Annotated in this window: 91 protein-coding genes (2 of these 91 only partly in view); 32 read left to right on the forward strand and 59 right to left on the reverse strand. The window is 70.1% G+C overall.

What is annotated here, in order from left to right; translation table 11 throughout:
• The 8 genes from ACIRP2_RS15150 to ACIRP2_RS15185 form a co-directional block, all read right to left on the reverse strand.
• Positions 1–166, reverse strand: partial view of a hypothetical protein gene (locus tag ACIRP2_RS15150; protein WP_404250272.1) — the beginning only. 707 nt of this gene lie to the left of the window's left edge; the window shows 166 of its 873 coding nt (coding positions 1–166); the start codon lies at positions 164–166; the stop codon falls past the left edge of the window.
• Positions 99–1115 (reverse strand): NAD-dependent epimerase/dehydratase family protein, encoded by a 1017-nt coding sequence (locus tag ACIRP2_RS15155; RefSeq protein ID WP_404250274.1) that lies wholly within the window; start codon positions 1113–1115, stop codon positions 99–101. The genes ACIRP2_RS15150 and ACIRP2_RS15155 overlap by 68 nt, the downstream gene beginning before the upstream one ends.
• 10 nt (positions 1116–1125) lie before the next feature.
• Positions 1126–1842, reverse strand: a complete 717-nt coding sequence (locus ACIRP2_RS15160; RefSeq protein ID WP_404250276.1) for a sugar phosphate nucleotidyltransferase — start codon at positions 1840–1842, stop codon at positions 1126–1128.
• A gap of 9 nt (positions 1843–1851) precedes the next feature.
• The gene (locus ACIRP2_RS15165; RefSeq protein ID WP_404250278.1) at positions 1852–2847 is read right to left on the reverse strand and encodes an SDR family NAD(P)-dependent oxidoreductase; all 996 of its coding nucleotides are present in this window, start codon (positions 2845–2847) and stop codon (positions 1852–1854) included.
• Positions 2848–2925: 78 nt separating this feature from the next.
• Entirely contained in the window at positions 2926–4608 is a 1683-nt protein-coding gene (locus tag ACIRP2_RS15170; protein ID WP_404250280.1) for a pyridoxal phosphate-dependent decarboxylase family protein, read from the reverse strand.
• A 389-nt stretch (positions 4609–4997) separates the two neighbouring features.
• Complete coding sequence (locus ACIRP2_RS15175; RefSeq protein WP_404250282.1) at positions 4998–5225, reverse strand: hypothetical protein; 228 nt, start codon at positions 5223–5225, stop codon at positions 4998–5000.
• Positions 5226–5327: 102 nt separating this feature from the next.
• Positions 5328–6056 carry an HAD family hydrolase gene (locus ACIRP2_RS15180; RefSeq protein WP_392077573.1) on the reverse strand — a complete coding sequence of 243 codons (729 nt, stop codon included), beginning with the start codon at positions 6054–6056 and terminating at the stop codon, positions 5328–5330.
• 2 nt (positions 6057–6058) lie between these two features.
• Positions 6059–7447, reverse strand: coding sequence for a helix-turn-helix domain-containing protein (locus ACIRP2_RS15185; protein ID WP_404250284.1), 1389 nt, complete (start codon positions 7445–7447; stop codon positions 6059–6061).
• 484 nt (positions 7448–7931) lie between these two features.
• On the opposite strand from ACIRP2_RS15185, the gene ACIRP2_RS15190 reads away from it, so the two are divergent.
• The gene (locus ACIRP2_RS15190) at positions 7932–8126 is read left to right on the forward strand and encodes a hypothetical protein (protein ID WP_392077572.1); all 195 of its coding nucleotides are present in this window, start codon (positions 7932–7934) and stop codon (positions 8124–8126) included.
• A 244-nt stretch (positions 8127–8370) separates the two neighbouring features.
• On the forward strand, positions 8371–9318 hold the full coding sequence (locus ACIRP2_RS15195) for a hypothetical protein (RefSeq protein ID WP_404250286.1): 948 nt from the start codon (positions 8371–8373) through the stop codon (positions 9316–9318).
• Between the two features lie 217 nt (positions 9319–9535).
• Here the strand turns inward: ACIRP2_RS15195 and ACIRP2_RS15200 are convergent, their stop codons facing one another.
• From ACIRP2_RS15200 to ACIRP2_RS15215, 4 genes are all read right to left on the reverse strand, one after another.
• Complete coding sequence (locus ACIRP2_RS15200; RefSeq protein ID WP_350979991.1) at positions 9536–9721, reverse strand: hypothetical protein; 186 nt, start codon at positions 9719–9721, stop codon at positions 9536–9538.
• On the reverse strand, positions 9721–10092 hold the full coding sequence (locus ACIRP2_RS15205) for a hypothetical protein (protein WP_404250288.1): 372 nt from the start codon (positions 10090–10092) through the stop codon (positions 9721–9723). Before ACIRP2_RS15205 ends, ACIRP2_RS15200 begins: the two co-directional genes overlap by 1 nt.
• A complete protein-coding gene (locus ACIRP2_RS15210) occupies positions 10089–10412 on the reverse strand; it encodes a hypothetical protein (RefSeq protein WP_404250290.1) in 324 nt (107 codons plus the stop codon). The genes ACIRP2_RS15205 and ACIRP2_RS15210 overlap by 4 nt, the downstream gene beginning before the upstream one ends.
• A gap of 510 nt (positions 10413–10922) precedes the next feature.
• Entirely contained in the window at positions 10923–11156 is a 234-nt protein-coding gene (locus ACIRP2_RS15215) for a helix-turn-helix transcriptional regulator (RefSeq protein WP_404250292.1), read from the reverse strand.
• A gap of 418 nt (positions 11157–11574) precedes the next feature.
• Here ACIRP2_RS15215 and ACIRP2_RS15220 point away from each other — a divergent pair, with 418 nt between their 5' ends.
• Entirely contained in the window at positions 11575–12849 is a 1275-nt protein-coding gene (locus ACIRP2_RS15220; protein ID WP_404250294.1) for a tyrosine-type recombinase/integrase, read from the forward strand.
• Between the two features lie 1380 nt (positions 12850–14229).
• Positions 14230–14859 (forward strand): hypothetical protein, encoded by a 630-nt coding sequence (locus ACIRP2_RS15225; protein ID WP_404250296.1) that lies wholly within the window; start codon positions 14230–14232, stop codon positions 14857–14859.
• An 84-nt stretch (positions 14860–14943) separates the two neighbouring features.
• On the opposite strand, the gene ACIRP2_RS15230 is transcribed toward ACIRP2_RS15225, so the two are convergent.
• The 5 genes from ACIRP2_RS15230 to ddaH all read right to left on the reverse strand — a co-directional run bounded on the left by ACIRP2_RS15230 (position 14944) and on the right by ddaH (position 19274).
• Complete coding sequence (locus ACIRP2_RS15230) at positions 14944–15618, reverse strand: LmbU family transcriptional regulator (protein WP_404250298.1); 675 nt, start codon at positions 15616–15618, stop codon at positions 14944–14946.
• A gap of 568 nt (positions 15619–16186) precedes the next feature.
• The gene (locus ACIRP2_RS15235; protein ID WP_404250300.1) at positions 16187–17023 is read right to left on the reverse strand and encodes a DUF4097 family beta strand repeat-containing protein; all 837 of its coding nucleotides are present in this window, start codon (positions 17021–17023) and stop codon (positions 16187–16189) included.
• 106 nt (positions 17024–17129) lie between these two features.
• Complete coding sequence (locus tag ACIRP2_RS15240; protein WP_404250302.1) at positions 17130–17654, reverse strand: hypothetical protein; 525 nt, start codon at positions 17652–17654, stop codon at positions 17130–17132.
• Between the two features lie 114 nt (positions 17655–17768).
• Positions 17769–18410, reverse strand: coding sequence for an FMN-binding negative transcriptional regulator (locus ACIRP2_RS15245; protein ID WP_404250304.1), 642 nt, complete (start codon positions 18408–18410; stop codon positions 17769–17771).
• A 21-nt stretch (positions 18411–18431) separates the two neighbouring features.
• Positions 18432–19274 (reverse strand): dimethylargininase, encoded by an 843-nt coding sequence (gene ddaH, locus ACIRP2_RS15250; RefSeq protein ID WP_404250306.1) that lies wholly within the window; start codon positions 19272–19274, stop codon positions 18432–18434.
• 313 nt (positions 19275–19587) lie between these two features.
• Between ddaH and ACIRP2_RS15255 the strand changes: the two genes are divergently transcribed.
• The 13 genes from ACIRP2_RS15255 to ACIRP2_RS15315 all read left to right on the forward strand — a co-directional run bounded on the left by ACIRP2_RS15255 (position 19588) and on the right by ACIRP2_RS15315 (position 53313).
• A complete protein-coding gene (locus ACIRP2_RS15255) occupies positions 19588–20115 on the forward strand; it encodes a ribbon-helix-helix protein, CopG family (protein ID WP_404250308.1) in 528 nt (175 codons plus the stop codon).
• Between the two features lie 378 nt (positions 20116–20493).
• Positions 20494–22161, forward strand: coding sequence for an MFS transporter (locus ACIRP2_RS15260; RefSeq protein ID WP_404250310.1), 1668 nt, complete (start codon positions 20494–20496; stop codon positions 22159–22161).
• Positions 22162–22525: 364 nt separating this feature from the next.
• On the forward strand, positions 22526–23302 hold the full coding sequence (locus tag ACIRP2_RS15265) for a thioesterase II family protein (protein ID WP_404250312.1): 777 nt from the start codon (positions 22526–22528) through the stop codon (positions 23300–23302).
• Between the two features lie 16 nt (positions 23303–23318).
• Complete coding sequence (locus ACIRP2_RS15270; RefSeq protein ID WP_404250314.1) at positions 23319–28274, forward strand: amino acid adenylation domain-containing protein; 4956 nt, start codon at positions 23319–23321, stop codon at positions 28272–28274.
• Positions 28274–45553, forward strand: a complete 17280-nt coding sequence (locus ACIRP2_RS15275; RefSeq protein ID WP_404250316.1) for an amino acid adenylation domain-containing protein — start codon at positions 28274–28276, stop codon at positions 45551–45553. The genes ACIRP2_RS15270 and ACIRP2_RS15275 overlap by 1 nt, the downstream gene beginning before the upstream one ends.
• 64 nt (positions 45554–45617) lie before the next feature.
• On the forward strand, positions 45618–46928 hold the full coding sequence (locus tag ACIRP2_RS15280; RefSeq protein WP_404250318.1) for a lysine N(6)-hydroxylase/L-ornithine N(5)-oxygenase family protein: 1311 nt from the start codon (positions 45618–45620) through the stop codon (positions 46926–46928).
• A gap of 26 nt (positions 46929–46954) precedes the next feature.
• Entirely contained in the window at positions 46955–47176 is a 222-nt protein-coding gene (locus ACIRP2_RS15285) for an MbtH family protein (protein ID WP_404250320.1), read from the forward strand.
• A 52-nt stretch (positions 47177–47228) separates the two neighbouring features.
• Positions 47229–48428, forward strand: coding sequence for a cytochrome P450 (locus ACIRP2_RS15290; RefSeq protein ID WP_404250322.1), 1200 nt, complete (start codon positions 47229–47231; stop codon positions 48426–48428).
• An 11-nt stretch (positions 48429–48439) separates the two neighbouring features.
• On the forward strand, positions 48440–49642 hold the full coding sequence (locus ACIRP2_RS15295; RefSeq protein ID WP_404250324.1) for a cytochrome P450: 1203 nt from the start codon (positions 48440–48442) through the stop codon (positions 49640–49642).
• 12 nt (positions 49643–49654) lie between these two features.
• Complete coding sequence (locus ACIRP2_RS15300; protein ID WP_404250326.1) at positions 49655–51433, forward strand: amino acid adenylation domain-containing protein; 1779 nt, start codon at positions 49655–49657, stop codon at positions 51431–51433.
• 8 nt (positions 51434–51441) lie between these two features.
• Positions 51442–52665 (forward strand): NAD(P)/FAD-dependent oxidoreductase, encoded by a 1224-nt coding sequence (locus tag ACIRP2_RS15305; RefSeq protein ID WP_404250328.1) that lies wholly within the window; start codon positions 51442–51444, stop codon positions 52663–52665.
• A 7-nt stretch (positions 52666–52672) separates the two neighbouring features.
• Positions 52673–53029 carry a hypothetical protein gene (locus ACIRP2_RS15310; RefSeq protein WP_404250330.1) on the forward strand — a complete coding sequence of 119 codons (357 nt, stop codon included), beginning with the start codon at positions 52673–52675 and terminating at the stop codon, positions 53027–53029.
• A 140-nt stretch (positions 53030–53169) separates the two neighbouring features.
• Complete coding sequence (locus tag ACIRP2_RS15315) at positions 53170–53313, forward strand: hypothetical protein (RefSeq protein ID WP_404250332.1); 144 nt, start codon at positions 53170–53172, stop codon at positions 53311–53313.
• Between the two features lie 160 nt (positions 53314–53473).
• Here ACIRP2_RS15315 and ACIRP2_RS15320 read toward each other — a convergent pair whose 3' ends face one another.
• From ACIRP2_RS15320 to ACIRP2_RS15355, 8 genes are all read right to left on the reverse strand, one after another.
• Positions 53474–54295: a hypothetical protein gene (locus tag ACIRP2_RS15320; protein WP_404250334.1), complete on the reverse strand. Its 822-nt coding sequence runs from the start codon at positions 54293–54295 to the stop codon at positions 53474–53476.
• A 153-nt stretch (positions 54296–54448) separates the two neighbouring features.
• Positions 54449–55018 (reverse strand): TIGR03086 family metal-binding protein, encoded by a 570-nt coding sequence (locus tag ACIRP2_RS15325; RefSeq protein ID WP_404250336.1) that lies wholly within the window; start codon positions 55016–55018, stop codon positions 54449–54451.
• A 155-nt stretch (positions 55019–55173) separates the two neighbouring features.
• Positions 55174–55527: a monovalent cation/H(+) antiporter subunit G gene (mnhG, locus tag ACIRP2_RS15330; RefSeq protein WP_404250338.1), complete on the reverse strand. Its 354-nt coding sequence runs from the start codon at positions 55525–55527 to the stop codon at positions 55174–55176.
• Positions 55524–55877, reverse strand: a complete 354-nt coding sequence (locus ACIRP2_RS15335) for a monovalent cation/H+ antiporter complex subunit F (RefSeq protein ID WP_404250340.1) — start codon at positions 55875–55877, stop codon at positions 55524–55526. Before ACIRP2_RS15335 ends, mnhG begins: the two co-directional genes overlap by 4 nt.
• Positions 55874–56500: a Na+/H+ antiporter subunit E gene (locus tag ACIRP2_RS15340; RefSeq protein ID WP_404250342.1), complete on the reverse strand. Its 627-nt coding sequence runs from the start codon at positions 56498–56500 to the stop codon at positions 55874–55876. The genes ACIRP2_RS15335 and ACIRP2_RS15340 overlap by 4 nt, the downstream gene beginning before the upstream one ends.
• On the reverse strand, positions 56497–58152 hold the full coding sequence (locus ACIRP2_RS15345; protein ID WP_404250344.1) for a Na+/H+ antiporter subunit D: 1656 nt from the start codon (positions 58150–58152) through the stop codon (positions 56497–56499). The genes ACIRP2_RS15340 and ACIRP2_RS15345 overlap by 4 nt, the downstream gene beginning before the upstream one ends.
• Positions 58149–58751 carry a Na(+)/H(+) antiporter subunit C gene (locus ACIRP2_RS15350; protein ID WP_404250346.1) on the reverse strand — a complete coding sequence of 201 codons (603 nt, stop codon included), beginning with the start codon at positions 58749–58751 and terminating at the stop codon, positions 58149–58151. Before ACIRP2_RS15350 ends, ACIRP2_RS15345 begins: the two co-directional genes overlap by 4 nt.
• On the reverse strand, positions 58748–61675 hold the full coding sequence (locus ACIRP2_RS15355; protein WP_404250348.1) for a Na+/H+ antiporter subunit A: 2928 nt from the start codon (positions 61673–61675) through the stop codon (positions 58748–58750). Before ACIRP2_RS15355 ends, ACIRP2_RS15350 begins: the two co-directional genes overlap by 4 nt.
• A gap of 611 nt (positions 61676–62286) precedes the next feature.
• On the opposite strand from ACIRP2_RS15355, the gene ACIRP2_RS15360 reads away from it, so the two are divergent.
• The 5 genes from ACIRP2_RS15360 to ACIRP2_RS15380 are packed head-to-tail and all read left to right on the forward strand — an operon-like array spanning position 62287 to position 67761.
• Positions 62287–65172: a nitrate- and nitrite sensing domain-containing protein gene (locus ACIRP2_RS15360; protein ID WP_404250350.1), complete on the forward strand. Its 2886-nt coding sequence runs from the start codon at positions 62287–62289 to the stop codon at positions 65170–65172.
• On the forward strand, positions 65169–65606 hold the full coding sequence (locus ACIRP2_RS15365) for a roadblock/LC7 domain-containing protein (protein WP_404250352.1): 438 nt from the start codon (positions 65169–65171) through the stop codon (positions 65604–65606). Before ACIRP2_RS15360 ends, ACIRP2_RS15365 begins: the two co-directional genes overlap by 4 nt.
• Positions 65603–66007 carry a DUF742 domain-containing protein gene (locus ACIRP2_RS15370; protein WP_404250354.1) on the forward strand — a complete coding sequence of 135 codons (405 nt, stop codon included), beginning with the start codon at positions 65603–65605 and terminating at the stop codon, positions 66005–66007. Before ACIRP2_RS15365 ends, ACIRP2_RS15370 begins: the two co-directional genes overlap by 4 nt.
• 6 nt (positions 66008–66013) lie before the next feature.
• Positions 66014–66583 carry a GTP-binding protein gene (locus tag ACIRP2_RS15375; RefSeq protein ID WP_404250356.1) on the forward strand — a complete coding sequence of 190 codons (570 nt, stop codon included), beginning with the start codon at positions 66014–66016 and terminating at the stop codon, positions 66581–66583.
• A 44-nt stretch (positions 66584–66627) separates the two neighbouring features.
• A complete protein-coding gene (locus ACIRP2_RS15380; RefSeq protein WP_404250358.1) occupies positions 66628–67761 on the forward strand; it encodes an FAD-dependent monooxygenase in 1134 nt (377 codons plus the stop codon).
• Positions 67762–67813: 52 nt separating this feature from the next.
• Here ACIRP2_RS15380 and ACIRP2_RS15385 read toward each other — a convergent pair whose 3' ends face one another.
• Positions 67814–68215 (reverse strand): RidA family protein, encoded by a 402-nt coding sequence (locus tag ACIRP2_RS15385; protein ID WP_376209933.1) that lies wholly within the window; start codon positions 68213–68215, stop codon positions 67814–67816.
• A complete protein-coding gene (locus ACIRP2_RS15390; protein WP_404250360.1) occupies positions 68212–69339 on the reverse strand; it encodes an acyl-CoA dehydrogenase family protein in 1128 nt (375 codons plus the stop codon). Before ACIRP2_RS15390 ends, ACIRP2_RS15385 begins: the two co-directional genes overlap by 4 nt.
• A gap of 119 nt (positions 69340–69458) precedes the next feature.
• Here ACIRP2_RS15390 and ACIRP2_RS15395 point away from each other — a divergent pair, with 119 nt between their 5' ends.
• Both ACIRP2_RS15395 and ACIRP2_RS15400 read left to right on the forward strand, forming a co-directional pair.
• On the forward strand, positions 69459–71060 hold the full coding sequence (locus tag ACIRP2_RS15395) for an AMP-binding protein (protein WP_404250362.1): 1602 nt from the start codon (positions 69459–69461) through the stop codon (positions 71058–71060).
• A 48-nt stretch (positions 71061–71108) separates the two neighbouring features.
• Positions 71109–71945 (forward strand): GNAT family N-acetyltransferase, encoded by an 837-nt coding sequence (locus tag ACIRP2_RS15400; RefSeq protein ID WP_404250364.1) that lies wholly within the window; start codon positions 71109–71111, stop codon positions 71943–71945.
• Here the strand turns inward: ACIRP2_RS15400 and ACIRP2_RS15405 are convergent.
• Both ACIRP2_RS15405 and ACIRP2_RS15410 read right to left on the reverse strand, forming a co-directional pair.
• Complete coding sequence (locus ACIRP2_RS15405; protein ID WP_404250366.1) at positions 71932–74289, reverse strand: bifunctional salicylyl-CoA 5-hydroxylase/oxidoreductase; 2358 nt, start codon at positions 74287–74289, stop codon at positions 71932–71934. The genes ACIRP2_RS15400 and ACIRP2_RS15405 overlap by 14 nt on opposite strands.
• A gap of 4 nt (positions 74290–74293) precedes the next feature.
• Positions 74294–75121, reverse strand: a complete 828-nt coding sequence (locus tag ACIRP2_RS15410) for an enoyl-CoA hydratase family protein (RefSeq protein ID WP_404250368.1) — start codon at positions 75119–75121, stop codon at positions 74294–74296.
• Positions 75122–75347: 226 nt separating this feature from the next.
• Here ACIRP2_RS15410 and ACIRP2_RS15415 point away from each other — a divergent pair, with 226 nt between their 5' ends.
• Positions 75348–75779: an ATP-binding protein gene (locus ACIRP2_RS15415; RefSeq protein ID WP_404250370.1), complete on the forward strand. Its 432-nt coding sequence runs from the start codon at positions 75348–75350 to the stop codon at positions 75777–75779.
• Here ACIRP2_RS15415 and ACIRP2_RS15420 read toward each other — a convergent pair.
• From ACIRP2_RS15420 to ACIRP2_RS15525, 22 genes are all read right to left on the reverse strand, one after another.
• Positions 75770–77257 (reverse strand): amino acid permease, encoded by a 1488-nt coding sequence (locus tag ACIRP2_RS15420; RefSeq protein WP_404250372.1) that lies wholly within the window; start codon positions 77255–77257, stop codon positions 75770–75772. The two genes, ACIRP2_RS15415 and ACIRP2_RS15420, sit on opposite strands and share 10 nt — an antisense overlap.
• Positions 77258–77412: 155 nt before the next feature.
• Positions 77413–78429 (reverse strand): ornithine carbamoyltransferase, encoded by a 1017-nt coding sequence (gene argF, locus ACIRP2_RS15425; protein WP_404250374.1) that lies wholly within the window; start codon positions 78427–78429, stop codon positions 77413–77415.
• Between the two features lie 112 nt (positions 78430–78541).
• Positions 78542–79777: an arginine deiminase gene (locus ACIRP2_RS15430; RefSeq protein ID WP_404250376.1), complete on the reverse strand. Its 1236-nt coding sequence runs from the start codon at positions 79775–79777 to the stop codon at positions 78542–78544.
• A gap of 92 nt (positions 79778–79869) precedes the next feature.
• Positions 79870–82443 (reverse strand): polynucleotide kinase-phosphatase, encoded by a 2574-nt coding sequence (locus ACIRP2_RS15435; protein ID WP_404250378.1) that lies wholly within the window; start codon positions 82441–82443, stop codon positions 79870–79872.
• Positions 82440–83975, reverse strand: coding sequence for a 3' terminal RNA ribose 2'-O-methyltransferase Hen1 (locus tag ACIRP2_RS15440; RefSeq protein ID WP_404250380.1), 1536 nt, complete (start codon positions 83973–83975; stop codon positions 82440–82442). The genes ACIRP2_RS15435 and ACIRP2_RS15440 overlap by 4 nt, the downstream gene beginning before the upstream one ends.
• Positions 83976–84027: 52 nt before the next feature.
• The gene (mmuM, locus tag ACIRP2_RS15445; RefSeq protein WP_404250382.1) at positions 84028–84993 is read right to left on the reverse strand and encodes a homocysteine S-methyltransferase; all 966 of its coding nucleotides are present in this window, start codon (positions 84991–84993) and stop codon (positions 84028–84030) included.
• Between the two features lie 78 nt (positions 84994–85071).
• On the reverse strand, positions 85072–85995 hold the full coding sequence (locus tag ACIRP2_RS15450; RefSeq protein WP_404250385.1) for an LLM class F420-dependent oxidoreductase: 924 nt from the start codon (positions 85993–85995) through the stop codon (positions 85072–85074).
• A gap of 140 nt (positions 85996–86135) precedes the next feature.
• A complete protein-coding gene (locus ACIRP2_RS15455) occupies positions 86136–86681 on the reverse strand; it encodes a DUF6099 family protein (protein WP_404250387.1) in 546 nt (181 codons plus the stop codon).
• 124 nt (positions 86682–86805) lie between these two features.
• Positions 86806–87174: a nucleotide pyrophosphohydrolase gene (locus ACIRP2_RS15460; protein ID WP_404250389.1), complete on the reverse strand. Its 369-nt coding sequence runs from the start codon at positions 87172–87174 to the stop codon at positions 86806–86808.
• Complete coding sequence (locus ACIRP2_RS15465) at positions 87171–88541, reverse strand: ATP-binding protein (RefSeq protein ID WP_404250391.1); 1371 nt, start codon at positions 88539–88541, stop codon at positions 87171–87173. The genes ACIRP2_RS15460 and ACIRP2_RS15465 overlap by 4 nt, the downstream gene beginning before the upstream one ends.
• Before the next feature lie 188 nt (positions 88542–88729).
• The gene (locus ACIRP2_RS15470; protein WP_404250393.1) at positions 88730–89128 is read right to left on the reverse strand and encodes a cell division protein SepF; all 399 of its coding nucleotides are present in this window, start codon (positions 89126–89128) and stop codon (positions 88730–88732) included.
• A gap of 95 nt (positions 89129–89223) precedes the next feature.
• Positions 89224–90498 (reverse strand): cytochrome P450, encoded by a 1275-nt coding sequence (locus tag ACIRP2_RS15475; RefSeq protein ID WP_404250395.1) that lies wholly within the window; start codon positions 90496–90498, stop codon positions 89224–89226.
• Positions 90495–91109 (reverse strand): GTP-binding protein, encoded by a 615-nt coding sequence (locus ACIRP2_RS15480; RefSeq protein ID WP_404250397.1) that lies wholly within the window; start codon positions 91107–91109, stop codon positions 90495–90497. Before ACIRP2_RS15480 ends, ACIRP2_RS15475 begins: the two co-directional genes overlap by 4 nt.
• Positions 91087–91440, reverse strand: coding sequence for a DUF742 domain-containing protein (locus ACIRP2_RS15485; protein ID WP_404250399.1), 354 nt, complete (start codon positions 91438–91440; stop codon positions 91087–91089). Before ACIRP2_RS15485 ends, ACIRP2_RS15480 begins: the two co-directional genes overlap by 23 nt.
• A complete protein-coding gene (locus tag ACIRP2_RS15490; RefSeq protein WP_404250401.1) occupies positions 91437–91862 on the reverse strand; it encodes a roadblock/LC7 domain-containing protein in 426 nt (141 codons plus the stop codon). The genes ACIRP2_RS15485 and ACIRP2_RS15490 overlap by 4 nt, the downstream gene beginning before the upstream one ends.
• Positions 91859–93217, reverse strand: coding sequence for an ATP-binding protein (locus ACIRP2_RS15495; protein ID WP_404250403.1), 1359 nt, complete (start codon positions 93215–93217; stop codon positions 91859–91861). Before ACIRP2_RS15495 ends, ACIRP2_RS15490 begins: the two co-directional genes overlap by 4 nt.
• 63 nt (positions 93218–93280) lie before the next feature.
• Positions 93281–94282, reverse strand: a complete 1002-nt coding sequence (locus ACIRP2_RS15500; protein ID WP_404250405.1) for an MBL fold metallo-hydrolase — start codon at positions 94280–94282, stop codon at positions 93281–93283.
• Between the two features lie 336 nt (positions 94283–94618).
• Positions 94619–95791 (reverse strand): Gfo/Idh/MocA family protein, encoded by a 1173-nt coding sequence (locus ACIRP2_RS15505; protein ID WP_404250407.1) that lies wholly within the window; start codon positions 95789–95791, stop codon positions 94619–94621.
• Positions 95792–95898: 107 nt separating this feature from the next.
• A complete protein-coding gene (locus ACIRP2_RS15510; protein ID WP_404250409.1) occupies positions 95899–97539 on the reverse strand; it encodes a hypothetical protein in 1641 nt (546 codons plus the stop codon).
• 54 nt (positions 97540–97593) lie between these two features.
• Entirely contained in the window at positions 97594–98553 is a 960-nt protein-coding gene (locus ACIRP2_RS15515; RefSeq protein ID WP_404250411.1) for a carbohydrate ABC transporter permease, read from the reverse strand.
• A complete protein-coding gene (locus ACIRP2_RS15520; protein WP_404250413.1) occupies positions 98550–99560 on the reverse strand; it encodes an ABC transporter permease in 1011 nt (336 codons plus the stop codon). The genes ACIRP2_RS15515 and ACIRP2_RS15520 overlap by 4 nt, the downstream gene beginning before the upstream one ends.
• 498 nt (positions 99561–100058) lie before the next feature.
• Complete coding sequence (locus tag ACIRP2_RS15525) at positions 100059–100859, reverse strand: DeoR/GlpR family DNA-binding transcription regulator (RefSeq protein ID WP_093899008.1); 801 nt, start codon at positions 100857–100859, stop codon at positions 100059–100061.
• Between the two features lie 185 nt (positions 100860–101044).
• On the opposite strand from ACIRP2_RS15525, the gene ACIRP2_RS15530 reads away from it, so the two are divergent.
• Positions 101045–101929 (forward strand): SIS domain-containing protein, encoded by an 885-nt coding sequence (locus ACIRP2_RS15530; protein WP_404250415.1) that lies wholly within the window; start codon positions 101045–101047, stop codon positions 101927–101929.
• Positions 101930–102047: 118 nt separating this feature from the next.
• Entirely contained in the window at positions 102048–102881 is an 834-nt protein-coding gene (locus ACIRP2_RS15535; RefSeq protein ID WP_404250417.1) for an acyl-CoA thioester hydrolase/BAAT C-terminal domain-containing protein, read from the forward strand.
• A 115-nt stretch (positions 102882–102996) separates the two neighbouring features.
• On the opposite strand, the gene ACIRP2_RS15540 is transcribed toward ACIRP2_RS15535, so the two are convergent.
• The 3 genes from ACIRP2_RS15540 to ACIRP2_RS15550 all read right to left on the reverse strand — a co-directional run bounded on the left by ACIRP2_RS15540 (position 102997) and on the right by ACIRP2_RS15550 (position 105758).
• On the reverse strand, positions 102997–103566 hold the full coding sequence (locus ACIRP2_RS15540; RefSeq protein WP_404250419.1) for a hypothetical protein: 570 nt from the start codon (positions 103564–103566) through the stop codon (positions 102997–102999).
• A gap of 171 nt (positions 103567–103737) precedes the next feature.
• Complete coding sequence (locus tag ACIRP2_RS15545) at positions 103738–104859, reverse strand: P1 family peptidase (protein WP_404250845.1); 1122 nt, start codon at positions 104857–104859, stop codon at positions 103738–103740.
• A 209-nt stretch (positions 104860–105068) separates the two neighbouring features.
• Entirely contained in the window at positions 105069–105758 is a 690-nt protein-coding gene (locus tag ACIRP2_RS15550; protein ID WP_404250421.1) for a 4'-phosphopantetheinyl transferase, read from the reverse strand.
• Between the two features lie 839 nt (positions 105759–106597).
• Between ACIRP2_RS15550 and ACIRP2_RS15555 the strand changes: the two genes are divergently transcribed.
• Positions 106598–106819 (forward strand): hypothetical protein, encoded by a 222-nt coding sequence (locus ACIRP2_RS15555; RefSeq protein ID WP_404250423.1) that lies wholly within the window; start codon positions 106598–106600, stop codon positions 106817–106819.
• A gap of 100 nt (positions 106820–106919) precedes the next feature.
• The gene (locus ACIRP2_RS15560) at positions 106920–107957 is read left to right on the forward strand and encodes a sporulation protein (protein WP_404250425.1); all 1038 of its coding nucleotides are present in this window, start codon (positions 106920–106922) and stop codon (positions 107955–107957) included.
• A gap of 474 nt (positions 107958–108431) precedes the next feature.
• Here the strand turns inward: ACIRP2_RS15560 and ACIRP2_RS15565 are convergent, their stop codons facing one another.
• The 3 genes from ACIRP2_RS15565 to ACIRP2_RS15575 all read right to left on the reverse strand — a co-directional run bounded on the left by ACIRP2_RS15565 (position 108432) and on the right by ACIRP2_RS15575 (position 111360).
• On the reverse strand, positions 108432–109826 hold the full coding sequence (locus ACIRP2_RS15565; protein ID WP_404250427.1) for an LCP family protein: 1395 nt from the start codon (positions 109824–109826) through the stop codon (positions 108432–108434).
• 166 nt (positions 109827–109992) lie between these two features.
• On the reverse strand, positions 109993–110925 hold the full coding sequence (locus ACIRP2_RS15570; protein ID WP_404250429.1) for a M56 family metallopeptidase: 933 nt from the start codon (positions 110923–110925) through the stop codon (positions 109993–109995).
• Positions 110926–110928: 3 nt separating this feature from the next.
• Entirely contained in the window at positions 110929–111360 is a 432-nt protein-coding gene (locus tag ACIRP2_RS15575; RefSeq protein ID WP_404250431.1) for a BlaI/MecI/CopY family transcriptional regulator, read from the reverse strand.
• 197 nt (positions 111361–111557) lie between these two features.
• Here ACIRP2_RS15575 and ACIRP2_RS15580 point away from each other — a divergent pair, with 197 nt between their 5' ends.
• A complete protein-coding gene (locus ACIRP2_RS15580; RefSeq protein WP_404250433.1) occupies positions 111558–112133 on the forward strand; it encodes a TerD family protein in 576 nt (191 codons plus the stop codon).
• A 219-nt stretch (positions 112134–112352) separates the two neighbouring features.
• The gene (locus ACIRP2_RS15585) at positions 112353–113147 is read left to right on the forward strand and encodes a hypothetical protein (RefSeq protein WP_404250435.1); all 795 of its coding nucleotides are present in this window, start codon (positions 112353–112355) and stop codon (positions 113145–113147) included.
• A gap of 51 nt (positions 113148–113198) precedes the next feature.
• On the opposite strand, the gene ACIRP2_RS15590 is transcribed toward ACIRP2_RS15585, so the two are convergent.
• Positions 113199–113777 (reverse strand): TerD family protein, encoded by a 579-nt coding sequence (locus ACIRP2_RS15590; protein ID WP_404250847.1) that lies wholly within the window; start codon positions 113775–113777, stop codon positions 113199–113201.
• A gap of 378 nt (positions 113778–114155) precedes the next feature.
• Positions 114156–114437, reverse strand: coding sequence for a Sec-independent protein translocase subunit TatA (gene tatA / locus ACIRP2_RS15595; RefSeq protein WP_404250849.1), 282 nt, complete (start codon positions 114435–114437; stop codon positions 114156–114158).
• Positions 114438–114578: 141 nt separating this feature from the next.
• Here tatA and ACIRP2_RS15600 point away from each other — a divergent pair, with 141 nt between their 5' ends.
• Positions 114579–115343, forward strand: the 5' portion of a protein-coding gene (locus tag ACIRP2_RS15600; RefSeq protein WP_404250437.1) for an LCP family protein. It continues 753 nt past the right edge of the window; the window shows 765 of its 1518 coding nt (coding positions 1–765); the start codon lies at positions 114579–114581; the stop codon falls past the right edge of the window.

Genomic DNA, 115343 nt, shown 5'->3' on the forward strand with positions numbered 1-115343 from the left:
CTGCGGCGACATCGACATCCTTGGGAGATCCCGGGGACGCGCTGAGCAGGTCACGTGCCGCTCCCCCGTAGACGACGAGCTGAGGCAGGTCTAAGAGGTCAGCGAGGTCGCTGAGGAGACGACGATGGGCGGTAGGCAGTGGTTGCCCACTCGGCAGACTGATCAAGGGGACTCCGTTGATCGGGACCTTCGGCCCGCGCGGCCACCATGACGGTGGCAGCGTTCCAGAGGTCACGGAGGGACTCGGACAGTTCGTATCGCGGCACCCACCCGAGTTGTCCTTTCGCGACCTCCATGGCTGCCTCCTGCCGGGCGAGGCCCTGGGACCGCCGCGAAGCGAGAGCAGGGCGCTCCAGCAGTCGTGCCCGCACTCCGCTGACCTCTACGAGGCGTCGTACGAGATCACGGACGCTTACTGCCTCACCGCGGGCGATGTTGACGATCGGTGGGGGTGCCTCGTGTCTCACGGCGAGGAGGACGGCGGAGGCCACGTCGCGAACGTCCACGAAGTCGCGGCAGGCGTCCAGCGGGCCGGTCTCCACCTGTGGGTTCGGGAGGTTCCGCTGATGGGCTAACTGAGCACCGACCCGACCCAGAACACTGCTCGCGGGGCTCATGGGGCCGACGGGGTTGAAGACGCGGAGCACCGTTCCTCGGATCGCCCCTTCGCCGATGGCCTCCAGTACGGCACCAGTCGCAGCAAGCTTCGTCCGCCCGTACACACCACTGGGCGAGCAGGCCGCGCCTTCCGTGACTGCTGATCCCTCGGGCTGGAGCCCGTACTCCGCTGCTGATCCGATGTGGACGACGCGCGGCCTGCCGGGGACTGTCGCGGCGGCGCCGAGCACGTAGCGGGCCAGACGGACGTTGCTCTGGACCATCGCGCGGATGTTTCCCTGGGTCACGCCAGCGGCGTTGATCACGACCTGTGCCTCGCTGCCGGCCAGCGCGGCAGCGAGGGCTGCTGCACTGGGGCGTTGGGGCAGGAGCTGCACGGTGATCCCCTCCTGAAAGGGCGCGTTGGGCGGTCGGCGGCTGAGGATGGTGACCTGAGAGCCGTCCTCGGCGAGGGCCCGTGTGATGTGCGTGCCGAGGTAGCCGGTTGCTCCCAGCACGGCGATACGCTCAACCCGCATGCGGCAGCAGAAGTGAGCGCAACTGGGGGAACTCCTCGTTGGCCCGGGCGTAGTCGTCCGGGCGGCCGATGTCGAGCCAGTACCCGTCGAAGATGTGGGCGCGTGGCGGTGTCCCTCGCTGGACGAGGTCGTCAAGCAACCTGTCGAACCCGAGCGGCTCTCCCGGTGGGTAGGCCTTCAGCACATCGCGGCTGACAGCGTACACACCCATGCTGACCTGGTAGTCGAGGACGGGCTTCTCCCGGATCCCTGCGATCATCTCGCCTCGGACGTCGAGAACGCCGAACTCCGTCGCCAGGTGTCGGTTGGCGACAGCCACGGTGATCGGGGCCGACGAGCCGGTGTGGGAATCGAGGAGCTTCGCGAAGTCCAGGTTGGTGAGCACGTCCCCGTTCATCACCAGGAAGTGCTCGGGCAGCTCGTCGCGGAGGTCGGTGAGGCAGCCCGCCGTGCCCAGGGGCTCCTCCTCAGTGACGTACCTGACGTCGAGGTCCCACCGGGAGCCGTCGCCGATGCACGCCCGGATGAGATGACCCAGGTGGCCGATCGCCAGTGTCAGTCGGCTGAAGCCCTGCGTCTTGAGCTGTCGTATGACCACTTCCAGGATCGGGTACTCGTCGCCGATCGGCACGAGGGGCTTGGGCAGGTACGACGTGATCGGTCCGAGCCGAACACCGCGGCCGCCGGCCAGGATCACCGCGTGCATGGGGCCTCCTCAGATGGCGTAGGTGGTGCTCCGGAACTGGGCGCGATTGGAGGGCTCCAAGAACCACTTGACGGTGAGCTCAAGTCCTTCGCGGAGGGTGAACTGCGGGGACCAGGCCGCCGTGGCCCGGAACAGCCCGCTGTCGCAGACCAGGCGCGAGACCTCCGACGAGTCGGGGCGCACTCTCTGGTCGTCGGCCTCGACCCGCAGCGGGATCCCGACGATCTCGCTGATCAGGGCGACGAGATCGCCAATCCTGATCGCCTCGCCCGAGCCGACGTTGAAGGTCCTTCCGACCACGGCTTCGTGGGGGGCCGCGCCGGCGGCGAGGAAGGCCGCTGCCGTGTCTCCGCAGTAGGTGAAGTCACGGATGGGTGAGAGGGATCCGAGATGGATGAGCCGGCCGCCCTCCAGGGCCTGGCAAATCACCGTCGGGATCACGGCACGGAGGGATTGTCGAGGTCCGTAGGTGTTGAAGGGGCGCACGGTAACGACGGGGAGTCCGAAGGCATGGTGGTAGCTCTCGGCTACGCGGTCGGCACCGATCTTGCTCGCGGCGTACGGCGACTGGGCGGTCTGGGGGTGCTTCTCGTCCATGGGCACGTACTGAGCCGACCCGTAGGTCTCGCTGGTCGACGTGTGCACGAGCCGGGGAGTCCCCGCAGCCCGCACGGCGTCCAGCACGTTGAGCGTTCCGAGCACGTTGGTCTCGACGTGCATGCGGGGCGCTTCGTAGGAGTGCGGAACGGACACCAGGGCGGCGAGGTGGTACACGGTCTGGCATCCCGCCACGAGCTTGCTGACCGTGGCCGCGTCGCGGACGTCTCCTGGTATCACCGTGACGTTGTCCAGAACCTCCGTCGGGAGCGTGTCGAGCCACCCCCGCGTTCCGAAGGAGTTGTACTGGTTCATGGCCCGGACGTGGTGCCCCCTGGCGACCAACAGCTCCACCAGGTGGGATCCGATGAAGCCCTCCGCTCCCGTGACTGCCACGTGACTGTCCATCTCCGCTCCATTCTGTGAAGAGGTCGGAGGGCCTCGGTGCCCTCGGTGAGTACCGGTCGCCTGGCGTTGCGGCGTCGGTCACGCGGCTCCTACACGCCAGATCTCGTCGAAGACTGCCTTGCGCTCGGCAAGCAGATCGACGGATTCCTTCATGTGCTCCCGACCGATCAGTGGTGTGGTCGGGTAGAACTTCAGCCCCGAGATGGGCTCTCCGCTTGCGGTCGTGAGGTACTTGCTGCTGAAGGAATAGACGACGCCGCCGCCGTTGACGTCCATTCGGGTTTCGTTGTCCCAGGCGAAGAACGCCTTGAGGTACGCGTTCCCCTCCCGGACCATCTGGGCGGTGGAAGCAGCCGGGTCGTGAAGCTCTCTGCGTGCGTCAGGGGTTCGGTGTGGTGGGTAGAGGCGCACCATGGTCTGGTAGCCGAGCGCGTGGGTGTTCAGGACATCCATCCCGCTCCTCGCCCCCAGGCTCTCCCGGAAGTAGATCGCGGCATCGACGAGCCGGGTGAGGATCGCCGCGTACCCGTTGCGTCCCAGACTGTGCAGACTCGCGACTGCGGCCAGGGCCTTGCCTCCCGCGCGGGAGGTCTCCAGGGTGTAGTCAACTGGCGAGACCGCGCTGAAGTCCTGGGCCAGTTGGTGAAGTTCGGCCGGTGATCCGCCTCCCTTCCGCAGCCGGACGCAGTCGCTCTTGTCGTTGAACTGGATGAAGCTGCAGTCGATGGGGCAGACGCCGACGCCCTTGTGGAAGTCCACACCCCACGAGTCGGCCGACCTGAGCGCCTGCACGCGACGGTGCTGCTCGCGCAGCGCATCCGCGGCAGGGGACCCCGGCTCGAGGGCGCTGAGCGCGGAATCGCTGAGCATGAGCCACGCCCAGCCGACCACGGAGTCCACGTGAAGGTGCGGCCTGTAGGGAAGGTCGTAGTCGGCGGTCAGGCGATCCCGGAGTTCGGCGAAGGCCGCGATGTCGTCGACCGCGTGGTCGTAGGTGGTGCCTCCGTTGATGATGACCGTGGCGACGCGATGTCCGGCCTCTAGTTCGCTCCTGATGAGCTCCTCGGCTGCGGCGAGATCGCTGCGTCGCTGCCGGTCGGCGGGAATCACCACCAGCTGGTCGGTTCCGATGCCCAGCCAGTCCGCCGCTGCCGCGTGGGAGAAGTGCGCGTCCTCCGTGATGACGACCCGCACATCACTCGGCGTTCCGGCGCGTACGGACTCCGGCGCGCATTTGCGTATGCCGGCCTTGATTCCGTATGCCATGGTCCCGGTCCCGCCGAAGGTGAAGAGGCCGAAGGCCTGACCTGCCGGTACACCGGTGAGCTGGGCGAGTACGTGGCTGACTGCACCCTCTGCAGCTACGACGTTGCCGGCCAGCCCGTCGTTGATGAGATAGACGTTCGTGTCGAGCGCCACGGCGTACATCGCCGAAGCCGCCACGTTCACCGCGGCGCCGAGGTTGTACTGGAGCTCTGGCGACCTCCAGTTGACGGCACCCGCGAGGAAGTCCCGGGTCATGGCTCCGATCAGGTCGCCGGGCCTCGTTCCCGGGTCATCCGGCAGATCCCCGTAGAAGCTGACCAGTTCGTCGTACTTCCGGTATCGCGCACCCGTGGCCGGCACGCGGGGGAAGTCCCCCTCCGGCATGAGCTCCGCCAGGGAATCGAACGCCGTCTTGCACAGGTCGAGGAATGGGCTCTCTCGATGGGACAGCGGAAAGAGCGCCCGGGGGTCGGTCTGTCCGTTCTTTGCGTCCATAGCTCGCGCCTCCCAAAGGCTGCCGATGCGCCCCAGTTGCGTCGGAGAGCCACCAGGCCACCATCGACCTCCTTCCGCTACGCGATCGACAGCACGACCGCACGACCGCACGGATTGATTGCGACAGGTAGGACTGGTTCCACGGCGTACGCGCTCCGACTGAGCCGCAAGTCTCGCTGCGGGGATGCGCATGGGCATATCTCTGGAGTGATATCGCGAGGGTTATGGCGCCTCGCCGGCCGCCCTCCAGGGGCGTCCTGCTTCTCGGCCGAGTCCGCCTACCTCGTCGAAGACGTGCTCCCACGGCCGTGGCCGACGTCCCTGCGTGCAGTCGACTGGGCACTCCTACACGAGGGGGAGAGCGGACGGCTCGGAGATGACGCAGCCATTCACTCGCCGAAGTAGCCCCACTCATCCCTGAGGATGCGCCGCCACGCCTGTTCCTCACTCCGACGACGTGAGATGCGCCGCTGACGAGCCTCCACGGACATCGCGATGCCGAAGGCCACGAGGACCACGAGGGCGAAGGCTGTCCAGACGCCGAACAGGGACGCAAGAAGTAGCGTTCCGCCTCCGAAGAGAAGCAGGCCTATGCCAATCGCACCAGGCTCGTTCACACCTGGCGGCGTCATCCGTTCTGAGCGTGCCGACCAGGGCGAACCTTGGCTGGCGCATCGACGTCAGTGCGGCTTCGCATGGCCTCCCACCTCCGGTACGAGTCAGCTGTGCGGCGAGACGACGCTTGCGATGGCGTCATGAAGCACCTGCAGGTTCTCCAGGGTCTCGAGAACAACGTCGGCCCCGGCGTTCCTGAGAGTCGACGCCGAGGTCTTCCCTGACGCGACCGCGACGACCGCGGCGCCACCTTCGAGGCCCGTGCGGACGTCTTCAAGGGAGTCACCGATGATGACGCTGTTGGAGCGGGTGAAGATCATCCCGTGCTTGGTCTGTGCGCGCTTCTGAGCGATAGCGACGAGCGCCGGCCGGTGGGGATCGTCAGAGGCGAAGCCGCCGATCTCCGCGTCGACGTATTCTCCGAGTTCGAAGGCGTCGAGCTTCAGCAGGGCGTTCGGCTTGAGGTTGCCGGTGACGACGGTCGGCACGTAGCTGGGGTGGTCGTGGACCGACCTCAGCGCCGCCACAGCGCCGGGCAAGAGGACGCCTTGCTCGCGCAGGTCCTCCGTATGTGCAGCGAGCCGTTGTGGGACGAGGTCCACCATGCGCGGGAGCAGGTCGGGTACGTGGTCCTCCGAGACTCCGTTGTCCATGAGGAGTCCTCGGATCGCGAGGGGCATGGTGACGCCCGTACCCCGAGCCGGGAGGTGCTCGGCTGGGCGTCCTACAACTTCGGCGAAGGCCTCACGGTAGACCTGCCGGTCGATGTCGCCGACGTAGAGCAACGTACGGTCGATGTCCCACAGGACGAGGACCTGCTCGGCCTCGGTCACGTTCAGCTCCTCTTTCCCGTCACGACAGCGGCACGCTCCAGTAGATCCCGAGCGTAAGGGGTGTGGCTCACCGGCTGCAGATCAGCCAGCATGCTCTTGATGTGCTCGTTCAGCCGGGCCGACTGGAGCTGTTCGGCGAGATCCAATGCCTCGTGTGCGGTGGCGCATCCGGCGTCGACGTCACCTTCGCGGATGTGAGCGGAGGCGGCCCGGGAAAGGAACAGCCCTCTGGTGCGTTGCTCAGCCGGATTGAGCGCCTTCCGCGCCTGGGTGAAACTCGCGACGGCCTTGTCCGGCGCACCCAGGTCCAGATAGCAGCTGCCTGACTGCCCGTGGATCTCGCCGGCGTTGATCCAGTACAGCCAGCGCGGGTCCTGTTCGGACCGGCCTCGGGCACAGAGGTCCGCAGCCTGGCCAAGTGCGGCGACGGCCGCTTCCTGCTCGCCGAGCTTCGCGTGCCCTCGCGCCTGTCGGGTCAGCAGCATGGCTTCCAGTGCCGGCGCGTCAAGACTCTTGATCTTGTCTCGGGCAGCTGATGCCGCGATCACCGCATTACGCGGGGACCCGGTCGAATAGCCGTGAATGGCCATGTAGGAGAGGGCGCCGGCTCCCAGCCGGACGTCGCCTGAGGCCTTGGCGGCGCGGAGCGCAGCAAGCAGGTATCCCTGAGTGCCGTCGTGGTCGCCGGAGTCGAACGTGAACCAGCCCGTCTGGGTGGCGGTGTCCGCGATGATCGCGGCCAGCCGTCGGCCCGTTGCCTCGTCGTACGAAGCCTGCAGGACGAGGCGCTTGAGGAATGCGAGGTGTGCGTCGCCAAGTTCGGCGAGGGTGCCGCTCCCGGTACTCGCGTCCATGGCCCGCAAGCTGTCCGTGGTCTGTTGCAGACTGTCGAGCAACCCGTTGGTGAGCCGACTTCCCTCCGCTGCTCGTACGAGTGGCTCGGCTTCGGCGGAGCCCCATTGGTGAACGAAGGCGGTGAGCGCCATACCGCTCACCGCGAGGAACTGACGGCGGTCCATCGCGCTGCCTCCAACCACTGTGCCCAGTGCCGCCACCATACGGGCAGTGGTCCACGGCAGAAGAGGGTCCAGGTCGCCGGCAACCAGGTCGGACGGCTGCGACAGCCCGGACGCGTGGCGTGGAAGCGGGAGCGGTACGAGTTCGGCGGGCACACCGAGGCCGCCCAGGAATTCGACGATCTTGTCGACGTTGGTGAGGCGTCGCGCTCCCGACTCGAGCATGGATAAGAACGCCTGGCTAAGCCCTGTGAGTTGTGCGAGGTCCTCTTGCCGAAGGGATCCTCGCTGGCGGACCAGTCGACTGGCTCGGCCGAAGTCCCAGGCCGCGAGCGCTTGGCGGACATCAGGATCGTGCCATACGCGTTCTGGCACGGTCGGGGTGTGACGATCCAACGCGTGTACGCGGGTACACGCGGAACACAGCGCGTCGGAGTTGTACTGACTCAAACGACAACCGCACCGAGAACAGCGCCTCGGCGACTGCTGGAGCACCTCTTGCCTCCCCGTTGAGCGAGAGTGTGCGAATTCAACTACCCCTGGTGAACCCAGGATCACTCCAGTGATATCACCCGGGAAATGGGTGCGCCGGGGATTCGGCCATCAGTCTGGGAGCGCACAGCAGCCCACACCCCCAGGCGAACAGTCCGAGAACGTAATCATCTGGACGGGCCTGAATACGTGGAACTGCGGTGGTACATCCACTCATCGTCGCCTTCTCCAACGGAGTCCAAGGTGCCCTCGGCCTTACAGACAGAGTTGGCGGGAATCCCGCCTCCGACACGAGTCAGCCCACGCAAAGCGCTACCGGAGCAGCTGGCGGGAGCAGTGGGAGCGCACATCCACCGGAGGGCTAACGGTGACCGTTAGCATCTCGGCCGTCGTGCTCCTCTCGGTCCTCGCGTTCCTGCTCGTCCGAATGGCCGGACTCAAGGTCGGCCACGCCATCGTCTGTGTGCTTCTCGGCTTCTACCTCGCCAGTTCGTCGATCGCACCGACGATCAGCGAGGCCGCTACGAACGTGTCCCGAATGATCGGCGGGATCAGCTTCTGAAGGGCTCACCCCTGGCGGAGTCGAATCCGGCACATGCCGATCGCGTCGCGAGAAGACCGCCGCTCTGCTCCCCCCTTGTACGGGGTGGCCACCCGCACCGCTGCGAGTCATTCGACCCCCACCTCAGCTTCCGCCCTGGCCGGCGGACTCATTTTTCCTGAGGCACGAAGGTGACAGCCGACTTCACTGTCGAGCATGTGGGGGCTCTGCCGTGCTCGTACGAGACCGGCAGAGCGAGACAACCGTGAGCCAGCGGTCCGTCTTCGACCGGTATCCGGCCACCGACGACCGCCCACTACGGACGGCAGTTGAGGACGCGGCGATGGGGCGCTGGGAAGGTGCCCGGGAAGTCCTGGCCGCGACGGGGGCGGGCTGGGACCGGCGTGTCTTCCGGCTCCAGGTCCTCGCCCGCGCCGGAGCGCGCCTGACCTTCGCGGACACCTGGGCGCAGGCCGAACCCCGCTCGCCGAACGCCCTGGCCCTCCTCGCCCATGTGCAGGCCCTACGGTCGATGGCCGGCGGTCGAGGCCGTGGGCGCAGCGAGGCGATGGAACAAGCGTGGGAGCTGTGCGACGCCGCCGCCGACGCCCTACCGGCGGACCCGTCGCCGTACATCGTGGTGCTCGCTCTGCTCCGCTTCCATTCTCCCGACCGCGATCGGGCTGACCCGCGGCTGGAGCAGCTTCGCGCCGAGCTCGCGCGGCGTCGCGAAGACCTACACACTCACGCTGCTCGACTGCGTGCCGGACTCCCCGACCGCCTCGCAATCCAAGCCGGGCATGCGGACTTCACCCGCACCAACCTGCTGGTCCAAGAGGACGCGATCACCGCGATCCTGGATTTCCAGGGGGAGACTTGCCTGCCAGCCTGGGAGCTGGGGAGGGCAGCCTTCGACCCGCGCACGGTGGCGAACAACCCGTCCTGGATGCGGTGCGCCCTGCGCCTGATTGAGTCCTACCGTGCCGAGAACCCCGGCCTGCCGCTCACCGACGTGCGGGCCAGCGCTCGGATCGCACTCCTGTACATGCTGTTCAGCTTCTACGGCGCCACAACCTCCGAGTACGGACTTCCCACCGCAGCAGCCGTCGACCTGCAACAGCACTGGGCCGAGCGCCAGGTCACCATCCACCGGCTGCTCAGCGGCCTCGACGAAGTCGAATCGGCTCTCGACACGATCAGGCGGAGTCAGTGAGAGACCGGGCGTCGCCATCAGGCGCCCCCGTGATCGACATCAACGGCCATCACGTCTGCGTAGGGCCTGTGGTGACGTACGGGGACGACGCGTCCACAGACCGGGCAGTCGTTTTGCTCACGGCGTTATCCTTCAAGGTTCAGACCGCGAGCACGGGGGAGCGGCCGTTGGTGAGTATCCCGTTGATCACGTCCACTGCAAAGGCTGGCTGCGCTGCTCAGATTGGCCGAGCGGTGAACGGCACGAGCTCGCCCGAGCGCATGATGGGCGCGGTGATGTGCTGGCCGCAGGCAACGTAGGGCTCGACATCGCGCTCGGGGATGACCTCCCAGCGGAGGGTGGCGCCGCAGGTGCGGTTCGCATCCACGGGGATGGGGCAGGTGTCGGTGTTCGGGTTGGCCATTACGCCTCCTCAGCCGTCTGGCCGGGGCTGAACGCGGCCGCCATGAGTTCGAGCGTTACCAGCGCCTTCGTGATGTCTGCGTCCGTCGGTTCTTCGACGTCAGCAGCACGGAGGTTCTCGATCACCATCTTCACCATCGGGTTGGTGCACAGGACGACGCGCCGGTCCTGGCTGGTGGGGATGGTTGGCGGGAAGTGCAGGATGCCCGCGCGGGCGAGCTCGGTTTCGATAGTGCGGGCGACCGTGCTGCCGGTGCGGCCGGCTCCAAGGAGGTCCCGCAGGCGGCGGACGTCGACCTGGAGGACTCCGTTCTTCTCCTTGATCGTGGCGACCAGGGAGGCGTAGACGGACGTGGTGGTTAGGTTGGTCACGGTCGAGAGCCCTCCTGTGTGCGGAGCTGGTTTTCGGGGTGGACGAAGGGAAGGCCGTCCGCGGCGTAGACGGTCTCGGTGAAGGTCTGGAAGCCGAGGTTGTTGAACGCCTTCATAGCGCGCGGGGAATCGACGTTCCCGAGGTCGTCGTTTCCGATGACGGTCCGCAGCAGGTCCTTCGGTGCCCAGAGGACGGAGCCGATGAGGACGCCGTGGCGTTGGGGGCGAACGTTCGGGCGAGCGTCGGCGGCGGCCAGGAGGACGCCCCCCTGGGTAATGGTCACCTTCTCGCCTTTGATGGTGAGGGTGTGCGTGGTCAATGCGCGTTCCTTCCGAGATGACGAGGGCCCCGGCCACCAAAAGGCGACCGAGGCCGATCGTAGGACAACCTGCTGGAGTGTCAGGCCGCGAGCGCGGCGGGGCCGGCGGCGGTGAGGCTTCGTCCACCCAGTCGACGGGGACGGGCTCGGCCGGCACGGGGATTCCAGGGGGCTCGATGATCGCGACGACGAGCGTTGCGGCCCGCTGCATTATCGGTACCTTCCCGCCCAGCTCCCGCAGCCGCGCGGTGAGGCCAGAGGAAACATGGTCAACCCAGGTCGGAGGCCTCCTCTGCACCTCCGCGCCACGGACTTTTCAGGGACTTTCAGTGCTGTCCGAGGGGCTTTCCGCCGCCTAACGCGGCAAGCCACCGAAAGACCGGAAAGGGCCTCCGACGCAGGTCAGAGGCCCTTTCCGAGGCAAAGTCGCAGGTGGGGGCAGACGAGTCGGGCTGTACGCCGGGTTCTGTCGCCCGACCAAGGACAAGGGCACCAGCCACTCTTGGCCGATCAGGTCGCGCGATTCACCGCTTGAGCTTCCAGCCATGCCTCTACCTCCGGCCAGAGGTAGCGCAAATAGCGGCCGACCTTGTGGGCTCGCGGACCCTGGTGTCGGTGATTCCATATGTAGACCGTATTCAGAGGTACGCCCAGGAAGTCGGCCAGCTCCTCCGCGCTCATCAAGGGGCAACGGGCCCCCGCGCCACTGGCGGCTTCTTCCGCACGGGCAGTGGTTCGACTCATGGGCACTCCAGAACGGTTCGAAGCGGGCAGGAAAGAACCACGTGAGCGGTATTCCGCCGTGGTGGCGCACGGAACGTTTGCATTAAATTCCGGCCGGACCAAACAGAGGGCCTTTCGATGAAATTCCTACGACTCTTGCGAACTCTCAAAGGACACAGGCGAATCTTCACTGAGGGTTCGGCGAGCCCTCGTCGAACCCTCAGCGAGCATTCGTCTAGGTGAAATCTTCTCTACCACTCTGCACCCTTTGTCGCGAAGACCCCAAGAATGCATTTGACATCTTCAGCTCGCCTGGATCAACATCCAATTCACTCAGGGCGCGATGAACGGGCACACAATCTCGCCGTCGACGATGGCCCTGATTCAAGAGAGTCCACAAATAGACTCAAAGGCCCGTTGAAAACCAGGAGTTGAGTCGATGCCGTACGACCGCTGGCACAAGTCGCGCCCGAAAGACGGGGAGTCGACCTGCAAGGAACACGGCAAAGTTCCGACGCGGGATCACGGGACGGGGAAGCGGTGGCAGGCCCGATGGCGCAACCGGGAAGATGTCCAGCAGACGGAGCTGTTCCGCACCGAGGTCGAAGCCCGCAGGCACGAGACCAAGATGCGGTCCGGAGTGGACGACGGTTCATATATCAACCCTCGCGCCGGAGAGGTCAGGGTCGGTGAACTCGCCCTTACGTGGCTCAAGGGGCACGAACACAAGAATCCACGGACTTACCGACGCCACAAGGAGCGGATTCTCCTGCACGTCGTTCCTACCGCAGTTGGGAAGATGCGCGTAAAGGACGTGAACGCCTCGTCTTTGCTGGACTGGTTGCACGACCGTCGCAGGCTGCTCGAAAGTTCCACACTGCGCCTGGTCTTCGACAATCTTCGGGCTGTCTTTGACCTGGCCGTGGACGACAGCCTGATACACAAAAATCCGTGCCTCGCCAAATCGGTGCAGGACGCCAAGCCGAAGCGAGGAGGTGGCGGCCGGGCAGATCTGGCCCTCGCCTGGGAGGACACCGAGAAGATCCGTGCCGAATTGCCAGACCGTTACAAGGCACTCGTCGACTGCGGTCGCGGCCTGGGTCTTCGTCAAGGAGAGATATTCGGCCTGTCTCCAGATGACATCGACTGGGCGCACCCGGACGGCACGATGGTGCACGTGCAACGGCAAGTAGTCCACGACGGCTCGTTCCTGGCATACGCCCTCCCCAAGGGTGGAAGCGACGAGGACCCGAAGGACCGGTGGGTCGAGCTGACCGACGACGTGGCCATCCCCCTGCGCGAGCACATGGAGAAGTACCCGCCGGTCGAGGTGACCCGACCGTGGGGCAGCAAAGGCGGCGACCCGGTCACGGTGCGGCTGATCTTCTACACCCGGGAGAAGACCGCCATTCAGTCGAATTGGTTCAACTCCTACCGCTGGAAGCCCGCCCTGGCGTCGGCCGGCCTCATCAAGCCCCTTGAGCCCGACGCGAAGGGACGACGCTGGGAGAAGTCCCGCGACGTGATGATGCACGCGCTCCGACACCTGTACGCGTCGATGATGATCAACGGCGGGGTAGACGTGTACACGCTCGCGGACCGACTCGGACACGCCGATCCCGCGTTTACGCTGCGTAAATACGTGCACCGGGTCGTGGGAGCCGGTTCCAAGGTCCGCATCGCGGTCCGGAGCGCCTACACCAGGGCCGCGTGACTCCTGCTCCGTTCGGCTTGTGCAACAACCGTGCAAGATGATCTTCGAGAGGGGGCATTTGCACAGGTCAGAAGCTTTGTCTATGAGTTCCGGGACATTTGATATGACGATGCCGCCGCACCCTGTCCGACCTGCTACTTAGCGGGTCAGGGAGGGGTGCGGCGGCATCTCTGGGACTTCTCTGGGACTTTGGGCCGGCGGTGGGCTACGAGCCACGCTCAACAGGTCCTGCCGACCGGCTGCGGCTACGCGAAGATCGCGTCGATGGCGGCGCCGCCTCGTTCCGCACACGTAGATCACCGACACCGCTCAGCGTCACGAGCCCCTCGGGCCCAGCCATACTCACATGGTCAACAGCGCGCCTGGCCAGCACAACCGAGCATCTGACGCCTCATCAGAACGAGCGTCGAATGAGTGTCACGAGCGGCATTTCCGCGTCAAGATATCGCCCGTAACGCCCACACCACACATAAGGCGCACGGGCAAAACCGCAGGTCAGGCACCCTTTGCGATGGGTTCCAGGATCGCGACACTCTCCACATGGTGCATCATCGGCAGCAGGTCGGCGAACTGCTCATGCGCGCGTCACCGACCGCCCCGCCGTTCCGGCCTGTCAGGGCTCCATCCCCTGAGACATGGCTTGAGTTCCTCCGGCGTGGGTTCGCGTGCGTCCGGCATCTGCGGAAGCTCACTCAAAGGGCCGATCGACCTCACATACGCCCTTGCCCACTCCGACCAGCGCCGGGTCCGACTCGGAGTCGGCTCGTCCACAACGCCGTGAAGCTCACCGATACGACGTTCCACGGCCGTGCAGTACGCGCTGAGGGCTGCAGACTCCTGCCAGCGCCCGGCCTCTTGGCGTAGCGCCTGGGCAAGTTGTTCGCGAACAGCCTGTTCTTTCGCCACCTCCATGGCCGCTCGCCAGCGAACTTCGCGTTCCGCAATGGCCTGCTGCTCGTCCTGCCTGCGCCGAGCGTCTTGCGCCGCTCGTACCTCGCCCTCTCCAAGGACCGCGTCCAGGGCCTCTTCGAGCGCCCGGGTCTTCCGATCTCGCCAGCGCCCGGGCCGGCCGGTCAGGCCATGAGCGAGCTCCGCAACGAGGCGAGAGGAGCGGTCGGGAGCCGTGGACTGCGGGAACTCCTGCCTGACACTGACGGTGTATGCGAGACCGTCGACAGCAATGTCCACTCCGCCCTCGCGGCCGACCCTTCTTCAGGGGGCGCTGCCGCCCCTCCCTCCACGCGGCCTGCCGGGACCGCGTTGGGGAGGGGGCAGCGTCTCTTTCGGCGGTGGCGCCAGTGGCAGACGATTTCGGGCCAACTACCCTTGCTGTCCAACCCTCTCGCGCCAATGGCGCCATTTATATGCCATCATGGCGTCATGAACATCACACCATACGTCGACAGCCTCCGGCACGGGCTCGCGGTCGCCGCGGACGCGAGAGGGGATGAAGCCCGCGCACTGGTCGATCAGCTGTCCGCCCCCCTGGAGACAGCCGCCCGACTGGCCGTGCTCGGTGCGTTGTCGGCGGCCATGGACCAGGTCTCACGGGACCTGGCGCCGGGCTCGGTCGCCGTTCGCCTGCACGGGCTCGATGTGGAGTTCGCGGTCACGCTGCCGCACACGTGTGAGACATGCGGGGGCACCCCCGACCGACCGGACGTCGTGAATCAGGAGCGGCAAGCGGTTGCCGATGGCGCCAGAGCCGCCAAGCGACGACCGGCGCCCGCAGGGCACATCCGAATGCGGTTCTCCGACGCGGACGCGCTCGATGCGGCCGCCGGCCTCTTCCGGTCCGCCGTGCGCGACGACGAGGCACTGGCCCTGCACATCCCCAGCGACTGCAGCACGTCGGCCCTGAAATCCGTCCTGGCCGCCCTGGACAGCGCGTCCATCGAGGCCGAGGCGCTCACCATGCACACGCCCGACCTCCACGACGTGTTCAGCTCCGTCACGGGAATGCCCCATGCCGACGACACCGGTACCGGCCGAAGAGGGAACCCTCTCTGACCGGTAGGGTGCGTCGGTCCGACGGTGACACGCGGCAGGGACCTTCAGTGGCGCCGATGGCGCCATTCTCGTTGCCCCCGCTGATCAGGCACTGATGCCGATATGTTCCTCCACATCGACCAGGGTGCGTTCGGCCGCGCTGTCCAGGGTGGCAAGCACCCACTGCTCGAAGTCGATGCCCAACTGCGTCGCCGCCTTATGCCACCACTGAAGCCGGTTGCCCGGCACCGCGAGCCGCTGGGTCGCCTCAGGCTGCTTGCTGTCCGCCTCTCCGGGCGCGCGCGCGATGCGGATGGCGGTCCGAAGCTGCTTGGTGGTCCACTTCGCCTGCTCGGCGCGGTCCAGCCACAGGTCCTGATCCTCGACCGGCAGCGAAGCCAATTCGGCGTGGTGCTGAAAGCTCAGCGTCGCACGCCGCCGGTGTAATGGGAACCGCCGTGACACCCATGCGTAATTCCGCAGCGTCTGATACTGAAGCCCGGCCGCGCGGATTCCCCGCTGGTATCGGTCGCTGTAATGGTCCTTGCCATACACAAGCCAGTCACCGAGCCACCATGAAGAAGAATTCACGATTCCGGATATCTGACGCCCGGCCCGCTCCCATTCCTCGAAGGCCAACTCGGCCGGCATGTGCAGGCCCACCTTCGTCGTCAGCACCTGCCCGCCGCGCATTTCGCCGCCTTCACACTGCGCTCCCCCCACATCCCGTCTTCTGCTGAAAAGGACGGTCTGCGCGCCTTCTGTGACCTGATTTCTCATCCCGTCTCCTGTTTTATGCGTGCGGGGGCAACGGGCCACTGGAGCCCCTCCCGCAGGTGAGTAGAGTCACGCGATTCATGCCCGGCACCGGCACCATCCGCGTCATGAGCGCATCGCACTCGTCGGACCACCGGCCCCGTTCGCACCAGTCGACGACAGGGAGCGTCCGCTATCTGTCGGGTAAGGGCGGCCGGACACTTTCAAGCAAGCGACTCTGATCACCTCGAACACATGTCCCCCTTTAGTCGCGACCCGTCGCTGCGGCCTGCGTCGACGTCCGAAGAGTCAGTTCTGAAGCGGCTCTCCATTGAAACTCAACAGCTATTGGAGAGCCAAGAGTGAGACATCAATTGGCCTGATCCTTTCGAAGCTCGACCACTTAATGGGATGCAGCCAACAATTTCTCAACAAATGGAATTCACAGTTCCTTACGATTCCTTAACGCGCAGTGTGGTACCTTGCCGCCGATCTTCAACAGTTTGAGAATTGTTCCCGGACGATTCAGACAGCTGCACTCAATTTCGGTGAACGCGCGACGTCGCCGAAGGCTGTAAAAAGGAAACACCTGTCAGGCGCGGTGGATCACGATGTCGCCCACTGCGGTGCCTGCTTGGACCTCGACCGTCCGGTCGGATTTCTCGGGGCCATCGGTCGGCGTCAAGGAGTTCTGGACGCTTCCCGACTTGGTCCGTACGTCGAGAAGCGCGGCGGTGCCGGGGCTGATGCCGACTTCGATCCGGCCGGCCGTGGTGCCGAGCACGATCGAGCCACTCATGACCTCGCCGATCTCGATGTCGCCGTTGGCCGTCCTGGCCTCCACCGACCCGTGCGCCGTGCCGACGGAGATCGCTCCGTTCGCCGCCTGGACCCGAAGGCTGCCGGTCACCTCCCCGACCCAGCTGTTCCCGTTGGAGTTCTTGATCACCGCGGAACACTCCAGCTCGCGCATCCGCACCAGGCCGGATCCGGTCACGGCCTCGGCGGAACCCTGGGCCCGCGCCACCGTGATGTCTCCGAAGGAAGTGGAGGCGACCAGTGGGCCCGTCTCCTCCAGCTCGATGTCACCGGTGGAGGTCTTGAACCGGCACTGGCCCAGTCTGCCGCTGCTGCGGAAGGCTCCCCGGTGCACGACCGCCTTGACATGCGAGCCCGACGGCAGGTCGATCGCTACGTCGATGGCGCCCGTCCTGCCGAAGAGACCCCGCTGCGGAGCCTTCACCAGCAGTTCTCCCGCCGCGTATTCGACACGGGTGCCTTCTGCGGCCTTGATGTCCGCTTCGCTGGCCGGATCGCTCGGCCGCACCTCCACGACGACGTCGGTGCGGTGGTCCGCGTCGAGCCGCACATCTCCGACCGCGAGATCGAGGGTTGCCGAAATGGGCTTCGACGTTTCAAAGACTGGCATGTCTACCCTTCCTGATGGACCGGCTGAGCCGTCCCCGAGCTGGTGGATTCGGGCGCGGCATGGCACCCATCGGAGGGTATAGTCAGCCCGCCCAGCCGGTGTGACGTCAGCTACCGGCCGCAGCCGGAACGTGCTCGCGGTCATCGGAATCCACCATTCCGGATACTGCGCGCACCAGCCATGCGTTGACCGACAGCCGTTCCCGGCCGGCCGCCTCCTCGATCCGGGCTTTCAGATGCTCGGGAGGCCGGAAATTGATACGGGAGGTCGCCCCCTCCTCTCCACCCGCCTGTACCGCCGGAACCGCCGGCTCAGGCGCGAAAAGCGGGGCGGGAAGGGTGCGTGACCTGTCGAAGCCACGCTCGGCATCGTCGAGCGCGCCATCCGCGGGGGGTGCGCTCACCACGAAGGTGAGCTCCTGGCCGCGTAGCCTGATCTCGACCGAACCCGGCGCCAGATCGCGGGTGATCTCATCCGCGGCAGCCGACAGCACGTCCAGCAGAGCCAGCCGGACGGCCGACGAGAGCGGCGTGACGAGACGTTCGGTGAGGTCACGGGTTCGCCCGTCACCTGCCCCGGCTGCGACCAGGAGATCCTCTCGCAGGCTGTCGACATACTGCTTGAGTTCCATGGCGCCACCCTTGCATTACCATGGCGCCAGCACAAGGCATTCAAGTGTCCCGCCGACAGGACAGCACGAATGACCGGGGCCCGGAAGTTTCCGGGCCCCGGTCATTCGTGGTGTTCAGGAGGGGAGTCGCCTCATCAGCGTCGCCGTTTCGCGGTGGCGCGTGCAAGGGGTCTGCTCGAACGACGCCCGGACTCGCTCACGGACGTCCGGCTTCTGTTCCTGGCTCAGCTTGAACATGCCCTCCGCCTTCGTCACCGTGAAGCGGAACGCACCCACCGCCGGCAGCAGCTTGCGGAAGTATCCGATCGACTCCGACATGTCCCAGCCCGTTCCGTGATCCGCTTCGAATGCGCTCACCGTCGCGCGGACCACCTCCAGCGTCTCCTCTCCCGCTGCCAGCGTCCGGAGCCGGCCGCGCAGATGGACCGAGGTGAAGTTCCACGTCGGCGCCGCCGGGCTGTACTCGTAGACCGTGGGTGACACATACGCGTGCGGTCCGGTGAAGGTCAGTAGCGCCGGTGTCTCCGCGGTCAGGGCCTTCCAATGCGGGTTGGCCCTGTTCATGTGGCCCAGCAGGACCGTGCCGGTGAGATCCGTTGGCCACTCGGCCGCGTCCGTCGCCGGGATCACCGGCAGATGGGTCGCGAACGGACCGTCCGTGGCGCCGTTCGTCACCAGCATCGCCAGGGGGTTGGCGCGGATCAGGTCCGCCATCCATGTGCTGTCCGGGGGCCTGTACGGACTTGGAACGAACATTTCTCCACCTCCTTCCGAGGGTCAGGCGCGCAGTTCCAGCGTGCAGCACTTCACGCTGCCGCCCGCCTTCAGCAGTTCGGTCAGTTCCACACCGGTCGGCACGAAGCCACGTTCCCTCAGCTGCGCCGCCAATCCGGTCGCGGCACGGGGAAGAAACACGTTCCTGCCGTCGGAAAGGGCGTTGAGTCCGAACACGTCCGCGTCAGCCTCGGTCGCGAGAATCGCGTCCGGGAAGCGGTCCGCCAGCATTTCTCGGCTCTTCAGGGAAAAGGCCGCCGGGTTGTACATGATCTCGTCGTCGGCGAGCACGGAAAGCGCCGTGTCCAGGTGGTAGAAGCGAGGGTCCGCCAAGGTAAGACTCAGCACCGGAACGCCGAAGAATTCCTGTGCCTCGTCGTGCGACCTCCGGTCGCTGCGGAAGCCGCAGCCGGCCAGGATCTCCGTACCCGTGAAGAGGAAGTCGCCCTCGCCCTCATTGACGTACTCGGCCTGGTGGACCTCGGCCCAGCCTGCACGGCGGAACCACTCGAGGTACGCGGCGGCCTCGTCCTTGCGCTGACGGTGGCGGAACCTGGCCACGAGAACCTTGCCGTCGACCACCGTGGCGCCGTTCGCCGCGAACACCATGTCGGGCAGTCCGGGCACCGGTTCGACCAGGGCGACGTCGTGGCCCAGGCCGACGAACAGGTCGTGCAGCCCCTTCCACTGGGCCAGGCCGGCACCGGCGGAGGTCGGCGTCGCCGGGTCCATCCACGGGTTGATCGAGTACGTCACATCAAAGTGCGTGGGGCGGCACATCAGATAGCGTCGCGACCGTGCCTTTCTGGTCGCAGTCGCCATGTAGACATCGGTTTCCTGAGTCATTTCTGCTCCCTGAATTCGACTCGATCTCAGGCATGGGGAAATACACCGGGAATTCACGGTAAAAATGAGGAGGGAGTCTCGATTGCCGGAATCTCGGCGAATCGGTCGAGGCTCAAGCTAGCACGGGGTCACCCGTTCGCCGCCGGACCGGCGGGACGGAACCACTAAAGCCGCAATCTCCATGTCCCGATAACGGCCCACACGTTTACCCGCGCCGTTTCTCTCCCGCCTGTCGTCCGGTTGACAGGACACCGGTGGGTGCGATTCCGACGCCCGGCATGTTGAGCCCCGAACACGGCTGTACCATGGCGCGATGGACTTGACGCAGTACGTCGACAACCTTCGCCACGAGCTCCTGGCCGCGGCCGAGGTGGGCGATGAGCAGGCTCGCGAGCTTGCCGGGCGTCTGATCGTCCCGCTCGAGTCCACCGCCCGGCTCACTTTCCTCAACGTGCTTTCGGCCGCTGCGGAAGAGATCAGCCACGAGGCGGCGCCTGGCTCGGTCGATCTGCGTCTGCGTGGACTCGACCCCAGTTTCGTCGTCACGCTGCCGCAACTCCCCCCGTCCTCGCACGACGATGACGAAGACCGCTACGGCGAACCGGTGAGCGGCACCACCCTGCCCGTCCCGGCGAAGGCCGATGATGGCGCCACGGCACGGGTCAACTTCCGGCTACCGGAGCAGCTCAAGGCCCGGATCGAGGAGGCGGCCCGCAGAGAGGGCCTCTCGGTCAACGCCTGGCTGGTTCGGGCCGTCTCGGCCACCCTTGAGCAGGGCGCCCGCCCCGCCGGGCGGCGTACCCCGCAGGGCGGGCAGCGCTTCTCCGGCTGGGCCCGGTGACCCGCGCGGCCTCCAGCGCGTAACAAGTCATCAAGAAGCCGGCACATCCGACTGTCGGCACCTCTCCGGCGCCACCAGCTGCTGACCAGGCGTCCGCCGGTGCCCGGCACCTGCCTCGCGGTCCATGAGCCGCAGAACGGGTGCCGATGCGTCCGGCGCCATCTTTCTACTCCCGTGTCCATCCGTCTGGCATCACGTCCTGCCTGCGCAGATGTCGAACCGGAGCCACTAGGCGCCACCGTGGAGCTTGCCTTGGGGTCACATCGAAGCCATTATGGTGCCATGATGGCGCATGGATGGGCTGACCGTTCCCTCCGATGGCGGATCGTGCCGCGCCGGTCAGCCGGGTTTCCCCGAAGCGGGTAAGGAGTCGAGGAGATGAGTGAACGAGTGGTCGACAAAACGGGCAGTCAGGCGCCCGACGGCGGGAAAGGCGGCACAGTCCAGACGCCGGCGGCCGCCTGGCTGAGCCTCATCGCCGTGGCTCTCGGGATCATGGTGGTCCAGCTCGACGGCAGCGTGGTTTCGGTGGCGAACCCGACGATCGCCACGTCTCTGCACGCCGGTCTGGAGGAAATCCAGTGGGTCACCACCGGATACCTGCTCGTCCTGGCCGGCCTCCTCATCCCGGCCGGTCTGGTGGCGGACAAGATCGGCCGGAAATCTGCGTTCCTGATCGGCGTCGGCGGCTTCTCACTGGCATCACTGCTGTGCGGGCTGTCCGGCTCGATCGAGATGCTGATCGGTGCTCGTGTGCTGCAGGCGATTTTCGGCGCCATGCTCGGCCCGGCCGGTCTCGCGGTCCTGCGGGCGGCATTCCCGCCCGAGAAGCTCTCCGTGGCGTTCGGCTGGTTCGGCGCGGTCTCCGCGGTGGCGCTGGCCGGCGGTCCGATCCTCGGTGGTGTGCTCGTCGAGTACGCGAGCTGGCCGTGGGTGTTCTACATCAACCTGCCCTTCGGGGTCGTCGCCGTGCTGGTGGGCCGGTTCGTGATCAAGGAATCCACGGAACGTGTGCCGCAGCGGCTCGACCTGGCCGGCGCGATCACCCTCACCCTCGCGCTGGTCAGCGTCGTCTGGGGCATCACCCGAGCGCAGACCAACGGCTGGTCGTCGGCGCAGTCACTGGGCTTCATGGGCCTCGGCCTCGCACTCCTGGTCGTGTTCACCATCATTGAGGCCAAGGGCAGCAATCCGATGGTGCCGCTCGGCCTCTTCCGTATCCGTTCCTTCTCGGTCGGCTGCCTGGTGACCATGGTGACCATGTTCGCGTTCTTCGCGATCCTGTTCTACCTGACGTTCTATCTGCAGGGTGTTCAGGGCAAGAGCGCTTTGGAAGCGGCCGTCGCCCTGCTTCCGCTCACGCTGGTGTTCACGGTCGCGTCGCCGGTCGCCGGTGCGGTGACCGGGAAACTCGGCAACCGTGGAACCCTGTTGCTCGGCTCGGTCTTCACCACCATCTCGCTGGTGCTGCTGATGCGCCTGGAGGCCGATACCGGAATGATGACGCTCGCGGCGCCGCTGGTGTTCGCCGGCTTCGGCGCCGGGTTCATGATGATCCCCGCCATCGAGGCGATCGTGGGCAGCGCGCCGGTCGACAAGGCCGGTGTGGCCTCCGGGGTCCAGCAGTCGGCGCAGCAGCTCGGCGGTACGCTCGGCATCGCGGTCTTCGGCAGCCTGCTCGCCTCGGTCGTGTCCTCGAAGTTCGGTCCCGCGCTGACGACGGCGTTCGGGGGCGACAACGGTGCCGCGGCTCAGGTGGCCGACAACGAGGCACTCCGGAAGAGCGTGGAACTCGGGTTCCCCCCGGCCGTCCAGGATTCTCTGGGCAAGCAGATGGCCGGGAACGGAATGAGCTCGGGCAATGTCCGGGAGTTCGTCGACACAGTTACCCGTACGGCGCACGACACATTCATCGACGGAATGCACACGGTGTTTCTCGTGGCGGCATGCTGCGCGGCCGCGGCCGGCGTGCTGTCGCTGCTGATCCGCGCCAAGAAGTCGGAGGCTCCGGAACAGGAGGGCACGCCGGTGGTCGCCCACCCCTGACCCGGTCCGCACAGGAAGAGGGCTCCCCCGCAGTCGGCGGGGGAGCCCTCTTCCTGTGTGCTCGCGCGAACACGGTGGTGAGACGACTGCTTGAACTCGCCGGGAACGAAGGCGGCCTGGCAGGAGGACGGTACCGAGTGCCAGTCATGTCCCGTTGACCGGACGGGTGCTCTCCCGCCCGGCAGGGCTTGACCGGCGTCATATGCACGTGTGAGGTTGGGATCGGCCCTGGTGATCTCCCGGCCGGTCTGCGGTTTCATCCCAGCATTCATTTCATCCAGCATTCTTTTCTCCTCGCACTGTCTTGTGCGCACCGCTGCGATCATGACGCCTATTGCGTCGAGCTTTTTCTTCTGGAGGGTTCGTGCAATTGAAATCAACGGGTCTCAAAGCGAAACTGGTCGCCGAGACGCCGTACCTGTGGCGCGCACGGCGTCCCGATGCCCGTCACCGGCTGATCTGCTTCCCGCACGCGGGGGGCGGTGCCGGAGTGTTCGCCGAATGGGCCACCCTGCTGCCTGCGGAGATCGAGCTCGCCGCCGTGCAACTGCCGGGTCGTCAGAACCGGATCGCCGAGGAGGCTGCGACGGAGGCCGGCCCGCTGGTAGAGGCCGTCGCCGCGGAACTCCTGCCGGTCATGGACGGCCCGGTCGCCTTCTTCGGGCATTCGTGCGGCGCGATGCTGGCTTTTGAAGTCGCCCGTTTCCTCCATGCGGCGGGCGGCCCCGAGCCGGTCCACCTGTTCCTGTCCGCGCAGCCCTCTCCGGAGGCGTTCCGGGAGCGGCCGAAGCTGCACGAGCTCTCGCACGAGGACTTCCGCGCGGAGATGGTGAACCTCGGCGGCATCGACGAGGAGATCGTCGAGGACGTCGAGATCCTGGACGCGCTGCTGCCGGCCGTGCGGGCGGACTTCGCCGTCTGGGAACGCCACCGTGTGGCCCCCGTCCCCCGGCTCGACGTCCCGTTCAGCGTGCTGGCCGGCCGGACGGACGTCCGGACACCGCTGGACAGCCTTGACGGCTGGCGCGCGTACACGAGCGCGCGGTTCGACACCCGCCTCCATCCGGGCGGTCACTTCTACTTCCTGGACGCAAGCGCCGATGTCCTGGCGTCCATAGGCCGGACGCTCCTCGCGTCCTAGGCATCCGGAGGATCTGATGACAGCGTCCGAAGCGACCGAGTCGGTGCCCCATGACCGGCTGCCGCAAGCACTCGACGGGCCCCTCTTCCCGGCCGCGACGATCCCCGAGCTGTTCGACCGGCAGGTCAGGGCCACGCCGGATGCTGTGGCGCTGGCGGGAGACGGGGTATCGCTGAGCTACCGGGAGGTCGGTGAGCAGGCGGACCGGCTGGCGCGTCTGCTCGTCACGCGCGGGGTCGGGCCGGAGTCGGTGGTGGCCGTCGCGCTGCCCCGGTCGGCGCAGCTGTGGATCGCGATGCTGGCGGTGGTCAAGGCGGGCGGCGCGTATCTGCCGCTCGACTCCGCCTACCCGTCCGAACGGATCGCCTTCATGGCCGAGGACTCCCGCGCGTGCCTCGTCATCGCCGACGCGCGATCCGCAGCGCGGCTGCCCGAGCTGTCCGCTCCGGTCCTGGACCCGGACGACACCGTGGAGGAACCCGGCTCCGGCGGTGCCGTGCCGGGTCCGCTCTCGGTGACGAACACGGCGTACGTCATCTACACCTCCGGTTCCACGGGGCGACCGAAGGGGGTCGCGGTCACACACCGCGGCCTGTCGACGCTGCTCGCGTCGCAGACCGACCGGCTGCGGGTGACGCCGGAGAGCCGCGTGCTGCAGTTCGCGTCACCGAGTTTCGACGCCTCCGTCTGGGAGATGTGCATGGCGTTGCTGTCCGGCGCGACCCTCGTGGTCGCTCCGGCGGACCGGCTCGGTCCGGGGGCTCCGCTGGCCGAGACGCTCGACGACAACCGCGTCACCCATGTGACGCTTCCGCCACCGGTGCTCGCCGCGATGCCCGCCGGTGCGTTGTCCACCGTCGAAACGCTGGTCGTCGCCGGAGAGGCGGCGTCGCCGGAACTGGTCGACGCCTGGGCACCGGGCCGGCGGATGATCAACGCGTACGGGCCGACCGAGACCACGGTCTGCGCCACGATGAGCGCACCGCTGACCGCCGACGGCCGGGTGCCACCGATCGGCGGCGCGATCCAGGGGTTCCGGGTGTACGTGCTCGACGCCGGACTGCGACCCGTACCGCCGGGCGCCCTCGGTGAGCTGTACGTCTCCGGTGCCGGCCTGGCGCGCGAGTATCTGGGCCGTCCGGGGCTGACCGCCGAACGCTTTCTCGCCTGCCCGTCCGGCCGGCCCGGCGAGCGGATGTACCGCACCGGCGATCTCGTGTCCTGGACGGACGACGGCGATCTGGTGTTCCGGGGCCGGGCCGATGCCCAGGTCAAGATCCGCGGTCACCGCATCGAACCGCGCGAGATCGAGGCCGTGCTGTTGGCTCACCCCGGAGTCGCCCAGGCGGCGGTGCTCTCCCGCCCCGGCCGCGGGGCCGGCGGCAACCAGCGACTCGTCGCGTACGTGGTCCCGGCCGACGCGCCGGAGGCCGGGACCGGCGGCGCCGCGAAGAGCGAGATCGTGTTCGAGTCCGGGTTCGGTCCCGGTGAGTTGCGCGACTTCGCGGCCCGGCGGCTGCCCGGTCACATGGTCCCGGCCGCGGTAGTCGTGCTGGACCGCCTGCCGTTGACGCCCAACGGGAAGCTGGACGTGAAGGCTCTGCCCGAGCCGCGGTTCGCCGGCCGGGAGTACCGTGCGCCGCGCACACCGGTGGAGGAAATGCTGGCGGCCGCATTCGCCTCGGTGCTCGGGCTGGACCGGGTCGGCGTGGACGACGACTTCTTCGCCCTGGGCGGCGACAGCATCCAGTCGATCCAGGTGGTGTCTCGGGTGCGGGCGGACGGTGTCGAGCTGAGCCCTCGGTCGGTCTTCGAGCACCGGACGATCGCCGAGCTGGCCCGTGTCGCGTCGGAGCGGGCCGGCGGGCCGGTACTGGCCGAACTGGAGGGTGGTGGCACCGGGCGGCTGCCGCTCCTGCCGGTGGCACGGTGGATTCGCGGCTGGGGGCCGGGCTTCGGTCGCTTCGCCCAGGTCATGATGGTGGATCTGGCCGCGGACGCCGACCGTGCCGGGCTCACCGCGGTCCTCGACGCCCTCCTGGACCGGCACGATCTCCTGCGGTCGACGCTGATCGGGGACGAACTGGAGGTCGGGCCGCCGGGTTCGGTGACCGCGGACGCGCTGTTGCGGTGTTCCGGGGGCGACTGGCGGGACGAACTCGATGCCGCCACCGGGCGGCTCGCTCCGGAAGCCGGGTCCATGGCGCAGTTCGTGTGGTTCGCCGCGGAGCGCCGGCTGATGGTCTGCCTGCACCACCTCGTGGCGGATGGCGTGACCTGGCGAATCCTGCTTCCGGACCTCGCCGCCGCCTGGACCGACGTCCGGGCCGGCCGGGCACCCGAACTCCGCCCGGTCGGTACGTCGATGCGGCGCTGGGCACACGCCCTGCGGGAGGAGGCGGCGCGGCCGGAGCGCGTGGCCGAGCTGTCCTCCTGGTTGTCCACGGTGGAGGGCCCCGACCCGGTGCTGGGCAACCGGCGGCTGAATCCCGAGGTGGACGTCGTGGCGACCGTGCACCGGACGCGTGTCGATCTGCCGGCCGACGTCACCGAGGCGTTGCTCACCTCCGTGCCCGCGGTGTTCCGCGGCGGGGTCGAGGACGGTCTGGTGGCCGCGCTCGCGACGGCCCTGGCCCGCTGGCGCGGCCGTCGCGGCGTGCACGAGCCCTCGGCGCTGATCCGGTTGGAAGGCCACGGCAGGAACGAGGAGGCCGTGCCGGGTACGGATCTGTCCCGTACGGTCGGCTGGTTCACCAGTGTCCACCCGGTACGGGTCGATCTGTCCGGTATGGACCTCGACGACGTGGTTCTCGGAGGCCCGGCCGCCGGCCGAATGCTCAAGGCCGTCAAGGAGCGGCTGCGGGCGATGCCGGACAAGGGCATCGGATACGGGCTCCTCCGCTTCCTCAATCCGGAGACCGCCGAGGTGCTGCGCCCGCACGGGATCGGCCAGGTCGGTTTCAACTACCTGGGCCGGTACGCCGCGGCCACCGGCGAGGGCGGCTTCACCCCGTCGGCCGGATTCGACGAACTGGCCGAGCTGGACGCGGGCCAGGACCCGCGGATGCCGGCGCCGGCCGAGGTCGATGTCAACGCGAGGGTCACCGACTCTGCCTCCGGCCCTCGGCTGAGCGCCCAGTTCGCCGCACCCGCCGGCGTGCTGTCCCCCGAGGACGTGCGGGAACTGGCGGACGAGTGGTGCTCCGCCCTCCGCGGTCTCACCCGCTACGCCGCACGGACGGGCACCGGCGGACTCACGCCGTCGGACCTTCCGCTGGTGCGCGTGAGCCAGGACGAGATCGACCAGTGGGAGCTGCGGTATCCGGGCCTGTCGGACGTCTGGCCTCCGACGCCGTTGCAGTCCGGGTTGCTCTTCCACTCGCTGCTCGGCAAGGCGGGCTTCGACGCCTACCAGGTGCAGTACTCACTGCATCTGACCGGGCCGGTCGATCCCGGCCGGCTGCGGGTGGCGGCGCAGAACCTGCTGGACCGGCACGCGGCGCTGCGCGCGGCCTTCGTGCCGGACGCGCGCGGTGACCTGGTGGCGCTCGTCGTCGACGGTGTACGGATACCGTGGCGGGAGCTGGACCTGAGCGCGCTGGGCGAGGCGGAGCGCGCGGCGGCGTTCGAGCGGTTCCTGGCCGATGACCTGGCCACCCACTTCGACACGGCCGTGCCGCCGTTGCTGCGCATGGCGTTGGTGACCGTCGGCCCGCAGCGGTTCGAGCTGGTCCTGACCGCGCACCATGTGCTCTTCGACGGCTGGTCGCTGCCGCTGCTGACGCGGGACCTGCTGCACTTGTACGGCGATGCCCCGACGCCGCCGCGCGAGCGCGGGTTCCGGGACTTCCTTCTCTGGCTGTCCCGCCACGACAGCGCCGGGTCCGCGCGGGTCTGGGCCAGGGAGCTGGCGTCCGTTGACGGGCCGACGCTCCTGGCGGCCGGGGCCGAGCCGGACGGCGCGGGCATCGGCCAGGTCGATGTCCCGTTGTCGCGGGACCGGGCCCGGCTGCTGGCCCGCCGGGCGGCCGAGCTCGGCGTCACGATGAACACGGTGGTGCAGGGCGCCTGGGCGGTTGTGCTGGCCCAGCTCACCGGCCGGAGCGAGGTGGTGTTCGGCACGACCGTGGCGGGGCGCCCGCCCGCAGTGCCCGAAGCGGACACCATGGTCGGGGTGTTCCTCAACACCCTGCCCGTGCCGGTGCGGTGCACGCCGGGTGACACCCTCGCCGATCTGCTCGCCGGGGTGCAGCGCCGGCAGGCCGTTCTGATGGATCATCAGCACTGCGGGCTCAGCGACATCCACGCCGCGGCGCAGGTCGGCTCTCTCTTCGACACGATCGTCGGGTTCGAATCGTTTCCGCTGGACCGGGCCGGGATCACCGAGGCGAGCGCGGCGGCCGGGATCACGCTCACCGGATTGCGCTCGTTCACCGCCACGCACTATCCGCTGACTGTCATGGCCATGACGGACGCAATCCATTCGCTGCGGCTGACCGTGCAATACCAGCATGGCGCGTTCGACCAGGACCGCGCCACGACGCTCGCCGCGCTGTTCGGGCGCGTTCTCGGCCGGTTCGCCGGTGATCCCGAGCGGCGGCTGGAAGCCCTTGACGTACTGACCGCCGCCGATGACGCCCTGCTGGTCGAGGAGGCCGGGCCGGGCGCCGAGGCGGACGGCGGCGCCGCGTACGAACCGCCCGGCACCACCGTGGAGAAGCAGTTGTGCGAACTGTGCGCGGAGGTGCTCGAGGTCGAACGCGTCGGCATCCGCGACAGTTTCTTCGCTCTGGGGGGCAACTCCCTGCTCGCCACGCGGCTGATCAGCCGTATCCGCAAGGCACTCGGGGCGGATGTGCAGATCCGCACCGTATTCCAGGCATCCGACATCGCCGAACTGGCACGCACGGTGCAGGCCGCGTCGGCATCGAGTCGGCCTGCGCTGCGCAAGATGAAGAGGAGCGGTCAGTAATGATTCCGTTGTCTTTCGCACAACGCCGGCTGTGGTTCATCGACCGTTTCCAGGGGCCGTCGGCCACGTACAACGTGCCGTTCGTCGTGCGGCTGTCCGGGTCGACCGACGTCTCCGCGCTGCGGTCGGCCGTGCGGGACCTGGTGGCGCGCCACGAGAGCCTGCGCACGCTGATCGTCGATCAGGGCGGGGTCGCCGGGCAGCACGTGCTGTCCTTCGACGAGGTCGTGCTCGATGTCCCGCTCGTCGACACCGGGTCCGTCGAGGACGCGATCGCCGAGGCCTCCGCGTACGAGTTCGATCTGGCCACCGAAATCCCGGTGCGTGCGACGCTGCTGCGGTCCGGTCCGGCCGAGCACCTTCTCGTGCTGCTGATCCACCACATCGCCGCCGACGGTGAGTCGATGGTTCCGCTGGCCCGCGACTTCGCCGCCGCCTACACCGCACGGGTCCGCGGCACCGAGCCGGACTGGCCGGAGCTGCCGGTGCAGTATGTGGACTACACGCTGTGGCAGCGCGAGATGCTCGGCGAGGAATCCGATCCGGACAGTGTGCTGGCCACGCAGGTGCGGTACTGGCGTGACGAACTGGCCGGGGTGCCGCAGCCGGTGCGGCTGCCCGCCGACCGGCCGCGCCCGCCCGTGGCCACCCACCGCGGCGACCTGGTGGACTTCGGGTTCGAGCCGGATGTCATGGTCGCTGTCGAGGAGTTCGCCCGCTCGCGGGAAGCCACCGTGCCGATGGTCATGCAGGCGGCGCTGGCCGTGTGGATGCACCACCTCGGCGCGGGGAACGACATCGCGTTCGGGTCCACGATCGCCGGCCGCACCGATGACCAGCTCGCCGACCTCGTGGGTTTCTTCGTCAACAGCTGGGTGCTGCGGACCGACCTGACCGGCAACCCGTCGTTCGCGACGGTGCTGGACGGTGTCCGCGACAAGGCGCTGGCCGCCTACGACAATCAGGACGCGCCCTTCGAACGGCTGGTCGAGCTGATCAATCCGGAGCGCTCCACCGCCTATCACCCGCTGTTCCAGGTGATGTTCACCTGGGAGGACGAGCCCTGGCTCGACCTGGAACTGCCCGGCCTGACCGCGCGCCTGGAGGTGCGGTCCACCCCCACGGCGAAGTTCGACCTGGAGTTCAACTTCTTCACCGACCCGGCACGGCCCGGACTCCTCTGCTACCTCGAATACGCCACGGATCTGTTCGACCGTGCGACCGCCGAGACATTCGCCGCCCAGTTCACGCGGATGGTGCGCCGGCTGATGGCCGAGCCGGCGGCCCCGGTCGGACTGGTCGATGTGCTGGAGCCGACCGAGCGCGCGCGGCTGCTCGGGTTCAACCCCGGCGCCGTGGCCGTTCCCGAGCTGACCATTCCGCAGCTGGTCGGGCGGCGGGTCGAGGAGACACCCGACGCCGTCGCGGTCGTGGACGCCGACACATCGCTCACCTACGCCGAGCTGAGCGCACACGCCGACCGGGTGGCGGCCGAGCTGCGGGCACGCGGCGTCGGGCCGGAATCCGTCGTCGGGCTGGCTCTGCCGCGCTCGGCGCACCTCGTGACCGGCATGCTCGGCATCCTCAAATCCGGTGCCGCGTACCTTCCGATCGATCCGCGCTACCCCAGCCGACGCCTCGATCTCGTACTCACCGAGGCCCGGCCGCGGCTGATCCTCACCGACAAGGCGACCATCGACGTCCTGCCGTCGGACGACACCCCCGCCCTGTACCTCGACGACCTGGACTTCTCCTCACCGGCGCCGGTCCAGGAAGCCGTGTCGCGCCCGGACAACGTCGCGTACGTGATGTACACGTCGGGGTCCACCGGGACGCCGAAGGGCGTCGCGATCACCCACCGGGACGTCGTGAACGGTGTGCTGCGGCTGGCGTCGGTCGTCGGGATCGAGGCCGGAACCCGGACGCTCGCCGGAACCTCGATCAACTTCGACGTGTCGGTCTTCGAGATCTTCACCACGCTGGCCGCCGGCGGCACCGTCGAGGTCGCCCGCGACGTGTTGGTGCTGGGAGAACGCAACGGATGGAGCGGCGGCGTGCTGAGCACGGTGCCCTCGGTGTTCAGCGAACTGCTCGACCAGGTCACCGGCGAGATCCGCGCCGACGCCGTCGTATTCGCCGGGGAGGCGCTGCCCGCCTCGCTGGTCCGGCGGGTACGCGAGAGGCTCCCCGGCGTTCGAGTGATCAACGCCTACGGACAGAGCGAGTCGTTCTACGCCACGGCATGCGCCATCGACGGCGTCGAAGTCCCGCACGGCGCGAGCGGTGTGTCCATCGGTGCTCCGCTGGGGAACATGCGGGCCTACGTGCTGGGTTCCGGGCTGCTGCCGGTCCCGGCCGGTGTGGTGGGCGAGTTGTACGTGGCCGGGCTGGTCGGCCGGGGATACCACGGACGGGCGGGCCTGACCGCCGACCGGTTCGTCGCCGACCCCTTCGGCACACCCGGCGGACGGATGTACCGCACCGGCGACCTCGCCCGCTGGACCGCCGACGGACAACTCGCATACGCCGGACGCGCCGACGCCCAGGTCAAGGTGCGCGGTTTCCGGATCGAACCCGGCGAAGTCGAAGCGGTGCTGACCGCACACCCCGGCGTCGCGCACGCGGTGGTGACCGTGCACGAAGGCCGCCGCGGAGGCAGGACCCTCGTCGGCTACGTCGTGCCGGTCGACGCCGGCGCCGGCGGGCTCGGCAGCGTGGACAGCCTGGGAGAGCTGGACGTCGACCTCACCGCCGGGGTGTCCACGAGGGACCTGCGCCGGTTCGTCTCGGCACGGCTGCCGGAGTACATGGTGCCCTCGGTGTTCATGGTGCTGGACCGGCTTCCCCTGGCGCCCAACGGCAAGCTCGACCGCACGGCGCTGCCCGCGCCGGAGTTCACCGGCGCGGAGTACCGGGCGCCGGCGTCGGAGGCCGAGGAGATCCTGGCCACGGTGTACGCCGAGGTGCTCGGGCTCGACCGGGTCGGCGTGGACGACGACTTCTTCGCCATCGGCGGCGACAGCATCCGCTCCATCCAGGTGGTGTCACGGGCCCGCACCCAGGGAGTCGAGATCACCCCGAAGGCGATCTTCGAGCTGCGGACCGTCGCCGAACTCGCCGAGTCCGCGAAACCCTCCGGCACGCCCGACGCGGTCCTGACGGAGCTGCCCGGCGGCGGCACGGGACAGTTGCCGCTGCTTCCCGTCGCCCGGTACATCACGGAACTCGGCGGGGGCGACCGGTTCTCGATGTCGATGTTCGTCGACCTCCCTGCGGGGATCGACGCGGAGGGCCTGCGCGCGACGCTGGCAGCCGTGTTCGACCGGCACGATGCGCTGCGCGCGCGGCTGGGCGACGGCCATCTGGACGTGGCGGCGCCGGGGTCGGTGGACGTCGCGCCCCTGATCCGCCGGGTCGCCTGCACAGGGCGCTGGGACGAGGCGTGGCGGGAGCGGGCAGCGGCCGAACTGGAGGCGGCCACCGACCGCCTGGACCTCGCCGCCGGGGTGATGGCGCAGTTCGTGTGGTTCGCCGGTCCGGAGTCCGGGCGGCTGCTGATCGTGCTGCACCACCACCTCGTGGACGGCGTCTCCTGGCGCATCCTGCTGCCCGACCTCGCCGCGGCGTGGGAGAGCGTGCGCGCCGGCGGGACGCCCGAGCCTGCGCCCGTACCGACGTCGCTGCGCCGGTGGGCGCACGCTCTGGTGGATGCCGCGGCCGAGCGGCAGGACGAACTCCCCCTGTGGCGTTCGGTGGTGTCAGGCCCGGACCCCCTGCTGGGCGCGCGGCGCCTCGACCCCGCGGTGGACGTCATGTCCACCGTGGAGCACGTCTGGCTCCGGCTGCCGGAGACGGTCACCGAAGCGCTGCTGACGACGTTGCCGGGAAGGTTCCGCGGAGGAGTCGACGACGGTCTGCTCACGGCGCTTTCGCTGGCGGTCGCCCAATGGCGCCGGACCCGCGGGGTCGCGGAGCCATCGGTGCTGCTCAGGCTGGAGGGGCACGGCCGGGAGGAGCAGATCGTGCCGGGCGCGGACCTCTCGCGCACGGTCGGCTGGTTCACCAGCATGTACCCGGTCAGGCTCGATCTCGCCGGAATCGACCTCGACGAGGCGTTCGCCGGCGGACCGGCTGCGGGCCGTGCCGTCAAGGCGGTCAAGGAACAGTTGCTCGCGGTGCCCGACAAGGGCATCGGCTACGGCCTGCTGCGCCACCTCGCACCGGAATCGGCCGCCGTGCTGCGCCGGTACCCGACCGGCCAGATCGGCTTCAACTATCTGGGCCGGTTCTCCGCCACGGACATGCCTGAGGAGCTGCGCGGTCTCGGCTGGACGCAGGCGGCGGACACGGCCGAGCTGATCGCCCGGCCCGACGACACCATGCCCGCCTTGTCCGTGCTGGACATCAACGCGCTGGTCACCGAGACGGCGGACGGTCCCCGGCTGGCCGCGCGGCTCGGCTGTCCCCGTGGCCTGCTCTCGACCGAAGACGTCCAGGAGCTGGCCGACCTGTGGCGGGACGCGCTGACGGCGCTGGCCGGGTACGCCGCGACAGCGGAGGCGGGCGGCCTGACGCCCTCGGACGTGCCGCTGGTGTCGGTCACCCAGGCGGAGCTCGACACATGGGAGCGCCGCTATCCGCAGCTCGCGGACGTCTGGCCGGTCACCGCGATGCAGTCCGGGCTGCTGTTCCACGCGATGCTGGCCGACGCCACCTTCGACGCGTACCAGATGCAGTTGGCGTTCCACCTGTCCGGGCCGGTGGAGCCCGACCGGATGCGGGCGGCCGGTCAGACCCTGCTCGACCGCTACCCGAACCTGCGCGCGGCGTTCGTCACCGACTCCGCCGGCGACCGCGTCCAGGTCGTGCAGCGGCACGTGGACCTGCCCTGGCGGCAGCACGACTTCAGCGGCCTGGGCGAAGAGGAGCGCCGGGCGGCCGTCAAGCGGCTGCTGGCCGAGGACCACGGCACGCACTTCGACCTGGCCACGGCGCCACTTCTGCGTATGCAGCTGGTCAAGCTCGCCGCCGACCGGTGGGAACTCGTCTGCACGGCCCACCACGTACTGTTCGACGGCTGGTCGGTTCCGCTTCTGATGCAGGACCTGCTGCGGCTCTACGCGACGGCGGGCGATGCCCCGGTGCCGTCGCGCCGACGGGGCTACCGCGACTTTCTCGTCTGGCTGGCCGGACAGGACCGCACCGCCGCCTCACGGGCGTGGGCGGCGGAATTCGCCGGGTTGGAGCAGCCGACACTGCTGGCCCCGGCCGAGGACTCCGCGACCGGCAACGCCGGGATCGGCCAGGTGGACCTCGCGCTCGACCCCGGCACCGCCCGTGAGCTGGCCCGCCGGGCCACCGAGCTGGGTATCACGCTGAATACGCTCGTGCAGGGCACCTGGGCGGTGCTGCTTGCCGGGCTGACCGGTCGCGACGACGTGGTGTTCGGTGCGACCGTGTCCGGACGGCCGCCGGAAGTGCCCGAGGTCGATTCGATGGTCGGGCTGTTCATCAACACCCTGCCCGTACGGGTACGCACCGACCCCGGCGAATCGCTGGCCGAGTTGCTCACGGGGCTGCAACGGCGGCAGGCCGCCCTGCTGGGCCATCACCACTACGGGCTCTCCGACATCCACCGGATCACCGATCTCCCCGTCCTGTTCGACACGGTCGTCGTGTTCGAGTCCTACCCGGTCGACCAGGCCGGCATCAGTGCGGCCGGCAGCGCGGCCGGTGTCACGATCACCAGCGTGTCGCCGTTCAGCGGCACGCACTATCCGCTCACGGTGATGGTCACCGCCGAACCGAACCTGCGTGTGGCGCTTCAGTACCAGCACGGCGTGTTCGACCGGGAGACCGTCTCGGGCATGGCCTCGCGTTTCCTGGGCCTGCTGCAGCAGTTCGCCGTTGACCCGGCCACTCCCGTCGGCCGCGTCGACATCCTCACCCCCGGCGAACGGGAACAGGTCGTCACCGGCTGGAACGACACCGCCCACCACGTGCCGGCGCGGACGCTGCACGGCGTCTTCGAGAGCCAGGTCCGCGAAACGCCGGACAACGTGGCCCTGGTGTTCGAGGGAGAGACACTCGACTATGCCCGGTTCAACCAGCGGGCCAACCGGTTCGCGCACTGGCTGGCCGACCACGGGGCCGGGCCGGAGCAGCTCGTCGCGTTGCGCCTGCCGCGGTCGATCGACCTGCTGGTCGCGGTCTACGGAGTGCTCAAGGCCGGCGCCGCGTTCCTGCCGATCGACACCGACCTGCCGTCCGAGCGCGTCGAGTACATGCTCGCCGACGCCGCGCCCGTCCTGACGATCGACGCGTTGCCGGACACTTCCGCGTACCCGGACGACGACCCGGACGTGCGGCTGGCCCCGGACCACGCGGCGTACGTGATCTACACCTCCGGCTCGACCGGGCGGCCCAAGGGCGTGGTGGTGTCGCACCGCTCGATCGGGAACCGGATCGCGTGGGGCCATGGTACGTACGGTCTGGCCGAGAGCGACCGGATGCTGCTGAAGACGCCGATCGGATTCGATGTCTCGCTGCCGGAGCTGTTCTGGCCGCTGCACGTCGGCGCCGGGCTCGTCATCGCGCGGCCGGACGGTCACAAGGACCCCGGCTACCTGGCCCGTCTGATCCAGGAGCAGGGGGTCACCGACGTCGATTTCGTGCCGTCGATGCTCACGGTGTTCCTCGACGAGCCGACCGCGCACCGCTGCACCAGCCTGCGCCGCGTCGAGGCCGCCGGCGAAGCGCTGACGGCCGACCTCGCCGCACGTTTCGCCGAAGTGCTGCCGAACGCCGAACTGCACAACCTGTACGGTCCCACCGAGGCCGCGGTCGAGGTCACGGCCTGGCCGCACCGGCCCGAGCCCGGCGAGGCCGCAGTGCCGATCGGCTCACCGGTGTGGAACACGCGGGTCCATGTGCTCGACGCGGCGCTGCGACCGGTGCCGCCGGGTGTGCGTGGCGAGCTGTACCTCGCGGGCGTCCAGCTGGCACGCGGGTATCTGAACCGGCCGGATCTCACCGCGGACCGGTTCGTGGCCGACCCGTTCACGCCCGGCGGGCGCATGTACCGCACCGGCGACCTGGTCACCTGGCGTCCGGACGGCGCGCTCGTCTACCGGGGCCGGGCCGACTTCCAGGTCAAGGTGCGGGGATTCCGCATCGAGCCCGGTGAGATCGAAGCGGCGCTGCTGGCCCATCCTGGTGTGAGCCGGGCGGTCGCGATCAGCCGCGAGGACCAGCCGGGCGACCAGCGGCTCGTCGCATATGTCGTGCCCGACGCGGACGGCTCCGGTACGGGTGCCGCCGCGCAGGTGGACGAGTGGCAGGAGGTGTACGACTCCACGTATTCCGGCACTGCCACGGCCGCCTGGGGCGAGGACTTCACCGGCTGGAACTCCAGCTACACCGGCGAGCCGATTCCGCTGCGTGAGATGCGCGAGTGGCGGGACGCCGCTGTGCGCCAGGTCCTGGACGGGGCGCCGCGGCGAGTGCTCGAACTCGGGGTCGGTTCCGGGCTGCTGCTCGCGCACATCGTGCCGGAGGTGGAGGAGTACTGGGCCACTGACTTCTCGGCGCCCGTGCTCGACGAGCTGCGGGCACAGGTGGAACGGGCCGGGCACGCCGCGCGTGTGCGGCTGTGCTGCCAGCCCGCCGACGATGTGTCCGGGCTGCCGCTCGAACACTTCGACACGGTGGTGGTGAACTCCGTCGTCCAGTACTTCCCGGACGCGGCCTACCTCGACCGTGTGCTCACACAGGCTCTGGCCCTGCTGGCTCCGGGCGGCCGGATCGTGCTCGGAGACATCCGGTACGGCGGTTCGCTGAGGGTGCTGAAGGCCGCGGCACACCGTGCCCAGCACCCCACGGCGAGGCCTGCCACGATCCGGGCCGCGGTCGAGCAGGCGGTACTGATCGAGAAGGAACTCGTCCTGGACCCCGAGTGGTTCACGCGCTGGGCGGCCGGCCGTCCCGGCGTCGGCGTCGATGTCCGGCTGAAGCCCGGCAGGGCGCACAACGAACTGACCCGGCACCGCTACGAGGTCGTGCTGCACAAGGCGGCCCCGGAGCCCGTGTCCGTGGCGGCGGCCCCGGTGACCGTGTGGGGCCGGCAGGCGACCGACCTCGGGACACTGGCGGAGCTGTGCCGTGCCGCCGGCACCGGGCCGGTCCGCGTCACCCACGTCCCGAACGCCCGGCTGACGGCCGAGGTCGAGGCAGCGGCGGCGGCCACCGTGATCCCGCGCCCGGCCGCGGCCGGACCGGCACTCGATCCCCAGGAGCTGCTGGACTGGGCCGACCGGCTCGGCTGGGGCGCGCTGGTGACCTGGTCCCCGGATGCCGTCGAGTGCTTCGACGCGATCGTGTTCCCGGCAGGCCCGGTCACCGGCCGCGCCGTCACCGGCGCCGTCCCGCAGACCGGGCGGCCCGACCGGGCCCTGGTGAACGACCCGGCCGCCGCCCGCGAGATCGGCACGATGATGACGACGCTGCGCGGTTACCTCCAGGACCGGTTGCCCGAGCACATGGTGCCCGCAGCGATCGTGGCCATCGGCGAGGTCCCGCTGACCGCGAGCGGAAAGCTCGACCGCCGGGCGCTGCCGGTACCCGACTACGCAGCCGCGGTCGGCGGGCGGGCACCACGGACGCCGAAGGAGCAGGCGCTCTGCACGCTCTTCGCCGAGATCCTCGGTCTCGACGCGGTGGGCATCGACGACGACTTCTTCTCCCTGGGCGGGCACTCCCTGCTCGCCACCCGGCTGGTCAGCCGCATACGGACCACGCTGGGCGCCGAGGTGCCGATCGGGCGCGTGTTCTCCTGCCCGACCGTCGCCCAGTTGGCGGAGGAGGTCGCGGCCGGGGTGCCGCCCCGGTCCGAACTGCGCCGGGCGGAGCCGAGGCCCGAGCGGGTTCCGCTGTCGTTCGCGCAGCGCCGGCTGTGGTTCGTCGACCGGTTCGAGGGACCGTCCGCCACCTACAACCTACCGTTCGTACTGCGGCTCGTCGGCGATCTGGACACCGACGTGCTGCGCGCCGCCCTGCACGACGTCGTCGCCCGGCACGAGAGCCTGCGCACCCTGATGGGGGACGCGTCCGGTGTGCCGTTCCAGCAGGTCGTTCCGGCCGCCGATGTCGTCCTGGACCTGCCGGTCACGGCCGTGGACCCGGCCGGTCTCGATGGTGCCGTGGTGGCCTCGGCGTCACGGCCGTTCGATCTGGCTCGGGAGATCCCGGTGCGCTCTGAGGTCTTCCGGCTCGCTCGGCAGAACCACGTGCTGCTGCTCCTGGTCCACCACATCGCCGGCGACGGTGAGTCGATGGCGCCGCTGGCCCGCGACCTGGCGGCCGCGTACGGGGCCCGGCTGGCCGGTGCCGCGCCGGACTGGCCGGAGCTGCCGGTGCAGTACGTGGACTACACGCTGTGGCAGCGTGACCTGCTCGGCGACGAGTCCGACGAGGAGGGGCTGCTGGCGACTCAGGCCCGCTACTGGGAGGCCGAACTGGCGGGCGTCCCCCAGCCGCTGCCGCTGCCGACCGACCGGCCGCGCCCGTCCGTCGGCACACACCGCGGCGATGCCGTGGAGTTCACCGTGGACGCGCGGGTGATGAGCGCCGTCGAGGAACTGGCCCGCGAGCGTGGGGCCACGGTGGCGATGGTGCTGCAAACCGCGCTGGCCGTGCTGCTGCACCGGCTCGGCGGCGGGGAGGACGTGACCATCGGGTCGCCGATCGCGAACCGTACCGATCAGGCCCTGGCCGACCTCGTCGGCTTCTTCGTCAACACGTGGGTGCTGCGGACGGATCTGTCCGGCAATCCGTCGTTCGAGGACCTGCTCGCCCAGGTGCGCGGCAAGGCTCTTGAGGCTTACGACAACCAGGACGCCCCCTTCGAGCGGCTCGTCGAGCTGCTCAACCCCGAGCGCTCGACTGCGTACCACCCGTTGTTCCAGGTGATGTTCGCCTGGCAGAACTTCACCAGGCAGGACTTCACACTGCCCGGCGTCCGGGTGGAGTTCGAGCGGATACGCACAAAAACCGCGAAGTTCGACCTGTTCTTCAACATGGCCGACCTGCCGGACGGGGCTGCGTTCGGCAACCTCGAGTACGCCGTGGACCTGTTCGACCGGGGCACTGCCGAGGCGATCGCGGCCCGGTTCGTACGGGTGCTGGGGAAGCTGGCCGCCGATCCCGGCCAGCGGGTGGGCACGGTCGACATCCTTGATCCGGCCGAGCGCGACCATGTGCTCACGGAGTTCAACCGCGTCACTGCCGAGGCACCGGACCTGACCGTGCCGGAGCTGTTCGACCGGCAGGCCGCCGCATCGCCGGACGCCGTGGCGGTGGAGTGCGAGGGTGTCCGGCTCACATACGCCGAGCTGCGGACGCGGGCCGACCGGATCGCGGCCGCGCTGACGGCTCGCGGGGCCGGCCCGGAGACCCTCGTCGGGCTCGCGATGCCGCGCTCGGCGGATCTGGTGGCCGGTCTGCTCGGCATCCTCAAGTCGGGCGCGGGCTATCTGCCGATCGACCCGCGCTACCCGAGTCGGCGGCTGGGGTTCGTGCTGGCCGAGGCCCGGCCGGAGCTGATCCTCACGGACGCCGCGACCGCGGACGTACTGCCGAGCACGGAGACTCCCGTGCTGTGCGTGGAGCAGATGGACCTTACGGTGCCGGTGCCGGCCCCGGACGCGGCGCTGCACCCGGACAACGTCGCGTACGTGATGTACACGTCGGGGTCCACCGGGACGCCCAAGGGTGTGGCGATCACCCACCGCGGCGTCGTCAACGGTGTCACGCAGCTCGCCGCGCTGCTCGGTGCCGGGCCGGGGACACGGACGCTCGCCGGCACCTCGGTCAATTTCGACGTCTCCGTGTTCGAGATCATCACCACGCTCGCTGCGGGCGGCACCGCCGAGGTGGTCCGCGACGTGCTCGTCCTGGGCGAGCGTGAGCACTGGACAGGCGGTGTGGTCAGCACCGTGCCGTCCGTCTTCGCGGAGCTGCTCGACCAGCTCGACGGCCGTACCGAGGTGGACACGTTGGTGTTCGCGGGCGAGGCGCTGCCCGCCTCGCTGGTCCGGCGGGTGCGCGAGGCGTTCCCCGGCGTCCGTGTCGTGAACGCCTACGGGCAGAGCGAGTCCTTCTACGCCACCGCGTCCGATGTCGCGGGTGAGTACGACGGCGATGCCCCGATCGGTGCTCCGCTGGGGAACATGCGGGCCTACGTGCTGGGTTCCGGGCTGCTGCCGGTCCCGGCCGGTGTGGTGGGCGAGTTGTACGTGGCCGGGCTGGTCGGCCGGGGATACCACGGACGGGCGGGCCTGACCGCCGACCGGTTCGTCGCCGACCCCTTCGGCGCACCCGGCGGACGGATGTACCGCACCGGCGACCTCGCCCGCTGGACCGCCGACGGACAACTCGCATACGCCGGACGCGCCGACGCCCAGGTCAAGGTGCGCGGTCTGCGGATCGAACCCGGCGAAGTCGAAGCGGTGCTGACCGCACACCCCGGCGTCGCGCACGCGGTGGTGACCGTGCACGAAGGCCGCCGTACCGACAGGCATCTCGTGGGCTATGTCGTTCCGGCGGCGTCCGGAGCGGACACGGACGTGGACTTCACCGCCGGGTTGTCGGCCCGCGATCTGCGCTCGTTCGCCGCGGGCCGGCTGCCGGAGTACATGGTGCCCTCGGTGTTCATGGTGCTGGACCGGCTTCCCCTGGCGCCCAACGGCAAGCTCGACCGCACGGCGCTGCCCGCGCCGGAGTTCACCGGCGCGGAGTACCGGGCGCCGGCGTCGGAGGCCGAGGAGATCCTGGCCACGGTGTACGCCGAGGTGCTCGGGCTCGACCGGGTCGGCGTGGACGACGACTTCTTCGCCATCGGCGGCGACAGCATCCGCTCCATCCAGGTGGTGTCACGGGCCCGCACCCAGGGAGTCGAGATCACCCCGCGCCAGGTCTTCGAGCTGCGGACGGTGGCCGAGCTGGCCGCCGCGGCCACCGGGCTCTCCGGACCGGTACTGGCGGAGCTGGACGGCGGCGGCGTCGGGCGGATGCCGTTGCTGCCGGTGGCCCGCTATCTCACGGAGCTGGGTGGCGGCATCGACCGGTTCGCCATGTCCGCCGTGCTGGAGCTGCCGCCGGGCATCGACCGCGACGGACTCGTCGCGACGCTGGCGGCGGTGTGGAACCGCCATGATGTGCTGCGCTCGACGTGGGTGGACGACGGGCTGGAGGTGGGCGCTCCGGGCACGGTCGATGTCGGCGCGCTCCTGCACCGCGTCGAATGCGACGGGAACTGGGACGCGGCATGGTTGCGGACGGCTGCCGGGGAGCTGGACGCGGCCACCGGCCGACTGGACCCGGCTGCCGGGACCATGGCGCAGTTCGTCTGGTTCACCGCGCCCGGCTCGGGCCGGCTGCTGATCGTGCTGCACCACCTGGTCGTCGACGGCGTCTCGTGGCGGATTCTCGCTCCGGATCTGGCCGCGGCCTGGGAGAGCGTACGGGCCGGCGAGCGGCCTGAGCTGCCGGAGGTCGCGACGTCGGTGCGGCGCTGGGCGCATGCCCTCGTGGAAGAAGCCACCGCCCGGACCGGGGAACTGCCGCTGTGGCAGGCCGTTCTCGACGGGCCGGACCCGCTGCTGGGCTCGCGTGCGCTCGACCCGGCGGTGGACGTGACGTCCACGGTGGACCATGTGACGGTCGAGCTGCCGGTACGGGTGACCGAGGCGGTGCTGACGGCGCTGCCTGCGGCGTTCCACGGCGGCGTCAACGACGGCCTGCTCGCGGGACTGGCCCTGGCCGTCACCTGCTGGCGTCGGCGGCGCGGGGTCGATGAATCCTCGGTGCTGGTGCGTCTGGAGGGGCACGGTCGCGAGGAGCAGATCGTGCCGGGTGCCGATCTTTCGCGCACGGTCGGCTGGTTCACCAGCATGTTCCCGGTACGCCTCGATGTCGGACGCGCCGACATCGAGGCGGTGCTCGCCGGCGGACCGGCCGCGGGCACGGTGGTCAAGGCGGTCAAGGAGCAACTGCTCGCCGTGCCCGACAAGGGGATCGGCTTCGGGCTGCTGCGGTACCTGAACCCGGAGACCGCCGAGGTGCTGCGGCCGTATCCGACGGGTCAGATCGGCTTCAACTACCTGGGTCGTTACTCCGCGGCGGACATGCCGGAGCGCCTGCGCGGCCTGGGCTGGGGCCCGGCCGCGGACGCGGCCGCGCTGACCGGCGATCCGGACCCGGACCTGCCCGCCATGTCCGCAGTGGACGTCAACGCCTATGTCACGGACACCGCGGACGGACCCCGGCTGACCGCTCGCTTCGGCTTCCCCACCGGGCTGCTGGCCGAGACCGATGTCCGGGAACTGGCCGCTCTGTGGTGCGACGCGCTCGGCGGTCTGGCCCGGTACACCGCCGAGCCGGGCGCCGGTGGGCTCACCCCGTCGGACGTGCCGCTCGTCCGGGTGACGCAGAGCGATCTGGAGGTCTGGGAACGGAGTTGTCCGGGACTCGCCGATGTGTGGCCGCTGACCACGATGCAGTCCGGTCTGCTGTTCCACAGCAGCCTCGCGGAATCGTCGTTCGACGCCTACCACACGCAACTCGTCTACCACCTGTCCGGCGAGGTGCGTCCGGAACGCATGCGCGCGGCCGGACAGGCCCTGCTCGACCGCTACGCCAACCTCCGGACGGCCTTCGTCCATGACGCGGCCGGTGATCAGGTGCAGCTCGTCCTCGACGACGTGAAGCTGCCGTGGCGGGTGCTCGACCTCCGTGAGGACGACGACCGTGACGAGCTGCTCGCGCGGTTCCTGGCCGAGGACCACGCCGCTCACTTCGACCCCGTCGTGCCGCCGCTGCTCCGGTTGACGCTCGTGCGGATGGGGCCGGAGAAGTCGGAGCTGGTGTTCACCGCGAACCATGTGCTGCTCGACGGCTGGTCGCTGCCGCTCCTGACGCGGGACCTGCTGCTTCTCTACGGCACCGGGGGCGACGCTTCGGGGCTCCCACGGGTGCGCGGCTACCGGGACTTCCTCGTCTGGCTGTCGCGGCGGGACGACGACGAGGGCGCGCGGCTGTGGGGCGGTGAACTCGACGGCGTCCACGAGCCGACGCTCCTCGCGCCGGGTGCCGGTACCGAACAGGGCGGACTCGACCTGGTGGAGGTGCCGTTGCCCGCGGCGACCGCGGCCGCGCTGACCAAGTGCGCCACCGGGCTGGGCATCACGCTCAACACGCTGGTGCAGGGCGTCTGGGGTGTCCTCCTGGGCCGGCTGACCGGCCGGGACGACGTCGCGTTCGGGGCCACCGTGTCCGGCCGACCGCCCGCGGTGCCGGGAATCGACTCGATGGTCGGTCTGTTCGTCAACACACTGCCGGTGCGGATGCGGTACGCGGCGAACGACACGTTCGCCGGACTGCTGACCGACCTCCAACGCCGGCAGGCCGCGCTGATGGACCACCATCATCACAGCCTGTCGGAACTGCACCGGGCCGCCGGCGTGAGCGCGCTGTTCGACACGGTGGTGCTGTTCGAGTCCTATCCGGTCGACAGCGCGGCGATCGCGGAGGCGAACGACGGGGCGGGCGTCAGCATCACCGGAATGAGCACCCTCGGGGGCACGCACTATCCGCTGGTCGTCGGCGCCTCGGCCGACCCGCATCTGCGTATCGGTCTCCAGTACCAGCAGCACGCGCTGGAGCGGTCCGCCGTCGAGCACATCTCCGTTCAGCTCGCCGGGCTGCTGGGCCAACTGGCCGCCGACCCGCACCTGCCGGTCAGCGCTGCCCGTTTGATGGAGCCGAGTGAAGAGGCGCAACTGCTGCGGGAGTTCAACGAGACGACCGCGCCGCTGCCGGATCTGCCCGTGCACGTCCTCTTCGGGCACCAGGCGGCCAGAACACCGGACGCCGTCGCTCTGATCTTCGGCGGAACGTCGGTGACCTACCGCGAGCTGGATGTCCGGGCGAACCGCTTGGCCCACTGGCTGATCGGGCAGGGGGTGCGGCCCGACGACCGGATCGCGCTGCTGCTGCCGCGCTCCGCCGACCTGGTCGTCGCCCTGCTCGGTGTGCTCAAGGCGGGCGCGGCGTACGTGCCGATCGACCCCGGACATCCGGCGTCCCGCGTCGACCTGGTGCTCAGCGACTGCGAACCGGCTCTGGTGCTGAGGGAGCTGCCCGAGGATCTGTCCGGTCGCCAGGACACGGCACCGGCCGTCCCGGTCCCCGGGGACAGCGCGGCCTATGTGATCTACACGTCGGGTTCGACCGGCCGGCCGAAGGGCGTGGTGGTCCCGCACCGGGCGCTGGGCAACCTCCTCGCGTCGATGGGCGAGCTGTTCCCGCTGGACGGTGACGACGTTCTGCTGGCCGTCACCACGATCGCCTTCGACATCGCGGGCCTGGAGATGTACCTTCCACTGCTGGCCGGCGCCAAGGTCGTCCTCGCGTCCGACGAAGCCGTCACCCAGCCGTCCGCGCTGCTTGAACTGATCCGGTCCCACGGGGTGACGATCATGCAGGGCACGCCGTCGTTGTGGCAGATGCTCACCACGCACGATGCCGCCGGCCTGCGCGGCCTGCGCGTGCTCGTCGGTGGTGAGGCCCTGTCGTCCGCCCTGGCCGGGACGCTGCGGTCGGCCGCCGCGGAGGTGACCAATCTGTACGGGCCCACCGAGACCACGATCTTTTCGACGGCCGGACGGGTCGTCGGCTCCGCGGGCGAGCCGCCGATCGGCCGGCCGATCTCCAACACCCGCGTCTACGTCCTCGACGAGTACCTGCGTCCGGTGCCACCGGGCACGGTCGGGGAGCTGTACCTGGCCGGCGATGGCCTGGCGCGCGGCTACTCCCACCGGCCCGGTGCGACCGCCGAGCGGTTCGTGGCCTGCCCCTTCGAGGCCGGAGCCCGGATGTACCGCACCGGTGACCTCGTGCGGTGGTGGCACGGAGGCCGGATCGACTACGTCGGCCGTGCCGACTTCCAGGTGAAGGTGCGCGGGTTCCGGGTCGAGACGGGAGACGTCGAGGCCTCGCTGACCGCGCACCCGGCCGTTGATCAGGCCGTGGTCGTCGCACGGGAGGACCGGCCCGGCGACGTGCGGCTGGTCGGGTACGTCGTACTCACGGGCGACGCCGGGCCGGACGGGTTCACGGGCTTCCTGCGTGAGCGGCTGCCCGCCTACATGATGCCTTCGGCCGTCGTCGTACTCGACCGGATGCCCCTGACGCCCAACGGGAAGGTCGACCGGCGTGCGCTGCCGGCGCCGGACTACGGGGCGGTGGCCGCCGGCCGGGCGCCGCGCACACCGCAGGAAGAGGTCATGTGCGGGTTGTTCGCCGAGATCCTGGGCCTGGACCGGGTCGGAATCGACGACGACTTCTTCGCTCTCGGCGGGCATTCGCTGCTGGCCGGCCGGCTGGTGGCGCGCATCCATACGATGCTCGGCGTCGATGTTCCGATCCGGGTCGTCTTCGCCTCCCCGACCGTGGCGGAACTGGCCGCGCAACTGGCTTCCGGCACCGATGCGGACGGCCTCACCGATCCCTTCGGGGTGGTACTGCCGATACGTACGGGGGGCGACGGCACGCCCTTGTGGTTCGTGCATCCGGGCGTCGGGCTGTCGTGGGCCTATTTGGGCTTCGCCAGGCTGCTCACGGACGACCGCCCCCTCTACGGGATTCAGGCCCGCGGTTTCGACGGTTCACCGGTGCCGGAATCGATCGACGCGATGACGGACGACTATCTGGCGCGCATCCGCGAAATTCAGCCGGAGGGCCCGTATTGCCTCCTGGGGCTGTCCCTGGGCGGTACGATCGCTCACGCAATGGCAGCCGAGTTGCAGCGGCGCGGGCACGAAGTCGAATTGCTCGCGCTGCTGGACTCGGTGCCCAGCACCTGGTTCGCCGGCGAGCAGACACCGGACGCGTCGGAGGTGCGGGACTTCTTCCGCGGCTATCTTCCGCCCCTGGCCGGTATGGACGACGGGGACCGAACGTCGCTGGTGGACAACGCGGCGAGCATCATGGTCCAACACATTGCCATGCTCCAGGAATTCAAGCAGCCGGTGTTCCGGGGCGATGTGCTGTTCTTCAATGCCACCCTGAATCCCGAGGGATCGCATGCTGAACTGTGGAAACCTCTTATCGAGGGATCAGTTCGCGAGTACGCTATTCGCAGCACTCACGTGGACATGTATCTGCCGGGCCCGGCGGCTCAGATCTGCCAGGTCGTCAATCGGCGGCTCGCAGGAAATGAATAATCCTTCTGCCACGAACGGGGCGTAAAATTCTATGGCAACATCCGGCACGGAAACTTTTGATGTCGTGGGTGTAGGGTTCGGCCCGGCCAACCTGGCGCTCGCGGTGGCCCTGGAAGAGCATGCCGCAGGCAACTACCCGGTCTCCGCCGCCTTCTTCGAGCGCCGGCGGACGTTCGGCTGGCACGGCGGGATGCTGCTGCCCTCGGCGAAGATGCAGATCTCGTTCCTCAAGGACCTGGCGACCTTCCGGAACCCGTTGTCGCGCTTCAGCTTCATCTCGTACCTGCACGAGGTGGGCCGGCTGACGGGGTTCGTGAACAACCAGGACTTCTTCCCGACCCGCCGTGAGTTCCACAGCTACCTGGAATGGGCCGCGGCGCGACTGGCGGACCGGGTGAGCTACGGCACGGAGGTGCTCGCCGTCCGGCCGGGGGCACGCACGGCCGACGGACGGGTGGACCGGCTGGAGGTCGAGTTGGCCGGGCCGGCCGGCACCCGGCATGTGACGACGCGGAACCTCGTCGTGTCCACCGGGCTGGTTCCGCACCTGCCGGTCGGCATCGAGTCCGGCGACGAACGGATCTGTCACAGCTCCGAGTTCCTCGTCCGTTTCGGACGCTGGGATCACCGCGCCCTGAGGAGGGTCGCGGTGGTCGGGGGCGGGCAGAGCGCGGCGGAGATCGTCCGGCACCTGCACGACCGCCTGCCGCACGCCCAGGTGTCGGCGGTCATACCGGCCTACGGCTACTCGATCGCCGACGACACCCCGTTCGCCAACCGCATCTTCGACCCCGCTGCCGTCGACGACTACTTCTACGGCTCCGACCGTTCCCGCGACGCGTTCTGGAAGTACCACAAGAACACCAACTACTCAGTGGTGGACGACGAGGTCATCCGCGACCTCTTCCGCCGGTTCTACGAGGACGAGGTCGACGGCGAACCGCGGCTGGACTTCCTCCCCCTCTCCCGTGTGGAGAACGTGATGCGTGTCGGCGACGACCTGCGCGTGACGACGCACTCGCTGCTCACCGAGGCGCCCTCGACGTTCGACGTGGACGCGGTCGTCTTCGCCACCGGCTACCGACCGATGGACGCGGCCGGCCTGATGGGCGAACTCGACGGCCACTGCGCCCGCGACGACAAGGGCCGCTACCGGGTCGACCGTGACTACCGCGTGGTGACGGCGCCAGAGCTGGACTGTGGGATATATCTCCAGGGCGGCACCGAGCACACGCACGGTCTCTCGTCGTCACTGCTGTCCAACATGGCCGTGCGCGGCGGCGAGATCGCCGACTCGATGGTGGCCCGGATGGCCGCCCGCCCCCAGGGCTTCGACGGTGCCATGTCGCGGCAGCCGGTCACCAACGCCCGCTGAGTTCCGTCCAACCGAGGAGGGCCCCGATGAGCACCAATCCGTTCGACGACGACAACGGCCAGTTCTACGTCCTGGTGAACGAGGAGGAGCAGCACTCGATGTGGCCGGCGTTCGCCGAGATCCCGGCCGGCTGGCGCATCGTGTTCGGCGAGAGCACCCGCCGTCAGTGCCTGGACTACGTCGAGGAGAACTGGACGGACCTGCGGCCGAAGAGCCTGCGCGATGCCATGGCCGCCGACCCGGCATGAGCCGTCATCAGCCGCGCCCCGACCCCCGGTCCCGATGACTTACGGAGAACTCATGGTCACACTCGCCGACCGGTGGGGCATCCACCCCTCCCACGCGTGGCTGCGGGGGCGCTCACCGGAGAAGTACGTGCGGTTCGACGAGCGGATGGGCTTCTGGAACGTCTGCGGTTACCCGGAGGTCCTGGAGGTGCTCGGTGATCCCGGCACCTTCTCGTCCGACACCCGCCAACTGTTCCTCGGCGAGGACGCCGCTCTCGACGAGTCGTTCAACGAGGGCAGCCTGCTGCAACTGGACCCGCCGGCGCACGGCAAGATGCGCCGGCTGGTCAGCCGGGCCTTTACGCCCAGGATCGTGGCCTCCCTCGAACCGCGCATCCACGAGGTCACCGTGGAACTGCTCGACAAGGTCGCCGGCCAGTCGAAACTGGAGCTGGTCCAGGACCTGCTCTACCCGCTGCCGGTGACCGTGATCGCCGAACTGCTCGGGGTGCCGGCCGCCGACCACGGGCTGTTCAAGCAGTGGGTGGACCGGATGGCGGCGAGCGCCGAGGGCAAGCCGGGGCCGGACGATTCCGACTCCGAGCAGGATGCGGCAGCCGCGATACGTCACATCCCCGAAATGTTCGCGTACATGCTGGAACAGGCGGCCGAACGCAGGCGTCGGCCCCGTGCGGACCTGCTGACCCTGCTGGTCGAGGCCGAGGTCGACGGCGAACGGCTGACCGACCACGAGGTCGTCAATTTCGCCAACGAGGTCCTGGTCGTCGGCCACGCCACCACGACGGCGCTGCTCGGGAACGCCGTGCTGTGCCTGGACCACCATCCCGAACAGGCGGCACGGGTACGTGCAGACCGCTCGCTCGTGCCGTCGACGATCGAGGAGGTGCTCCGCTACCTCAGCCCCATCGCCGGCAGTTACCGGGCGACGACGACGGACACCGAGCTGGCCGGGCAGCGAATCCCGGCGAACCAGGTGGTCGTGGCCTGGCTCGGCGCCGCCAACCGTGACCCGCGCCAGTTCGCCCGCCCCGAGGTGTTCGATCCGGGCCGCGACCCCAACCCGCACCTCGGATTCGGCCGGGGCATCCACTTCTGCCTCGGGGCACCACTGGCGCGGCTGGAGGGCCGGATCGCGCTGAACCATCTGCTGGACCGGTTCCCGGTCCTGCGCACCGACCCGGCCGACCCTCCCGTCTTCATGGAGATCCCGCACGTCATCGGCGTTTCGTCGCTGCCGCTGCACACCCGCTGAGGAGAGTTCCGATGACCAACGCCACCCCGCTCGCCGACAAATGGGGCATCCATCCGAAGCAGACCTGGCTGCGCGGCGGCCTGCCCGACCCGAAGGTGCAGTTCGACGAGGAGCTGGGCCTCTGGCACGTCTACGGCTATCCGGAGGCGGTGCAGATCCTCAACGATCCGGCGACGTTCTCGTCCGAGGTCGCGAAGCGTTTCATACCCGGCGCCGACGAGTGGGACTTCGACGGTGACCTGACCCACCTCGACCCGCCGGAGCACCAGAAGCTGCGCAATCTGGTCACTCGCGCGTTCACCCCGAAGGTCGTGAACGCACTCGGGCCGCGGATCGCCGAGCTGACCCATGAACTCCTGGATGAGATCGACACCGAGGAGTTCGACCTCGTCTCCAAGCTGGCCTACCCGCTGCCGGTGATCGTGATCGCCGACCTGCTCGGTGTACCGAACGAGGACCGTGACCTGTTCAGGCGGTGGGCCGAGGAGACCATGGGCGAGCGGTCCCAGGTCTCGACCAACGACGACAGTGGTGAACAGGCGCGGGCCATCGCCGCGCAGGAGAAGACGCAGCAGCAGATGAAGGACTATCTGAAGGAGCATGCCGCCGACCGCCGACGGAAGCCCCGTGCGGACCTGCTGACCGATCTGATCCAGGCCGAGGTCGACGGCGTCCGGCTGAGCGACAACCAGATCGGGAATTTCGCCAACCTGCTGATCATGGCCGGACACGTGACCACGACCATGCTGCTGGGCAACACGATCCTCTGTCTGGACACCTATCCGGACGTGGCGGAGCGCGTGCGCGCGGACCGGTCGCTGATCCGCACCACCATCGAGGAGTCGCTGCGCTTCCTCAGCCCGATCGCGGCCGCCTACCGGGCGACCAACACCGACGTCGAGATCGCCGGGCAGCGGGTGCCGAAGGACCAGATGCTGGAGGTCTGGGTGTCGGCCGCCAACCGCGACGAGCGCCAGTTCGCCGATCCGCACGTCTTCGATCCCGCCCGCGACCCCAACCCGCATCTGGGCTTCGGCCGGGGCATCCACTTCTGCCTCGGCGCTCCACTGGCGCGGCTGGAGGGCCGGATCGCGCTGGACATCCTGCTGGACCGGTTCCCCGTACTGCGCACGAATCCCCAGAACCTGCCGACATTCCTGGACACGCCGGACCTCACCGGCGTCTGGAACCTGCCCCTGCGCACCCAGGAGTAGGAGGTCACAGCCATGAGCGCAATCAGCGAGAACGACGAGGCCCGCGACTCCGTGCGCTCCCCCACGCCGGCGACCCTGCCCGTGCTGTTCGAGGCGCAGGCGGCGCGCACACCGGACGCGTCGGCCGTCGTCTTCGGCGGCGCATCGGTCACCTACGCCGAGCTGAACGCACGCGCGAACCGGCTCGCGCGGCTCCTGACCGCGCGAGGCGTCGGCCCGGAGTCGGTGGTGGCCGTGACGGTGCCGCGGTCGGTCTCCATGGTCGTGGCCATGCTGGGGGTGATGAAGGCGGGTGGTGCCTACTTCCCGGTCGATCCCGGTTATCCCCCGGAGCGGATCAGGTTCCTGTTCGAGGACGCGGCTCCGGACGTGCTCGTGACGGCCGGGGAATACGCTCCCCGGCTGCCCTCGGGTGTCGACCGGCTGCTGCTCGGCGAGATCCCCGACTCACTGCCGGCCGGCGACCTGACCGACGCGGACCGCCGTATGCCGTTACGGGTGGCCGACACGGCGTATCTGATCCACACATCGGGTTCGACGGGCCGGCCGAAGGGCGTGGTGGTCACCCATGCGGGTATCGCCGCGCTCGCGGCGACCTATGCCGGACGGCTCGGCATCGGCCCGGACAGCCGGATTCTGCACGCCGCGTCGCAGAGCTTCGACGCGTCGTTCTGGGAGATCACGATGGCCCTGCTGCGCGGCGGAACGCTGGTCGTGGCCGCCGAGCCGGACCGGGCCGGCGACGGCCTCGCGGAGACCGTCCGCAGACATGCCGTCACCCATGCCCCGGTGTCGCCGTCCGTGCTGGCCACGGTGGCGGAGGACCGGTTCCCGGCCGGGGTGACGATCGTGCTGGGCGGCGAGGCCGTCGGCGGGGAACTGGTGGACCGCTGGTCGCCGGGCCGTCGGCTGCTGAACGCCTACGGGCCGACCGAGACGACGATCTGGGCCACGGTCAGCGGTCCCCTGGACCCCGGCCGGACCCCGCCGATCGGCCGTCCCGTGGTGGGCGGCGAGGTCTTCGTGCTGGACGACACGCTGTCGCCGGTGCCCGAAGGCGCGTCCGGGGAGCTGTATGTCGCCGGGGACGCACTGGCCCGAGGCTATCTGAACCGGTCCGGGCTGACGGCGGCACGGTTCGTCGCATGTCCGTTCGCCGGGGCCGGTGCGCGGATGTACCGCACCGGCGATGTCGTACGTCGGCGCAACGACGGCGAACTGGAGTTCGTCGGCCGGGCCGACAGCCAGGTGAAGGTCCGCGGGTTCCGCGTGGAACCGGGTGAGATCGAAGCCGTGCTCACCGCGCTGCCCGCCGTCGCGCAGGTGGCCGTGGTGCTGCGGGAGGACCGGCCGGGGGACAAACGGCTCGTGGCGTACGTCGTCCCGCGGACCCCCGGAGGGATCACCGCGCGCGAGGTGCGCGACGCGGCCGCCGAACGGCTGCCGGAGCACATGGTGCCGGCGGCGGTGGCCGTCCTCGAAGAACTCCCGCTGACGCCGCACGGGAAGCTGGACCGCCCGGCCCTGGCCGCTCCGGACTTCGTCACGGGGGCCGGAGCAGGGGCCGAGGACCCGTTCGAGGAGGCGCTGTGCGCCTGGTACGGCGAGGTCCTGGGCGTGTCCGACGTCGGTCTGGACGACGACTTCTTCGACCTGGGCGGGTACTCGCTGCTCGCGACCCGGCTGGTCCGGAAGGCCAGGGCCGAGATGGGCCTGGAGCTGACCGTAACGATGATCTTCGACGCGCCGACGCCGGGGCGGCTGGCTCGGCGTATCCGGGCGGGGAGCTGAGACCTGTCATGTATGACGTGATCGTGGTGGGCGCGCGGGCCGCTGGGGCCCCGGCGGCGATGCTGTTCGCGCGCTCCGGGTACCGCGTTCTCCTGGTGGAGCGGGCCGCGTTCCCGAAGGACACCCTGTCCACCTTGTATCTGCACCAGCCCGGCGTGGCCCTGCTGGACCGGTGGGGTGTGCTGGACGAGGTGGTCGCCACCGGGTGTCCGCCGATCGACCGTGTCCGGTACACGACCGGGGACGTGACGCTCGAAGGGTGCTCCTGGCCCGTCCAGGGGCACCACAGGGCCTACGCGCCCCGGCGGCACCTGCTCGACGCGGTGCTCGCGGACGCGGCGGTCCGGGCGGGGGCCGAGTTCCGGGACAACTGCCGCGTCACGGGGCTGGTGTTCGACGGCGACCGGGTCTCCGGCGTCCGGCTGCGGTCCGGGGGGGCCGGGGAGACGGTGGAGCGGGCCACGCTGGTGATCGGGGCCGACGGGATGCGCTCGACGGTGGCCGCGGCGGTCCGCGCGCCGCTCGTGGTCGAGGATTCGACCCTGGCCTGCGTCTACTACACCTACTGGGAGAGCCTGACCTCGACGTTCGAGCTGTACGACACACCGGGACACTGGGTCGGGCTGGTTCCGACGAACGACGAGACGACGCTGATCGCCGCGTACTTCCCGCAGCAGGAGTTCGGGCGTATCCGCAATGATGTGCGACGGTCGTTCCTCACCGGGATCGAGCAGACATCGCCGGAGGTACGCGCGCGCATGGCGGACGGCCGGAACGTCGAGCGGATGTTCGGCACTGGCGATCAGCGAAACTTCTTCCGGCAAGCGGCCGGTCCGGGCTGGGTGCTGATCGGCGACGCCGGGCACCACAAGGATTCCATCACCGCGCGCGGCATCACCGACGCGTTCACCCAGGCCCAACTGCTGGCGGACTGCGTCGGCGCGGACCTGCGCGACCCGGCCCGGCTGCGGGCCGCGCTGGACCGGTTCGCGGAGCGCCGCACGGCGCTGCTGCTGCCGGAGTACCGCAATACGCTCGCGACGGCGAAGCTCGATCCGCCGGAGCACCGCATGGAGATGCTGAGGGCGATCTCGACCAGCCAGAAGCTGACGGACCGCTTCTTCTCGACGTGGTCGGGCGCCTGCCCGGTGGACGATTTCGTCACGGGGGAACTCCTCGACCTCGTCGAGGCGCGGGAGACGATGCTGCGGGGCGCCGCCCAGGGCCTCTAGAGCATCGGTGGGCCGGGGATCTCGTACTCCGCCGGCCTACCCCAGGGACTGCTACAGCCAGGTCCGCTGGTCCTACCACCACGGCGACGACAAGGCCGACTTCACCTTCACCGACACCGGTCGGCCGATCGTCGCCCGGCAGTACGTCACCCGGCCCACCCCGGCCCAGAGGAGCGCGCTCGACGAGCTCGGCATCGACGAGATCTGGTACACGCGCTACGCCACCAGGAACGACCTCACGCCGGACCTGGCGGACGCCCGCGCCTCGGGCACCGGGGCAGGAACCCTCGAAGCGGCCCCGTTCGGCCTGAGCACCGCACCACCGAAGAAGGGCAAGGGGGGCGCCGTCCCTTCGGCGTCATGACCCCTGACAGCCGCTTCCCGGAGGCGGTCCGGCCGGGCTGGAGCCCGGTGGCGCGGGCGGACCGCACCGTGCGAACGGCACCCCGCGCTTCCTGATGTTCCCGGACCCGATCCGCGGCCCTCGCCGTCACCGCGGGCTTCGTGCCGCGACTGTCCGGGATCCTTGCCGTCGCGGTCGGCCTGGTCGTCGGCGCGGCACTCACCCAGCCGCGCATCACGACACGACCGACCGCGCGGGCGTGTTGCGCGGTGGACGAGGCGGGCGTGATGCCGGATCGCGTATGAGGGCGTGGAGCGTCGGCGGTCATCGGGTCGGGCGACGCGCGGAACCGGCCTGTGGCCCCGCCCCCCTCCGGGCTTCGGAGCACCGGCCCCATTGCCGAGCAGGCCGTACCCCCGGGCGGGAGAAAGTCGCGCCCGTTCACCGCCGTGCGGGGCGTTCCGGTCAGCGCTGGTGGCCGACGTCGCGGACGAGGTCCAGGCCGAGGACGCGGTCGAGATGGGCGAAGGTCTCGAACCTGGCACCGGCCGGCACCTCGGACCGTCCCGCCACATCGGCCAGCAGATCCAGGACGGCGGCGACACCGAGGTCGTCGGCGAGCGCCGCGTGCGACTCCCGCAGCAGTTCCGCGGGGATCGGCCTGGACGGCTCCTGTGCCCAGTCCGCCACCTGCCGGCGCCACCGCCGCAGGGTCTGCCGGGCATCGGCCAGCGCTTCGCCGGTGACCGTCACCGGCGCCTCGTAGGGGCGGCCGAGCAACAGCAGACGTACCGCCAGTGGATCGGCGGCCTCCGGCGCGGACGCGTCCGGGAGTTCCGGGGCGAGAAGGCGACCGGGGTCGGGGGCGCCCTCCTCCGGGAGGACCGTGCCGACCTCCCCCACCTCCATCCGGACCCCGCCCGTGGTGTCGCCGGTGTCCTTGCCCCGGGTGGCCACGTGCACGTCGGCGGGGCCGCCGAGTGCCGCGTCGGGACGACGGGCACCGACGACCACCGGAGGATGGATGCCGAGCACCGCCATCACACGGTCGAGCGCCTGTTTCTGGTCCTGCGTCAGCTCCGGTGTGGTGAGGACCGTGACGACCTGCAGACCGTTCAGCTCCGCGGCGCGCGCCAGTACGTCACCGATCAGCAGGACCCGCAGGTGTACCGGGCCGATCCCGGTGCCACCGGCGGCCGGCAGATGGACGCAGCTGCGCAGGAGGCGGCGCGGTGCGGCGGGGATCTCCACCAGGTGACCGGTGCGGCTGTCGGTGATACGGAGCATGATGCGGAGGCTAGCCCGGGGTGCCACCGACACGTGGGAGGAACCGGGCGGGCGGTGGTGTCGCGGAAGACGGAGCGGCGGGACGGGGCGGGGACGGCGGGCTCGTGGCGCTTCGGCGCGCGGTGTCACCGGCACGTCCCCCCGGAGCGGCGGCTACGGCGCCGGGAACGGCCGGCGTCCGAGGAAGGCCACGAGCCGGTCGACGACCGAGGCGTCCTCGCCGACGGGAACGGCCGGACCGAACGGCATGTTCTCGCCCCGGTACTGCGGCTGCAGTGTGGCCTCCGCGCGGGTCAGGACTGCTGCCGCTTCCTGATCGGTGTAGGGGATCGGCTGCCCGGTGGCGACCGCCAGGTCCCAGCCGTGGGTCAGGTACTCCATGAGGGTCATGCCGAACACCGTTTCGCCCGGCAGGCTGCCGCTCAAGGCCGTGACCTGGCGGTCGAATCCGTACTTCTCCCATCCGGCGACGACACCGACCGCTGCGGTACGGAACTCGCGGGCGGGGTCGGCGCCGCACCGGTGGTTCGCCGCGTCGGCGTCGTGGGACCGGCCCTGGGCGCCGGCCTCGAACACGAGCAGCCATCCGACGATGTGATGGATCAATGCCTCGACGTCGTAGTCGTCGCACGGCGTCGGAAGGCTCAACTGGTCCGCCCCGACACCCTCGATGACGTCTCCGGTCTTGGACAGCACACCCGAAAGAAGGTCGACTTCGCTCATGGGCGGAGCCTGAGGGCTGTCCGGGGACGCGGTCTTGAAGAAACGCGACACCGCGTCCTCGTCGGCGTGGTTCCGTCGGTCGGGAGATTCCCGGCCAGGGGCGGTGATCAGGCCTGATCCGGACGAAGGACCCCGGCGGCCGGCCACCGGAGGTCTCAGTTCTCCTCGGTCAGCTGCTCGTCCAGTTCGTCGAAGAGCAGTTCGCCGTGGTCGATCTGCCCGGTCCGGTAGGCGGATCGCGCCACCAGATGGGCGGCGACCGGACCGGTCATCATCTGGAAGAAGCCGATCAGCGCGAGGGTGGCGAGATCCATGCCGCTGCGCAGCCGCAGGGCCACCCCGCCGAGAACGAGGAGCATGCCGAGGGTCTGCGGCTTGGTGGCGGCATGACTGCGGGACAGCACGTCCGGCAGCCTCAGCATCCCGATCACCCCGAGCAGACAGATGGCCGCGCCGACGAGGACCAGTACCGCACCGGCCATGTCGAGGATCTGGAGCCAGAGCTTCACCGTGTTCCTCCCTCGGTGCCGTCGCGCCCGCCGTGCCTCCCGGTCGCCTGCGCACCGCGCCTCGGCGTCGGCCGGTCGCGCACGGCGATGAATCGCGCGATGCCCACCGACCCCGTGAACCCGAGGAAGGCCAGCACGAGCATGATCGGGAAGTAGAACGGGTCGCGCGCGAAGGCGGACTTGGCACCGAGGCCCGCGATGATGAGGGCGGCGCACACATCCAGTGAGATGGCCCGGTCCAGCATGGAGGGGCCCCACCAGATCCGGGCGAGGAGCCCCGCTCCGGCGACGACGATCACCACGACGGCCGCGATGAGCAGCACCCGGTCGATGGTCTCCGGCACGCTCATGCCCGCTCTCCCCTCTCGTGCCGGACCGGTGGAGGTGGTTCGGCGACGCGGGCGATCTCGTCCGGGGTGCCGAAGGCTCGGACGATCAGCCGTTCGAGCCGCCAGACGGAGCGCCGCGCCGCGTCGAGTGCGGCGGGTCTGTCCGCGTCGAGGACGTGCAGGAAGAGGGTGGCCGTGTAACGGCGCACCTCGACGATCGATCCGCCGGGGACGTTCGACACGGCGACGGCGGTGGCCGCGAGCATCAGGTCGGAGCGGCAGCGCAACGGTACGGCGATGACCGCGGCCCGGTGCGGATGGTCGACGAAGATCTGCCGGGTGACCCGTACGCCCGAGGTGTACATGTCGTAGAGCAGATAGCCGGCGAGCAGCAGGATGCCCCAGGGGTGCAGGCGGAGCCCGAGGTCGACCCGGGGCAGCGGGAAGGCCAGGCAGACGGCCACCGCGACGACCGCGCCGGTGAGTACGTTGGCCCAGTGGAGGCTGGACCAGAGCAGTACCCAGATGAACGTGAGCCAGGCGATCAGCGGGAGGTCCAGGACGCGTCGCCGCCGACCGGCGAACTCACAGCTGAAGGGCGGCAGGTCCTTGTTCCGGAAGGACAGTCTGATGCGGCGTCTCACCGGCCGAGCACCGCCTCGACATAGGGGGTGCGTGCGATGAGTTCGGCGGCCGCGCGGTCGGTGTAGGAGGTCAGTGGTCCGCCGAGCACGGTGAAGGCGAGTCCGAGCACGACGGTCGCCGCGGTGGCCGCGGTCATCAGCCGTGGGAGCTGCGTCGTGGTGGTGACGGCGTGTCCGTGCAGGGTGGCCGCCACCGCGCGCCCGGCGGGCTGATGGCGCGGGCGGACCCCTTCGTCGCCGCTGCCGGGGATGTGGTCGGGGCCCTCGTCGACGTCGTCGTCGTCCTCGTCGGAGTCGGACTCCAGGACGGTGCCGGCCGCGGTCTGTCCGGGCGGCGCGGCCCGCCAGAACGCCAGATTCCAGACCTTGGCCGTCACGTACAGGGTGAGGAGGCTGGTCACGGCCGACCCGACGACGAGGATCCATGCCCAGACGCCGCCGTCGGCGACACCGGCCCGCATCAGCCCGAGCTTGCCGATGAAACCGGACAGCGGCGGGATGCCGGCCAGGTTCATGGCCGGCACGAAGAAGAGGACGGCGAGCAGCGGGGCGGCCTTGGCCAGTCCGCCGATCCGGGTGAGTTCGGTGGTGCCGCCCCGGCGCTCGATCAGCCCGGTCACCAGGAAGAGCGTGGTCTGGACGGTGATGTGGTGGGCGACGTACACGATCGCGCCCCCGTACGCGTCCCGGGTGGCGAGGCCGATGCCGAAGACCATGAAGCCGATGTGGCTGATGAGGGTGAAGGAGAGCAGTCGCTTCAGGTCGGTCTGGGCGACGGCTCCGAGGATGCCGACCACCATCGAGGCGAGAGCGGCGGCCATCAGCAGGTCGCCGAGCCGGTTTCCCGGGAAGAGCAGGGTCTCCGTGCGCAGCATGCAGTAGACACCGACCTTGGTGAGCAGGCCGGCGAAGACCGCGGTGACGGGGGCGGGCGCGGTCGGATAGGAGTCGGGGAGCCAGGCGGCGAGCGGGAAGACGGCGGCCTTGATGGCGAAGACGGTGAGCAGCATCGCCTGGATCAGGGTCTGTACCCCGAGCGGGAGTTCGGCGAGCCGGCCGGCCAGCTGGGCGAAGTTGGCGGTGCCGGTGGCCGCGTACGTCATGGCGATGGCGGTGAGGAACAGCATGGACGAGAACAGCGAGATGATCACGTAGGTGGAGCCCGCGCGGATCCGGGGTCCGGTGCCGCCGAGGGTGAGCAGGACGAAGCTGGCGACCAGCATGATCTCGAAGCCGACATAGAGGTTGACGAGGTCACCGGAGAGGAAGGTGCAGGAGACCCCGGCGACCAGGATCAGGTAGGCGGGGTGGTAGACCGCCACGGGTGTCTCCTCGTCCCGGTCCGCCATGCCCTGGCCGAGGGAGTAGATCAGCACGCAGAGCGTGACGGCCGAGGAGACCGACAGCATGAGCCCGGACAGCCGGTCGGCGACCAGTGTGATGCCGAGCGGCGGGGCGAAGTCGCCGAGGTGGACGGTGAGCGGGCCTCGGGTGTCGGCGACGACCATCAGGGTGAGGGAGAGTCCGAGCACGGCCGTGAGCACGGCGACGCTGACGAAGCGCTGGACCTGCTTGAGCCGGGTACCGACGGCGAGGCTCAGGCCGGTGGCGCAGAGCGGCAGCAGTACCGGCAGGGGGACGAGTGCGTTCATCCGGTGGCTCCCGGGTCGGCGTCGGCATGGACCTGCTTCTGTGCGTAGTCCTCGGGGTCCGCACCCAGTACGTCGTGCCAGAGGTCCCCGGTGGCGTACCGGCCGCGGGCCTGGAGGGCGCGGTCGGCGCGCAGCCTGGCCCGCAGGCGGCGGCGCTGCTCGCGGTAGCGGGCACGGTCCTCCTCCGTGACGTCGGTGGCGGCCCGGTAGCGCTCACGCAGTTCGTCCCGCTCCCCCAGCACCTCGGAACGCAGTGCGATGCGGCGGTCCTCGTCGTCGTCGTGGACCTCGTCGGTGCCGGTGAGCTGGTGACTGCGGTAGGCCATGGCGAGGAGGAACGCCGTGGTGGCGAGGGTGATGACGATCGCGGTGAGCGCGATGGCCTGCGGCAGGGGGTCGGTGACCCGGTGCAGCGGGACGCCGTAGAGCAGCGGTTCCCGGCCGGCCGACCCCGTCGCGGCGAGGACGAGCAGATTGATGCCGTTGCTCGCGATCACCGCGCCGAGCAGGATGCGGGTGAGGGGCCGGGTGAGCATGAGGATGCCGCCGACCGCGCACAGCACCGCGGCGGTTGCCAGGAGCGAGGCGCTGACCCTCATCCGGGGGTGCCTCCCGTCCCGGGTTCCGCTCCGGGTGGGGTGCGGGTGCTCGCCGCGACGGCCTTCTCGAACGCCGCCCGCTCGATCTGCCGGTCGATCTTGGCGCCGAGCGCGCGCACGATGTCCAGCACCACGCCCAGGACCAGGAGATAGACGCCGAAGTCGAAGAGGACCGGGGTGCCCAGGTGGTATTCACCGATCAGCGGCAGCCGGCCGTGATGGGTCCAGGCGTGCAGGACCGTTCCCTCGGAGAGGCCGAGCAGGGCGACGCCGGTGGAGATGAACAGCCCGAGTCCGGTGAAGAGTCCGGGCTGCAGGGGTGCCGCCTCGGCGAGTTCGAAACGGCCGCCCGCCAGATAGCGGGTGATCAGGGCCAGCCCGGCGACGAGCCCGCCGACGAAGCCGCCGCCCGGCATGTTCTCGGCACAGAACAGCAGATACACGGAGAGGACCAGGACCGGGTGGAACAGCAGCCGGGCCACGACCTCGAAGACGATCGAGCGGTGCTCGGGTGCGAGCGTCGAGCCGGCCGCGAGCCAGCCGCGCTCCGGCGCCCCCTCGTCACCGTGCGGCAGTCCCGTCAGCTCGGGCCCGGCCAGCGACCACGCGGTGCGTCCCCGGACCTCCTCCCGCAGCGACTCCCCCTCGGTGCGGCGGTGCAGATAGATCAGACTCGTCACGCCGATCGCCGCGGCGGCGAGCACGGCCGACTCCCCCATCGTGTCCCAGGCGCGCAGATCGACCAGGATGGTCGCCACCACGTCCTTGAGGCCGTGGTGGGAGACCTCCTCGACCATGGCCGCCCCGGCCGGTGGTGCCGTGCGGGCGGCCGCCGCGACCCACACCACGGCGCCGAGCGTCGCCGCCGCGGCCAGCGCCACCGGGATGCGCAGCGCACGCCGCCGGGTGCTGACCGACTCCTGGAAGCGCACCGGCATCCGCCGCAGCACCAGCACGAACACGATCATCGACACGGTCTCGACACAGAACTGGGTGAGCGCCAGGTCCGGGCCGCCCTGGACGACGAAGAGCAGCGCGGCCCCGTATCCGGTCAGTCCCGCCAGGACCACGGCCTTCATCCGGCGGCCGACGGTGAGGCAGAGCAGGGCGGCCGTGCAGGTCAGCACGGCGACGGCGCCCTGGAGCGGGACGTCCCAGGCTCGCGGGACGACGGCTCCGCGCCAGGGCTGGTCCACCCCCAGGACGGTCAGCTGACCGACGAGCATGACGAGGAGGGTGGTGGCGAGGTAGACGGAGAGCGAGCCTCGCTGGACGAAGCCGGTGAGCTGGAGGGAGAGCCGCTCCAGGCCGAGCAGCAGGTGTCCGAAGACGCTGTCGGCGGTCGGCCACGCGATCCGCCGGGAGAGCCGGGTCACGGTCGCGCGCCCGGCGAAGAGCACCGCACCGCCCGCCAGGGCGACGGCCGAGAGCAGCAGGGCGGTACCGAATCCGTGCCAGAGCGACAGGTGGTACGGATGCGCGGACGGGGGGAACGTGTCGGCGTACGCGCTGAGCAGCCGGTCGACCCGTCCGACGCCCGGTCCGAGCACCAGCCCGCAGAGCGCGAGCACGGCGGGCGGCGCGAGGAACGCCGCGCCGACCCGGTGCACGGGGGTGTCCTCGATCCCGGGTTTGCGGGCGAAGGCGCCCCAGACGAACCGTACGGTGTACGCGACGGTCAGCGCGGATCCGGCGACCGTGACGCCCAGTGCCCAGCGGTCCGCGGTGTCGCCCTGCAACAGCGCCTCGAACGCGGCCTCCTTGGCGGCGAATCCGAGCAGCGGGGGCAGCGCGGCCATGGATGCCGCGGCGAGCACCGCGACCGTGCAGACGTACGGCAGTGCCCGGCCGACGCCGGAGAGTCTGCGCAGGTCCCGGGTGCCGGCCGCATGGTCGACGATGCCGGTGACGAGGAACAGCGGTGCCTTGAACAGGGCGTGGGCGAGGATCATGACCGAGGCGGCCAGTGCCGCGTCCCGGTTGCCGACCCCGGCGAGCAGGGTGAGGAAGCCGAGCTGACTGACGGTGCCGTAGGCGAGGACCAGCTTGAGGTCGTTGAGGCGCAGCGCGCGCCAGCCGCCGAGCAGCATGGTCGCGGCGCCGAGGACGATCACGACGGGCCGCCAGACCGGCACGTCGGCGAAGGCCGGGGCGAGCCGGGCGACCAGATAGACGCCGGCCTTGACCATCGCGGCGGCGTGCAGATAGGCGCTGACGGGGGTGGGCGCGGCCATGGCGTTCGGCAGCCAGAGGCTGAACGGCCAGATCGCCGACTTCGACAGGGCGCCGCACAGGATCAGCACCACCGCGACCGAGACGGCGAGGCTCGCGGCGGGCGGCTCGGCGAGGATGGCGGAGATCCGGTAGGTGCCCGCCGACCGACCGATGATCAGGAAGCCGACGAACATCGCCAGGCCGCCGAGGGTGGTCACGACGAGGGCCTGGAGCGCGGAGCGACGGCTGTGCTTCCGCTCGCTGTCGTACCCGATCAGCAGGTACGAGAAGACCGTGGTCAGCTCCCAGAACACATAGAGCGAGATCAGGTCGTCGGCGAGGACCAGGGCGAGCATGGCACCGGCGAACGCGAGGAGGTTCCCGGCGAAGCCGGCCAGTTGCGGGGTCCGGTCGGTGAAGTACGAGGCGCAGTAGAGCAGGACCAGCGTGCCGATTCCGGCCGCGAGCAGCACCATCAGCTCGGCGAGCGCGTCGAGCCGCAGATCGACGGTGACGTCGTACGCCGGCATCCACTGCCACGACCAGGTGACCGAGCCGCCGGACGCGGCGGTGTTCCACCGGGTGGCCGCCCACACCGTGGCGGCGGCCGGTGGCAGCGCGAGCACGACGAAGGCACGCCTGCCCAGAGCCCGTACCAGCGGGCGCGCGCAGGCGGCCAGGACGAAATGGCAGACGATGAGCGCGGTCATACGGGCCCGGCGGGCGTCCCGCGCCTGCCCCGGGAGGGCGTCGCGGGCCTGGATGATGCATCACGGGCAAAGGGCACCGAATACAGATATATCCCCGAACGCTCTTCACCCGTACGGCGCGCCGCGCCCGGCCCGGCGCGGTGGGTTCGCCCGCGCCCACCGCGGACACCGGGACGGGCCTCCCGCGCCCGTCGCGCACAGCGCGGCGCGCTCGGACCCGCGGACAGCGCCGGGGCTCGTTCACCCCTGCTCACCGCAGACCCCGCCGCGGTCGCAGCACGGCGCCTTCCCGGCGTGCCCGCAGCCGCACGGCATCACCCCGGCCCCCTGGCGCGGCCCCTGGGGGTGACCACTTCCAGGTCACCGCGCAGAGGGAGTACGCCGTCGGTGTGCAGCGGGACGTGCGCAGACGCCTCCGGCTCCCCGTCGGAGGCGCCGGGCATCTCCGACCTCCCCCGCGACCACTCCGCCCGCTGCTCGAACCGGCCCGGAAGGGGTGATTTCGGATCTCGATGGCGGAGATGTGTGTGATCAGTGATGCACTTGTGAGCCCGCTTTCTTTTCATTTTTGCAGTGTGACTAATATCCATGTGTCGAAGTTCTCAACGGATTTGACCAGTCGTGAGGCTGGCATCATCGTCAAGGAGCACGCCCTGCGCACGCGCGCCTCACGGCGGACCAAATCGACCACCATGTCGCTGCGGACGGCCCTGCTCGTACTGGCCATCGTTCCCGGTGTCGCTCTGGCCGCCCTCTGGGCCGTCACCAGTGGTCAGACCCTGCTCGACTTCCAACGCCAGGCCGCTCAGGGGAAGTTGGCCCAGAAGGCGGGCCAGCCGTCCAACATCGTGTACTACAACCTGCAGGCGGAGCGCCGGCTCAGCGCGGAGGCGCTCGCCCGGCACGAGGGCGCCACCGACGCGCTGCAGCGGCAGCGGAAGCTGACCGACGACGCGATCAGGAGCTTCCAGTCGCTCTCCGACGTGGCGACCGACGACGCTCCCGGCGAGGTCCGCGACGCGGTCCGCAAGGCGCGCGAGGCGATCAACCGGTTGCCCGCCCAGCGCGCCCTCGTCGACGACGGCGGCAATGACCAGCAGAAGGCCGTCTACGGCTACTACACCGATCTGATCGCGGTCGACCTCGAACTCTTCACTGCGCTCAGCCATGTCGACAACGGCAGGATCACCACGCTCTCGCAGCCGCTGGTCGACCTGTTCTGGACCAAGGAGATGATCTCCCGCTCCGACGCGTTGCTCACCCGCGGCTGGTCCCGGGGGAAGCTGAGCACCGAGGACCTGCGACAGGTCCGGGAGGCGGTTTCCGGCCAGTCGCTCCAGTACTCCACCAAGGTCGTTCCCTATCTCCCGTCGGACGAGAAGGCCATGTGGGAGGAGATCACCCGCAGCCCGGCCTGGAAGACCAAGACGCGGGTGGAGAACGAGGTGCTGCGCCCGGCACATGCCGACGCCGCGGGCTTCGTCCGTGTCGGCGCCGAGGAGAAGACCTGGCGCGGCGCGATGGACGAACTCGATCCGCAGATCGAGAAACTGCTGGAGCACCGCACCGCCCTCGTGGTCGAGGAGGGCAAGGGCAGCGTGATGTCGCTGCTGTTCAAGATGGTGCTGACCACGGTGGTCGGCCTGGTCGCCGTGATCGCGGTCATCTGGACCACCTGGCGCCTCACCCGTAATCTCCGCCGCCGCATCGGCAACCTGCAGGAGCGCGCCGAGGAACTGGAGAAGGCCCTGCCCGATGTCGTCGAGCGGCTGGGCCAGGGGGAGCGCATCGATGTCGAGTCCGAGGCCCGCGCCATCGAGCACGACAACGGGGACGGCAGGTCCGACGAGCTGAGCCGGCTCGGCGACGCGCTCAATCTGGCACGCACCAGTGCCCTGGCGGCTGCGGTCAGACAGGCCGACCAGCACCGCGGCTTCGAACGGCTGCTCCAGCGCATCGCGCGCCGCACCCAGCAGTTGATCGGCCAGCAGCTGAAGAAGCTGGACGAGCTGGAGCGCAAGCACGAGGACCCCGAGGTGCTGGACGGCCTCTTCGACCTCGACCACCTCACCGCCCGACTGCGGCGCTACGAGGAGAACCTGGTGATCCTCGCGGGCGGCTCCCCGCACCGGCGCTGGCGCAAGCCGGTCCCGCTGCTGGACGTGATGCGTTCCGCCCAGGGCGAGGTGCAGGACTACCGGCGTGTGGTGCTGGACCTCGACAGCAGCCCCTGGCTGTCGGAGCGGGCCGTCGGCCCGGTCTCCCACGTGCTCGCCGAACTCATCGAGAACGCGCTCACCTTCTCCCGCCCGCCGAGCCCGGTCGAGGTCAGGGCCGCCAGGGTGAGCCGTGGTCTGGCCATCGAGGTCGAGGACCGGGGTCTGGGGATGGAGGAGGACCAACTGGCCGCGGCCAACGAGCTGATGGTCCGACCGCCCCGCATGGACGTGCTCGCCCACTCCGACGACATCCGGCTCGGTCTGTACGTCATCGCGCGGCTCGCGGACCAGCACAACCTGCGGGTGGAATTCCGTTCCTCGGCGTACGGCGGCACCCGGGTGGTCGTGCTCGTCCCCGACGAACTCACCGTTCCCGAACCGCACTCCGGTCCCGTCGGCGTCCCGTCGCCGGCGCCCGCCGCCCCCGCAGCCGCGCCCGCCGCCACGACGACCGCCGGTGAGCCGCTGCCCACCCGCGTCCAGGGGCAGGCACTGGCCGGGGTCACCGCGCTGAACACGGCGGGCGTTCCCCACGCCACCGCCCAACAGCCTCACACCGTGGCCGAGCAGCCCTACCCGTCGGCGGAGAACGCGTTCCCGGGCGGCCGGCAACAGCCCGGTCCGGCATCGGAGAGCACGGTCCCGGTGCGGAACGAACCGTACGGGACGCCCACGGGCCCGTACGCCGCACCGGCCGTGCCGTACGACGCGCACGAGGCCCCGTACGGCACGACGGAGCAGCCGTACATGACGGCCGCGGGCCAGTACCCCGTGGACCAGCCGTCGTACCCGGCGCCCGGGGAGACCTGCACCGCTCGACCGCAGGAACCGTACGCCGCTCCGTACCCCTCCGGGGCCGGGGCGGGCGGTCCCGGTCTCCCGATCCCGGGGCCGCGGCAGTCCGACAGCGCGCGCCCCGCACAGCTGCCGGTCTCCGTGCCGGACCACCCGGCGCCGCCGGAGCCGGAAGCCGTCCGCCAGGAGAACGGGTCCGGACTGCCCGCCCTGCCCGCGCCCGGAGCCGAACCCCCGCTGCCGCGCCGGGTGCGGCAGGCCAGCCTGGTGGACGAGCTGCGGGTCGCCCCGGCCCCCCGTACCGCCGTGCCCGGTCCGCCGAGCCCGAACGAGAACGCGCCGTTGCGGCCGGCCCCACGCCGGGCCGGAGCCGCGATCGGAGCGTTCCAGCGCCGGTCCCGTGCCGCCCGGGCGAGCGATGAGACGCCCGTGCGGCCGGCACCGTCCGCCACCCCCCTCCCCACGAGAGAAGAACGGTCATGACACGCACAACCGCCACCCATCAGGATCTCGACTGGCTGCTCGACGGCCTGGTGGACTCGGTGGCCGAGACCCGAAACGCCGTGCTGCTCTCCGACGACGGTCTGGTGGTGAGCCACTCGCGCACCATCGAGCGTGCCGACGCCGAGCGGCTTGCCGCCATCTGCACCGGTCAGCAGAGCCTCGCCCGCGGTGTCGGGCAGCTCTTCGACGGCGGTGGCGTGCACCAGGTGATCGTCGAGCTGGCGGACCTCTGGCTGTTCATCATCTCGGCCGGCCAGGGCACCCACCTGGCCGTGATCGCCTCCCAGGAGGTGGACGCCGAGATCATGTCGCTCGCCATGCACAACCTGGTGCAGCAGGTCGGCCAGAAGCTCGGCACCCCGGCCCGCGACGACTTCGACGCCTTCGGCACCGGGGACGGGCAGCGCGCGTGACCCCGCACTGGGAGGAGGAGGCCGAGGAGGACGGGGCGGGCACGATGGTGCGCCCGTACACCATCACCCGGGGCCGGACCGCTCCCGAGCGGGACGACTTCAGCCTCATCACCGTGCTGACGACCACTCAGGATCCGCGGGACGAGCACGGTGCGCCGATCCTGCCGGGGCGGCTCCAGCCGGAGCACCGGCTGATCCTGGAGCGCTGCCGCCGCCCGTCCGCGGTCGCCGAGCTCGCGTCCGACCTCGGGCTCCCGGTGTCGGTGACCAAGATCCTGCTGGCCGACCTCGTCGCCCAGGGCCTGCTGCTGGCCCGTGCCCCGCTGTCGGTGGCGCGGGCGGCGGGCGGGGCCGACATGGGCCTGCTGGCCGCCGTTCGTGACGGACTCCGGAGACTCTGAACCAAGATGACAAGCAGTCAGGCGGCTCCCGCCGCCGTCAAGATCCTCGTCGCCGGAGGTTTCGGCGTCGGCAAGACCACCCTGGTGGGCGCGGTCAGCGAAGTCACCCCGCTGCGCACCGAGGAGTATCTGACCCAGGCCAGCGTCGGTGTCGACGACCTGGCCGGTGTCGGCCAGAAGGACACGACCACCGTGGCCCTGGACTTCGGCCGGATCACGGTCAGTCCGGAGCTGGTGGTCTACCTCTTCGGCACCCCCGGCCAGGAACGCTTCTGGTTCATGTGGAACGACCTCGTCAACGGGGCGCTCGGCGGCGTCGTGATCGCCGACACGCGCAGGCTGGAGACGAGCTTCGCCTCGATCGACTTCTACGAGAGCCGGGACATCCCGTTCGTGGTCGCGATCAACTGCTTCCACGGCCACAACACCCGTACGCCACAGGAGATCAGGGCCGCTCTCGACCTCGATCCCCATGTGCCGCTGCTGATCGGCGACGTCCGCGAGCGGCCGTTCGGCCGGGACGTGCTGCTGGCCCTGGTGGACCACCTGATGAGCCTGCCCGTAGCGGCCGGCTGACCCCTCGCACTCCCTCAACCCTGCTCGTTCTGGAGAGATCTGAGATGGCATCACCTCTGCGCGTCCTGATTCACGGCGGTGGCATCGGCGGGCTCACGCTCGCCACCGCGCTGGCCCGGCGCGGCCACACCGTCGAGGTCGCCGAGCTCCGCGACGAGCTGGAGGCGCTCGGCGTCGGCATCATCCAGCCGTCCAACGCCCTCCATGTCATGCGGGAGATCGGGGTCCTCGACGACTGTCTGAAGGCAGGCTTCGAGTGGGAGATCCTGACCATCGCCGACCCGGCCGGCACCACACTCGCCGAGATACCGCAGCCCCGCATGGGCGACGCCCCCTCCAACAACGGCATCCCGCGCCCCGCCCTGGCCCGGCTGCTGAACGACGCCGCCGTCGCAGCCGGGGCCGTGATCCGCTTCGGGACCACCCTCACCGAACTGGCCGACGACGGCTCGGGGGTGGACGTCGCCCTCTCCGACGGCTCCACCGGCCGCTGGGACCTGGTTGTCGGCTTCGACGGCATCGGTTCGCCGCTGCGCACCCGCCTGTACGGGGACCGCTACACCCCCGAGTACACCGGCTTCGCCAACTGGCGGGTGACGGTGCCCCGGCAGTCCCGGGTGCGGGGGGTCGTGATGGGCACCGCGGGCAAGGACGCCAAGGCGTTGCTCACCCCGATCACCGAGGAACTGATGTACCTGGGCGCGGTGTTCGCGGAGCAGGAGGACTTCCGGCCGGACCCGGAGCGGGCCCATGAGCAGCTCACGGAGCGGCTGGCGATGTTCTCCGGGCCGGTCGCCGAGGCACTCGCCACCGTCACCGACCCGGCCGCGGTGGTCTACTCGCGGATCTCCCAGGTGACGGTCGAGGAGCCGTGGCACGTGGGCCGGGTCGTACTGGCCGGCGACGCGGCGCACGCGTCCACGCCGCACATCGCGCAGGGGGCGGCGATGGCCGTCGAGGACGCGCTGGTGCTCGCCGAGTCGCTGGACGCCGAGGCGGACGTGCCCGAGGCCCTCGCAGCGTGGGAGGCCCGCCGCCGCCCCCGGGCCATGTGGGTGCAGGCCATGTCGCGTGCGGTGCTCAAGCAGGAGACGGGCATCGAGACCACGCCCGAGGAGGACGAACTGCTGAAGGTCGGCATTCCGGGCGCGGCGCATGTACTGGTGAAGCCCTACTGATGCGCGCGGAGCGGGACGGGCCGGGCACGGCGTACCGGCCCGTCCCGCGCGTTCACGGCAGTACCGCCACCCCGTCGATCTCGACCAGTGCCTGCTCGTCCCAGAGCCTCACCACTCCGATGACCGCCATCGCCGGATAGTCGCGGCCCGCCAGCCGCCGCCAGATCCGGCCCAGTTCACCGGCCCGGGTCCGGTAGTCGGCCACGTCGGTGGCGTACACGGTGACCCGGACCAGGTCCGCCGGGGCGCCGCCCGCCGCACGCAGGGCGGTGATCAGATTGGTGAGCGCCGTCGCGAACTGCTCGGGCAGTCCGTCGCCGACGACCTTGCCGTCCGGGTCGAGGGCGGTCTGTCCGGCCAGGAAGACCAGTTGGCCTCCGGTGGCCGTGACGGCGTGCGAGAAGCCCGTGGGCGGTGAGAGTTCGGCGGGGTTGATCCGGTGGACCGGACTCATGCGGACGCCTCCTGGTTCGCGTACAGCTCCTTGGCGATGATCGTGCGCTGTACCTCGCTGGCGCCCTCGTAGATCCGTGGGGCGCGGACCTCCCGGTAGAGGTGCTCCAGCAGGTGGCCGCGGCGCAGGGCACGGGCGCCGTGCAGCTGGACGGCGGTGTCGACGACGTACTGCGCGGTCTCGGTGGCGTACAGCTTCGCCATGGCCGCACGCCGCGGTACGCCGGACTCGCCCGCGTCGTAGGCCGCGGCGGCCGCGTACACCAGCAGCCGGGCGGCCTCGGTGCGGGTGGCCATCTCGGCGACCTGGTGGGAGACGGCCTGAAGGTCCTTCAGCGGGCCGCCGAACGCGGTGCGTCCGGCGGTGTGCACCACGGTGGCATCAAGGGCGGCGCGGGCCATGCCGACGGCGAAGGCGCCGACGCTGGGACGGAAGAGATTGAGGGTGTCCATGGCGACCCGGAACCCCCGGTCCGGTACCCCGAGCACATCGTCGGGCGTGACCGGGACACCGTCGAACTCCAGGGCCCCGATGGGGTGCGGCGAGAGCATGTCGATGGCGGTGCCGGTCAGCCCGGGACGGTCGGCGGGGACCAGGAACGCGGTGACGCCGCGGGAGCCGGCACCCGGGGTCGTACGGGCGAAGACGGTGTAGAAGTCGGCCTCCGGCGCGTTGGAGATCCAGCATTTCTCGCCGGTCAGCCGCCATCCGTCGGGGGCGGGTTCGGCGTTCAGGGCGAGCGCCGCCGCGTCGGAGCCGGCGCCCGGTTCGCTGAGCGCGAAGGCGGCGACGGCGCGGCCGGCCCGCACCTCGGGGAGCCAGCGTTCGCGATGGGCCGGGGTACCCGCGCGGACCACGGGGTGGGTGCCGAGTCCCTGGAGGGCGAGCGCGGTCTCGGCCTCCGTGCAGCCGCGGGCCAGGGACTCGCGGAGCAGACAGAGGCCGAGGGCGCCGGAGTTCAGCATCCGGTCGAGGAGGCCCGTCTCACCGAGGGCCGCGATCAGGGGACGATTGACGTGTCCCGGATCGCCCTTCCCGGCGAGGGGGCGCAGTTGCCGTTCGGCAAGGTCCCTCAACTCCTCACACCAGGCCGTCTGTGCCGGATCGAGCGAGAATGCCGTCATACCGGCGCCTCTCTTGTCGGTGTTCGAGGCACCCGCGCGGCGCGCCTCGTCCTATCGCGAACCGTTGACTACCGTCACCCAAACGATACGCTCCAGAGGCGACAAGGGGGCGATCCGTCATGGACCCGAAGACCTCAGCGCACCTCGACACCTTTGCCAGGGAGCACCTGCCACCCCCGGACCAGTGGCCGGAACTGCTCTTCGACCTTCCCGAACTGCGCTACCCGGACCGTCTGAACTGCGCGGTGGAGCTGCTGGACCGCACGGTCGACCGTCTCGGCCCCGACCGCCCCGCCTTCCGTACCCCGGACGGCGGAGTCTGGAGCTACGGGGAGCTGCGGGACCGGGTGGACCGGATCGCCCATGTCCTCACCTCCGATCTGGGCGTCGTCCCGGGCAACCGCGTGCTGCTGCGCGGCCCCACCACACCGCGCCTGGCAGCCTGCTGGCTCGCGGTGCTGAAGGCGGGCGCGATCGCCGTCACGGTGCTGGACCGGCAGCGGTCCGCCGAGCTCGCCACCATCTGCTCGATCGCCCGGGTGAGCCACGCACTGTGCGACGTCCGGTCGGTCGACGACCTGGTGAAGGCGGAGGTTCCGGGGCTGCGGATCACGGCGTACGGAGGTGACGCGCCGGAGGATCTGCTGAGCCTGGCGAAGGCCAGGACGGGTCCGTACCGCGCCGTGGACACTGCGGCGGAGGATGTGGCGCTGATCGCCTTCACCTCGGGCACCACCGGGCGCCCCAAGGGCTGCATGCACTTCCACCGGGATGTGCTCGCCATCGCCGACACGTTCTCGCGCCATGTGCTGCGCCCCACGCCCGAGGACGTGTTCGCCGGCAGTCCGCCGCTCGGCTTCACCTTCGGGCTCGGCGGTCTGGTGGTCTTCCCGCTGCGTGCCGGTGCCAGCGCCCTGCTGCTCGAACAGTCCGGCCCGACGCAGCTGCTGCCCGCGCTCGCCGCCCATCGCGTCTCGGTGCTGTTCACCGCGCCGACCGCCTACCGCGTGATGCTCGACCACGTCGACGCGCACGATCTGACGGCGCTGCGGCGCTGTGTCTCGGCCGGCGAGAACCTCCCGGCCGCCACCTGGCGGTCCTGGTACGAGCGGACGGGGCTGCGCATCATCAACGGCATCGGCGCCACCGAACTGCTGCACATCTTCATCTCCGCCGCCGACGACGCGATCCGCCCCGGCACCACCGGGGTCCCCGTGCCCGGCTGGCAGGCCCGGGTGCTGGACCGCGAGGGCAGGCAGGTGCCGGACGGGGAGCCCGGACTCCTCGCCGTGCGCGGTCCGGTCGGCTGCCGCTACCTCGCCGACGAGCGCCAGCACGACTACGTGGCGCACGGCTGGAATCTCACCGGTGACACCTATGTACGGGACGCGGACGGCTACTTCCGCTATGTCGCCCGCGCCGACGACATGATCATCTCCTCCGGCTACAACATCGCGGGCCCCGAGGTCGAGGACGCCCTGCTGCACCACCCGTCGGTGGCCGAGGCCGCGGTGGTGGGCCGGGCGGACGAACTGCGCGGGCAGATCGTGGCGGCGTACGTGGTGCTGCGCGAGGGCACGGTGCTGTCGGCCGACGAGCTGCGCACGTACATGAAGACCCGGCTGGCCCCCCACAAGTGCCCGCGCGTCATCGAGTTCCTGCCCTCGCTCCCCCGGACCGCGACCGGCAAACTGCAGCGCTTCCGGCTGCGGGACGGCTGAACCGGAAATGCGGGTGCCGCGCTCCCCGCGCACCCGGCAGGATGAACCATGACCTGGACCTTCACCGAGGACGTCGATGTCTTTCTCGCCGCGGCCGGCGCCTCGCTGGCCGCCCGGCCCGTCGAGAACACCCTGGTGCTGACCGTCACCGCGACGCTGCGGCGCGACGGGCCGCACGCCTACGGTGACCGCGCGCCGCTGCTGGGCTGGTGGCGCGGTGCGGACGGCGAGGTCGCCGGCACGCTGGTGCGGACCCCGCCGCATCCGCCGCTGCTGGGAACCGTCGCCCCGGAGGCGGTCGGTCCGCTGGCCGCCGCACTGCCCCTGACCCGGATCAACGCGGACCGGGCCGCCGCCGAGGCGCTGGCCGCCGACTGGCCCGGCCACCGGGTCGACCAGGAGCAGCGGCTCTACCGTCTGGGGACGCTGGTCCCGCCCTCCCCCGCCCCCTCGGGGCGGCCCAGGACCGCCGTCGCCGCCGACCGGGAGCTGCTGCTGCGCTGGCATCACGCCTTCGCCGACGAGGTCGGCCAGTCCGGCGGCCGTGTCGAACGGATGGTGGACGGCCGTACGGCCTCGGGCGGGCTGACGCTCTGGGAGGACGGCGGCGTCCCGGTGTCGATGGCGGGGGTCTCCCCGCGCATCGCGGGCACGGTGCGGATCGCCCCGGTCTACACACCGGCCGAGCACCGCGGCCGAGGTTACGCGGCCGCGGTGACGGCGGATATCAGCCGGGCGGCGCGGGAGGCCGACGCGCAGGAGGTGCTGCTCTTCACCGACCTTGCGAACCCGACCAGCAACGGCGTGTACCGGCGCATCGGCTACCGGCCGGTCTCGGACCGGCTGCTGATCACTGCGGCGCAGGAGCCCGTCACCCCAGGGTGAGCCGGGGTTTCGGTGCGTCCGTGCGGCCCGTCGGCGGAGTGCGGCTGCCCGCGCGGTACGGAAGCGGCCAGGGCGCACCCGGTCCTTCGTAGCCCTGCTCGGCCGCCGCGTGCAGTGTCCAGTGCGGGTCGTAGAGATGGGGACGGGCCAGGGCGCAGAGGTCGGCCCGGCCCGCGAGCAGCAGTGAATTGACGTCGTCCCAGGAGGAGATCGCCCCGACGGCGACGACGGGCACGCACAACGTGTTGCGGATGCGGTCCGCGTACGGGGTCTGGTAGGAGCGGCCGTACTCGGGGCGCTCGTCGGGGACGACCTGACCGGTGGAGACGTCGATGGCGTCGGCCCCGTGGGCGACGAAGGCGCGGGCGATCTCGACGGCGTCCTCGGCGGTGGTACCGCCCTCGGCCCAGTCCGTGGCGGAGATGCGGACGGTCATGGGGCGGTCGTCGGGCCAGTCGGCGCGGACCGCGTCGAAGACTTCCAGGGGGAAGCGGAGCCGGTTGCCCAGCGACCCGCCGTACTCGTCGGTGCGGTGGTTGGTGAGGGGCGAGAGGAAGCCGGACAGCAGATAGCCGTGGGCGCAGTGGAGTTCCAGGAGGTCGAAGCCGCAGCGGTCGGCGCGCCGGGCCGCCGCCGCGAACTGTTCGCGTACCGCGTCGAGTCCGGCCCGGTCCAGGGCGTGCGGGACCTGGTTGACGCCTTCTGCGTACGGGATCGGGGAGGCGGCGGCGAGCGGCCAGTTGCCGTGGTCGAGGGGCTGGTCGATGCCCTCCCACATGAGTTTCGTGGAGCCCTTGCGTCCGGAGTGGCCGAGTTGGACGCCGATGGCCGTGCCGGGGGCGCTCGCATGGACGAAATCGGTGATCCGGGCCCAGGCGGCGGCCTGTTCGGGGGTGTAGAGCCCGGTGCAGCCGGGGGTGATGCGGCCCTCGGCGCTGACGCAGACCATCTCCGTCATGACCAGCCCGGCACCGCCGAGTGCGCGTGCGCCCAGGTGGACGAGGTGGAAGTCGCCGGGGACGCCGTCGACGGCCGAGTACATGTCCATGGCCGAGACGACGACGCGGTTGCGGAGTTCGAGGCCGCGCAGCCGCAGCGGGGTGAACATCGGCGGGGTGCCGGGGGCGCAGCCGAACTCCTCCTCGACCGCTGCGGTGAAGGAGGCATCGCGCAGCCGCAGGTTCTCGTGGGTGACACGCCGGCTGCGGGTGAGGAGGTTGAAGGCGAACTGGCGGGGCGGCTGGTCGACGTAGGTGCCGAGCTCCTCGAACCAGCGCAGGCTGGCCGCGGCGGCCCGCTGGGTCGATTCGACGACGGGTCGTCGCTCGGTCTCGTAGGCGGACAGCGCGCTCGGCAGGTCGGGCTGCTCCTCGATGCAGGCGGCGAGCGCGAGGGCGTCCTCGACCGCGAGTTTGGTGCCGGAGCCGATGGAGAAGTGCGCGGTGTGGGCGGCGTCACCGATCAGGACCGTGTTGCCGTGCGACCAGCGGGCGTTGACGACGGTACGGAAGGTGAGCCAGGAGGAGTTGTTGGAGCGCAATGGGCGGCCGCCGAGCGCCTCGGTGAAGATCTTGGCGCAGCGCAGCGTCGAGTGCTCCACATCGCGGGTGTCGAGTCCGGCGGCGCGCCAGACCTCCTCCCGCATCTCGACGATGACCGTGGAGGCGTCGGCCGAGAAGGGGTAGCCGTGGAGCTGCATCACTCCGTACGCGGTCTCGGCGATCTCGAAGCGGAAGGCGTCGAGGGCGAAGTCGGCGGCGAGCCAGATGTAACGGCAGCGGTGGGTGGCGAGCCGGGGGCCGAAGGTCTCGGCGTGCGCGGCGCGGGTGAGGCTGTGCACTCCGTCGGCGGCGATCACCAGGTCGTACGCGTCGGCCAGTTCCGCGGCCGGCGGGGCCTCGGTGCGGAAGCGGAGCCGCACGCCGAGGGATTCGCAGCGTTCGTGCAGGATCTCCAGGAGCCGGCGCCTGCCCAGGGCCGCGAAGCCGTGGCCGCCGGAGGTCTGGGTCACGCCGCGGTGGACGATGTCGATGTCGTCCCACCGTACGAATTCGTCCTGGAGCGCCCGGTACACGACGGGGTCGGCGTGTTCGATGCCGCCGAGGGTCTCGTCGGAGAGGACCACACCGAAACCGAAGGTGTCCTCGGGTGCGTTGCGCTCCCAGACGGTGATGTCGCGTTCCGGATCGAGCCGCTTGAGCAGGGCGGCGGCGTAGAGCCCGCCGGGTCCGCCGCCGATGACCGCGATCCGTTTCACGCCGGTCGGCTTCGTGCCGGAGGGATGCGCGCCCGGCGCCGTCGCGGCGGTCGGTCCAAAGCCGGTGACGCTGATGTCGGGCGGCATCGCGTTACCGGCCTTGCCACTTCGGTGGCCGCTTCTCGGTGAAGGCGGCGTGGAATTCGGCGTAGTCGTCGCCGTGCATCAGCAGGGCCTGGGTCGCGGCGTCCATTTCGACCGCGGCGGCGAGTGGCATGTCGAGTTCGGCGGTGAGCAGCGCCTTGGTCTGGGCGAGGGCGAGGGCCGGTCCGTCGGCCAGGCGGCGGGCGAGCGCTGCCGCCGTTGCGTCGGCCCGGCCTTCCTCGGTCAGCTCGCTGATCAGGCCGATCCGTTCCGCTTCGGGGGCGCGGACCGGTTCGCCGAGCATCAGCAGCCGGGTGGCATGACCGAGGCCGACGACGCGCGGCAGCAGGTAGGCGGCGCCCATGTCGCCGCCGGAGAGGCCGACCTTGGTGAAGAGGAAGGCGAAGCGGGCGGACGGATCGGCGATCCGGAAGTCGGCCGCCAGTGCGAGAACCGCACCCGCGCCCGCGGCCACGCCGTGTACGGCGGCGATGACGGGGAAGGGGGATTCACGAAGGGCCCGGACCACCTGCCCGGTCATGCGGTTGAAATCCAGGAGCTGGGCGGTGTCCATGGCGAGTGTCGCGCCGATGATGTCGTCGACATCTCCGCCGGAGCAGAATCCGCGGCCCTGCCCCGCGAGCACCAGCGCGCGCACGGAACGTTCGCGGGACAGTTCGGCAAGCAGGTCGCGCAGGTCGGCGTAGGCGCCGAAAGTGAGCGCGTTGAGTTTCTCCGGCCTGGCGAGGGTGACGGTGGCTACTCCGTCGTCCGTCGTCAGCCGCAGGTGACGCCAGTCATCCGTATGGGGGGCGGAGCTGGGAAACGGGCTCATGGAGGGGACTCCCCTTCAGCCGTCGGGCTGCTACCTGCAGCCGAACTTATCACTCGTACGTGACTTCCGTCACGAGCACGCAATAGGTGGAGCGTGAGAGCGTATGCCGAACGTCCCCTTCGCACCGGTCGACAGACCCTTGTCTCTGTTGTTGCACTTCGTAAGGTTGAATCCTGGAAGTACTGCCTTCCAGAAAGCCGACGATCTCCGGAACGGAAACCATGCTGTGTCCACCGATGTCCCCCTTCCCGCCTCCTGGCGGATCGCGCTACCGCACACGACGGCGGCCGTACCGGTGGCCCGCGCCCTGATCCGCACGGCGCTGGCGGACATCGAAGCACCCGCGGATTCGGACACCGCCGAACTCCTCACCGCCGAGCTGGTCGCCAACGCGGTGGAACACACCCGCAGCGACGAGCCCATCGAGCTGGTGGTGGAACTGCTGCCGACCGGCTGCCAGGTGGAGGTGCACGACCGCGACCCGGCCCCGCCGGGCGATCTCTCCCACCCGGAGCCGGGCAGCGTGCCGGACCCCTGGCAGGAGCACGGCCGGGGTCTGCTGCTGATCCGTACCCTCAGCTCGTCCTGCGGCCACCGCACGACGGATCAGGGCAAGGCGGTGTGGTTCACCCTGCCGTCCCGCACGCCTCAGAGCTGACCGGCCCCGTCCCGGCCCGCCCCCGCGGCGGCCAGCCGGGAGCGGCTGCGTCCGTAGCGTGCGTACACCGCGGCGCCGAGGACGAGGAAGACGGCGAACTGCACCCAGGTCGTCCAGCCCGTCCCGTACATCAGATAGAGGCAGAAGCCGACGCCCAGGAGCGGGCCCAGTGGATGGAGCGGCGCCCGGAACGAGCCCCTGATCTCCGGGTTGCGGCGGCGCAGCACGATCACCGCGATGTTCACCGCGACCATGGTGGCGAGCGTGCCGATGGTCGTCAGGTTCACCACCACGTCGAGCGACGAGAAGGCCGCCGGGACCGCGAAGACGACCGCCACGATCCAGGTGTTGGCGACGGGGGTCGCCGTCCGCGGCGAGACCCGCTCGAAGACCCGCGGGATCAGACCGTCGCGGCTCATCGACATCAGGATGCGGGTCTGGCCGTACATCACCGCGAGCACGACGGACGCGATCGCGACGACCGCGCCGAAGGCGATGATCCCGCCGCCGACGGTCGAGCCGGTCACCTGGTCCACGACGATGGAGAGCGCGGCCGGCTTGTCGGCGACGGCCCCCGGGCCGATGGCGCCGATGGCCGCGAGCGCGACGGCGCAGTAGAGCAGGGTGACCAGGCCGATGCAGACCATGATCGCGATCGGGATGTTCCGTCGCGGGTTCTTGACCTCCTCGCCCGCGGTGGTGATGGCGTCGAAGCCGATGTACGAGAAGAACGCCAGCGAGGCACCGGCAGTGACACCGCCCGCTCCGTGGGCGACGAACGGTGTGAGGTTCCCGTGCTCGAAGGCGGTGAAGGCGATGCCGCAGAACAGCATCAGAATGGTGATCTTGAGAACCGCCATCGCGGCGGTGGCCCCCGCGCTCTCCCGGACGCCGCGTACCAGCAGGGTCGCCGCCATCATGACCACCACGACGGCGGGCAGGTTGATCAACCCGCCGTCGCCGGGGCCGGCCGAGAGGGCGACGGGCAGCTGGAAGCCGAAGAGGCTGTTCAGCAACTCGTTGACGTACTGGCTCCAGCCGACGGCGACCGCGGAGACCGAGACGCCGTACTCCAGCAGCAGACACCAGCCGACGAGAAACGCGACGCGCTCACCGAGCGTCGCGTAGGCGAAGGAGTACGAGCTGCCGGACACCGGGATCGCGCTGCCCAGCTCGGCGAAGGAGAGCGCGGTGAAGATGCAGGTGACCGCGGCGAGCACGAAGGACAGCACGACGGCGGGGCCCGCCTCGGCGACGCTGTCGGAGAGGCCGACGAAGATGCCGGTGCCGACGACGGCGCCGACACCGAAGCACACCAGCTGGAAGAGTCCCATGGTGCGCTTGAGGCCATGCCCCTCCAGGTCGGCGCCGGACTCGGCGATCAGCTGGTGGGGGTTCTTGATGCGCGGGCCGGACGGGCGTGGGGGGCTCGATGGGCGTAGCGGACTCACGGGACGGTCTCTTCTCTGGTGGAGCATGTGGGGGGGCGCGCCCAGGGCCCGTGGGGGACTCGGGGCGCCGGTGACGCACACGAAAACGGGGTTCGAGCGTGCGAGCCCGAACCCCACCGAGAGGCGACATATTAGTCGCCTCGATGCATGTTCACCCAATCAGATGCATGATCATGCAGTGCTCAGCCCGCGGTCGCCCCAGTGGCCAGGGTCGCCACCAGAACGGCCTTGATCGTGTGCATCCGGTTCTCCGCCTCGTCGAAGACGACCGAGTGCGCGGACTCGAAGACCTCGTCGGTGACTTCCAGCTCCGTCAGCCCGTGGGCGGCCTCGATCGCCCGCCCGACCTCGGTGCCGAGGTCGTGGAAGGCCGGGAGGCAGTGCAGGAACTTCACGTCGTCGTTGCCGGTGGCGCGCAGGACGTCCATGGTCACGGCGTACGGCGCGAGGGCCTCGATGCGCTCACCCCAGACCTCCTTGGGTTCCCCCATCGAGACCCAGACGTCCGTGGCGACGAAGTCCGCACCCCGCACACCTTCGGTGATGTCCTCGGTGAGCGTGACGGTCGCTCCGCTCGCGTCGGCCAGCCGACGGGCCTCGGTGACGACCTCCTCGGCCGGCCAGTACGCCTTCGGTGCGACGATCCGCACGTCCATACCCAGCAGTGCGCCCGTGACCAGGTAGGAGTTGCCCATGTTGAAGCGGGCATCGCCGAGGTAGGCGAAGGCGATCCGCTCCAGCGGCTTCTCGCTGTGCTCGGTCATGGTGAGGACGTCGGCGAGCATCTGGGTCGGGTGCCAGTCGTCGGTGAGCCCGTTGAAGACCGGGACGCCGCCGTGGGCCGCCAGCTCCTCGACGGCCGCCTGGCTGTCGCCGCGGTACTCGATACCGTCGAACATCCGGCCGAGGACACGAGCGGTGTCCTTCACCGACTCCTTGTGTCCCATCTGCGAGCCGGAGGGGTCGAGGCAGGTCGTGGAGGCACCCTGGTCGGCCGCGGCCACCTCGAAGGCGCAGCGGGTGCGGGTCGAGGTCTTCTCGAAGATCAGCGCGATGTTCCTGCCGCGCAGCCGCTGCACTTCGGTCCCCGACTTCTTCGCGGCCTTGAGTTCGGCCGCGAGGTCGATCAGGCCGCGGAACTCCTCGGCCGTGAAGTCCAGCTCCTTGAGGAAGTGGCGGCCTGCGAGGTCTATGGCCATGGGACTGCTCCTGGGTAGGGCGAGGATCGCACGTACGGTAACCCTGGAAGTCTATACGACACCCTGCATCGCTATACGAAGCCTTCCCCCTGCGCGGGCTCATGTGTCCCGGTCACCGGACCGGGTCGCGCACCACGGGGCAGCTCATGCAGCGGGGGCCGCCCCGGCCACGACCGAGCTCGCTGCCGGGGATCTCGATGACCTCGATGCCCTCTTTGCGCAGATAGGTGTTGGTGGTGGCGTTGCGCTCGTACGCGACGACGACACCCGGCTCGACCGCCAGCACGTTGCAGCCGTCGTCCCACTGCTCGCGCTGGGCCGAGTGCACGTCCTGCGTGGCGGTCAGAACCCGGATGGAGTCCAGTCCCAGGGCGTGCGCGATCGCGTGGTGCATGTGCTCGGGCCGATGGTCGGTGACCTTCAGGTCCCTCGGCCCGTCACCGGGCTCGATGGTGTACGAACGGAGCATGCCCAGGCCGGCGTACTGGGTGAAGGTGTCACCGTCGATCATGGTCATGACCGTGTCGAGATGCATGAACGCCCGGCGCTTGGGCATGTCGAGCGCCACGATCGTGTGCGCCGATCCGGCGTCGAACAGTCCGCGGGCCAGCATCTCCACCGCCTGCGGGGTGGTGCGCTCGCTCATCCCGATGAGCACCGCGCCCCGGCCGATGACCAGGACGTCGCCGCCCTCGATGGTGGAGGGGTAGTCGTCCTGCCCCTCCGACCAGTGGTGGAAGGCGCCCGCGTCGGGGCCGGTGAAGAGGGGGTGGTGGCGGTAGATCGCCTCGAAGTGGACGGTCTCGCGCTGGCGGGCCGGCCAGCGCATCGCGTTGATGGACACGCCGTCGTATATCCAGGCCGAGGTGTCCCGGGTGAAGAGATGGTTCGGCAGCGGATCCAGCAGGAAGTCGTCCAGGTCCATGACATGGAAGCGGACGGAGGTCGGCTCACTGTGCCGTTCCAGGAACTCCCGCTTGGTCATCCCGCCGACCAGCGCCTCGGCCAGTTCCCCGCTGGGCAACTCCTCGAAGGCGGCCCGCAGATGCTCCGTGGCGAGCGGGCCGTACTCCTTCTCCTCGAAGACCCGGTCCAGAACGAGCCGTCTGGCCACGGGGATCTCCAGCGACTCGCGGAGCAGATCACCGAAGAGGTGCACCTCCACGCCTCGGTCGCGCAGCACGTCCGCGAAGCCGTCGTGTTCCTGGCGGGCACGGCGCACCCAGAGCACGTCGTCGAACAGGAGCGCGTCCTTGTTTCCGGGGGTGAGCCGCTTCAGTTCCAGATCGGGGCGGTGCACGATGACGCGGCGCAGCCGCCCGGCCTCGGAGTCGACATGGAATCCCATGACTCCATCCTCACCGCGCGGAGCGCCGTTCACCCGGCGAATCGCCAGCGGGTTTCCCGATGATCGCACCGAGCCCCCGCCGGCGCCACGGTCTACAACCGCGGGTCGACCGGCTCCGACTCCAGGGCCAGCACCGCGAACACCGCCTCGTGGACCCGCCACAGCGGCTCCCCGTCGGCCAGCCGGTCCAGGGCTTCGAGCCCCAGCGCGTACTCCCGGAGCGCCAAGGACCGCTTGTGGCCGAGGAACCGGCCGCGCAGCCGCTCCAGATTCTCCGGACGGGTGTACTCGGGGCCGTAGATGATCCGCAGGTACTCCCGGCCGCGCACCTTGATGCCCGGCTGGACCAGCCTGCCCTTGTCGTCCCGTACGAGCGCGGCGAGCGGCTTGACCACCATGCCTTCGCCGCCGCGTCCGGTCATCTCCAGCCACCAGTCGACACCGGAACGCACCGATGCCTCGTCACCGGTGTCGACGACGAGCCGACGGGTGACCTGGAGCAGCCCGGTCGGATCGTGCTCGACCAGCCGGTCGAGCCAGGCCAGCTGCTCGTCGTGCGGGACGGCGGCCAGCGAGCGGCCTCGCACGGCGAGGACCTGGAACGGCGCGAGTCGCACCCCGTCCAGATCCCGGGTGCTCCAGCAGTAGCGGCGGTAGGCCTCGGTGAAGGCGGCCGCGTCCGCGGCCCGGTCCCGCTGCCGGTCCGCGAGAGCGCCCACGTCCACGCCGCGGGCCGCCGCTGCCGCGAGGGCCGCGCCGGCCGCCGGGAAGACGGCTCCGGATGCCGCGCCCACCGCGGCGTACTGCGAGCGCAGCAGCCCGGCCGCCTTGAGGGACCACGGCATCAGCTCGGCGTCGAGCAGGACCCAGTCGGTGTCCCACTCCTCCCAGAGTCCGGCGGCGGTGACGGCGGTGCGCAGCCGGTCGAGGATCACCTCGGTGAGTGCGGCGTCGTCGAGGAACGGCCGACCGGTGCGGGTGTACAGCGCCCCGGTCGGACCGCCCGCACCTCCCGAGGGGTCGGAGGTGTCCCCCACCCCGAACCGCTCGCGGGCGGCGTCCGCGTCCCGGCAGACCAGCGCCACCGCGCGCGAGCCCATGTGCTTCTCCTCGCACACGACCTCGGTCACTCCGTCCGCCCGGTACTGGGCGAAGGCCTCGGCCGGGTGCTCCAGATAGCCGTCCTCGTGCGAGGTGGCGGTGGGCGCCATGGTCGGCGGGAGGTAGCCCAGCAGCCGCGGGTCGACGGCGAACCGGCTCATGACTTCGAGCGCCGCCGCGGCGTTCTCCTCACGGACCGAGACACGGCCCATGTGCCGGGTCTCCACGATCCGGCGGCCGTGCACGTCCGCGATGTCCAGCGGCCGGCCCTCCCTGCCACCGGGTGCCTCCTGGTGGAGCGGCTTGACCGGCTCGTACCAGACCCGCTCGGCGGGTACGTCGACGAGCTCGCGCTCCGGCCAGCGCAGCGCGGTCATCTTCCCGCCGAAGACCACACCGGTGTCCAGACAGATGGTGTTGTTGAGCCAGGAGGTGCTGGGGACCGGGGTGTGACCGTAGACCACGGCCGCACGGCCGCGGTACTCCTCGGCCCACGGGTAGCGCACAGGCAGTCCGAACTCGTCGGTCTCGCCGGTGGTGTCCCCGTACAGCGCGTGCGAACGGACCCGCCCGGAGGTGCGCCCGTGGTACTTCTCGGGCAGTCCGGCGTGGCAGACGACGAGTCCTCCCCCGTCGAGGACGTAGTGGCTGACGAGCCCGTCGATGAACTCCCGCACCCGCTCGCGGAAGGCGGGGTCCCTCTCGTCCTCCCGGTCCAACTGCTCGATCGTCTCTGCGAGTCCATGGGTGTGCTGGACCTTGCGGCCCTTGAGGTAGCGCCCGAGCTTGTTCTCGTGGTTGCCCGGTACGCACAGGGCGTTGCCCGCCGACACCATGGACATGACGCGGCGCAGTACCCCGGGACTGTCGGGGCCGCGGTCCACGAGGTCGCCGACGAAGACCGCCGTACGCTCCTCGGGGTGCGCGCCGTCGACGTAGCCGAGCTTGCCGAGCAGGGCTTCCAGCTCGGAGCTGCAGCCGTGGACGTCGCCGATGATGTCGAACGGGCCGGTGAGGTGGCGGAGGTCGTTGTAGCGGCGCTCCAGCACCACTTCGGCGTGCTCCACCTCCTCCTCGCTCCGCAGGATGTGCACCTTGCGGAAGCCCTCGCGCTCCAGACCGCGCAGCGAGCGCCGCAGTTCGCGACGGTGGCGCTGGATGACGTGGCGCGGCATGCCGGCGCGGTCGGGTCGGGTCGCGTTGCGCGCGGCACAGACCTCCTCGGGCAGGTCGAGGACGATCGCGATCGGCAGCACGTCGTGGCTCCGGGCCAGCTGGACGAGCTGCCTGCGGCTCTCGGACTGGACGCTGGTCGCGTCCACGACGGTCAGCCGCCCGGCGGCGAGCCGCTTGCCGGCGATGTAGTGCAGGACGTCGAAGGCGTCACGGCTGGCGCCCTGGTCGTTCTCGTCGTCGGCGACGAGGCCGCGGCAGAAGTCCGAGGAGATGATCTCCGTGGGCTTGAAGTGCGCACGGGCGAACGTGGACTTGCCGGAGCCGCTGGCCCCGATGAGGACCACGAGGGAGAGGTCGGTCACCGGCAGTTTGCGCGACGTACTGGTCATGCGGCTTTCGCCTCCTTCCCGGTCTCGTTCACGGACTCGTTCGTGGTCGGGTTCCCGGACCCGTCCCTGCTGCGGGTCGGGGACCCGTCGGCTGCGGTCATCGTGAACACAGCCATCTGTGTGGGCGGCCCCACCTCGGGGTCGTCGGGCCCCACGGGGACGAATTCGACCCCGTACCCGTGTCGCTGCGCCACCTTCCGGGCCCAGGCCCGGAACTCGGCCCTGGTCCACTCGAACCGATGGTCGCCGTGGCGGACATGCCCGGCCGGAAGGCTCTCCCAGCGCACGTTGTACTCGACGTTCGGCGTCGTCACGAGCACCGTCCCCGGCCGGGCCGAACCGAACACGGCGTACTCCAGCGCGGGCAGTCTCGGCAGGTCGAGATGTTCGATGACCTCACTGAGCACGGCGGCGTCGTACCCCTTGAGCCGCTTGTCGGTGTAGGTGAGCGAGCCCTGCCGAAGCGTGACCCGTCCGGCCTGCCGCTCCCCCATCCGGTCCAGCTTCAGCCGCCGCGAGGCGATGGTGAGCGCGCGCATGGAGACATCGACGCCCACGATCTGTGTGAAGCCCACGTCCTTGAGCAGTGCCTGCACCAACTGGCCCTGGCCGCAGCCCAGGTCGAGGACCCGGTTCGCGTCGGCGGCACGCAGCGCGTCGAGGATCGCGGCGCGCCGCTGCTCGGCGAGCGGCAGTGGCCTCTCCTCGGTGTCGGTCGTCTCGTCCACGGCGTTGTCGATGCTCTCGACGTCGAGGTCGTCCGACTCGGCGAGCCGCACCAGTTCGAGCCGCTGCATCGCCTGCCGGGTCAGTCCCCAGCGCCGGGACAGATAGCGGCTGGTGATCAGCTTCTGCTCGGGGTGGGCGGCCAGCCAGCCCTCACCGGCCCGCAGCAGCTTGTCGACCTCGTCCGGAGCGACCCAGTAGTGCTTGGCGTCGTCGAGCACCGGCAGCAGGACGTACAGCTGCCGCAACGCGTCCGCCAGTCGCAACTCGCCTTCCAGAACGAGCCGTACGTACCGTGAGTCCCCCCACTCCGGGAACCGCTCGTCCAGCGGCACGGCCACGGCGTCCACGCTCGTCCAGCCCAGCGGCGCGAAGAGCTTGCGCACCAGTTCCGCTCCGCCGCGCGCCGGCAGTGCGGGTACCTCGATCCGCAGCGGAAGCGGCGCCTGCGCACGTTCGGGCCGTGCGCGGCACACACCGTTCAACGCGGACTTGAAGACGGCGCTCATCGCCACGGAAAGCAGCGAGGAAGCCGCGTACGGGCGATCGTTGACGTACTGCGCGAGGGCCGCGTCGGGTGCGCCGCCCCTGCCCTTGCCCTTGCCGCGCCGCACCAGTGCCACGGGATCCACCTCCAGCAGGAGCGCCGCGGTGCAGCGCTCGGCGGACGCCTCGGGATAGAAGACATGCGCGGTGCCGTGGGAGGTGGAGAACGTCTGCGCCTTCTCGGGGTGCTTGTGCAGCAGGAAGCCGAGGTCGGTCGCGGGACGCTCCGGATTGCCGGTGGTACTGATCGTCAGGAACACACGTCCGAGTATGGTCCGGTCCACTCGCCCCCCACCAGGTATTTTCGCGTGTCTACGGCCCGGTTGTCCCTCCTCTCCCGTCGCCCTCCGTCGCTTCGCCGAGCAGCCCGGCCAGCTCCGCGACGGTCTCCGGGCCGACCCGGCAGCAGCCGCCCACCAGCCGGGCGCCGGCGTGCTCCCAGGCCCGTACTCTCCCGGGATCGAACGTCGGGTCTCCGGCCCACCTCCGCCCCCCGGCATCCCACCGTTCGCCGCTGTTCGGATAGACGACGACCGGCTTCCCCACCACCTCCGCCGCCTGCCGCACCGCCCGGTCCGCATCCGCCGGGTCACAGCAGTTCACCCCGACGGCCAGCACATCGTCGTGTCCCGAGGCGACGGCGAAAGCCGTCTCCAGCGGCTGCCCCGCCCTGGTCCGGTCCCCCGACACGCTGTACGAGAGCCAGACGGGCAGCCCGCACCCTTCGACGGCCCGCAGCAACGCCTCGGCCTCGTCGATGTCCGGCACCGTCTCCAGCGCCAGCACATCGGGCCCGGCTGCGGCCAGTGCCTCGACCCTGGGCCGGTGGAACCGCTCCAGTTCCCGGACGGAGAGCCCGTAGCGGCCCCGGTATTCGCTGCCGTCCGCCAGCACCGCCCCGTAGGGACCCACCGAGGCGGCGACCCAGACCTCCCGCCCCGCCCCGCCTGCGGCCCGCCTCGCCAGCCGCACACTGCGGGCGAACAGTTCCGCGGCTGCGGCACGCCCGATCCCCCTCCGCTCGAATCCCTCGAAGCTCGCCTGGTAGCCGGCCGTGATGAGCACCTGTGCGCCCGCCCGCACATAGGCCCTGTGAGCCGCCTCGATCTGCTCCGGTCCGTCGACCAGCAGCCGGGCCGACCACAGGGCGTCGGACAGATCGCAGCCCTGTGCCTCCAACTGGTTGGAGAGGCCGCCGTCGAGCAGCACCACCCCCTCGGACAGGGCACGGTCGAGGGCACGGGCGGGCGGGCCGTCGGCCGGCGGGCCGGGCTGCATGGTCGGCTCCCTCCTGAGCCGGGTCCCGAACCGGCTCGTGTGTGCGACGTGCGGTGGCCGGTCTCCCGGCCCACCGGCTCAGGTGAGCTGGGACTGGACCTGCGAGGAGATCAGCTCCAGGTGTTCCAGGTCGTCCAGATCCAGGACCTGGAGGTAGATCCGGGACGACCCGATCGCGCCGTAGCGGCCGATCTTGTCGACCACCTCGGCGGGCGAGCCCGCGAGGCCGTTCGCCTTCAGTTCCGCCACTTCACGGCCGATGGCGGAGGCCCGGCGCGCCACCTCGGCGTCGTTCCTGCCCACGCAGACCACCAGGGCGTTGGAGTACACCAGGTCGTCCGGTCCGCGGCCGGCCGCCTCGGCCGCCTCCCTGACCCGGCCGAACTGCTTCTCGCTGTCCTCCAGCGACGCGAACGGGATGTTGAACTCGTCCGCGTACCGGGCCGCCAGCCGTGGTGTACGGGTCGCACCGTGGCCGCCGATCAGGACCGGCACCTTGGCCTGCGCCGGCTTGGGCAGCGCGGGAGAATCGGTCAGCTGGTAGTACGTGCCGTCGAAGCTGAACGTCTTGCCGATCCCGGTCGCCCACAGCCCGGTGATGATCTCCAGCTGCTCCTCCAGCCTGCCGAACTTCTCCTTGGGGAACGGAATGCCGTAGGCCTTGTGCTCCTCCTCGAACCAGCCCGCGCCGAGGCCGAGCTCGACACGCCCGCCGGACATCCGGTCGACCTGCGCGACCTGGATGGCGAGCACGCCGGGGAGCCGGAAGGTCCCCGCGGTCATCAGCGTGCCGAGCCGGATCCGCTTGGTCTCGCGCGCCAGCCCGGCGAGAGTGATCCATGCGTCGGTCGGGCCCGGCAGCCCGTCCCCGGGCCCCATGCGGAGGTAGTGGTCGGACCGGTAGAAGGCGTCGAAGCCGAGGTCCTCGGTCGCCTTGGCGACGGTGAGCAGGGTGTCGTAGTCGGCCCCTTGCTGGGGCTCGGTGAAGATTCGAAGATCCATGCCTCCATCCTGCACCTCCGAACGCCGGTCGCTCCTCTCCTGACTCTCGCCCGCCGCCACCGTGGAAGTCCCGCACGGTCACGCCACTCCGGCCCGAGACGTTCTCGCCCCTGCCGTCGCCGCTCCCGCAGTCCCCGCCGTCACGCCTGGCCCGCCGCCGAGCCTGCCGGTCCACGGATCGTGCCGTACGGGACGTACGGGCCGTCGCGCCCCCCGCCGCGCTCCAGATCCTGCTGCCGTTCCCGGTCCTGCTCGTCGAGACGACGGAGCATTCCGTGCACCCGGTCCATGGACTCGTCGGCGGCGTCGATCGCCTCCATGCACTGCCAGTACAGCCCCTGCTCGTCGGTCTCGCAGGCCACCCCGACCAGTGCCATCCCCACTTCCCCGAGCAGCGCGCCCAGCCCCGTCAGCGTCGCCCGCGGCTCGACGAGCTCGGAGAGCTGCGCGGCCCGCGCCACCCCGGCCCGCGCCGCCGGGTGGTCCAGCGCACCACCGCACCTCCCGCCGATCTCGCTGAGTCCGCGTGCCTCGCCCCGTAACTCCTTGGGCCCGTCGGCCGCCAGTCGACTGCCGATCGCCTGAGCGAGCGCCTGGGCCTGCCATGCCTCCGCGATGATGTCCGGCGTGCCCCGGCTCTGCGCCAGAGCGCGCCGACTGACCCCTACAAGCCGCTCCGCTTCCATGCGTTACCCCCGTCCGTACGAAAAGCCGCTCAACTCATTCATTACCCACAGTGAGGGCGTCGGCACCGAAAAGCCAGGGGAATTCGGAAATCTGTGGACACGAAGCCAACTGTGAACAAGTTGATCACTCCGAAGAGTGACGATCCCCGGATTCAGGAGGCGCCGAGTGCTCCGAAACCGGGAATCTGGCCTCATTCCGGTCGATCTTCTCCGACAGCGCCGCCAGCGCGTCGATCCCCAACACCTCGCAGAACTGCAGCAGATACGCGAGGACATCGGCGACCTCGTCCGCCACCCGGTGCGCCGTCTCGGGCCTCTCCATCACCCTCGCCGACTGCTCCGGCGTCAACCACTGGAAGATTTCGACCAGTTCGGATGCCTCGACACTCAGTGCCGCTGCCAGGTTCTTCGGGGTGTGGTACTGCTCCCAGTCCCGTGCGGCCGCGAACGCGGCGAGCCGCTGCTGCAGGGCCCGTACATCAAGTTCTGTCACGGTTCCAGGTCTACCACCGTCACCCCGGGCGTCTCCCTGGCCCGTACCGCACCCGATTCCGTGATCGTCCCCACCAGCCTGAGGTGCCCGGCCGCCCCGACCGGTACCGCCAGAGCCAGCAGTTCGCGCAACTGCCGCCCGTCCAGGTCACGATCGAGTCCGTCGGCCAGCACGGTCAGGGTCTGCATCGCCGCCGGCACCTCGCCCGCCGCGTCCACCGCCAATGCCTCGGGGCCGTTGAGCAGCACCAGGGCCAGGGCGAGATATCTCAGCTCGCCGTCACCGAGCCGGCCGACCGGTGTGACGGCTCCGTCGCCGCGCCCCACCGTCGCGCGCAGCGATCCGTCGGTGAGCCGCTCGACGCCCAGTGCGGTGACCGGCCCCGCACATCCGGCGTGAGCGGCCGCGACCAGGCGGGCATGGCGTTGGCCGCACCGCGTGTACGTACGCTCCAGCACCGCCGCGAGGTTGTCGCAGCTCCGACGCAGCCGGCCGTCGCCCGCCGGAACCGGGGCCCGCATCCGCAGCGGCTGCGGTTCACAGGCGAAGACCGACCGCAGGGCCACGACCATCTGTTCAGCGGCGGCCAGGACCTGTAATTGCCCCTCGGTCCTGCCCGCCACCCGCAGGGGAAGCAAGGACGTTCCGAGGCGGTCGTCCGGCAGCGGGGCGCGTGTCACCGGGACCGCCCCCGCGGTGTGCCAGGCCGCCTGGACCATCGAGCGCCCCGGATCGCGCAGGGCGGTCGACAGCAGGGTCTCGCCGCCGCCGGTGAGCCGTTCTCCGACGATTCGGAGCGTGGGCTCCGCCTGGACGGCGACATCGAGCCGCACCGGGCCCGCCGGACCGTCCGTCGTGCAGCCGATCCGGAATCCACGACGGCCCTGTGCATCGGCCGCGGCGCCTTCCGGCACACAACCCGCGGGGTCGGGGAACACCTCGTCGAGCGGGTCCCCGGCGCCCAGCCGGGCCAGCGCCTCGTACGCCCGCAGCACATGGGACTTGCCGCTGCCGCCGGGCCCGGCGAAGAGTGTGACCGGACCGATAGGGAAGGCGGCACCCCGGTGCGAGGCGTAGGCGGACAGTCGCAGTTCTGTGACGACGGGCCCGGCGGAACGGACGGGTCCACCGGAACGCGACGCGGCCCGCGGCCCGACCTGCGTACCGGAGATCGAGGAGGCGGGGCCGGGCACGGACGAGGCGGCGATCGCGGCGCGGCCGGACACGGACGAGCCGTCGGTGATCACGGCGGGGGCGCGCGTGGAGGTGCTGCCCACAAGCACGGGAGCGGGACCGGAACCAAAACCGGTCGTACCGGTCGTGCCGGTGGGGGGCGACGGGGTGGTCCCCGGGCGGAGTGCGCTCATGGGCGGACCGTAAGCAGGTCGCGGACCGGAGAACCGTTCCGCCTCAACGACCTTCCTACGATCGGGCTACGCCGATGCGGCAACTCCGTGCGAACCGCGTTCCCACGATCGGGGGACCTCCACGGTCATGCGCCTCCCGCCCCTCGTCCGTTCCGAGTTGTCGGTCGCCACCCCGCCCGAGGACCCTGCTACGGACCGGGTACGCCCGCCGCCGTGACCCCCTCGACCTCCATGCCGACCGGTGACAGCAGGAAGACGTTCCGGTCGACCCGGTGCATCCCGCTGCCGAGTCCGAAGACGACGCCGCTGGTGAAGTCCAGGATGCGCTTGGCCACATCCGTCTCCGCGCCGGTCAGATCGAGCAGCACCGGGACCTGACCGACCAGGTACTCCGCCACCTCCCGCGCGTCCGCGAAGACCTGGACCCGCAGCACGACGAGGCGCCGCTGTTCGGCTTCCGCTCTTTCGTCGGGGACCGTACGGTGATCGACCCTGGACGGCCACTCGTTGCGGCTGCGCAGAGGCACGACCTGGGCAAGCCCCTCCCACTGCTCGTCCGTGACGTCGTACCTGTCGTACCTGCTCACCGGACCACCCCGTCTGTGCTTCGGTCGGCGTTGCGCTCGCTGTTCATCGGGCAATTCTCTCGCCCCTCACCCGTTCGGCGTACCACCGACACGGTTCACGGGCTGATCGACACCGCCGACGGCTCGTCCGACGCACCGTCAGAGGCTTCGCGCCGGTCCGTTTCCGCCGTCATGTCGACGGGGGTGAAACGTACCGGAAGCCGCACCAGTGCGCGATGGAACGGTCCCGGCCGCCACTTCAGCCCACCGACCGGAACATCCAGTTCCACATCGCACAGCTGGCTGGTGAGCTGCTCGATCGCGGTCATGGCGATGAGCAGCGCCGGCTGTCTGGCGGGGCACCGGTGCGGCCCGGCCGACCAGGCCAGATGAGCGCTGGCCCCGGAGCCGACCCCGGGGGCCGAAAGACCGGGCGGGGACTGGCTGTTGGCGGCGGCGTAGGAGACCAGGAGCAGCTGGCCGGCGCGCAGGCGGACGCCGTGGAACTCCGTGTCGCGGCGAGGGTAGTGGGCCGCCAGATTGGCCAGCGGCGGGTCCTGCCAGAGGACCTCGTCGATCGCCTCGTGCGCCGTCATCGCGCCGCCGTGCAGCGAGCCGGTGTCACGCGTGTCGGTGAGCATGTGCAGCAGCGCGTTGCCGATCAGATTGGTCGTCGGATCGTGGCCCGCGCTCATGATCAGAGTGATCTGACGCACAGTCTCGTCATTGTCCAGACCGGCCGGGTGTGCGAGGAGGTACGAGGTGAGGTCGCGGCGCGGACGGGCGCGCCGGTCGGCGACGAGGCCGGTGACGACGTCGACGAGATCAGCGTACGCCGTGGCGGCGTCCTCGGCGGAGTTGAACATGCCGCCGATGCCGTTGACGATCCGTTCGCCGTCGCCGGGCGGCACGCCGAACCAGGTGACGAAAACGTGCAACGGGAGCCGCCGGGCGTACTGGGCGATCAGGTCGCCGCTTCCGGTGGCGGCGAATGCGCGGATGAGCCGCCGGGCGACCCGGGCGACCTCTGCCCGCAGGATGTGCGGCTCGATCAGCGCGAGGCTGTCGTTGATGGCTTCGCGGTAGCGGGCGTGCACGTCGCCGTCGCTGAAGAGCGCGGTGGGACGGTAGCCGAGCATGGGCAGGACCGGCGAGTCCTCGGGGACGGTGGCCTGCCAGGCGCGCGGGTCCTTGGTGAAGGTGTGGGTGTCGCGCAGCAGGTCGACGGCGGCCTGGTAGTCGGTGACCAGCAGGGCGTCGATGCCGGGGGCGAGCCGGACGGGGGCGAGAGGGCCGTGTGCGCGCAGGCGCCGGTAGTGGCTCTGCGGGTCGGCGGCGAAGTCCGGGCCGTACAACGCGAGGGGCTGCGGCGGCTGTACGGGCGACGTCATGACGGGTCCTTCGGCCGGGGCAATCGGGTCAGCACGTGTTCGGCCAACGCGATCAGCGCGTCGATACTGCCGCGGCGTTCGCGGGCGTCGCACTGCACGAGCGGGGTCTCGGGGGCGAGGTCGAGATGCTTGCGCAGGACCTCGTCGGTGTGCGCGGGGGCGTCGGGGAAGCGGTTGACGGCGACGGCGTACGGCAGCCCCTGCTCCTCGACCATGTCCATGACCGCGAAGGAGTCGGCGAGCCTGCGGGTGTCGACCAGGACGAGGGCGCCGAGCGCGCCGCGCGCGATGTCCTCCCAGAGCGGGAGGAACCGCTGCTGGCCCGGGGTGCCGAACATGTAGAGCACCAGGTCGTCCAGGACGGTGAGCCGGCCGAAGTCGATGGCCACGGTGGTCGTGGTCTTGTCCGGCAGCCCCGCGGTGTCGTCGAACCGGGTGCTGGACTGGGTCATCACCTCTTCGGTGTGGAGCGTGGCGATCTCCGACAGTGTGCGGATCAGGGTGGTCTTGCCCACGCCGAAGGGGCCCGTGACGACGAGCTTCATCAGGGTCCGGGCGGCCGGTGGCAGATAGCCGATGCCGGTACGGTCAGTGGAGGGAGCGGAGTCCAACGAGCAGCCTCTCGACGAGCGACCGGTCGATCTCCCCGGCGCTGGGGATGGGCGGTCGGGTGTGCAGGTGTCCGGCGGCCGCGAGGTCCGTGGCCAGGAAGACGGTGGCGCTGACCGGCAGGTCCAGGTGGGCCGCGCATTCGACGACGGTGAGCGCGCCCGGTTCGAGCAGCTCGCACAGCCTGCGCCGCTCCGAGCCGGTGTCCTGGGGCAGGTCCGAGCCGGTGCGTACGAGTACGGCGAGGCGGTCGAGGGCGGGACCGGCGGGCCGGGTCCGGCCGCCGGTGACCAGATAGGCGGGGATCAGACGGCGTCCGGGGCCGGGGGTCATGGCCGGGCGGTGGTGTCCGGTCGGCGGGCGGGTGTGTTCATGGCCCGGTTCAGGGCGGTGACCTGCACCTGCATCTGGTAGGCGATGTCGCCGAGCTTTGCTCCGGGTTCCGCGAACAGGGCGAGGGTGGTGTTGTTCCCGGCCGGTACGACGATGGCGAAGCCCTGGTCGGACTCGACGACCGTCTGGGCCGGGCGCGGCGCCTCGACGCCGGTGAAGGCCGTGGTGAACGCGCGGGCCGCGGCGTGCAGCGTGGCGGTCATGGCGGCGACCCGTTCGCCGGACGCCCGGTCCAGGCTCGGCGACGCGCCCTCGACGAGGCCGTCGCCGGTGGCGACCACCGCGTGCTGGACCCCGGGCAGCTCCAGCAGGGGGGTCAGCACCCAGGCGAGGTCACCGGTGGTGGGGGTGGGGGCGCTCACGTCTCGTCGTCTCCTTGGTCGTCGTGGTCGTCCGGATGGTGGTCGTCGGCTGCCGGTGCGGTCGGCCCGCCGGCGACGCTCCTGCCGTCGAGGGTGCCCTGTTGGAGTGCCGCCCAGGAAGCCTCGGCCTGTTCAGGTGTACGGGACACCCTTTCCCGGCCCCCGGTGTCGGCGGCGGACGCGGACCCGGCCGGGGCCGGCCGGGGCGACCGCCGGCGTCGGCTGGGCAGTTCGACGGGGTGCGGTGCGGGGGCGGGGTCCGGCTCGGCGGAGGCAATGACGGGGGCAGACCGGGATGCCTGGGCCTGCACCGGCCTCGGGGCGAGGGCGGAGAGGCCGTGCTCGTCCTCCAGCAGGGTCAGCAGATGGGCGGGGACGCGCAGGATCGTACGCATCCCGCCGAACGGCGACGCCTCGATGTGGCAGTGGAAGCCGTACTGCACGACGAGTCGGCCGACGACGGCGAAACCGGTCTGCGGTGGGTCGCCCAGCTCGGTCAGGAGCACTTCGGACGGACCGGCCAGCAGGGCGCGGGCCCGGTCGAGCGCGTCGTCGTCCATGCCGATGCCCGCGTCGTCGACGACCAGGAACGCGCCGCGGCCGCCGCTCTGCTGGACGGTCACCTGTACATCGGTGTCGGGGTGCGAGTACGCGGTGGCGTTGGCCAGCAGTTCGGCGAGCGCGATCGCGAGGGGTTCCGCGGCACGGGCGACGAGCGCGAGCCGTTCGTCGCGCAGGTGATTGGCGACCTTGATCCGTTCGTAGCCCGCGACCCGGGACTGGGCGCCGAGCACGATCTCCACCAGCGGCGAGTTCTGGCGGGCCAGGCCCGGCCAGGCGTCGCAGAGCACGGCGGTGGACTGGGTGCGCCGCAGCGCCAGTTCGTTGCGGAAGTCCAGCTGCAGGATCCGCGGGTCGTCGTACTCGTGCTGGAGCTCGTGCAACAGCTGCTGGGACTGGTTGAGCAGGGACTGGATCTTGGCGGAGGTGCCGCGCATCGCCGCGCGGGCGGCCGCGTCGACGCGGCCGCGCTCCTCGACGACCGCCGTGCAGGCCGCCTGTACGGCCTCGGTGAGCAGCCGGGCGGAATCGCCGTCGACCCCGCCCGCCTCCCGCAGTCCCGGAACCGGGGCGGAGGGGTGGGACAGGGCGAGCGCGGCGGCCGGTATGCGCTTGTGGGCCAGCTGCCGGATCTCCTCGGTGAGGGCGGCGGCGCGTGCCTCGGCGGACTTCGACTGCCGTTCGGCCAGCTCGGCGCGGGCCACGGCCAGGTGCTCCGAGCGCGCCGCGTTCTGCGCGCGGACCACTGCCGCCACGGCCGCAGCGACGGCGAGCACCGCCACGATCCATCCCATGCCGTCACCGCTTTTCTGTCGTTCGGATCGGTCTTCCAGCCCAAGCGGCGGCAAAAGCTCCGCCTACTGCTCCGCCGGACCGGCCGGCTCGGCGGACTGTTCCATTTCCTGGGCGAGCACGGCGACATCGGTCATCACCTGGAGCACTCCGGGCAGTTCGGTGTCGTCGAGCTGCCGGTACTCGCTGCCGATGGTCACCACCAGCCGTTCGGGGAGCCCGAGCTCCGGGTGGCGCCCCTCCTCGATGACCCGGCGGGCCGCCTCGAGCGCGGGGATCCCGGCCGCGTGGAAGGCGTGGGCGCGCTCGCGCACGTACTCCAGGTACACGATGTGATCGCGCACCCCGGCCGGGTCGAGGACGGGTCCGTGTCCCGGCACGATGATCTCGGCACCGGTGGCCAGGATCCGCTCGCAGGCCGCGATCACGTTGCTCAGCGGTCCCGCCCAGTGCACGGGATGGTCGCCGGGCCGGTCCGGTGTGGAGGAGAAGATGATGTCCCCGCTGAACACGGCGCGCTGCGCGGGCAGATGGACCATCAGGTCGCCGGTGGTGTGCGCGGACGGCAGGGCGGAGAGCTGGACCGGGTACTCCCCCAGGGTCAGTTCGAGCTCCCCGGTGAAATAGGTGGTCGGCTGCACCGGCTCGGTCCGCGACCAGTCGAAGGGGCCGAAGTGACGTCCGAGGTAGGCCCCGAGCACGGTGGCCCGGTCCCCGCCGGCGACGAGGGCGTGCTGCTGCTTCGGGGTGGGCTCGTAGTGGATGTGTTCCCGGGCCTCGCGGGTCGCGATGATCTCCGCGTCGGGGAGCACGCCCGCCCCCCAGAAGTGGTCACCGTTCGCGTGCGTGACGATCACCCGGTCGATGGAGACGCCGTCGGGCAGCCGCTTCACGGATTCGGCCAGGAACTGGCCGGCCAGCATGGTGTCGTAAGGGGTGTCGATCCAGAGGGCGCCGCGGGGCGAGACGAGCAGACCGCAGTTCGCCAGCCCCCAGCCCCGTTTCGGCGGGAGCCATGCGTACAGGCCCCGCCCCAGGTCAACGACGTCTCCACCGGTGATCGACATGGACGCGATTATGCCGACCGCGATCCGGCCATGCGTTCGAACTCGGCCATCACAAGGTCCCATTGGCGTGAAATCGCCGCTCTCGCCTCTCGGTACCGGCGGCTCGGTGACCCTGCGAGACCGGTACCCCGCACCCATACAGGGAATCTTTCGGATGAATGCCCCCAATTCACCCGGAGCCACCACTTGCCGCCCTGGTCACCTTCCGAGGCCCCACCAAACGGGAATGCGCCGATTACCCACCGAGCATGGCCGAAAACAATCGCACCGGGACCTCCGACGATGCCGTCCGACAACGCTGTCGCCGGAGGTCCCGGAACGTCTCCCGCCACTCCCTCAGCGGACCTGGCCGCGCTCGAAGTAGGCGACCAGCTCCGGGTCGAGAGCCGGCACGTCGTACGGCGCACCGCCCTCGCGCAGCGAGCGCGTCGCGAGAACACCGGCGGCGACACTCATCCGGGCGGCGACCGGCGAGGTGTCGGTGACGCCCCCCTCACGCACGAACCGGCAGAACTCCTCCATGATCCGGGTGTCCCCGCCCCCGTGCGAACCGCCGGCGTCCGGCACCCGGTAGGTGATGTCGGCGTCGCCGCGGTATCCGCTGGGTCCGGTGTTCCAGACCTTGACCTCGTCACCGGGGCCGTCACCGAAGTTCTCCAGACGGCCCTCGGTGCCGATGACGGTGTAGTTCCGCCAGTAGTCCGGGGTGAAGTGGCACTGCTGGTAGGCGGCCACGACGCCGTTGTCGAGCTGCATGTTCATCACCGAGACGTCCTCGACGTCCACGACGTGGTGCAGGTCCTTGCGGGCCGTCGGCGGCCAGTCGAACTCGCGCAGCCAGTTCGCCGGGCGCGGGGTGTCCGGCTCGCGGCGCGGCAGGTCGCCGTAGACGAGGAGGTCGCCGAGCGCGTTGACACGGCGGGTGTAGCCGCCGGCCAGCCAGTGCAGCACGTCGATGTCGTGGGCGGCCTTCTGGAGCAGCAGTCCGGTGGTACGGGTCCGGTCGGCGTGCCAGTCCTTGAAGTAGTAGTCACCGCCGTAGCCGACGAAGTGGCGCACCCACACGGTCCTGGGCTCGCCGATGTCGCCGCGGGCGATGATGTCGCGCATCAGCCGCACGACACCCATGTGGCGCATGTTGTGTCCGACGTACAGCCGGGTTCCGGTCTCGTACGCGGCACGCAGGATGTTGTCGCAGCTCTCGACGGTGATGCCGAGCGGCTTCTCGACGAAGACCGCCTTGCCGGCCCGGAGTGCGTCGATGGCGATCGTCTCGTGGGTGTCGTCCGGGGTGGCGACGATGATCGCGTCGAGGTCGTCCCGGTCGAGGAGCTCCTTGTAGTCCTCGACCGCGACATCGGTGCCGAAGCGCTCGGCCTCGCGCCGCCGCACCTCGGGGTCGAGGTCGCAGACGGCGGTGATCGCCGAACCCTGTCCGGGGTGGTGGGCGGACATCGCGATGGAACGGCGCAGGCCGAGCCCGATGACGCCGAGTCGCAGGTCTGACACGGTGGTCCCTTCTCTCTGTAACTGGTGGTGCGGGCGTGTGCGCGGTGATGGAGCGGACGGGCCGTACCGGTGGGTGCGGCACTGTCCGCGGTGGTGCGCGGCCGGGACTACTTACCGGCGAGCGAGGCCTCGTACTCGGCGCGCATCTTGTCACCGCCGCCGGAGCGCCACTTGCGCAGCTCCTCCTTGTAGGCGGAGATCGGCTTGCGGCCCGCGATGATGTCCTTCTGGACGTCGCTCATCGCCGTGGTGAGCGAGGCGCCCTTGCCGGTGTACGTGTCGGAGAAGTGGCCGCTGACCGGATTCGACTGGTTGATCTTGAGCAGCTCCTGCTGCCAGCCGTGGATCCGGCCCGCCAGCTCCCCCTTGCCGGGCAGGTAGATGTACTCGGGACCGGCGGCCAGGAAGGCGAGCGGCATGGCGGTGGTGACCGCCTCGGCGTTGCCCTTGTCGGTGAGCTCGACGTCGCCGGCGGACGTACGCGTGAAGTGCTTGCCCTCGATGCCGTTGTCGAGGAAGAGCCGCTCCTCGGTGCCGAAGGGCGCGGCCAGGTAGTCGAGCACGCCCAGCAGCATCTTGACCCGCTTGTCGTCGGCCTTCTTGCTGATGGCGGTGTAGCCGACGGAGCCGTATCCCATGCTGTACCGCGGGTTCGCACCGGACTTGGCGGCGAAGGGCACGACGACCCCGAACGGGAAGTCGTACGTCTTGACGTCCACGAGGAAGCTGGGGAAGGACTGCACATAGGCGCCCAGCGAGCCCTGCGCCATCTTCTCCATGGTGGTGGAGAGATTGGGATCGGGCCAGAAGAGACCTGCCTTGGCCACCTCGACGCCGAACGCCAGGGCCTCCTGGTACTCCTCGGTCTCGTACATGTGGGTGAGCTTGCCGCCCTCCAGCCGCCAGCCCGCGGGGGCGCCGAACCACTGGCCGAACATGCCGACATGGTTCACGTACGCCGGCTCCAGGACGTACTTGTTGCGCTTCGCGTCGAGAAGCTCCTTGCCCTTGGCGAGAAAGTCCTCGGCGCTGGTGAACTCGGCTCCGCCGACCGGCTTCCAGAAGTCCTCGTTGACGACGTAGACCTGGCCCATGGAACCGTAGGCGACGGTGACACCGCGGATCTTGCCGTTGATCACGGCGGTCTTCCAGGCGGTGGTCGGCAGGTTCGCCAGGTTGGGGTAGGCCTTGACCGCGTCGCCGGACAGATACGGCGTGAGGTCGTGGAACTTGGCGTCGAGCAGTTCGGGCACACGCTGGATGCCCTGGTTCGGGGGGAACCAGACCAGGTCGGGGATGTCACCGCTGGCCATCATGGCGTTGAACTTGGTGAGGTAGGCGTCGACGCCCTGGTCGACGACGATCGTCATGTCGAACCGCGCCCCGAGACGCTTGTTCAGCTCCTGCCAGTAGGCGTTCTTGGCCTGCGGCGGCGCGGGGGTGGTGAACGTCTCGGTGAGGGCCGTGATGCGGCTGCCGTCGCCGGGCGCCTTGGCCACGGACCTGGTGAGCTTCTTCGGGTAGCGCAGATACGTGGCGTCCAGCCCGGCCGCGTTGCCCGCGAGGTCGGCCGGAGCGGTCTGCGCGGCGACGTACGTCGGGAGCTTCAGCTTGGCGGACGCCTTGGCTCCGCCCTTGCTGACGGTGGCGCCGCTGCCGCACGCGGTCAGGGACGTCAGGCCGGCCACGGTCAGGCCGGCGATCCCCGCCGCGCCCATGAAACCGCGCCTGGACAAGTGGGTGGACATGGGGGTGCTCCTTGAAGTGTGTGAAGTGCGTGGGGCAATGTCCGGGTGGGCGGATCAGCCCTTGATCGCCCCGGTGAGGACGCCCTTGACGAAGAACTTCTGCAGGAAGGGATAGACGCAGAAGATGGGCACGATGGCGATGATCAGTACGGCCATCTGCAAGGAGGTCGCGGGCGGCACCGCGTGGACGCCCATGGCCTGTGCGTTGATGCTCTGGCCGTTGAGGACGTAGCTGCGCAGGATCACCTGGATGGGGAACTTGCTGGAGTCGTTGAGGTAGAGGACCGCGTTGAAGAAGCTGTTCCAGTAGCCGACCGCGTAGAAGAGGCCGACCACGGCGAGGACCGCCTTGGAGAGCGGGAGGACGATCCGCAGCAGCACGGTCAGCTCACCCGCGCCGTCGATCCGCGCGGCGTCGTACAGCTCCTCGGGAATGCTCTGGAAGAACGAGCGCACGACCACGATGTTGAACGCGTTGAGCAGTACGGGAAGGATCAGCGCCGCGTAGGTGTCGAGCATCTTGAACTGCTGGACGGCCAGGTACGTGGGGATGATGCCCGGCGCGAAGAGGAACGTGCCCAGCACCAGCAGCAGGATCGGCTTGCCGAGTACGGTGCCGGGACGTGAGGTTCCGTAAGCGATCATCACGGTGCACGCCAGGCTCAGCGCGGTGCCGATCAGCGTGATGCAGATGGAGACCAGGGCGGCCTGGGTGACCACTCCGCCGGAGAGGATGACCCGGTAGGCCTCCAGCGTCGGGTGCTTGGGCAGCAGGACGTAACCGCCGTTGGCATTGAGCTCCTCGCGTCCCGCGAGGCTGGTGCCGATGGCGAGGACGAACGGATAGAGGACGATCACGGTCAGGACGACCAGTGCGGCCGCCTTGGCACCCTGCCCGTACCAGTGGGGTCGCTCCATCCACGGCGGGCGGCCGGAGGAGGCACTGCGGCGCTCACCGCCGCGGGGGCCGAAGCGGGCGGTTCGCAGCCGTGACGCAAGGGTCTGCTGACTCATCGGTACACTCCCTGCTCACCGAAGCGGTGGGCCAGCTTGTTGGCGGCGAGGATGAGGGCGAATCCGATGACGCCCTTCATGAGACCCGCGGCCGTACTCATCCCCCAGTCGCCGTCGATGACGCCGTGGAAGTAGACGTAGGTGTCCATGACTTCGGAGGCGTCCGGACCGACGGCGTCGCGCTGCAGGATGATCTGCTCGAAGCCGACCGAGAGGATGTCGCCGAGGCGGAGGATCAGCAGCATGAGGATCACCGGCCGGATGCCCGGCAGGGTGATGTGCCAGATCCTGCGCAGCCAGCCGGCCCCGTCCATGGCGGCGGACTCGTACTGCCCCATGTCGATCGAGGCGATGGACGCCAGGAAGATGATCGTCCCCCAGCCGCAGTCCTTCCAGATGGCCTGGGCGGTGATCAGCAGCTTGAAGGTGCCCGGGTCCGTCATCACATTGCCGATGTTGACCCCGTGCTCCATCAGGAGCGTGGTGACGGAACCCGCGCCGCCCAGCACCTGCTTGAACATCGCGACCACGACGACCCAGGACAGGAAGTGCGGGAGGTACACGACGGTCTGGATGAACCGCTTGATCCTCTCGCTGATGAGCGAGTTGAGCAGCAGTGCCAGCGCGATCGGCGCGGGGAAGTAGAGCAGCAGCTGGATCGCGGTGATCTGCAGGGTGTTGGAGACCGCGCTCCAGAAGTCCGGTTCGGCGAGCAGCGCGGTGAAGTTCGCGAGCCCGACGAACGGGCTCTGCTTGAAGCCCAGGAACGGCTGGTAGTCCTGGAAGGCGATGACGTTGCCCGCGAGCGGCAGGTAGAAGAAGAGCGCGAAGTACAGCACCCCCGGCAGGCAGAAGAGCAGCAGCGCTCTGTCCCGCTTGAGACGGTGCCGGAGCGGCTGCCGTATTCGTATGTCTTTGCGCTTCTTCCCGGCGGGTTGATCCGCGTCGTCGCGGTCATGGGGCTGCGGCACAGGCGACCGCACGGCCGAGACCGGCGCATCTGCCATCGTCACAGGCACCTCCAGGGCTGATGGAGCAAGGGAGTGTCCCGCGCATCCACGGAGGCGGCCCGCACCATCGTGGGTGTGGCCTGCGCTCCTTCGCGGCAACAGGCACATAGTTCACGACGGTGCACCTGGATGGCAAGACTTGTTCATTTCGCAGAGGTAACGAACATCTATTGACATAGAAAAAGTTTCACAGCGAGCTCGGGAGGCGCACCGAGCGACCACACAAGATCCGAAATAGGGCACAGAAGCGGCACAGAACTGGCAGCGAACAGCCCATCAGGGAGCCTGGCCGTCCAGGTGGGTTCCGACCATAGGGCGATCATTGGTGCTCGATCGTGCACTGAAGATCAGCTCTAGCGACATTCTCAAGCAGGCGCAGTCGGCGCAGACGAGCCCCTTCCGCCGCCCCGCCCCGCCCCGCCCGGCTTCGGCACACGCGCACCAGAACGGCGGGCCGCCACCTCTCGGTGACGGCCCGCCGTTGGGACGAGCGGTTCAGACGGCGATGACGGTGACGCCGGCCTCCGTGAAGCGGGCGGTCGCCTCGGGCGTGATCCCCTTGTCGGTGACCAGGAAGTCGACCTGCCCGAGATCGCAGACCCTGGCGAAGGCCCGCTTTCCGATCTTCGAGGAGTCGGCCGCCACCACCACCCGTTGCGCCTGCTCGGCGAGCAGGCGGTTGATGCTGGCCTCACCCTCGTGGTGGACGTAGGCTCCGCGCTCGGTGTCGATCGCGTTGACGCCCAGCACGGCGACGTCCAGCGTGATCTCGCCCAGCACCCCGCTGGCCAGCGGACCCGTCAACTCGTACGACTGCGGCCTGGCCACTCCGCCGGTCACCACGATCTTGATCTGCGGCCGGATCACCAGCTCGTTGGCGATGTTGAGGGCATTGGTGACAACGGTCAGGGTCGGCTGACCGCCCATCCCCGCCGCGGTGTCACCGACGACGTCGGAGCGCACCGCCAGCGAACGGGCCACCTCGGTCAGTGTCGTGCCCCCGGTCAGTCCCACCACCTCGCCCACCGCCACCAGCTCGGACACGGCGCGGCCGATGGCCTGCTTCTCCGGGGCGTGACGGCCGGTCTTGTAGCGCAGGGCCAGTTCGTAACTGACACCGTGCGCGACCGCGCCGCCGCGGGTACGCGTGAGCAGCTGCTGCTCGGCGAGCTGGTCCAGGTCGCGGCGGATGGTCGCGGCCGACACATCCAGCGTGGCGGCGGCGTCCTCGACCTCGACCCGGCCGTTCTTACCGACAAGCTCCAGCAGCGCGTTCCACCGGGCATCCCTGGACAAGAGAACTCTCCTTACGAACCCGGGCTTCGGGCACCCATCCCCTTGGGTACGGTCACCGGACACGCGCAAGCGTCGCACAAGGCTCCGCCGAGTCAAGCCTCCTGCAAGAAGAATGCTTGATAATGCTCGTACATCGCGTATACCGTGCGTAAACGAGCATCCCACTATGGATACGGAGTGCAAAAGTGTCATTTGTCGAGATCGAGACGGCCAGTCAGCCGGAGTGCTGGCGCCGCGCCGCCGAGCTGGCCCAGACCCAGGCGGCCGCGCTGCCCGCCACCGGTGAGCGCATCGCGGTCGTCGGCTGCGGCACCTCGTTCTACATGGCCCAGGCCTACGCCGCGCTCCGCGAGGCGTCCGGTCAGGGCGAGTCCGATGCCTTCGCCGCCTCGGAGTTCCCCTTCGGACGCGGCTACGACCGCGTCGTCGCCCTGACCCGCTCGGGCACCACGACCGAGGTGCTGGAACTGCTCGACCGGCTCCGTGGTGACACCCGCACCGTGGCTGTCACCGCCGACCCGAACACTCCGGTCATGACGTCCGCCGACGATGTCGTCGTGCTCGATTTCGCCGACGAGCAGTCCGTCGTGCAGACCCGGTTCGCCACCACCCTGCTCACCCTGCTCCGCGCCCACCTCGGTCTGCACACCGACGCCGTGGTCCGCGACGCGGAGACCGCGCTGGCCGAGCCGCTGCCCGAAGGCCTGCTGGAGTGCACCCAGTTCACCTTCCTCGGTCGTGGCTGGACGGCCGGGCTCGCCAACGAGGCCGCGCTCAAGATGAAGGAGGCGTCGCTGTCCTGGACGGAGGCGTACCCCGCGATGGAGTACCGCCACGGCCCCATCAGCATCGCCACCACCAACACCGCGACCTGGATGTTCGGCTCCGCCCCCGAGGGCCTTGCCGAGCAGGTGCTCGCGACCGGTGCCCGCTGGGTGGAGAGCGACCTGGACCCGCTGGCCGAGCTGGTGCGCGTCCAGCGTCTGGCGATCGCCCGCGCCGCCGCCCGTGGCCTGGACCCGGACAACCCGCGCCACCTGACCCGCTCGGTGGTGCTCGCGGACGCCTGACCGCCCGATGGACATCGTCGAGCGCACGTTCAGCGATCCGGGCGGGAGCGCTCACGAGAGTGCCCGCGAAACCCCTCACGGAGCCCCTCACCCGGGCGTTCGCGAGGGGTTTCTCGCCATGCCCGCGCACGGCCCGGTCCGGGACGGCGGAGTCGGGGTGCTCGTCCTCTCCGGGTCCAGCGGGCGCATCGAGGACGAACGGTGCCGCATCCTGGCCCGGGAGGGCGTGACGGCCCTGTCGATCCGTTGGTTCGGCGGGCTCGGGCAGCCGCCCGGCATCTGTGAAGTCCCGCTGGAGACCTTCGCGCCCGCCATCGAACTGCTCCGCGCCGGCGGCGCCCGGCGGATCGGTGTCCTGGGCGTGTCCAAGGGAGCCGAAGCCGCCCTGCACCTGTCCGTGCTGCTGCCCGGCATCGACGCCGTGGTGGCGCTCTCTCCCACTTCGACGACCTGGGCGAACGTCGGCCCCGGCCGGGACGGCCGGGACCGCCCGCAACGGTCTTCCTGGACCTGGCGGGGCGAGCCGCTGCCGTTCGTCCCGCTCGACGAATCCTGGACACCGGCACCCGCGCGGCCGACAGGTGTTCCGGTGGCCGTCCGAGGCTGGTACGAGCGCAGTCGGCGGACGTTCGCCGACCGCGTCGGCGCGGCGACGATCACGGTGGAGAAGTCCACCGCCGACCTCGTCCTCGTCGCAGGCGGCGACGATGCGATGTGGCCCTCGCTGCCCGGCGCCGAGGAACTGGCCGCCCGCCGCCGGACGGCCGGCCTGCCGGTACGGTTGATCAGCAGCCCCGATGCGGGCCACCGCCCACGGTTTCCGGGCGAGAGTCCGGCTCCCGTCTCCGCTTCGTTCCTGTACGGGGGTTCACCCGCGACGGACGCGGCGCTCGGGACGGCCGCCTGGCCCCACGTACTCGACGCAGTGCGCGGCGGACGCCCGAGCCCCTGATACGCATGCCGCCGACGGGGCGGACGGCGGACGGGGCGTCAGGCGGAAGACGCGGGTGTGCGGGGGCCGACGGACGTCCCGGCCCCCTGCCCCCGCACCAACGGCGCCGACCCGGTCAGGACTCCTCGAAGTAGGCGTCCAGAACCGCGTCGAGTTCCTCCTCCCACCGCTTGAGGTCACTCCTGACGGGTGCTTCGACCTCGGCGTTGAACCATCGACGGGTCGACATGTGGACCGTGACGGTGAACCGACGGCCGAACCGGGGGGTCTTCACCTCGACCGCGCCGATCTCGTCCCAGCCGAACTCGGCCTCCTGGTCGTCCAGCCGGAACGTGACGCCGCCACGGTCCGCGGTGATCGACCCGCGACGGTCGCTCACCTCGAATGCGGGGCCCTCCTCCGCCTCCTTGTCGTCGGCCGCCGCTTCGGCAGCGGCCTCCCCGTCGGCTGCCGCGTCCTCGGACACGGTCGTGACGACGGCGTCGTCGGGGGCGACCGCACCGGGGGTCCGCTCCCCCGTCCGTTCCTGGTCTGTCTGCTCCTCGTCCGTGTGCTCCTGGCTCGTCTCCGGTTCGCTCGTGTCACGCTTTCCGGCAGTGACGGGGGCCGTGAGACCAGGGATGTACGCCGGGTCTGTCCCTGCGGCGTACCCGGGCTGAGTGTTGGGATCTATGCGCTGCTCCACGGCGGGCAGTATGGCCGACGAACCTGTACGAGACCAGTGACCACCGCGCCGTACACCCGTCTCCCCGTGCGGGAACCTCCTGACGCACCCTTGAACGCTCGCGATCACGCGCCCGGAAGTGTCTCGGCACGCCGCTCGGAACACGTCTTCGGCCAGGGCTTCGGGACCCTGTCACCGTCCCCGCGCGGCCAGAAGCTCCGTCACCCGGTCCAGCGGGAGCGCGGGGACGTGATGGCCGGCCCGGCCGGTCATCGATCGGGCGCCGGTGAGCACGTTGAGCACCGCCTCCTCGACCGACTCGACCACCGCGCCGTAGAAGGGATCCATCCGGCCCCAGGGGACGAAGCGCATCGACTCGTACGGCGCGCTGCCGTCGTTCTCGGGAAACGTACTGGTCAGCGCCGACGGGTTGGCCGTCGAGAAGGCCAGGAAGAGGTCGCCGGAGAAGTGGCTGCCGGTGGTGCCGGTGCGGGCGAGGCCAAGCGTCACCCGACGGGCCAGTGCCTTGCACTGCCCCGGCAGCAACGGCGCGTCGGTCGCCACCACCACGATCACCGAGCCCGCGCCGGGCGGCACCGGGCGCTCCCCACCGGGCGCCGGTCGGGCCGCGGGCGCCTCGACCGGATCGGACAGCGCGCGCCCGACCGGGACGCCGGCCACGACCAGTTCGCTCCGTGCGCCGAAGTTGGCCTGCACGAAGGCGCCGACGGTGTACCGGTCCTCGCCGTACTCCACCACCCGTGAAGCGGTCCCCGAGCCGCCCTTGAAGCCGTAGCAGCGCATGCCCGTTCCGCCACCGACGCACCCCTCCTCGACCGGACCGGAGGCCGCGGCCTCGATCGCGGCCGCCGCATGGCCGGGCTCCACGGCCGAGCCGTGGATGTCGTTGAGGTGCCCGTCCCAGGTCTCCGTGACCACGGGCAGCAGCCACTCCGGCGCCATGCCTCCGCAGTTGGCACGCACCCAGTCGACCACGCCCCGGTGCACCGGTCCGACCGCGTAGGTGTTGGTGATGACCACAGGAACGGCGAGCGAGCCGCTCTCCTCGATCCAGGTGGTCCCGGTCATCTCGCCGTTGCCGTTGAAGGAATGCCAGCCGGCCGCGCAGGGCGTGCCCACGCCGTCGCGGCCGCGCGGCAGGAGCGCCGTCACCCCGGTGCGCACGTCATCGCCCTCGACGAGGGTGACGTACCCGACCTCGACACCGGGCACGTCCGTGATCGCGTTCCACGGTCCCGGCTCCCCCGTCAGCGGAATGCCCAACTCACGTGCGCGCTTGCGGTCCTGGCTCATGCCTTGTCGGCTCATGCGGTCTCGGCTCATGCGGTCAGAGATTACGGGCACACCCACGCGTGCGACGAGGCACCGTACGGCGCCGCCCGCCGGCCGCGCCCCGGACGACGCGTCGGACGACCGGCATCCGTTCCCGCGGTGTCCTCACATGTGACCCCGGGGTGTGCCCGCCGTCCTGCACCACGGTGGTGAGGACGCCGGCCGCTCGGCTACCCGACGGGTGCCTCCGCCTCGTTCGCCACGGCGATCGTGGTCGCCACGAGACCGTCCGCGACCAGCCAGCGGCCACGGAAGGCCATGGGGGCGGCAGTTGCCCCGGTGGCCGGGTCCGCCACCGGGGCGGAGATCAGCAGTTCGGCGGTGAAGGTGCCGTCCCGACGGAGCACTATGTCGGCCTGCTCGAAGCCGAGCCAGCGGTGGGTGAGCGGGAACCACGCCTTGTAGACGCTCTCCTTCGCACTGAACAACAACCGGTCCCAACGGATCTCGGGGGAGGTCTCACGCAGCTCGCGTTCCCGCTGCCGCTCCGTCGCGAGGGCGATGGTCTCCAGCACCCCGACAGGCAACGGGTCATGCGGTTCGGCATCTATGCCGACCGTGAGAACATCCGCCCGGTGGGCGACCACGGCGGCCCGGTAGCCGACGCAGTGGGTCATGCTTCCGACCACGCCCCGCGGCCATATCGGCGCCCCGCGCTCGCCCTTCAGGATGGGGACGGGTGCGAGCCCGAGCTCACCGAGCGCGCGCCGGGCACACCACCGTGCGGTGATGAACTCCTTGCGCCGGGACTCCACCGCATTGCGGATCAGCTCTTCCTCACCGGGGAAGAGCGAGGCCTCGGGCGGATCGGAGAGCGCCTCGGCCACGGTCACCCGGGACGGCAGAATTTTCTCGATCATGTTCTCCCTCGCACCGCCGGTCGATCCATCCTCCACGTCTTCCCTGAAGCCTGCCCAAGGAATGCGCGGTTCTTGACGTGTCGGCGGTGCTTCGGCCGATCGTCTCCCGGCGGGGAATCCGTCCGCACCGGACCACTTCATGACGAACCGGACCGGTGGCCCGCCGACGTGCCGCTGGACGACGATGTCACAGGGCGGTGCACTCGATGTCGGTTCAGGACCAAAGGCTCCGGTTTCGTCTCGCTCGGCCCGGCCGACGGATCTGCGCGGCACAGAGCGACGCCGGGCCAGAGCGACGACCGCCCTCGGGCGCGGCGTCAGCACACGGTGGGCCTCTCGGGACCAGGACGTATGCGATCAGGGCACTTCGGAGCCGTAGCGGGCCGGCAGCACCATTGCGTCGAACGCCTGCCACAGCTCGCACGACGCGATTCGCACGGCCGGGACCTGCCGCCGCATCAGCCCTTCCGGCCGTCACGCACGGGGACAATCGCCCCGAGCCGGAGCGAACCGGGCGGGGAGAGCTCCGTCGGTGCCACGGCCGACATTGCGATCCTGTGGCGCCCCGGCGTCACCGCCCCCTCTCACCCCTGCACCCGGAAGCCGGTTCGACCGGGCACGCAAAGCGGAGGCAAAGCGGCGCCACTCCGACCGATCACGGGCACCCCATCAGGCTGACCTCGTGTTTTACCCGTCAGCGCGACATGGCACCGTGGCTGAAAATGCACCTCCCGTCGATCTTCTTGGGAACTGCTTTACCTTCCGGGGTAGTTCTGCTGACAGTCGCGCCCGCGGCACTCCGCCGAACAGGCGGGGCAGTGTACTCACAGGAGGCAGCAGTGGTCCCGATCGACCTGGACAAGGTGCTCGACAAGGCATACGCGGACAAGGACCTGTCCACGATTCTCTCAGCCCCGGTCTCCGCTCTGAAGGGCGTGTCGGACCGTCAGGGAGAGCTCCTTCGTGAGGCATTCGGGATCAAGACGGTGGCAGATCTGGCCAACCTGAAGTACGCCCGCTGGGCCCAGACGCTCGCCGCACTCGACGCCGCCGCCAAGTAACGCTCCGCCCCACCGTCGCCGGGCCCGCCGGCCAGGAGCGAGGCGGCCCGGCGTATCGGCACACCTGAGTACAGACCCACATGAAGGAGCGGACGCCACCATGGTGTTCAAGAAGCTGCTGGGAGCCATCGGAGTCGGTGGTCCATCGGTCGACACGGTCCTGGACCCCGGCCCTGTCCTGCCCGGCGGCCCCCTGACCGGTCGCGTTCATCTGCGCGGCGGCCAGGCTGATGTGACCATCGAGCAGATCACCCTCGATCTGGTCGCCCAAGTGGAGGCGGAGAGCCACGACGGGGAGGAACACGGCGCAGTCGTCTTCGACCGCGTCACGGTCGGCGGTGGGTTCCGGCTCGCGGAGGGGGCCGATCAGACGGTCCCGTTCTCTCTCACGCTGCCGTGGGAGACACCCGTCACCCGTCTCCACGGGCAGCCTCTCGGGGTGATCCTCGGAGTGCGGACCGAGGTGGAGGTGGGCGGAGCCAGGGACAAGGGCGACCTCGACGCTCTCGACGTGGGGCCGCTTCCCGCACAGGAGGCAGTCCTCGAAGCGTTGGGGCAGTTGGGTTTCGGGTTCAAGTCCGCCGATCTGGAACTGGGCCGCATCCACGGGACCGGGCAGCGGCTGCCCTTCTACCAGGAGATCGAACTCTCCCCACCCGCGCACCACGCGCATGCGGTCGATGAGATCGAGGTGACCTTCCTCGCGTCGCCCGACGGTGTCGAGATCGTCATCGAGGCCGACCAGCGCGGCGGCCCCTTCTCCGAAGGCCACGACGCCGTCCACCGTTTCGCCGTCTCCCACCAGGCCGTGGGCCACACGGACTGGATCGCCGAGGTCGACTCGTGGATCAAGCAGATCGTGGCCCGCCACGGCTCGCACGGCGGCTTTCCCGGCGACCCGTACTCCGCCTCGTACGGACAGACCGGGCACCACGACGCGCACCACTCCGAGTTCCACCACGGCACGCACCACGGCGATGAGCACCGGCGCTCCGGCCCCGGCACGGGTGCGGTGGTCGCCGGCGTCGCCGCGGGCGTCGCGGTCGGGGTCGTCGGCGGCATGATCGCCGCCGAAGTCGTCGACGAGATCGGTGACGCCTTCGAGGACGAGGAGAGCGAGGGCGACGACGAAGGGTGAGCCCACCGTCCACCGGCTTGCGGTGGGCCCGTCGTCGATCGTTCCGTCGGCTGCTCAGCCGCGGAGCACGGCCTGCCCAGGAACCGCCGCAAAGGCGCGTGCCGTGGCACGGATCGGCATCGCCGTCGTCGGTGGCGACGGCGGTTTCACCGGCCCGGCAAGCCTCGCCCGGGAAGCCCGGCACACGCGTCCGATCTCCGACGCCGCACGGGTTCGCCGGCCCCCTCCCGGGCCCGGCGGCTCCTGCCGCCGGCCCGGGGGTCCGGTGCGCGTCGCCGGACTGCCGCGCCGCCCGGCGGCATCGCAGTGCCGGTGCGCCCGCCGTCCGCCCTCCGCGGGTTCGGCGGAAGCCGTCCGTCGCCGCGGCGGTGAGCCCGACCGCCGGTTCGACGGAGGCCACGCGTCGACGCAACGAGAGCCTGCCGCCGATTCGACGGATGCCGTCCGCCGGTGCGGCGGCTGTCGGCCGGGGGTTCAGCGAAGGCCGTCGAAGTCCCCGCCGACCGTCAGGGTCACCGCGCCGAAAGCGGCAGCGGCGTCCTGGGTCGCTCGTGTTCCCGGCAGCCGGGAGGCCAGCACCTTCGCCTGCCGGTCGAGGCCCTGCGGATACGTCACCGCCGTCCTGGGCGTGTCCTGGGGGGCGTTGCCCGTGCCGATGACCGTGTAACCCGCCGTACGCAGGGCTTCCGCGACCTCCGCGGCCCGCCCCTGCTTTCCTGTCCCGTTGAGTACGCGTACCTGGATCGTGGCGGCGTAGACGGGGTTCTTGCCTTCTGCCTCCAGCGACTTCTTGTCGACTTCCTTGTCCTTGGCCAAGGAAGCGAAGAGATCCGCTGCCTGGGGGTACTGCCAGACGACATTGGCCTTGTCGGTGGGCACATCCGCCTCGCGGGCGTAGTTCGGCACGGTCAGGAAGGTCAGCCGGTCGCCGGGGATGCCCTTGAGTTCGGAAGCGAGCGCGGCGATCGGCGTGACCCCGGCAAGTTCCTTGTCCGTGGTCAGTGACTTGGTGGCCGAGTTGAGGAAGCCGTACAGGGCGGTCGGGCTGGTCAGCTTCTTCTGCGCCTTGGCCACCAGCGCCTCCATGAATTCCTGCTGACGGCCTATTCTGCCGAGGTCGGAGCCGTCCCCCACGCTGTAGCGGGTCCTGACATAGCCGAGGGCCTTCTCGTCCTTGACCGTCTGGCATCCCGCTTCCAGATCGAGGTGCGCCTTCTCGTCGTGGATCGCCGTCTCGGGACAGACCTCTATGCCGTCGAGGGCGTTCACCATGCCTTTGAAGCCCTGGAAGTCGATCGACATGAAGTGATCGATGCGCAGGCCGGTGTTCTGCTCGACGGTCTTGATGGTGCAGGCGGCCGCCCCGGCGACGTCGCCGCTGGTTCCGCCGACGGCGAAGGCCTCGTTGATCTTGAAGTGGTGCGGTGTGGACCGGGTGCCGTTGCCCCGGTCGCATGCCGGTATGCCGACCCATGAATCCCGCGGGAGGGAGACGACGGTGGCCCATTTCCGGTTGGCCGCCACGTGCATGACCATCAGGGTGTCCGACTGCATGGTGGTCAGGCCCTTGCCGTACTTCCCGTTGTCGCCGGCACGGGAGTCGGAGCCCACCACCAGGATGTTCTTGGATCCGGGACTCATGTTGGCCGGCCGGTCGGCGCCGAGCTTGTCGTCGATGTCGGCGGAATGGATGTTCCCATTGAGGTTCTGGTAGATCCAGGCACCTGCGCCACCGGCGACCAGGAGCAGCACCACCAGGGCGACGCCGCCGCGGACGACGAACTTGCCCCGCCTGGTGAGCCGCCCCCGTGCATTCTCGTCGGCCCTGCGCCCCGCCCTGCCGCGCGGTTTCCTGCGTTCCTTGCTCACGCTGTCCCTCCGCCCGGCCCATCGGCCGCTCGCCCACCACTGCCTCGTCCACCGCGACTTGCGGTGGACGAACCCTACATACATGTAGAGAAGAGCTGCTCCCGGCCTCCCCCGAGAAGAGGCCGTTGCCGGGCCGGCCGCACGCAGAAGCGGCACGACTGTGTCATCACAACGGGGTCGCCGCTTCGAGTACGAGGAAGAGGGCGAAGGCGGCGTTGAGCGAGGACAGCGTGGACACGGCGGTGCCCGCCGCCGCGAACAGGGCCGCGATGCCGGTCGCGGTGAGCGTCGGAGGCCAGCCGCGGTCGGGCGGAACGGGCCCCAGCAGCGCGGCGACCCGGCGCGGGACGGGTCCGGAGACGGCAAAGGCCGCGACGGTCGGCGAGACGGCCCGGTGGGAGATCAAAGCCGCCTTGCCGACGGCGCGAGCCGTGGTCCGCCGGTCGCCGGTGACCCGCGCGGCCTCCTCGTCCGCCCAGCGTTCGGTGCTGTAGGCGACGGCGGCCCGCAGCGGGCGCAGCAGCGGGTTCGCCCCGCTCGCGAGCTGGGCGGCGAGCAGCAGTCGATGGTGGCGCCCCGAGAGGTGCGCGCGTTCGTGTGCGAGCAGCGCCCGCTGCTCGGCCTCGTCGAGGCACGCCAGCATGCTGGTGGACACCATGATCCGGCCGGGTGCGCCGGGCAGCGCGTAGGCGTACGGCACGGCGTCGGGCAGGACGGCGACCTCGGCCCGCGACGGCAGCGCGGCGAGGACCCGGTGGGCGCGGGACCGGAAGCGGAAGTGACGGTACACGGTGACCGCCCAGGCCGCGGCCACGGCCGTCAGCGCGACGATGGCCGCCTTGCCGGCGAACCTGTCGTGCGGGACGGCCTCGCGCACCTCGTCGTCGGACCAGCCGTCGGGCAGCGGGTTTCCGGCGAGCTGGGCCGTGCCGACGACCATCAGCAGTCCCAGACAGACCGTGCTGCACGACGCGAGGATCACCGCCACGGTGGTCAGCAGACGGGCTGCACGCCGTGGGTGCAGATGCTGCTCGGCCAGACGTGCGATCGGCAACGCGGTCAACGGCAGGACCAGGGGCAGGAAGACGAAGACGCCCATCGCTCAGCTCCCCGGTTCGGCCGGCGGTGTTCCGGGCGCCGGTGGCGCGCTCTCGTTGAGCAGCGACCGCAGCAACTCCTCGTCGTGCGAGGAGAGTGCCGAGACGAAGCTGGACAGCACCGCGTCGCGGTCGTCCTGTTTGTCGAGGAGCCTGCGCATCCGCAGAGCCGTGAGCCCGGCCTCGTCCGTCGCGACCGGTCGCCACAGGACCGGACGCCCGGAACCGGTGCGCGACACGGCCTTCTTCTCGTGCAGCCGGGTCAGGATGGTGATGACGGTGCTGTACGAGAGATCGCCGTCGAGTCGCTCCTGCACCCAGCTCGCGGTGACCGGCGTGCGGGCGTCGCCCAACACGGACAGCACCAGGGCTTCGAGCTCTCCCTGACCCCGCCTGCGGGCACGCTGCCCCTGCCGCCCGTCCTCCTCTGCGGTCACGACGCGGTCCCCTTCCCGTACGGTCGCCCGCTGTGCCGGGCGACGGGGCATCGTACCGACCGTCGCAGGCGGTCCGTCCACGCCGTCCGGACAACTGCCACTCGCCAACTCTACAGTGTTGTAGATTTCAGTCTGCTGTCACAGAGCGCCCGGACGGTGACCGTCCGGGGCCGATGCCGTGAAGAGGGAGAAACGCTGTGGGTGTGAGCCTCGCCAAGGGCGGAAACGTCTCACTGACCAAGGAGGCGCCCGGACTGACCGCGGTGCTGGTCGGTCTGGGCTGGGACGTCCGTACGACCACCGGAACGGACTACGACCTGGACGCCAGCGCGCTGCTGTGCGACGCGTCCGGCAAGGTGCTCTCCAACGCGCACTTCGTCTTCTACAACAACCTCAAGAGCCCCGACGGCTCGGTCGAGCACACCGGCGACAACCTCACCGGCGAGGGCGAGGGCGACGACGAGATCGTGAAGGTCGACCTCTCCGCCGTGCCCGCCGAGGTCGCCAAGATCGTGTTCCCCGTCTCCATCCACGAGGCGGAGGGACGGGGCCAGAGCTTCGGACAGGTCCGCAACGCCTACATCCGGGTGGTCGACCAGGCGGGCGGGGCCGAGATCGCCCGCTACGACCTCAGCGAGGACGCCTCGACCGAGACCGCGATGGTCTTCGGCGAGCTGTACCGCAACGGTGCCGAGTGGAAGTTCCGCGCAGTCGGCCAGGGGTACGCCTCCGGCCTGAGCGGCATCGTCGCGGACTTCGGCGTCAGTCTCTGAACACGGCGCGTCGTGCGACGCGCCCTCCCGTGAGGACGGCGGCTCCGTGACCGTCGACCCGCGGCGCTCCGGGCCCGGTTGACGGTCGGCCACCATCGGCGGCGACGGCGGGCGCGCCTCCGGGACCGGATGCCGTCGTTCACTGCCCGCCCTGAGGGCGGGCACGCCGTCGCCGCCGCGAAGGCCCAGGACAACGAATCACACGAATCGGGGGATGGAATGGACCGGTCGTTTCCACTGCGGGACGAGGACGGAGCCGACTACGCGTCAGCTCTCGACGACGTCATCGGGTCGGCGGAGATCCGGCGCCTGCTGACCCGGTCCGGCATCGGCGCGGACCAGTTGCGCCTCAGAGGTTTGGCGGCCGGCCCCCATGTGGCGTCGGCCGCCGAATCCGAGTACCGGTCGTACACGGACCTGCGAACCCGGCTCCAGGGCCGTGGGCCCGCGGATCGGGCGGTGCCCCTTTCGGGGCCGGGTCACCAGGAGGACACGGGCGCGGGCCTGGTGCCCGTTCTGGCGGTGCTCACCCCGGTGCTCGCCGCCGTCGCCGCGGCCACGTTCCTTCTCCTCGGGTACGTGCTCCGGCTCTCCGGCAGCGTGCCCGCCATGGCCGGCACGCTGATCGGGGCGGGTTGGATCAGCCTCGGCGTCGCCGCGCTCACCGCCGCCTTCGGCATCCTCGCGCTCTACCGGACCGCCGTCGCCCACCGGGAACCCCGTACGAGCGGCGGGGCGGTGCGTTCTCCCGGCCTCGACGCCGACCTCGATCGGGCCAGGGAGTCGTGGCTCCGAGCCCTGCGCCACAACGGCATCCGGCCGTTCCTCGTCGAGCAGCTCGCGCAGGAGCCCGCGACGCCCGAGCCCGGCCGGAGTGCGGACACCGGCCGACGGCCCCGCTTCAGCAGTCCGGACTTCAGCAGTCCGGATTTCGGCCGCCCGGACTTCAGCAGTCCGGACTTCGTCGGCCCGGACTTCAGCGGACCGCACCTCCCCGGCACACGGCACCCGTGATGCCTCCGGGTGGCCCCGCGCCCACGACATGGGCCACCCCTGCTCCCCGACTCAGGCGACGTCGACGCCGTAGTCGACAGCGATACCGGCCAGACCGGATGCGTAACCCTGGCCGATCGCGCGGAACTTCCATTCGCCGCCCCTGCGGTACAGGGCGCCGAAGACCATCGCCGTCTCACCCGCGGCGTCGTAGGAGAGTTCGTAGCGGCACATCTCACGGCCGGTGAGGTTGTCGAGCACGCGAATGTAGGCGTCCTCGACCTGTCCGAAGTTCTGGCCGCGGTTCTGGGCGTCGTGGATGGAGACGGTGAAGACGATCTGTCCGGTCTTCTCGTCGAGCCGGTCGAGATCGACGAGGAGCTGCTCGTCGTCGCCGTCGCCCTCTCCGGTGGTGTTGTCGCCGGTGTGCCGCACCGCCCCGTCCGGGCTGGTGAGGTTGTTGTAGAAGACGAAGTGCCGGTCGGAGACGACCTTCTGGTCCGGTCCGCAGATGATCGCGGACGCGTCGAGATCGAAGTCCGTACCGCCGACCGGACGGGCGTCCCAGCCCAGGCCGACCGTGACGTCCGCGAGCGGGGTGCCGTCCTGGTTCAGGACGACGTTCTGACCCTTGGTGAGACTGACGCCCAACACCACTTCTCTCCTTCGACACACGCCGACGATGCGCCCACCGGAACAACAGGGCTCCGCCGGACGCGTAGTGAATCCACCATATTCAAATATTGCGCAATCTTTAAAGTCACCACGGGGAGGCGGCCCCCGACGCGGATGCGGCGACCGCCCTCGGGGCCGCCGTTCTCGACGAGGCCCCGGGGCGGACCGCACACGCGGGTCACGGACCGGCTTTTGGCGCCACGAGCGGCATACGCCCGCAACCGGGGCCCACCCGCACCGGTCCCGTACGCGCAGACCCAGACGGAGACACAGACGGAGACGCAGACGGCAGCGCCGTACACGCACCGCCGCGCCCCCATCGCACGAACCCACCTCGCCGCGGACACGCGACGCTCAGTGGCGCTCGGCGCCGTTCTCCGCCACCGGACGGGCCGAGGCGGCGTCGCCCGGGGCCGACCGGATGATCCTCGGGGCCGGCGGTTCGGGGGCGTCGGTCCCGGAAGCGGCCGACGGGGATTCCCCCTCCTCCTTCATGGCCTTGGTCTCGCTCTTCAGGATGCGGAGCGACTTCCCCAGCGCCCGTGCGGTGTCGGGCAGTTTCTTCGAACCGAACAGCAGGACGATCACGAGCCCCAGGATCAGCAGATGCCAGGGCTCCAGCGCGTTACGGAACACTCCACCCAACCCTCTCTCTCCTCGATGGACCACGCGGGGCGCCATCGTTCGGAAATGCTTGCTACATTGCGCAACTGTACAACCGTCGAGTCGGGAACGGTCACCCCTTCCCCCTGACCGGAACTGATGGGGCGTGGACGAATGACAGGCAGCCGCCAGGCATCCCGGCACCGTGCGCGCGCAGCGGCCGAGCGCAGTCGACGGCGCAAGCGAAGCCGCACCCGGACCGTCCTCACCGTCGCGGTCTCACTGCTCGTCCTGGTGACGGCCGGCGCGGGCTGGGTCTACATGCGGCTCAACGGGAACATCAACACGTTCAGCTCGGACGGCGTGTCCGGAGACCGCCCGCCCGCCTCCACCAAGGGGTCGAACGTCCTGGTGATCGGCTCGGACGGACGGACGGACGGCAACAGCGATCTGGGCGGTGGGGACAAGGACGACATCGGCCGCTCCGACACCGCGTTCCTGCTGCACACGTACGCGGATCAGAAGCACGCCATAGCCGTCTCCATCCCGCGTGACACCCTGATCGACATCCCGCCCTGCAAACTGCCCGACGGCACCTGGTCCCGGCCGCAGACCAGCGCCATGTTCAACGCGGCGTACTCGGTGGGCGGGACGGCCAAGGGCAACCCCGCCTGCACCCAGAACACGGTCGAGAAGCTGACCGGGTTGCGCGTCGACCACACCGTCGTCGTCGACTTCAAGGGTTTCGCGACGATGACCGAGGCCGTCGGGGGCGTCGAGGTCTGCCTGCCCCAGGACGTCTATCAGCGAGACCTCAACCCCAATCGCTCCACCCGCGGCAAGCGCATCTTCACCAAGGGCCCGCAGAGCGTCTCCGGCCAGCGGGCGCTCGACTACGTGCGCATCCGGCACGGCATCGGCGACGGTTCCGACATAGGC

Origin of the sequence: Streptomyces sp. NPDC101194 (genome assembly GCF_044767885.1) — a bacterium.
In the GTDB taxonomy this organism is placed as follows: domain Bacteria; phylum Actinomycetota; class Actinomycetes; order Streptomycetales; family Streptomycetaceae; genus Streptomyces.

Coding starts and splice junctions, on each gene's coding strand:
- ACIRP2_RS15160 (WP_404250276.1), bottom strand. CDS start 1,842: ATGCACGCGGTGATCCTGGCCGGCGGCCGCGGTGTTCGGCTCGGACCG.
- ACIRP2_RS15165 (WP_404250278.1), bottom strand. CDS start 2,847: ATGGACAGTCACGTGGCAGTCACGGGAGCGGAGGGCTTCATCGGATCC.
- ACIRP2_RS15170 (WP_404250280.1), bottom strand. CDS start 4,608: ATGGACGCAAAGAACGGACAGACCGACCCCCGGGCGCTCTTTCCGCTG.
- ACIRP2_RS15200 (WP_350979991.1), bottom strand. CDS start 9,721: ATGGCCAACCCGAACACCGACACCTGCCCCATCCCCGTGGATGCGAAC.
- ACIRP2_RS15215 (WP_404250292.1), bottom strand. CDS start 11,156: ATGAGTCGAACCACTGCCCGTGCGGAAGAAGCCGCCAGTGGCGCGGGG.
- ACIRP2_RS15220 (WP_404250294.1), top strand. CDS start 11,575: ATGCCGTACGACCGCTGGCACAAGTCGCGCCCGAAAGACGGGGAGTCG.
- ACIRP2_RS15225 (WP_404250296.1), top strand. CDS start 14,230: ATGAACATCACACCATACGTCGACAGCCTCCGGCACGGGCTCGCGGTC.
- ACIRP2_RS15230 (WP_404250298.1), bottom strand. CDS start 15,618: ATGAGAAATCAGGTCACAGAAGGCGCGCAGACCGTCCTTTTCAGCAGA.
- ACIRP2_RS15235 (WP_404250300.1), bottom strand. CDS start 17,023: ATGCCAGTCTTTGAAACGTCGAAGCCCATTTCGGCAACCCTCGATCTC.
- ACIRP2_RS15240 (WP_404250302.1), bottom strand. CDS start 17,654: ATGGAACTCAAGCAGTATGTCGACAGCCTGCGAGAGGATCTCCTGGTC.
- ACIRP2_RS15245 (WP_404250304.1), bottom strand. CDS start 18,410: ATGTTCGTTCCAAGTCCGTACAGGCCCCCGGACAGCACATGGATGGCG.
- ddaH (WP_404250306.1), bottom strand. CDS start 19,274: ATGACTCAGGAAACCGATGTCTACATGGCGACTGCGACCAGAAAGGCA.
- ACIRP2_RS15255 (WP_404250308.1), top strand. CDS start 19,588: ATGGACTTGACGCAGTACGTCGACAACCTTCGCCACGAGCTCCTGGCC.
- ACIRP2_RS15260 (WP_404250310.1), top strand. CDS start 20,494: ATGAGTGAACGAGTGGTCGACAAAACGGGCAGTCAGGCGCCCGACGGC.
- ACIRP2_RS15270 (WP_404250314.1), top strand. CDS start 23,319: ATGACAGCGTCCGAAGCGACCGAGTCGGTGCCCCATGACCGGCTGCCG.
- ACIRP2_RS15275 (WP_404250316.1), top strand. CDS start 28,274: ATGATTCCGTTGTCTTTCGCACAACGCCGGCTGTGGTTCATCGACCGT.
- ACIRP2_RS15285 (WP_404250320.1), top strand. CDS start 46,955: ATGAGCACCAATCCGTTCGACGACGACAACGGCCAGTTCTACGTCCTG.
- ACIRP2_RS15290 (WP_404250322.1), top strand. CDS start 47,229: ATGGTCACACTCGCCGACCGGTGGGGCATCCACCCCTCCCACGCGTGG.
- ACIRP2_RS15295 (WP_404250324.1), top strand. CDS start 48,440: ATGACCAACGCCACCCCGCTCGCCGACAAATGGGGCATCCATCCGAAG.
- ACIRP2_RS15300 (WP_404250326.1), top strand. CDS start 49,655: ATGAGCGCAATCAGCGAGAACGACGAGGCCCGCGACTCCGTGCGCTCC.
- ACIRP2_RS15305 (WP_404250328.1), top strand. CDS start 51,442: ATGTATGACGTGATCGTGGTGGGCGCGCGGGCCGCTGGGGCCCCGGCG.
- ACIRP2_RS15320 (WP_404250334.1), bottom strand. CDS start 54,295: ATGCTCCGTATCACCGACAGCCGCACCGGTCACCTGGTGGAGATCCCC.
- ACIRP2_RS15325 (WP_404250336.1), bottom strand. CDS start 55,018: ATGAGCGAAGTCGACCTTCTTTCGGGTGTGCTGTCCAAGACCGGAGAC.
- ACIRP2_RS15335 (WP_404250340.1), bottom strand. CDS start 55,877: ATGAGCGTGCCGGAGACCATCGACCGGGTGCTGCTCATCGCGGCCGTC.
- ACIRP2_RS15345 (WP_404250344.1), bottom strand. CDS start 58,152: ATGAACGCACTCGTCCCCCTGCCGGTACTGCTGCCGCTCTGCGCCACC.
- ACIRP2_RS15350 (WP_404250346.1), bottom strand. CDS start 58,751: ATGAGGGTCAGCGCCTCGCTCCTGGCAACCGCCGCGGTGCTGTGCGCG.
- ACIRP2_RS15355 (WP_404250348.1), bottom strand. CDS start 61,675: ATGACCGCGCTCATCGTCTGCCATTTCGTCCTGGCCGCCTGCGCGCGC.
- ACIRP2_RS15365 (WP_404250352.1), top strand. CDS start 65,169: ATGACACGCACAACCGCCACCCATCAGGATCTCGACTGGCTGCTCGAC.
- ACIRP2_RS15375 (WP_404250356.1), top strand. CDS start 66,014: ATGACAAGCAGTCAGGCGGCTCCCGCCGCCGTCAAGATCCTCGTCGCC.
- ACIRP2_RS15380 (WP_404250358.1), top strand. CDS start 66,628: ATGGCATCACCTCTGCGCGTCCTGATTCACGGCGGTGGCATCGGCGGG.
- ACIRP2_RS15385 (WP_376209933.1), bottom strand. CDS start 68,215: ATGAGTCCGGTCCACCGGATCAACCCCGCCGAACTCTCACCGCCCACG.
- ACIRP2_RS15390 (WP_404250360.1), bottom strand. CDS start 69,339: ATGACGGCATTCTCGCTCGATCCGGCACAGACGGCCTGGTGTGAGGAG.
- ACIRP2_RS15395 (WP_404250362.1), top strand. CDS start 69,459: ATGGACCCGAAGACCTCAGCGCACCTCGACACCTTTGCCAGGGAGCAC.
- ACIRP2_RS15400 (WP_404250364.1), top strand. CDS start 71,109: ATGACCTGGACCTTCACCGAGGACGTCGATGTCTTTCTCGCCGCGGCC.
- ACIRP2_RS15405 (WP_404250366.1), bottom strand. CDS start 74,289: ATGCCGCCCGACATCAGCGTCACCGGCTTTGGACCGACCGCCGCGACG.
- ACIRP2_RS15410 (WP_404250368.1), bottom strand. CDS start 75,121: ATGAGCCCGTTTCCCAGCTCCGCCCCCCATACGGATGACTGGCGTCAC.
- ACIRP2_RS15420 (WP_404250372.1), bottom strand. CDS start 77,257: ATGCTCCACCAGAGAAGAGACCGTCCCGTGAGTCCGCTACGCCCATCG.
- argF (WP_404250374.1), bottom strand. CDS start 78,429: ATGGCCATAGACCTCGCAGGCCGCCACTTCCTCAAGGAGCTGGACTTC.
- ACIRP2_RS15430 (WP_404250376.1), bottom strand. CDS start 79,777: ATGGGATTCCATGTCGACTCCGAGGCCGGGCGGCTGCGCCGCGTCATC.
- ACIRP2_RS15435 (WP_404250378.1), bottom strand. CDS start 82,443: ATGACCAGTACGTCGCGCAAACTGCCGGTGACCGACCTCTCCCTCGTG.
- mmuM (WP_404250382.1), bottom strand. CDS start 84,993: ATGCAGCCCGGCCCGCCGGCCGACGGCCCGCCCGCCCGTGCCCTCGAC.
- ACIRP2_RS15450 (WP_404250385.1), bottom strand. CDS start 85,995: ATGGATCTTCGAATCTTCACCGAGCCCCAGCAAGGGGCCGACTACGAC.
- ACIRP2_RS15455 (WP_404250387.1), bottom strand. CDS start 86,681: ATGGAAGCGGAGCGGCTTGTAGGGGTCAGTCGGCGCGCTCTGGCGCAG.
- ACIRP2_RS15465 (WP_404250391.1), bottom strand. CDS start 88,541: ATGAGCGCACTCCGCCCGGGGACCACCCCGTCGCCCCCCACCGGCACG.
- ACIRP2_RS15475 (WP_404250395.1), bottom strand. CDS start 90,498: ATGACGTCGCCCGTACAGCCGCCGCAGCCCCTCGCGTTGTACGGCCCG.
- ACIRP2_RS15485 (WP_404250399.1), bottom strand. CDS start 91,440: ATGACCCCCGGCCCCGGACGCCGTCTGATCCCCGCCTATCTGGTCACC.
- ACIRP2_RS15495 (WP_404250403.1), bottom strand. CDS start 93,217: ATGGGATGGATCGTGGCGGTGCTCGCCGTCGCTGCGGCCGTGGCGGCA.
- ACIRP2_RS15500 (WP_404250405.1), bottom strand. CDS start 94,282: ATGTCGATCACCGGTGGAGACGTCGTTGACCTGGGGCGGGGCCTGTAC.
- ACIRP2_RS15510 (WP_404250409.1), bottom strand. CDS start 97,539: ATGTCCACCCACTTGTCCAGGCGCGGTTTCATGGGCGCGGCGGGGATC.
- ACIRP2_RS15515 (WP_404250411.1), bottom strand. CDS start 98,553: ATGAGTCAGCAGACCCTTGCGTCACGGCTGCGAACCGCCCGCTTCGGC.
- ACIRP2_RS15520 (WP_404250413.1), bottom strand. CDS start 99,560: ATGGCAGATGCGCCGGTCTCGGCCGTGCGGTCGCCTGTGCCGCAGCCC.
- ACIRP2_RS15535 (WP_404250417.1), top strand. CDS start 102,048: ATGCCCGCGCACGGCCCGGTCCGGGACGGCGGAGTCGGGGTGCTCGTC.
- ACIRP2_RS15545 (WP_404250845.1), bottom strand. CDS start 104,859: ATGAGCCAGGACCGCAAGCGCGCACGTGAGTTGGGCATTCCGCTGACG.
- ACIRP2_RS15550 (WP_404250421.1), bottom strand. CDS start 105,758: ATGATCGAGAAAATTCTGCCGTCCCGGGTGACCGTGGCCGAGGCGCTC.
- ACIRP2_RS15560 (WP_404250425.1), top strand. CDS start 106,920: ATGGTGTTCAAGAAGCTGCTGGGAGCCATCGGAGTCGGTGGTCCATCG.
- ACIRP2_RS15570 (WP_404250429.1), bottom strand. CDS start 110,925: ATGGGCGTCTTCGTCTTCCTGCCCCTGGTCCTGCCGTTGACCGCGTTG.
- ACIRP2_RS15585 (WP_404250435.1), top strand. CDS start 112,353: ATGGACCGGTCGTTTCCACTGCGGGACGAGGACGGAGCCGACTACGCG.